The organism is Streptomyces sp. AF1A (genome assembly GCF_047340315.1).
GTDB lineage: Bacteria > Actinomycetota > Actinomycetes > Streptomycetales > Streptomycetaceae > Streptomyces.
In genome coordinates this window covers 1-108775 of record NZ_JBLEBI010000008.1, presented here as the reverse complement: position 1 = coordinate 108775, position 108775 = coordinate 1, and the positions used below count along the sequence as shown (strand labels likewise).

General features: G+C 70.4%; 94 protein-coding genes, 1 tRNA gene, 2 pseudogenes and 1 riboswitch. Of the genes and pseudogenes, 41 read left to right on the top strand and 56 right to left on the bottom strand.

Annotation, left to right across the window (positions count from 1 at the left end):
• Nucleotides 1-71: 71 nt before the first annotated feature.
• Entirely contained in the window at nt 72-1919 is a 1848-nt protein-coding gene (locus tag ACLU3S_RS04740) for a protein kinase domain-containing protein (protein ID WP_413950447.1), read from the top strand.
• On the opposite strand, the gene ACLU3S_RS04735 is transcribed toward ACLU3S_RS04740, so the two are convergent.
• Both ACLU3S_RS04735 and ACLU3S_RS04730 read right to left on the bottom strand, forming a co-directional pair.
• Nucleotides 1883-3160 carry a hypothetical protein gene (locus ACLU3S_RS04735; RefSeq protein WP_413950446.1) on the bottom strand — a complete coding sequence of 426 codons (1278 nt, stop codon included), beginning with the start codon at nt 3158-3160 and terminating at the stop codon, nt 1883-1885. The genes ACLU3S_RS04740 and ACLU3S_RS04735 overlap by 37 nt on opposite strands.
• A 346-nt stretch (nt 3161-3506) precedes the next feature.
• A complete protein-coding gene (locus ACLU3S_RS04730) occupies nt 3507-3635 on the bottom strand; it encodes a DLW-39 family protein (protein ID WP_003999697.1) in 129 nt (42 codons plus the stop codon).
• 349 nt (nt 3636-3984) lie between these two features.
• On the opposite strand from ACLU3S_RS04730, the gene ACLU3S_RS04725 reads away from it, so the two are divergent.
• Both ACLU3S_RS04725 and ACLU3S_RS04720 read left to right on the top strand, forming a co-directional pair.
• Entirely contained in the window at nt 3985-4335 is a 351-nt protein-coding gene (locus tag ACLU3S_RS04725) for a DUF6344 domain-containing protein (protein ID WP_413950445.1), read from the top strand.
• A gap of 175 nt (nt 4336-4510) precedes the next feature.
• Nucleotides 4511-5278 (top strand): glycosyltransferase family 2 protein, encoded by a 768-nt coding sequence (locus ACLU3S_RS04720; RefSeq protein WP_413950444.1) that lies wholly within the window; start codon nt 4511-4513, stop codon nt 5276-5278.
• Here ACLU3S_RS04720 and ACLU3S_RS04715 read toward each other — a convergent pair.
• Both ACLU3S_RS04715 and ACLU3S_RS04710 read right to left on the bottom strand, forming a co-directional pair.
• Nucleotides 5268-5456 carry a ferredoxin gene (locus ACLU3S_RS04715; RefSeq protein ID WP_413950443.1) on the bottom strand — a complete coding sequence of 63 codons (189 nt, stop codon included), beginning with the start codon at nt 5454-5456 and terminating at the stop codon, nt 5268-5270. The two genes, ACLU3S_RS04720 and ACLU3S_RS04715, sit on opposite strands and share 11 nt — an antisense overlap.
• 41 nt (nt 5457-5497) lie before the next feature.
• Nucleotides 5498-5935 carry a hypothetical protein gene (locus ACLU3S_RS04710; RefSeq protein WP_413950442.1) on the bottom strand — a complete coding sequence of 146 codons (438 nt, stop codon included), beginning with the start codon at nt 5933-5935 and terminating at the stop codon, nt 5498-5500.
• A gap of 633 nt (nt 5936-6568) precedes the next feature.
• Here ACLU3S_RS04710 and ACLU3S_RS04705 point away from each other — a divergent pair.
• Nucleotides 6569-10690 carry a hypothetical protein gene (locus ACLU3S_RS04705; protein WP_413950441.1) on the top strand — a complete coding sequence of 1374 codons (4122 nt, stop codon included), beginning with the start codon at nt 6569-6571 and terminating at the stop codon, nt 10688-10690.
• A gap of 124 nt (nt 10691-10814) precedes the next feature.
• Here the strand turns inward: ACLU3S_RS04705 and ACLU3S_RS04700 are convergent, their stop codons facing one another.
• From ACLU3S_RS04700 to dnaA, 10 genes are all read right to left on the bottom strand, one after another.
• Nucleotides 10815-11168 (bottom strand): VOC family protein, encoded by a 354-nt coding sequence (locus ACLU3S_RS04700; RefSeq protein ID WP_413950440.1) that lies wholly within the window; start codon nt 11166-11168, stop codon nt 10815-10817.
• 231 nt (nt 11169-11399) lie between these two features.
• A tRNA-Ile gene (locus ACLU3S_RS04695) sits at nt 11400-11476 on the bottom strand.
• Between the two features lie 108 nt (nt 11477-11584).
• The gene (locus ACLU3S_RS04690) at nt 11585-12319 is read right to left on the bottom strand and encodes a DUF3566 domain-containing protein (protein WP_413950439.1); all 735 of its coding nucleotides are present in this window, start codon (nt 12317-12319) and stop codon (nt 11585-11587) included.
• Nucleotides 12320-12337: 18 nt separating this feature from the next.
• Nucleotides 12338-14935: a DNA gyrase subunit A gene (gene gyrA, locus ACLU3S_RS04685; protein WP_413950438.1), complete on the bottom strand. Its 2598-nt coding sequence runs from the start codon at nt 14933-14935 to the stop codon at nt 12338-12340.
• 42 nt (nt 14936-14977) lie between these two features.
• Nucleotides 14978-17047, bottom strand: a complete 2070-nt coding sequence (gyrB, locus tag ACLU3S_RS04680; RefSeq protein ID WP_413950437.1) for a DNA topoisomerase (ATP-hydrolyzing) subunit B — start codon at nt 17045-17047, stop codon at nt 14978-14980.
• Nucleotides 17048-17438: 391 nt separating this feature from the next.
• Nucleotides 17439-17978, bottom strand: a complete 540-nt coding sequence (locus ACLU3S_RS04675; RefSeq protein WP_413950436.1) for a DUF721 domain-containing protein — start codon at nt 17976-17978, stop codon at nt 17439-17441.
• Nucleotides 17975-19096, bottom strand: a complete 1122-nt coding sequence (gene recF / locus ACLU3S_RS04670; RefSeq protein WP_413950435.1) for a DNA replication/repair protein RecF — start codon at nt 19094-19096, stop codon at nt 17975-17977. The genes ACLU3S_RS04675 and recF overlap by 4 nt, the downstream gene beginning before the upstream one ends.
• A gap of 86 nt (nt 19097-19182) precedes the next feature.
• Nucleotides 19183-20061, bottom strand: a complete 879-nt coding sequence (gene gnd / locus ACLU3S_RS04665; RefSeq protein WP_413950434.1) for a phosphogluconate dehydrogenase (NAD(+)-dependent, decarboxylating) — start codon at nt 20059-20061, stop codon at nt 19183-19185.
• Nucleotides 20062-20260: 199 nt separating this feature from the next.
• Nucleotides 20261-21391: a DNA polymerase III subunit beta gene (gene dnaN / locus ACLU3S_RS04660; protein WP_413950433.1), complete on the bottom strand. Its 1131-nt coding sequence runs from the start codon at nt 21389-21391 to the stop codon at nt 20261-20263.
• Between the two features lie 1245 nt (nt 21392-22636).
• A complete protein-coding gene (gene dnaA / locus ACLU3S_RS04655; RefSeq protein ID WP_413950432.1) occupies nt 22637-24583 on the bottom strand; it encodes a chromosomal replication initiator protein DnaA in 1947 nt (648 codons plus the stop codon).
• Nucleotides 24584-24977: 394 nt separating this feature from the next.
• Between dnaA and rpmH the strand changes: the two genes are divergently transcribed.
• The 9 genes from rpmH (at nt 24978) to ACLU3S_RS04610 (ending at nt 31943) form a co-directional block, all read left to right on the top strand.
• Complete coding sequence (rpmH, locus tag ACLU3S_RS04650; protein WP_003956500.1) at nt 24978-25115, top strand: 50S ribosomal protein L34; 138 nt, start codon at nt 24978-24980, stop codon at nt 25113-25115.
• A gap of 21 nt (nt 25116-25136) precedes the next feature.
• The gene (gene rnpA, locus ACLU3S_RS04645) at nt 25137-25508 is read left to right on the top strand and encodes a ribonuclease P protein component (RefSeq protein WP_413950431.1); all 372 of its coding nucleotides are present in this window, start codon (nt 25137-25139) and stop codon (nt 25506-25508) included.
• The gene (gene yidD, locus ACLU3S_RS04640; protein WP_413950430.1) at nt 25505-25879 is read left to right on the top strand and encodes a membrane protein insertion efficiency factor YidD; all 375 of its coding nucleotides are present in this window, start codon (nt 25505-25507) and stop codon (nt 25877-25879) included. The genes rnpA and yidD overlap by 4 nt, the downstream gene beginning before the upstream one ends.
• 3 nt (nt 25880-25882) lie before the next feature.
• The gene (yidC, locus tag ACLU3S_RS04635) at nt 25883-27169 is read left to right on the top strand and encodes a membrane protein insertase YidC (RefSeq protein WP_413950429.1); all 1287 of its coding nucleotides are present in this window, start codon (nt 25883-25885) and stop codon (nt 27167-27169) included.
• A gap of 15 nt (nt 27170-27184) precedes the next feature.
• Nucleotides 27185-27697 (top strand): protein jag, encoded by a 513-nt coding sequence (locus ACLU3S_RS04630; RefSeq protein WP_413950428.1) that lies wholly within the window; start codon nt 27185-27187, stop codon nt 27695-27697.
• A gap of 118 nt (nt 27698-27815) precedes the next feature.
• Entirely contained in the window at nt 27816-28532 is a 717-nt protein-coding gene (rsmG, locus tag ACLU3S_RS04625) for a 16S rRNA (guanine(527)-N(7))-methyltransferase RsmG (RefSeq protein WP_413950427.1), read from the top strand.
• 290 nt (nt 28533-28822) lie between these two features.
• Nucleotides 28823-29896: a ParA family protein gene (locus ACLU3S_RS04620; RefSeq protein WP_413950449.1), complete on the top strand. Its 1074-nt coding sequence runs from the start codon at nt 28823-28825 to the stop codon at nt 29894-29896.
• On the top strand, nt 29893-30993 hold the full coding sequence (locus tag ACLU3S_RS04615) for a ParB/RepB/Spo0J family partition protein (protein ID WP_413950426.1): 1101 nt from the start codon (nt 29893-29895) through the stop codon (nt 30991-30993). The genes ACLU3S_RS04620 and ACLU3S_RS04615 overlap by 4 nt, the downstream gene beginning before the upstream one ends.
• Before the next feature lie 332 nt (nt 30994-31325).
• Entirely contained in the window at nt 31326-31943 is a 618-nt protein-coding gene (locus ACLU3S_RS04610) for a GNAT family N-acetyltransferase (RefSeq protein WP_413950425.1), read from the top strand.
• Nucleotides 31944-32049: 106 nt separating this feature from the next.
• Here the strand turns inward: ACLU3S_RS04610 and trxA are convergent, their stop codons facing one another.
• From trxA to ACLU3S_RS04575, 7 genes are all read right to left on the bottom strand, one after another.
• Complete coding sequence (gene trxA, locus ACLU3S_RS04605) at nt 32050-32382, bottom strand: thioredoxin (RefSeq protein ID WP_413950424.1); 333 nt, start codon at nt 32380-32382, stop codon at nt 32050-32052.
• A 46-nt stretch (nt 32383-32428) separates the two neighbouring features.
• On the bottom strand, nt 32429-33400 hold the full coding sequence (gene trxB, locus ACLU3S_RS04600; RefSeq protein ID WP_413950423.1) for a thioredoxin-disulfide reductase: 972 nt from the start codon (nt 33398-33400) through the stop codon (nt 32429-32431).
• Nucleotides 33401-33553: 153 nt separating this feature from the next.
• Entirely contained in the window at nt 33554-34441 is an 888-nt protein-coding gene (locus ACLU3S_RS04595) for a hypothetical protein (protein ID WP_413950422.1), read from the bottom strand.
• Complete coding sequence (sigM, locus tag ACLU3S_RS04590; RefSeq protein ID WP_413950421.1) at nt 34438-35187, bottom strand: RNA polymerase sigma factor SigM; 750 nt, start codon at nt 35185-35187, stop codon at nt 34438-34440. Before sigM ends, ACLU3S_RS04595 begins: the two co-directional genes overlap by 4 nt.
• A gap of 26 nt (nt 35188-35213) precedes the next feature.
• Nucleotides 35214-36926, bottom strand: coding sequence for a protein kinase family protein (locus ACLU3S_RS04585; RefSeq protein ID WP_413950420.1), 1713 nt, complete (start codon nt 36924-36926; stop codon nt 35214-35216).
• A gap of 118 nt (nt 36927-37044) precedes the next feature.
• Nucleotides 37045-39402 carry a murein biosynthesis integral membrane protein MurJ gene (gene murJ / locus ACLU3S_RS04580; protein ID WP_413950419.1) on the bottom strand — a complete coding sequence of 786 codons (2358 nt, stop codon included), beginning with the start codon at nt 39400-39402 and terminating at the stop codon, nt 37045-37047.
• Nucleotides 39403-39448: 46 nt separating this feature from the next.
• On the bottom strand, nt 39449-41821 hold the full coding sequence (locus ACLU3S_RS04575) for a DUF6049 family protein (RefSeq protein ID WP_413950418.1): 2373 nt from the start codon (nt 41819-41821) through the stop codon (nt 39449-39451).
• Between the two features lie 275 nt (nt 41822-42096).
• Between ACLU3S_RS04575 and ACLU3S_RS04570 the strand changes: the two genes are divergently transcribed.
• On the top strand, nt 42097-43539 hold the full coding sequence (locus ACLU3S_RS04570; RefSeq protein WP_413950417.1) for a CCA tRNA nucleotidyltransferase: 1443 nt from the start codon (nt 42097-42099) through the stop codon (nt 43537-43539).
• 61 nt (nt 43540-43600) lie between these two features.
• Here the strand turns inward: ACLU3S_RS04570 and ACLU3S_RS04565 are convergent, their stop codons facing one another.
• The 3 genes from ACLU3S_RS04565 to ACLU3S_RS04555 all read right to left on the bottom strand — a co-directional run bounded on the left by ACLU3S_RS04565 (nt 43601) and on the right by ACLU3S_RS04555 (nt 46808).
• Nucleotides 43601-44899 carry an MFS transporter gene (locus tag ACLU3S_RS04565; RefSeq protein WP_413950416.1) on the bottom strand — a complete coding sequence of 433 codons (1299 nt, stop codon included), beginning with the start codon at nt 44897-44899 and terminating at the stop codon, nt 43601-43603.
• A gap of 99 nt (nt 44900-44998) precedes the next feature.
• Nucleotides 44999-46081, bottom strand: a complete 1083-nt coding sequence (locus ACLU3S_RS04560) for an inositol-3-phosphate synthase (protein ID WP_413950415.1) — start codon at nt 46079-46081, stop codon at nt 44999-45001.
• 43 nt (nt 46082-46124) lie between these two features.
• Entirely contained in the window at nt 46125-46808 is a 684-nt protein-coding gene (locus ACLU3S_RS04555) for a PadR family transcriptional regulator (RefSeq protein WP_413950414.1), read from the bottom strand.
• 395 nt (nt 46809-47203) lie between these two features.
• Here ACLU3S_RS04555 and ACLU3S_RS04550 point away from each other — a divergent pair, with 395 nt between their 5' ends.
• Entirely contained in the window at nt 47204-49930 is a 2727-nt protein-coding gene (locus ACLU3S_RS04550) for a transglycosylase domain-containing protein (protein ID WP_413950413.1), read from the top strand.
• 128 nt (nt 49931-50058) lie between these two features.
• Entirely contained in the window at nt 50059-51603 is a 1545-nt protein-coding gene (locus ACLU3S_RS04545; protein WP_413950412.1) for a glycosyltransferase family 87 protein, read from the top strand.
• Nucleotides 51604-51706: 103 nt separating this feature from the next.
• Here ACLU3S_RS04545 and ACLU3S_RS04540 read toward each other — a convergent pair whose 3' ends face one another.
• The 3 genes from ACLU3S_RS04540 to ACLU3S_RS04530 form a co-directional block, all read right to left on the bottom strand.
• A complete protein-coding gene (locus ACLU3S_RS04540; protein WP_413950411.1) occupies nt 51707-52738 on the bottom strand; it encodes an alanine racemase in 1032 nt (343 codons plus the stop codon).
• An 83-nt stretch (nt 52739-52821) separates the two neighbouring features.
• Nucleotides 52822-53943, bottom strand: a complete 1122-nt coding sequence (gene femX / locus ACLU3S_RS04535) for a peptidoglycan bridge formation glycyltransferase FemX (RefSeq protein WP_413950410.1) — start codon at nt 53941-53943, stop codon at nt 52822-52824.
• A gap of 171 nt (nt 53944-54114) precedes the next feature.
• Nucleotides 54115-54426, bottom strand: coding sequence for a hypothetical protein (locus ACLU3S_RS04530; RefSeq protein ID WP_413950409.1), 312 nt, complete (start codon nt 54424-54426; stop codon nt 54115-54117).
• A 265-nt stretch (nt 54427-54691) separates the two neighbouring features.
• On the opposite strand from ACLU3S_RS04530, the gene rpsF reads away from it, so the two are divergent.
• The 4 genes from rpsF (at nt 54692) to rplI (ending at nt 56401) form a co-directional block, all read left to right on the top strand.
• On the top strand, nt 54692-54982 hold the full coding sequence (rpsF, locus tag ACLU3S_RS04525; protein ID WP_014673750.1) for a 30S ribosomal protein S6: 291 nt from the start codon (nt 54692-54694) through the stop codon (nt 54980-54982).
• A gap of 78 nt (nt 54983-55060) precedes the next feature.
• A complete protein-coding gene (locus tag ACLU3S_RS04520) occupies nt 55061-55642 on the top strand; it encodes a single-stranded DNA-binding protein (RefSeq protein ID WP_413950408.1) in 582 nt (193 codons plus the stop codon).
• Nucleotides 55643-55699: 57 nt separating this feature from the next.
• Complete coding sequence (rpsR, locus tag ACLU3S_RS04515; RefSeq protein WP_003949403.1) at nt 55700-55936, top strand: 30S ribosomal protein S18; 237 nt, start codon at nt 55700-55702, stop codon at nt 55934-55936.
• Between the two features lie 18 nt (nt 55937-55954).
• A complete protein-coding gene (gene rplI / locus ACLU3S_RS04510; RefSeq protein ID WP_413950407.1) occupies nt 55955-56401 on the top strand; it encodes a 50S ribosomal protein L9 in 447 nt (148 codons plus the stop codon).
• A 94-nt stretch (nt 56402-56495) separates the two neighbouring features.
• Here the strand turns inward: rplI and ACLU3S_RS04505 are convergent, their stop codons facing one another.
• On the bottom strand, nt 56496-57833 hold the full coding sequence (locus ACLU3S_RS04505; RefSeq protein WP_413950406.1) for an MATE family efflux transporter: 1338 nt from the start codon (nt 57831-57833) through the stop codon (nt 56496-56498).
• Nucleotides 57834-58314: 481 nt separating this feature from the next.
• On the opposite strand from ACLU3S_RS04505, the gene dnaB reads away from it, so the two are divergent.
• Nucleotides 58315-59793 (top strand): replicative DNA helicase, encoded by a 1479-nt coding sequence (dnaB, locus tag ACLU3S_RS04500; RefSeq protein WP_413950405.1) that lies wholly within the window; start codon nt 58315-58317, stop codon nt 59791-59793.
• 53 nt (nt 59794-59846) lie between these two features.
• Here the strand turns inward: dnaB and ACLU3S_RS04495 are convergent, their stop codons facing one another.
• Nucleotides 59847-60959 (bottom strand): FAD-dependent oxidoreductase, encoded by a 1113-nt coding sequence (locus ACLU3S_RS04495; protein WP_413950404.1) that lies wholly within the window; start codon nt 60957-60959, stop codon nt 59847-59849.
• Between the two features lie 69 nt (nt 60960-61028).
• On the opposite strand from ACLU3S_RS04495, the gene ACLU3S_RS04490 reads away from it, so the two are divergent.
• Both ACLU3S_RS04490 and ACLU3S_RS04485 read left to right on the top strand, forming a co-directional pair.
• A complete protein-coding gene (locus ACLU3S_RS04490; protein ID WP_413950403.1) occupies nt 61029-61709 on the top strand; it encodes a TetR/AcrR family transcriptional regulator in 681 nt (226 codons plus the stop codon).
• Nucleotides 61710-61777: 68 nt separating this feature from the next.
• On the top strand, nt 61778-63163 hold the full coding sequence (locus tag ACLU3S_RS04485) for a serine hydrolase domain-containing protein (protein ID WP_413950402.1): 1386 nt from the start codon (nt 61778-61780) through the stop codon (nt 63161-63163).
• Between the two features lie 103 nt (nt 63164-63266).
• Here ACLU3S_RS04485 and ACLU3S_RS04480 read toward each other — a convergent pair whose 3' ends face one another.
• Complete coding sequence (locus ACLU3S_RS04480; RefSeq protein ID WP_413950401.1) at nt 63267-63719, bottom strand: GNAT family N-acetyltransferase; 453 nt, start codon at nt 63717-63719, stop codon at nt 63267-63269.
• Between the two features lie 9 nt (nt 63720-63728).
• Nucleotides 63729-64187 carry a MarR family winged helix-turn-helix transcriptional regulator gene (locus ACLU3S_RS04475; RefSeq protein ID WP_413950400.1) on the bottom strand — a complete coding sequence of 153 codons (459 nt, stop codon included), beginning with the start codon at nt 64185-64187 and terminating at the stop codon, nt 63729-63731.
• A gap of 140 nt (nt 64188-64327) precedes the next feature.
• Here ACLU3S_RS04475 and ACLU3S_RS04470 point away from each other — a divergent pair, with 140 nt between their 5' ends.
• Both ACLU3S_RS04470 and ACLU3S_RS04465 read left to right on the top strand, forming a co-directional pair.
• Nucleotides 64328-65536 (top strand): MFS transporter, encoded by a 1209-nt coding sequence (locus ACLU3S_RS04470; RefSeq protein ID WP_413950399.1) that lies wholly within the window; start codon nt 64328-64330, stop codon nt 65534-65536.
• Nucleotides 65537-65616: 80 nt separating this feature from the next.
• Entirely contained in the window at nt 65617-66036 is a 420-nt protein-coding gene (locus tag ACLU3S_RS04465) for a GlcG/HbpS family heme-binding protein (RefSeq protein WP_413950398.1), read from the top strand.
• A 71-nt stretch (nt 66037-66107) separates the two neighbouring features.
• On the opposite strand, the gene ACLU3S_RS04460 is transcribed toward ACLU3S_RS04465, so the two are convergent.
• From ACLU3S_RS04460 to ACLU3S_RS04435, 6 genes are all read right to left on the bottom strand, one after another.
• Entirely contained in the window at nt 66108-66974 is an 867-nt protein-coding gene (locus ACLU3S_RS04460; protein ID WP_413950397.1) for a GNAT family N-acetyltransferase, read from the bottom strand.
• Between the two features lie 154 nt (nt 66975-67128).
• Nucleotides 67129-67611: an NUDIX domain-containing protein gene (locus ACLU3S_RS04455; protein ID WP_413950396.1), complete on the bottom strand. Its 483-nt coding sequence runs from the start codon at nt 67609-67611 to the stop codon at nt 67129-67131.
• A gap of 87 nt (nt 67612-67698) precedes the next feature.
• The gene (locus ACLU3S_RS04450; protein ID WP_413950395.1) at nt 67699-68604 is read right to left on the bottom strand and encodes a LysR family transcriptional regulator; all 906 of its coding nucleotides are present in this window, start codon (nt 68602-68604) and stop codon (nt 67699-67701) included.
• 217 nt (nt 68605-68821) lie between these two features.
• Nucleotides 68822-69970: a cystathionine gamma-lyase gene (locus tag ACLU3S_RS04445; RefSeq protein WP_413950394.1), complete on the bottom strand. Its 1149-nt coding sequence runs from the start codon at nt 69968-69970 to the stop codon at nt 68822-68824.
• Nucleotides 69967-70458 carry a low molecular weight protein-tyrosine-phosphatase gene (locus ACLU3S_RS04440; RefSeq protein WP_413950393.1) on the bottom strand — a complete coding sequence of 164 codons (492 nt, stop codon included), beginning with the start codon at nt 70456-70458 and terminating at the stop codon, nt 69967-69969. The genes ACLU3S_RS04445 and ACLU3S_RS04440 overlap by 4 nt, the downstream gene beginning before the upstream one ends.
• A gap of 7 nt (nt 70459-70465) precedes the next feature.
• Nucleotides 70466-70843, bottom strand: a complete 378-nt coding sequence (locus tag ACLU3S_RS04435) for a phage holin family protein (RefSeq protein WP_413950392.1) — start codon at nt 70841-70843, stop codon at nt 70466-70468.
• 61 nt (nt 70844-70904) lie between these two features.
• On the opposite strand from ACLU3S_RS04435, the gene ACLU3S_RS04430 reads away from it, so the two are divergent.
• The 4 genes from ACLU3S_RS04430 to ACLU3S_RS04415 all read left to right on the top strand — a co-directional run bounded on the left by ACLU3S_RS04430 (nt 70905) and on the right by ACLU3S_RS04415 (nt 73187).
• Nucleotides 70905-71222 (top strand): cupin domain-containing protein, encoded by a 318-nt coding sequence (locus tag ACLU3S_RS04430; RefSeq protein ID WP_413950391.1) that lies wholly within the window; start codon nt 70905-70907, stop codon nt 71220-71222.
• A gap of 132 nt (nt 71223-71354) precedes the next feature.
• The gene (locus ACLU3S_RS04425) at nt 71355-71567 is read left to right on the top strand and encodes a DUF5326 family protein (protein WP_413950390.1); all 213 of its coding nucleotides are present in this window, start codon (nt 71355-71357) and stop codon (nt 71565-71567) included.
• 197 nt (nt 71568-71764) lie between these two features.
• Complete coding sequence (locus ACLU3S_RS04420; protein ID WP_413950389.1) at nt 71765-72649, top strand: IclR family transcriptional regulator; 885 nt, start codon at nt 71765-71767, stop codon at nt 72647-72649.
• 100 nt (nt 72650-72749) lie between these two features.
• A complete protein-coding gene (locus tag ACLU3S_RS04415) occupies nt 72750-73187 on the top strand; it encodes an SsgA family sporulation/cell division regulator (protein ID WP_413950388.1) in 438 nt (145 codons plus the stop codon).
• Between the two features lie 113 nt (nt 73188-73300).
• On the opposite strand, the gene ACLU3S_RS04410 is transcribed toward ACLU3S_RS04415, so the two are convergent.
• Nucleotides 73301-73462, bottom strand: a complete 162-nt coding sequence (locus tag ACLU3S_RS04410; protein ID WP_413950387.1) for a hypothetical protein — start codon at nt 73460-73462, stop codon at nt 73301-73303.
• Between the two features lie 230 nt (nt 73463-73692).
• A riboswitch (TPP riboswitch) is annotated at nt 73693-73870 on the top strand.
• Here ACLU3S_RS04410 and thiC point away from each other — a divergent pair.
• The 3 genes from thiC (at nt 73863) to ACLU3S_RS04395 (ending at nt 77229) form a co-directional block, all read left to right on the top strand.
• Nucleotides 73863-75665 (top strand): phosphomethylpyrimidine synthase ThiC, encoded by a 1803-nt coding sequence (thiC, locus tag ACLU3S_RS04405; RefSeq protein ID WP_413950386.1) that lies wholly within the window; start codon nt 73863-73865, stop codon nt 75663-75665. It overlaps the preceding riboswitch by 8 nt.
• 503 nt (nt 75666-76168) lie before the next feature.
• A complete protein-coding gene (locus ACLU3S_RS04400; protein WP_413950385.1) occupies nt 76169-76969 on the top strand; it encodes a DUF2637 domain-containing protein in 801 nt (266 codons plus the stop codon).
• A gap of 47 nt (nt 76970-77016) precedes the next feature.
• Nucleotides 77017-77229 carry a hypothetical protein gene (locus tag ACLU3S_RS04395; RefSeq protein WP_413950384.1) on the top strand — a complete coding sequence of 71 codons (213 nt, stop codon included), beginning with the start codon at nt 77017-77019 and terminating at the stop codon, nt 77227-77229.
• A 96-nt stretch (nt 77230-77325) separates the two neighbouring features.
• On the opposite strand, the gene ACLU3S_RS04390 is transcribed toward ACLU3S_RS04395, so the two are convergent.
• The 3 genes from ACLU3S_RS04390 to ACLU3S_RS04380 all read right to left on the bottom strand — a co-directional run bounded on the left by ACLU3S_RS04390 (nt 77326) and on the right by ACLU3S_RS04380 (nt 80906).
• On the bottom strand, nt 77326-78204 hold the full coding sequence (locus ACLU3S_RS04390; protein WP_413950383.1) for a hypothetical protein: 879 nt from the start codon (nt 78202-78204) through the stop codon (nt 77326-77328).
• A 179-nt stretch (nt 78205-78383) separates the two neighbouring features.
• The gene (locus ACLU3S_RS04385) at nt 78384-79463 is read right to left on the bottom strand and encodes a metallophosphoesterase (RefSeq protein WP_413950382.1); all 1080 of its coding nucleotides are present in this window, start codon (nt 79461-79463) and stop codon (nt 78384-78386) included.
• Nucleotides 79464-79793: 330 nt separating this feature from the next.
• On the bottom strand, nt 79794-80906 hold the full coding sequence (locus ACLU3S_RS04380) for a LacI family DNA-binding transcriptional regulator (RefSeq protein ID WP_413950381.1): 1113 nt from the start codon (nt 80904-80906) through the stop codon (nt 79794-79796).
• A 419-nt stretch (nt 80907-81325) separates the two neighbouring features.
• Between ACLU3S_RS04380 and hisC the strand changes: the two genes are divergently transcribed.
• From hisC to cydD, 4 genes are all read left to right on the top strand, one after another.
• Complete coding sequence (hisC, locus tag ACLU3S_RS04375; RefSeq protein WP_413950380.1) at nt 81326-82405, top strand: histidinol-phosphate transaminase; 1080 nt, start codon at nt 81326-81328, stop codon at nt 82403-82405.
• Nucleotides 82406-82827: 422 nt separating this feature from the next.
• Complete coding sequence (locus ACLU3S_RS04370) at nt 82828-84336, top strand: cytochrome ubiquinol oxidase subunit I (protein ID WP_413950379.1); 1509 nt, start codon at nt 82828-82830, stop codon at nt 84334-84336.
• 15 nt (nt 84337-84351) lie between these two features.
• A complete protein-coding gene (gene cydB, locus ACLU3S_RS04365) occupies nt 84352-85371 on the top strand; it encodes a cytochrome d ubiquinol oxidase subunit II (protein ID WP_413950378.1) in 1020 nt (339 codons plus the stop codon).
• A 59-nt stretch (nt 85372-85430) separates the two neighbouring features.
• The gene (gene cydD, locus ACLU3S_RS04360; RefSeq protein ID WP_413950377.1) at nt 85431-88979 is read left to right on the top strand and encodes a thiol reductant ABC exporter subunit CydD; all 3549 of its coding nucleotides are present in this window, start codon (nt 85431-85433) and stop codon (nt 88977-88979) included.
• 55 nt (nt 88980-89034) lie between these two features.
• On the opposite strand, the gene ACLU3S_RS04355 is transcribed toward cydD, so the two are convergent.
• From ACLU3S_RS04355 to ACLU3S_RS04325, 7 genes and pseudogenes are all read right to left on the bottom strand, one after another.
• On the bottom strand, nt 89035-89922 hold the full coding sequence (locus tag ACLU3S_RS04355; RefSeq protein ID WP_413950376.1) for an HAD hydrolase family protein: 888 nt from the start codon (nt 89920-89922) through the stop codon (nt 89035-89037).
• 82 nt (nt 89923-90004) lie between these two features.
• Nucleotides 90005-90907 (bottom strand): LLM class flavin-dependent oxidoreductase, encoded by a 903-nt coding sequence (locus tag ACLU3S_RS04350; protein ID WP_413950375.1) that lies wholly within the window; start codon nt 90905-90907, stop codon nt 90005-90007.
• A gap of 42 nt (nt 90908-90949) precedes the next feature.
• On the bottom strand, nt 90950-91420 hold the full coding sequence (locus ACLU3S_RS04345) for a hypothetical protein (protein ID WP_413950374.1): 471 nt from the start codon (nt 91418-91420) through the stop codon (nt 90950-90952).
• Nucleotides 91421-91441: 21 nt separating this feature from the next.
• A complete protein-coding gene (locus tag ACLU3S_RS04340) occupies nt 91442-91990 on the bottom strand; it encodes an RNA 2'-phosphotransferase (protein WP_413950373.1) in 549 nt (182 codons plus the stop codon).
• A 122-nt stretch (nt 91991-92112) separates the two neighbouring features.
• A pseudogene (locus tag ACLU3S_RS04335) lies at nt 92113-92868 on the bottom strand (MerR family DNA-binding transcriptional regulator).
• A 216-nt stretch (nt 92869-93084) separates the two neighbouring features.
• The gene (locus ACLU3S_RS04330) at nt 93085-94839 is read right to left on the bottom strand and encodes an SDR family oxidoreductase (RefSeq protein ID WP_413950372.1); all 1755 of its coding nucleotides are present in this window, start codon (nt 94837-94839) and stop codon (nt 93085-93087) included.
• Nucleotides 94836-95159, bottom strand: a pseudogene (locus tag ACLU3S_RS04325) (Xaa-Pro aminopeptidase); the annotation flags it as partial. The gene ACLU3S_RS04330 and the pseudogene ACLU3S_RS04325, both read right to left, overlap by 4 nt.
• A gap of 242 nt (nt 95160-95401) precedes the next feature.
• Here ACLU3S_RS04325 and ACLU3S_RS04320 point away from each other — a divergent pair.
• From ACLU3S_RS04320 to ACLU3S_RS04300, 5 genes are all read left to right on the top strand, one after another.
• Nucleotides 95402-96367, top strand: coding sequence for an ABC transporter ATP-binding protein (locus ACLU3S_RS04320; RefSeq protein WP_413950448.1), 966 nt, complete (start codon nt 95402-95404; stop codon nt 96365-96367).
• Nucleotides 96357-97268 carry an ABC transporter permease subunit gene (locus tag ACLU3S_RS04315; protein ID WP_413950371.1) on the top strand — a complete coding sequence of 304 codons (912 nt, stop codon included), beginning with the start codon at nt 96357-96359 and terminating at the stop codon, nt 97266-97268. Before ACLU3S_RS04320 ends, ACLU3S_RS04315 begins: the two co-directional genes overlap by 11 nt.
• 49 nt (nt 97269-97317) lie before the next feature.
• Entirely contained in the window at nt 97318-98229 is a 912-nt protein-coding gene (locus tag ACLU3S_RS04310; RefSeq protein WP_413950370.1) for an ABC transporter ATP-binding protein, read from the top strand.
• A 10-nt stretch (nt 98230-98239) separates the two neighbouring features.
• Nucleotides 98240-98959: an ABC transporter permease subunit gene (locus ACLU3S_RS04305; RefSeq protein WP_413950369.1), complete on the top strand. Its 720-nt coding sequence runs from the start codon at nt 98240-98242 to the stop codon at nt 98957-98959.
• 79 nt (nt 98960-99038) lie between these two features.
• Nucleotides 99039-99281 carry a hypothetical protein gene (locus ACLU3S_RS04300; RefSeq protein ID WP_413950368.1) on the top strand — a complete coding sequence of 81 codons (243 nt, stop codon included), beginning with the start codon at nt 99039-99041 and terminating at the stop codon, nt 99279-99281.
• 489 nt (nt 99282-99770) lie between these two features.
• Here ACLU3S_RS04300 and ACLU3S_RS04295 read toward each other — a convergent pair whose 3' ends face one another.
• The 8 genes from ACLU3S_RS04295 to ACLU3S_RS04260 all read right to left on the bottom strand — a co-directional run bounded on the left by ACLU3S_RS04295 (nt 99771) and on the right by ACLU3S_RS04260 (nt 108586).
• On the bottom strand, nt 99771-100574 hold the full coding sequence (locus ACLU3S_RS04295; protein ID WP_413950367.1) for an HAD family hydrolase: 804 nt from the start codon (nt 100572-100574) through the stop codon (nt 99771-99773).
• Nucleotides 100571-101848 (bottom strand): serine--tRNA ligase, encoded by a 1278-nt coding sequence (gene serS, locus ACLU3S_RS04290; RefSeq protein WP_413950366.1) that lies wholly within the window; start codon nt 101846-101848, stop codon nt 100571-100573. Before serS ends, ACLU3S_RS04295 begins: the two co-directional genes overlap by 4 nt.
• Before the next feature lie 530 nt (nt 101849-102378).
• Complete coding sequence (pheA, locus tag ACLU3S_RS04285) at nt 102379-103311, bottom strand: prephenate dehydratase (RefSeq protein WP_413950365.1); 933 nt, start codon at nt 103309-103311, stop codon at nt 102379-102381.
• Nucleotides 103312-103429: 118 nt separating this feature from the next.
• Nucleotides 103430-104710, bottom strand: a complete 1281-nt coding sequence (gene efeB / locus ACLU3S_RS04280) for an iron uptake transporter deferrochelatase/peroxidase subunit (RefSeq protein WP_413950364.1) — start codon at nt 104708-104710, stop codon at nt 103430-103432.
• Nucleotides 104711-104718: 8 nt separating this feature from the next.
• Nucleotides 104719-106611 carry a copper resistance CopC/CopD family protein gene (locus ACLU3S_RS04275; protein ID WP_413950363.1) on the bottom strand — a complete coding sequence of 631 codons (1893 nt, stop codon included), beginning with the start codon at nt 106609-106611 and terminating at the stop codon, nt 104719-104721.
• A 13-nt stretch (nt 106612-106624) separates the two neighbouring features.
• Complete coding sequence (locus ACLU3S_RS04270; RefSeq protein ID WP_413950362.1) at nt 106625-107092, bottom strand: copper chaperone PCu(A)C; 468 nt, start codon at nt 107090-107092, stop codon at nt 106625-106627.
• Nucleotides 107089-107742 carry an SCO family protein gene (locus ACLU3S_RS04265; protein WP_413950361.1) on the bottom strand — a complete coding sequence of 218 codons (654 nt, stop codon included), beginning with the start codon at nt 107740-107742 and terminating at the stop codon, nt 107089-107091. The genes ACLU3S_RS04270 and ACLU3S_RS04265 overlap by 4 nt, the downstream gene beginning before the upstream one ends.
• Nucleotides 107743-107833: 91 nt before the next feature.
• Nucleotides 107834-108586 (bottom strand): YcnI family protein, encoded by a 753-nt coding sequence (locus ACLU3S_RS04260; RefSeq protein ID WP_413950360.1) that lies wholly within the window; start codon nt 108584-108586, stop codon nt 107834-107836.
• Nucleotides 108587-108775 lie beyond the last annotated feature (189 nt).

Sequence of the window (108775 nt, the reverse complement as noted above, 5' to 3'; positions counted from 1 at the left end):
GCGCAGGGGGCAGCGGGGTGGTCGCGCCGCTGGGAGGGGCCCGGGGGCCCAGGGGAGGAGCTGCGGCAGCCATGGGTGAGGTGTTCGCCGGCCGGTACGAGCTGGCCGACCCGATCGGACGAGGTGGCGTGGGCGCCGTATGGCGCGCCTGGGACCACCGGCGACGCCGCTACGTGGCGGCCAAGGTGCTCCAGCAGCGCGACGCCCACTCCCTCCTGCGTTTCGTACGGGAGCAGGCCCTGCGGATCGACCACCCCCACGTCCTCGCCCCTGCCAGCTGGGCCGCCGACGACGACAAGGTGCTGTTCACCATGGACCTGGTCGCCGGCGGCTCCCTCGTCCATCTCGTCGGGGACTACGGGCCCCTGCCGCCGGCGTTCGTGTGCGTCCTGCTCGACCAGCTGCTGTCCGGCCTCGCCGCCGTGCACGCGGAGGGGGTCGTGCACCGGGACATCAAGCCCGCCAACGTGCTCCTCGAGGCGACGGGCACGGGCCGGCCGCGGCTGAGGCTGTCCGACTTCGGCATCGCCATGCGGTTCGGCGAGCCCCGCCTGACGGAGACCAACCTCGTGGTGGGGACGCCCGGTTATCTCGCCCCCGAGCAACTGCTGGGCGCCGAGCCGGACTTCCCCGCCGACCTGTTCGCCGTGGGTCTGGTCGCCCTGTACCTGCTGGAAGGCGCCAAGCCCGACGCCAAGGCGCTCGTTCAGTACTTCGTGGACCAAGGCACCCCGGGTCCGCCCAAGGGCATCCCCGAACCACTCTGGCAGGTCGTGGCCACGCTCCTGCAGCCCGACCCGGCGGCCCGGTTCCGCACCGCCACGGGCGCCCGGAAGGCGCTCGCCTCCGCCGTGGAACTCCTGCCGGAACCCGGCCTCGACGACGAGCCGATCGAGATATTCGACCAACTCGGCCCGCTGCCTCCGGGATTCGGCCCCGACGGCCCCGAAGCAGGCCCCCTGAAGGGGCGCCCGGAGTCCGCCTCGGGGACCGCAACGGGCGCGGTGGACACGACCGGCACAGCGCCGGGCAGCCCGGGAGCGGGCACCGGTGCGCCGAGGGGTGGTTCCGAAGCGGGCACCGGTGCGCCGAGGGGTGGTGCGGACGCGAACACGGGTGGGACGAACGGCGGTTCGCGGACGGGCACCGGCCCCGTGACAGGCAGCCCGGAAGCGGGCCCCGCCTCAGCAATGGGCGGTTCAGAGGCGAGCGCCGGCCCCGCGACCGGCAGCCCGGAACCGAGCGCCGCCCCCGCAATGGGCGGTGCAGAGGCAAGCACCGGCCAAACGACAGGCTGGAACCCAGAAGCAAGCCCTGCCCCGGCGACAGGCTGGAACCCAGAAGCGAGTGCCGCCCCACCGACAGCCGACCCAGAAGCGAGTGCCGCCCCAGCGACAACCGGCCCAGAAGCGAGCGCCGGCCCCGCGACAGGCAGTCCAGCCGCGGGCACCGCCCCAGCGACGCACCCGCCGACGGGTTCCGGCCCCCCTCTCGCTCAGTTCGGCGTACCCCTCGACCCTCGCGACCCTCGCCACGGCAGCGACTCGCTCTCGGACACCGGAAGCTTCCGCATCCCGCCTCCCCGGGCCACCGAGCCGACTCCGCCCACCCAGGCTTCGCACCCGGCGGCTGCGCCCCCCTACGCCCCGCCGCACACCGCGTGGAGCGCCGTGCCGCCCCCGCCGTGGGCCGCTCCTCCGTCCCCGGCGCCGGGACGGCCCGGTGACACCGCCACCGCCGCGTACACCGCCCAGGACGCGCAGGCTCTCCCGGCCACCCCCCGGACACCGGCCGCACATGGCCGCCGGGCGCGGCGCAAGGACCGCCGGCCAGGCCCGCCGGCCAAGGCCGCGATCCCGATCCTGCTGCTGGCGCTGGCCTGCTACGCCGTGGGCTTCTGGGCGCTGACCCGCGTCTGAGCCCGGCGTGCCGCCAGCGTCCACCCTCCCAGCACCAGCAGCAGCGCGGTGCCCAGGCCGATCCCGCCGGCCGCGAGGAGCTTCATCGGCGAGCCGCCCCCGGTGTCCCCGGTCAGCGCCGCCTCCCGGTCGCGCGCCGTGACCGTGAAGACGCCGTCCGGCACGGGCCGCCCGGCATAGTCCGGCCCCGCGTGCGCCCGCCCGTCCACCCGGACCCGCAGCGTCACGCCGAAGGGCCCTCGCCCGAAGACGCCGGCCATCCGCTCGCTGAGGTGCAGCACGAGGTAGTAGTCGCCGGCGAAGCGCATCGAGGTCACCCCGGCGGGCACCGCGTTGCGGTTGGCGTACTCCACCGGCGGCAGCGGTGCGAGGGCGACGGCCTTGCGGGTGCCGGTGTAGCCGAGGGAGGCGTCCTCGACATGGCCGCGGACGGGGTTGTACAGGGCGAGGTTCACGGCGCCGCCGACGTATCCGTGGCCCGGGGAGGCGTCCAGTTCCGCGGAGGCCTGCACGCGGCGGCCCCAGTCGAGCGGCACCTTGTAGAACTGGGTCCGGCCGGGCACGAGGGTGGTCCGCCACACGCCCTGGCCCAACGGGCGGGCGGCCGCGAAGCCGGAGCCGCCGGACCGGTCGCGCGGCTCCCCGGCGAGGGGGGCGGGCGTGGCGGAGTCCCAGGCCCCGGGCGCGGTGCCGGCCCCGGCCCCGGCGAGGCGGGGCTCGGTGGCGGGCGCGATCTCCAGGTCCCAGTCCTGTTCCCGGGCCGCTCCGGCGGAGGCCCCGCTGTCCTCGCGTTCGACGAGCACGTAGTACGTCCCGGCGCCCCGGCACAGCCCCTTGTCCGCGTCGCGCTCCGCGAGGGCGGTGACCGGGCGCGGGCTGAGGGCGGCGCCGAAGCGGGCGGAGCCGTAGGAGCAGGCCGTGCCGTGCGCGTCCCGGACGGACACCCGGATGCCGTCGGTGGCGGAGACGGTGGCGTCCGCGGACGGTACGGCGGTGACCGGGACGTACGCCGTGGCCGTGGCGTCGGTGAGGTCGAGGCGGTAGTAGAGCCTGCCGTTCCTCGGCAGGGAGCTGCGGTACGTCCGGCCGGGGTCGAGCCGCGGTGCCTGTGCGGTACCGGTCGCGCCCGCGACCGTAGGAGCGCCCGGGGTGAAGGCGTACGCCCCCGGCCCGGCGTCGGCGGCGGCCGCGGTTCCGCCTGGGAGCGCGCCGGTGAGACAGAGCGCCGGCACGAGGGTCACGGCGCTCACCGCCCGCGCGGCGCGCACGATCCTCCCCCTCGGCTTCCCCCGCCGCCAAACGGCACGGCCTCGCCGTCGCCGAGCCGCACGCCCTCGCCCCCGCACTGGCCACCCCCTGCCACTTCGCGGTCGCGCCCATCTCGGCGACCGCACCGGACCGTGGCCCATCCTTCCCCGCCCGCCCCACGGCCATCCGGGGAACGCGTACGGACGTCCGAAACGCCCGGCAACGTCTGCGCCGGCCCGGCAACGCCTACAGCACCCCTCGGGACCCCGCAACCGCAGGAGAACGCAAAACCCCGGCCGCGACGGCGGCCGGGGTCTGTTCAGATTCGGGTATCGGGACTCACGAACCCGTGGGCACGGAGTCAGTCGCCTCCGTCCACAGGTCCTGCTCGGCGCGATCCGCCTGGATCTGGCGGTACACGAGGAGCCCGCCGATGGCGGCCAGTGCGACCAGGAGCAGCTTCTTCACCGCGCGACCTCGTCTTTCCTTGACGTAGGGGACCTCTGGCGCCCGACTATACACACCGGCCGATACCGATCGGTGACCTGCGTCAAGCCCCAACTGCCCCCTTCCGCAGCGCAATCGGCCAGGTGGGAGGCCGTTCCGATCAGAGGGTGAGCACACCTCGACGGACGGTTACTTTGCTCCCCCTTCGCCGGCCCTCACCAGCTTTTGAGGGTTTTCCGCCCCTCTTACGGCCATCCGGGTGGTGTTCATCCGAACATCGTCGCGCCACGGGCGTCGGTCCACCACTTCGCGAGCTCCATACACATCATGAGCAATGTACGCAAATCGCCCAACCTGAAAGTGAGGGGCCATGGCCAGCAACAAGGTCATGAAGCTGTGGACCGCCATCGTCACCGCATTCCTCGCGCTGTGCACGGCGCTCGGACTCGCCACCACCGCCAACGCGGCCGGCACGCCGGCCACCCCGCGGACGGAGAGCCCGCGCACCGACAGGGCGCACCGCACGATCCCGACGATCCCGGCACCACGCCACTGGGCCTGGTCCCATGCCAGGGCCCTGCCCCCCACGATGAAGCAGCGGATCCGGGCCGAGGCCCACGGGAAGTCCCCCAGCTGCCGGCACCGGCCCCTCGACGAGACGCAGGAGACCCAGACGGAACCCGTGATCGCCGGCCAGCGTTCGGCACCGCTCGACTGCTGACCGACAGACCGCACGCAGTACCGCAACGTCTCGACACCAAGGCGACTTGCGTACGCACCAGTCGACACGGAAAAGACCCCCGGCCGGGTTCGGCCGGGGGTCTCGCGCGTTCGGGGCCGGAAGACCGCCTGGGATCATGTCCCGGAACGTCTCCGGAAAGGTGGTGAGTGCTGCCGTGACCAGGCGCGTCACCGTTGTCACCGCTGTCCACGCCCCGTCGGCCCGGTTCCTGCCGGACGCCTGGGCGTCGCTGCGCGGGCAGGAGCTGCCCGGCGGCTGGGAGTGGGAGTGGGTGATCCAGGAGGACGGCGCCACGGACGAGGTCCGCCCCTACGTCCCCGAGGACCCGCGCGTGGTCTTCCACCAGGGCAGGCGGGGCGGTCCCGGAGTCGCCCGGACGATCGCGCTGGCGCACGCCCGGGGCGCGTATGTGAAGGTCCTGGACGCCGACGACCGGCTCACGCCGGGCGCGCTGGCCCGCGACCTGGCCGTGCTGGAGGCGGACAGGGCCATAGGCTGGACCACCTCCCGGGCCCTGGACCTGCTGCCCGACGGCTCCACGGCCGGATTCCCCGGCGACCCGGACGAAGGCCCGGTCGAGCGCGGTGCCGTGCTCGACTTCTGGAAGCGCAACGACTTCCGCGCCCAGGTCCACCCGGCGACCCTCTGCGTCCGCCGGGACCTGCTGACCGCCCTGGGCGGCTGGATGGCCCTGCCCGCGTCCGAGGACACGGGCCTGCTGCTGGCGCTGAACGCGGTGAGCCGGGGCTGGTTCTCGGCGCGGGCCGGGTTGCTGTACCGCAAGTGGGAGGGGCAGGTCACGGGCCAGGCGGCCCACGTCGACCCCGGCGAACGCGCGGCCCGCACGGCGGTCGCGGAGGCCAGGGCCCGTGCGCTCGCGGACCTCGGGTGGAGCTGCCGGGACGACTCGCCTACTCCGTGAGCACGATGGCCTGCGAGGGACACTTCTCGGCCGCCTCACGGACCCGCGGGTCGTCGGCCGACTCCTCCCGGCCGGGCCGTACGACGCCGTAGCCGTCCTCGAACGCGAACACGGCCGGCACCCGGTGGGCGCACTCGGCAGAGCCGTAGCACAGGGAGCGGTCGACGGTGACCTTCATACGTCCTCCAGCCATGAGCGGTGACTGCGGCTTCCAGGACGTCACTGCCCGGCGGACCGGGCTCCGAATCCGCCGCCGCCCGCGACCGACAGCCAGTGGGCCACCCGCCGGACCGTGGGCTCGTCGAGCCGGTCGGCCAGCGCCCGCACCGCCTCGCCGTCCTCGCAACTCAGGTCGTACAGGCCCGCCTTGCTCAGTCCGGCCATGAGCACCTGGTGCCGGCGGCCCGTCATGCGCTCCGCGAGCTTCCCCGCTTCACCGGGGCCGGGCGCGGCGGGCCGCTCCGGTGCGGAGGCCTTGGCGACCGGGGTGTCGAAGAGGTGCCAGGCGCCGTCCCGCGGTCCCCACAGGGCGACGGCCGGCTCCTCACCGCGGGCCCGCACGGTCCGGGTCATGTCCCCGACGGCGTACAGCACGGGAGCCCGGTGCGGGGACTCGGCGCCCACCGTCCAGGAATCCCGGCCGGGCCGGCGGAACATCGCGACCCACCGCGGCGCACCGGCGGGTCGCGGACACCGGGAATGCTGCTGCATGGCGCTCACCCCTTCATAACAGCCGACGCGGCGACCATAACTGACGGTCCGTCAGTTAGCCATGCCGCATGCTGCGGAGGACCGGACAGCGGTGCCGCACAGGCCGAGCATCGGACGGTCACCGCTGCCAGTGCGGCGGGTTGGCTGACGGAGGACGCGACCGCGGCCGGCTTCCCCGGAGAGCCCCCTGCCCGTCCGGCACCGGTCCCTCCCCTCGTGGGGACCGGTACCGGACGGCGCAGAGGCGTCGACCCACGCCTGGTCGGCGTATCGGCGCGAGTCGAAGCGCGGAGCCGGGGACGCACGCGAACTCACAGGGCGACACGGCCGCCGCTCGCCGCCTTCGGCAGAAGTTGACCTGAACAGTTCGACGCCATGTGGTGTCTCTCCGCGCGCCGGACCGCTGGCCTGTCCGAACGGTGCGTGACGCTTCCGCTACCGGGGTTGTGATCCTGCCATCCGACGCCCCCGCAGAGGAGGTTCCGGTCTCCGGCACCGGCCTTATTCGCAGGTCAGGCGTATAAGGTGAGTTTTCCGGTCCGGACGTCCAGATACGGGGGGAAGTAAAGGGGTGGGACCTTGAGTTCCGACTCAGGGGCACGTACAGCTTTCGCCGAGCGCCTCGCGCTGCTGTACAAGGAGGCTGGAAACCCTCCCCTCAAGAGCGTCGCCGAGGCGGTCGTACGGTTGCAGCGGGTCGACGAGCGCGGCCGGCCGGTACGGGTGTCCGCACAGCGGATCAGCGACTGGCGCCGGGCGAAGAACGTGCCGGCCCAGTTCACCGCACTCGCGGCGGTGCTGCAGATCCTGATCCCGGAGGCGCGGCGCGCGCGGCCCGCGCCGGTCTCCACGGGCCTGTACGACGTCGCGCACTGGCAGCGGCTGTGGGAGCGCGCGCTGGCCGACCCGGTCGGCGACCGGCCCCCGCCACCCGCCGAGGAGAACCGGCCGCCACCGGCAAAGGCCCCGCCCGTCGCCGGAGGCGTGTGCCCCTACCGGGGGCTGGCTTCCTACCGGCAGGAGGACGCCCGCTGGTTCTTCGGCCGCGAGCGGAGCACGAGCGCGCTCCTCGGCCAACTGCGCGCCGCCGAGCGCACCGGCGGCCTGGTGATGCTGGTCGGCGCCTCGGGCGCGGGCAAGTCCTCCCTGCTCAACGCCGGCCTGGTCCCCGCGATTTCCGGCGGCGCCCTGCACGACGGCCGGCTCGCCGAGGCGGTCCGGCCCCAGGAGGCCGACGCGGCGCCCCCGCCCCAGAGGGCCGCCACGGCGACCACCGTCCTCCAGCAGGACGAGCCCGCCCCCGCCACCGTCCTCCAACTCGTCCCTGGCGCCGACCCGCTGGCCGAGCTGGTCCGCCGCATCCCCGACCTCGCCCCGGTCGCGGCCGACGCGCGCCGGGCCGAGCAGGAGGCGTCACGGAACCCGGCCGCCCCGGGCGGCGACGGACCGCACATCGCGCGGGCCGTGCGGGAGGCCGTCACGGCGTGGGCCGACCGGGAGGCCCCCGCGCAGGTCCGGCCGGTCGTCATCGTGGACCAGTTCGAGGAGGCGTTCACCCTCTGCTCCGACGAGGCGGACCGGCGTACCTTCATCCAGCTCCTGCACGCCGCCTGCACCCCGCCCGCGGACTCCGCCGGCCCCGCACCCCTCCTGGTCGTTCTCGGCATCCGCGCCGACTTCTACGAACAGTGCCTGCGCTACCCCGAACTGGCCGACGCGCTCCAGCACCGGCACATGGTGCTCGGCCCGCTGACCAGCGGCGAGCTGCGCGAGGCGGTGACCGGGCCGGCCAAGGCGGTGGGGCTGGAGCTGGAGCCGGGGCTGGCCGAGCTGATCGTCCGCGAGGTGAGCGCCGACGGTCCGCGCGGGGCGCACGATGCGGGCGTGCTCCCGCTGCTGTCGCACGCCTTGCTGGCCACCTGGCAGCGCCGCAAGGCCGGGCGGCTGACGCTGGCCGGCTACCGCGCGGCGGGCGGGATCCAGGGCGCGGTGGCGGCGACCGCCGAGCGCGCCTGGTCCGGCCTCGACCCCGCCGCGCGTACCGCCGCCCGGCTGCTCCTGCTGCGGCTGGTCCGGCTCGGCGAGGACACCGTCGCCACCCGGCGGCGCGGTACCCGGCGGCAGTTGGCGCAGGAGTCGGCGGACCCCGGCAAGACCGAGGAGTCCCTCGAGGCGCTGGTCCGGGCCCGGCTGGTGACGCTGGACGCGGACACCGTGGAGATCACCCACGAGGCGCTGCTGCACGCCTGGCCCCGGCTGCGGCACTGGATCGACGACAACCGCAACGACCACCTGCTGCGCCAGCGCCTGGAGGAGGACGGCCGGGCGTGGGAGGACTCGGGCCGGGACAGCTCGCTGCTGTACCGGGGCTCCCGGCTGGAGCAGGCCCGCAGCTGGGCGCGGTCGGCCGGGGACACCTTCCTGACCCGCAGCGCGGTGGAGTTCCTGGCGGCCTCGGTACGGCTGCGCAAGCGCACGGTGTGGCTCAGCCGGGCGGCGGTGGCGGCCCTGGTCGTACTCGCCCTGCTGGCCGGCGGCACGGCGGTGATCGCCTGGCACCAGCGGGACGACGCCGTCTTCGAACAGGTGCTCGCAGAGGCGGACCGGGTGCAGCACACCGACCCGTCGCTCGCCGCCCGGCTGGACCTCGTCGCCCACCGTCTGCGCCCCGGCGACGAGGGCACCTACAGCCGCCTGATCTCCATCGTGAACACGCCGCTGGCCACTCCCCTGTCCGGCCACACCGGCGCCGTCTACCTCACCTCCTTCAGCCCCGACGGCCGCACCCTGGCCACGGCCAGCTACGACCGCACCGTCCGGCTGTGGAACGTGAGCGACCCGACCCGGCCCCGCCCCCTCGGCACGCCCCTCACCGGGCACACCAGCTGGGTGAGCAGCGCGGTCTTCAGCCCGGACGGGCACACCCTCGCGAGCGCGGGCGACGACGGCACGATCCGGCTGTGGAACGTCACCGACCCCGCGCACCCCGCACCGCTCGGCGCGCCCCTGACCGGGCACACGGGCACCATCTACCTGGTCGCCTTCAGCCCCGACGGCCGCACCCTGGCCTCGGCCGGCGAGGACAGCACCGTGCGGCTGTGGGACGTGGCCGACCCGCGCCGGCCGAAGGCGCTGGGCGCGCTGCGCGGGCACACCGCGGCGGTGCGCAGCGTGGCGTTCAGCCCCGACGGGCACACCCTCGCGGCGGGCAGCGACGACAACACGATCCGGCTGTGGAACGTGGCCGACCCGCGTCGGCCGGAGCCGGTCCGCACCGTGCTGCGGGGCCACACGGACATCGTGCACTCGGTCGCCTTCAGCCCCGACGGACGCACCCTGGCCAGCGGCAGCGCGGACGACACCATCCGGCTGTGGAACGTCACCGACCCCGCCCGCCCCACCGCGCTCGGCGCGCCCCTGACCGGGCACACCGGCCCCATCTGGTCCGTGGCGTTCAGCCCGGACGGCGGCCGGCTCGCCGCCGCGAGCGCGGACAGCACGGCGAGCCTGTGGAACGTCAGCGACCCGGCCTCCCCCTCGCAGATCGGCCAGCCCCTCGTGGGCAGCAGCGGGGAGATGTACGCCCTGGGTTTCAGCCCCGACGGACGCACCCTCGCCACCGGCAGCGGCGACAGCAAAGTGCGCCTGTGGTCGGTCCCCACCTCGGACATGATCGGCCGCAGCGGGGCGTTCCGCCCGGACGGAAAGGTCCTGGCCACGACGGCACGCGACGGCAGGATCCGGCTGTGGAACGTGGCGCGTCCGGACCGGCCCGTGCCGCTGGGCGAGCCGTTCACGAGCGGGGACGGCGCCAGCACGCTGGAGTTCTCGCCCAACGGCCGCACCCTCGCCGTCCTCACGGGCGAGCGGAAGGTCTGCCTGTGGGACGTCTCCGACCCCGCGCACCCGGCCCCCGCCGGACCGCCGCTGCACCTGCGGACCCGCTTCATGGGCCCCAACGCGCTGGCCTACAGTCCGGACGGCCGCATTCTGGCCACCGCCGACGACGACCGCACCATCCGGCTGTGGAACGTATCCGACCCCGCACACCCGGCCCCGCTGGGCGACCCGCTCACCGGCCACCGGGGCTACATCGACGCCCTCGCCTTCAGCCCCGACGGCCGCACCCTGGCCAGCGGCAGCGCGGACAGCACCATCCGGCTGTGGAACATGGCCGACCCCGCCCGCCCGACACCGCTGGGCGCGCCCCTCACGGAGCACTCCGGCCCCGTCAACGCCCTCGCCTACAGCCCGGACGGCCGCACCCTGGCCAGCGGCAGCGACGACGACACGGTCCGGCTGTGGAACGTCACCCGCCCCGCCGAGGCGAGCGCGCTGGGCGATCCGCTCACCGGCCACACCGAGGCGGTCACGTCACTGACGTTCGGCGCGGACGGCCGCACCCTGGCCAGCGGCGGCACCGACAACACGGTCCGGCTGTGGAACGTCACCCACCCCGCCGAGGCCGGCCCCATCGGCCAGTCGATGAGCCCCAACGCCAAGACGGGCAACTTCCTGTCGTTCAGCCCGGTCAGCCGTGTCCTCGGGGTCTCCAGCGGCGCCGACACGGTCCGCCTGTGGAGCCTGGACGCCGACGCGGCGATCGAGCACATCTGCGCGGTCACCCACGACGTCCTCACCCCTCAGAAGTGGCACGAGTACCTCCCGCGCCTCTCCTACGACCCCCCGTGCGGACGATGATCGGCCAACCTGCCTGATTCCCCGCCGACTTGGCCCCACACGACCGACAACCTTGTTACCCTTGGCCATAGCCCGATCGCTGGTGCATCCCCCGTCGCCAGCGGTCGGGCCTTTCCATGGCTGCTCAGGGACGCCGTTGGCCCAGGACGCAGAACTCGTTGCCCTCGGGGTCCGCCATGACGACCCACGACTGGTCGCCCTGGCCGATGTCGACGCGCTTCGCGCCCAGAGCCTCGAGGCGAGCCACCTCGGCGTCCTGGTCGTCGGGCCTGAAGTCGAGATGCAGCCGGCTCTTGGCCTTCCTGGCCTCGTCGAGCCGGACGAAGTCCAGCCCGGGGAGGCGGTCCGGCTCCGGGCGGATCTCGAACTCCTCGTCGGAGGAGTGGACCACCACCCACCCCAGCGCATCGGCCCACCACCGCCCCAGGGCCACCGGATCCGCCGAGTGAACAATCACCTGTTCCCATTCCAAGGTCATGCGCCGAGCCTAGGCTCTCTGGACTCCGCAAACAGGCGTTCGACGGCATCCCTTGGGAGCGCAGCCGGCTCGCCACCACGGGCAGGGCGACGAGCCAGTGTTGAGCCCGCACGACTCGCGCTCGTCGAACCATGGCTTCCACGTCGGCATGATCGATCCGGTGGCCTTCTCCGGAACCGCCGATCGGCACGCAAAAGACCCCCGGCCCTGGTGGACCGGGGGTCTTCTCACTGGTGGGGCTAACAGGATTTGAACCTGTGGCCTCATCCTTATCAGGGATGCGCTCTAACCAACTGAGCTATAGCCCCGCCGCGCTCTGCGGTGTCTCCCGCGCGCTGACTCCTGAAGATTAGCGCACGACCACGTCAGTCCCAAAATCGGTTGTCGGGGGCCATCAGGTCAGAGCGCCGGCGGCGTCACTCGTCCTCCGCCAGGGTCAGCTCGATGCCGCCCACGAAGCCCGCGGAGAGGTTGTAGATGAACGCGCCGAGGGTCGCGAGCGCCGTGACCAGGACCACGTCGATGACCGCGATGACCGCCGCGAACATCAGCACATGGGGGAGCGACAGGAACGCCTGCAGATCGAAGCCGTTCGCCTCGTTCGAGCCGGTCGCCTCGGAGATCGTGCCGCCGACGGTCGAGAACACGCCCATCGCGTCCATCACCATCCACAGCACCGCCGAGGCGACGACCGTGCAGATGCCGAGCGCGATGGAGAGCAGGAAGCTGACCTTCATCACCGACCAGGGATCGGCCTTGGCCACCCGCAGCCGGGCCTTGCGGGTGCGGGGCGCCGTCCGCACCCCGGTGCGCGGCCGTCGTACGGCGCCCGCGGGCGGCTGCGCCGGATAGGCCTGCGGCGGGTGGTACGGCCCGCCCTGCTGCTCCTGGCGCCCCTCCCCGGGGAGGGGAGAGGACGACCGTGCCTCGCCGGCCGCGGCCGGCCCTCGGGTGTCCGTCACAGTGGCCCCCTGGGGTCCAGACGCGCCGGCGGCGTCCGCGGGGGACGCCTTCACCGGCTTGAGGTTGGTCGTGTGCGGGTCGGCCGGGCTTGCCGCCCCCGCCCCGTTCGCGGCGGAGCCACGGCCGCCGCCGTCCGTGTCCGTACCGGTGGAGGTACCGGCCGATCCGGCGCCCGTGGCTCCGCTCACGATGACTCTCTCCTCGTGCTACTCGGCCGAGGGCGCCTCACCCTCGTCCGTGCCGGCGGCCTGGGCCCCCTCGGCGGCGGTGTCGGCGGCGTCCTCGCCGTCGACCTCCTCCGCCTCGCGCCCCGCCTCGGCGTTACGTGCGATACCGACCACGGCATCGCGCTTGCCCAGGTTGATCAGTTGGACGCCCATGGTGTCACGGCCCGTCTCCCTGACCTCGTTGACTCGCGTACGAATCACACCGCCGGACAGGGTGATGGCGAGGATCTCGTCGTTCTCCTCGACCACCAGCGCGCCGACGAGCGAGCCACGGTCCTCCACGATCTTGGCGGCCTTGATGCCGAGGCCGCCGCGACCCTGGACGCGGTACTCGTCGACGGCGGTCCGCTTCGCGTACCCGCCGTCCGTCGCAGTGAACACGAACGTACCGGGTCGAACAACATTCATCGAGAGAAGCTCATCGCCCTCGCGGAAACTCATCCCCTTCACGCCGGAGGTGGCGCGGCCCATCGGGCGGAGGGACTCGTCCGAGGCGGTGAACCTGATCGACTGCGCCTTCTTGCTGATCAGCAGCAGATCGTCGTCAGCCGAGACGAGTTCGGCGCCGATCAGTTCGTCGTCGGTTCCGTCCTCCCGCTCGCGCAGATTGATCGCGATCACGCCGCCGGAGCGAGGCGAATCGTAATCCTTCAGAGGCGTCTTCTTCACCAGACCGGACTTCGTGGCCAGCACCAGGTAGGGCGCCGCCTCGTAGTCGCGGATCGCGAGGATCTCGGCGATCGCCTCGTCCGGCTGGAAGGCCAGCAGGTTGGCCACGTGCTGGCCCCGCGCCTCGCGGCCCGCCTCGGGCAGTTCGTACGCCTTCGCCCGGTACACCCGGCCCTTGTTGGTGAAGAACAGCAGCCAGTGGTGGGTGGTGGAGACGAAGAAGTGGTCGACGATGTCGTCCTCCTTCAGCTTCGTCCCGCGTACGCCCTTGCCGCCGCGCTTCTGCGCCCGGTAGTCGTCCGTCTTCGTCCGCTTGACGTAGCCGCCGCGCGTGACGGTGACGACGATGTCCTCCTCGGCGATCAGGTCCTCGATGGACATGTCGCCCTCGTACGGGATCAGCTTGGTCTTGCGGTCGTCGCCGTACTTCTCGACGATCGCCGCCAGTTCCTCGCTGACGATCCCGCGCTGGCGCACCGGGGAGGCCAGGATCTCGTTGTATTCGTTGATCTTCGCCTGGAGTTCGTCGTGCTCCTGGACGATCTTCTGCCGCTCCAGGGCCGCCAGGCGCCGCAGCTGCATCTCGAGGATCGCGTTGGCCTGGATCTCGTCGATCTCCAGCAGACCCATCAGGCCGGTGCGTGCGACATCGACGGTGTCGCTGCGCCGGATCAGCGCGATGACCTCGTCGATCGCGTCCAAAGCCTTCAGCAGACCGCGCAGGATGTGCGCCCGCTCCTCGGCCTTGCGCAGCCGGAAGCGGGTACGGCGGACGATGACCTCGATCTGGTGCGTCACCCAGTGCCGGATGAACGCGTCCAGCGACAGCGTGCGCGGCACGCCGTCGACCAGCGCCAGCATGTTGGCGCCGAAGTTCGTCTGCAGGTCGGTGTGCTTGTACAGGTTGTTCAGGACGACCTTGGCGACCGCGTCCCGCTTCAGCACGATGACGAGCCGCTGACCGGTGCGCGAGGACGTCTCGTCGCGGACGTCCGCGATGCCGCCGATCTTGCCGTCCTTCACCAGGTCGGCGATCTTCTGCGCCAGGTTGTCCGGGTTCACCTGGTACGGCAGCTCGGTCACCACCAGGCACTGCCGGCCCTGGATCTCCTCGACCTCGACCACCGCGCGCATCGTGATGGAGCCGCGCCCGGTGCGGTACGCCTCCTCGATGCCCTTGCGGCCCACCACCAGGGCGCCGGTCGGGAAGTCCGGGCCCTTGATGCGCTCCATGAGCGCGTCCAGCAGCTCCTCGTGCGAGACGTCCGGGTTCTCCAGGTACCACTGGGCGCCGGCCGCGACCTCGCGCAGGTTGTGCGGCGGGATGTTGGTCGCCATGCCGACCGCGATACCGGCCGAGCCGTTGATCAGCAGGTTCGGGAAGCGGGACGGCAGGACGGTCGGCTCCTGGGAGCGGCCGTCGTAGTTGTCCGTGAAGTCGACGGTCTCCTCGTCGATGTCCCGGACCATCTCCATCGACAGCGGCGCCATCTTGCACTCGGTGTACCGCATGGCCGCCGCCGGGTCGTTGCCCGGCGAGCCGAAGTTGCCGTTGGAGTCCACCAGCGGCATCCGCATCGACCACGGCTGGGCGAGGCGCACCAGGGCGTCGTAGATCGAGGAGTCGCCGTGCGGGTGGTAGTTGCCCATGACGTCGCCGACGACACGGGCGCACTTGTAGAAGCCGCGGTCGGGGCGGTAGCCGCCGTCGTACATCGCGTACAGCACGCGCCGGTGGACGGGCTTGAGGCCGTCCCGGACGTCGGGCAGCGCACGGGACACGATGACGGACATCGCGTAGTCCAGGTACGAGCGCTGCATCTCCGTCTCGAGTCCGACCGGCTCGACGCGCATCGCGAGCTCGCCGCCCTCGGTCTCAGGGGTTTCCGGAGTGTTCTCGTCGGCCATTGCTGGTGAAGTTCCTTCCTGGTGCGGTCAGCTGAGACCGACTCAGATGTCGAGGAAGCGGACGTCCTTGGCGTTGCGCTGGATGAACTGGCGGCGCGCCTCGACGTCCTCGCCCATCAGGACCGAGAACAGGTCGTCGGCCTGGGCGGCGTCGTCCAGGGTGACCTGGCCGAGGACCCGGTGCTCCTGGTCCATGGTGGTCACGCGCAGCTCCTCGGCGTTCATCTCGCCGAGGCCCTTGAAGCGCTGGATCGAGTCCTCGCGGACGCGCTTGCCGCGCTGCCGGCCCAGCTCGATCAGTGCGTCGCGCTCGCGGTCGGAGTACGCGTACTCCACGTCGTCCCTGCCCCACTTGATCTTGTACAGCGGGGGACGGGACAGATACACGTGCCCGGCCTCGACCAGCGGCCGCATGAAGCGGAACAGGAAGGTCAGCAGCAGGGTGCTGATGTGCTGGCCGTCGACGTCGGCGTCCGCCATCAGGATGATCTTGTGATAGCGGAGCTTCCCGATGTCGAAGTCCTCGTGCACCCCCGTGCCGAAGGCGGAGATCAGCGCCTGGATCTCCTGGTTCTGCAGGATCTTGTCGATCCTGGCCTTCTCCACGTTCAGGATCTTGCCGCGGATCGGGAGGATCGCCTGGTACTGCGGGTTCCGGCCGGACTTGGCCGAGCCGCCGGCGGAGTCGCCCTCGACGATGAAGATCTCGCACTTGGACGGGTCGTTGGACTGGCAGTCGGCCAGCTTGCCGGGCAGGGACGCGGTCTCCAGCAGGCCCTTGCGGCGGGTCAGGTCACGGGCCTTGCGGGCCGCCACGCGCGCGGTGGCCGCCTGGATGCCCTTGCGGACGATGTCGGCCGCCTCGACCGGGTTGCGGTCCAGCCAGTCGCTGAGGTGCTCGTAGACCGCCTTCTGCACGAAGGTCTTGGCCTCCGTGTTGCCCAGCTTGGTCTTCGTCTGGCCCTCGAACTGCGGCTCGCTCAGCTTGACCGAGATGATCGCGGTCAGGCCCTCGCGGATGTCGTCACCGGTGAGGTTGTCGTCCTTCTCGCGCAGCAGCTTCTTGTCGCGCGCGTACTTGTTGATCAGGCTGGTGAGGGCCGCGCGGAAGCCCTCCTCGTGCGTACCGCCCTCGTGGGTGTGGATGATGTTCGCGAAGGAGTACACGCCCTCGCTGTAGCCGCTGTTCCACTGCATCGCGACCTCAAGGGACAGGCTCTTGTCCTTGTCCTCGGCGTCGAGGTCGATGATCGTGGGGTGCACCATCTCGCCCTTGCGCGAGTTGAGGTACTTCACGAAGTCGACGATGCCGCCCTCGTAGTGGTACGTGACCGCCTTGACCTCGGCCTTCTCGTCCGCGCCGGCCTCGTCCGCGCCACTGGTGGCCTTCGCCGACTCGCGCTCGTCGGTGAGCCGGATCGTCAGGCCCTTGTTGAGGAACGCCATCTCCTGGAAGCGCCGGGACAGCGTCTCGAAGGAGTACTCGGTGGTCTCGAAGATCTCCGGGTCGGCCCAGAAGGTCACCGACGTGCCGGTCTCCTCGGTCGCCTCGTGCTTGACCAGCGGGGCCGTCGGGACGCCCATCTTGTAGTCCTGGGTCCACCGGTAACCGTCGGTCTTCACCTCGACGGCGACCTTCGTGGACAGCGCGTTCACGACGGACACACCGACACCGTGCAGACCACCGGAGACGGCGTAACCACCGCCGCCGAACTTGCCGCCCGCGTGCAGCACGGTCAGCACGACCTCGACGGCCGGCTTGCCCTCGGAGGGCACGATGCCCACCGGGATGCCGCGGCCGTTGTCGACGACCCGGACGCCGCCGTCGGCGAGGATCGTCACGTCGATGGTGTCCGCGTAGCCCGCCAGCGCCTCGTCGACCGAGTTGTCGACGACCTCGTACACCAGGTGGTGCAGACCGCGCTCGCCCGTGGAACCGATGTACATGCCGGGCCGCTTGCGGACCGCGTCCAGCCCTTCGAGCACGGTGATGGCGCTGGCGTCGTACGACGTCGAGGGGGTGGCCTCGCCGTTCGCGCCGGCGTTGGTGGACGGGATGTTCTCGTTGGGGTTGCCGGAATCGGCCACGAAGCGCCCTTTCTGGCACAGCACGAGCCGGGCTCCTGGGGGTACCCCCTCAGAGGGAGCGTTGTCGGAGCGGCTGCGGCATGTAGCGGTGGTAAGCCTTGATCAGCGTTGCTCAGCTTTTCCCGGGCGGTCCCCACGTTGGGGCGGGATTGTCTCCCAGTCTACCGGTAGCGCCGACATCGATGGGGGTTTGCCGGTACCTGAGTCCCCATGTGCCGCCCTGAACCGGTCTCGGCCGGGTCCCGATATACGGAAGGGGGCTCCAAGGGGCTCACAGCGGCACTCAGCGCTTCGAGCCGTCAACCCTTGGCTACTCCAGGGTCAGTACGCGGATCGCACCTGTGTACGGAGACGCTCCGCAGGCGCTCCGGGCGTACGGCACCGCCCCGCACCCGGCCCGCCGACGTGAGGTACGTCACCCGTACGTATCGCCGGGACCCTGGCTCCCCGGAGCCCGCAGCGGGCCGAACCGGCGGGGCCGGCCGCCGGGGCCCTCCACCTTGATCAGCCGGACCGTGCCATGGCCGAGGTCCTCGTTGAGCCGGGCGACCAGCGCCGGGGCGAGCAGCCGCAGCTGGGTCGCCCAGGCCGTCGAGTCGCAGACGACGGTCAGCACCCGCTCGTCCTCGTCGTACCTCTGCGGCACGCAGTGCTTGGCCAGGTCCTCACCCACGATCTGCGGCCAGCGGCCCATCACCCCGCCCACCGCCGCCGGGGTCTCCCAGCCGCGCTCGGTGATCAGCCGGTTGATCGCCGCGCCGAGCGCCATCGGGTCCCGGCCGTCGGCGCGCGCGCCGGATCGCAGGCCACCGCCCCGGCGCGCCTGCTTCTTCTGCCGCGCCGCGTCCCCACGCGCGCGTGCCTGCTCCTTCGCCGCCCGCAACGCCACGCGCGCGAGGTCGACCCCGGAGGGCTCCTGCTCGCCCTTCTTCGGGGCGGGTTCGTCGGTGCTCATACGCGCTCCACCGTCCCGCCGGACACCGCGTACCGCGCCCCCGCGAGCACCTGCGGCACGTCGTCGTCCACGGCGGCGGTGACCAGCACCTGCTCGCCGGGCGCGACCAGCTCGGCCAGCCGCTCACGGCGGCGGGCGTCCAGCTCGGCGAAGACGTCGTCCAGGATCAGCACCGGCTCGTTGCCCTCGGCGCGCAGCAGGTCGTACGAGGCCAGGCGCAGCGCCAGGGCGTAGGACCAGGACTCGCCGTGCGAGGCGTACCCCTTGGCGGGCAACTGCCCCAGTCTGAGGACCACATCGTCCCGGTGCGGGCCCACGAGCGTGACGCCCCGCTCGATCTCCTGTTTGCGGGCCTCGGCGAGAGCCGCCATCAGCTGGGCGTGCAGATCCTCGCGGGTGTGGGCCTCACCGGGCGCGGACGGCTTGTACTCCAGCGCCACGGGACCGCCGCCCGGGGCCAGCTGCTCGTACGCCTTGTCCGCCAGCGGCAGCAGCGCCGCGATCAGATCCAGGCGTTGGGCGAGCAACTCCGCGCCCGCGCGCGCCAGATGCTGGTCCCACACGTCCAGCGTGGACAGATCCATGGACCGCCCGCCGTGCCGCCGGGCCAGCGCGGCCGTCTTCAGCAGGGTGTTGCGCTGCTTGAGCACCCGCTCGTAGTCGGATCGCACGCCGGCCATGCGCGGAGACCGCGCGGTGATCAGCTCGTCCAGGAACCTGCGCCGCTCACCGGGGTCCCCCTTCACCAGCGCGAGGTCCTCGGGCGCGAACAGTACGGTCCGTACGATCCCCAGCACGTCCCGGGGCCTGACCTGCGAGGACCGGTTGATGCGCGCCCGGTTGGCCTTGCCGGGATTGAGCTCCAGCTCGATCAGCTGCTGCCGCTCGCCCTGCCGCACCTGCGCCCGGACGACGGCGCGCTCGGCGCCCATGCGGACCAGGGGCGCGTCCGAGGCGACCCGGTGGCTGCCCAGGGTCGCCAGATATCCGACCGCCTCCACCAGGTTGGTCTTGCCCTGCCCGTTGGGCCCGACGAAGGCCGTGACGCCCGGGTCGAGCGGGACCTCGGCCCGGGCGTACGAGCGGAAGTCGGCCAGCGAAAGATGCGTGACGTGCATGGTCGTTCGCCGACCTCCCCCAGCGTGGTGACGGGTTGTGGATCGCGGAGGCGACCCTGTGGACAACTTCTCGGCTGGCCTGTCGGCTAAGCCTTCTTCTCGACCGCGTGGCCGCCGAACTGGTTGCGCAGCGCGGCGATCATCTTCATCTGCGGCGAGTCCTCCTGCCGGGAGGCGAACCGCGCGAACAGCGACGCGGTGATCGCGGGCAGCGGCACCGCGTTGTCGATCGCGGCCTCCACCGTCCAGCGTCCCTCACCGGAGTCCTGTGCATAACCGCGCAGGCCGTCCAGGTGCTCGTCCTCGTCCAACGCGTTGACGGCGAGGTCGAGCAGCCAGGAGCGGATGACCGTGCCCTCCTGCCAGGAGCGGAAGACCTCGCGGACGTTCTCCACGGAGTCGACCTTCTCCAGCAGCTCCCAGCCCTCGGCGTAGGCCTGCATCATCGCGTACTCGATGCCGTTGTGGACCATTTTCGCGAAGTGGCCCGCGCCGACCTTGCCGGCGTGCACCGCACCGAGGTCGCCCTCGGGCTTGAGCGCGTCGAAGACCGGCTGGACCCTGGCGACGTGCTCGGCGTCGCCGCCGTACATCAGCGCGTACCCGTTCTCCAGGCCCCAGACGCCGCCGGAGACGCCGCAGTCGACGAAGCCTATGCCCTTGGCGGCCAGCTCCTCGGCGTGCCTCTCGTCGTCCGTCCAGCGCGAGTTCCCGCCGTCCACGACCACGTCGCCCGGCTCCAGCAGCTCGGCCAAGTGGTCGATGGTCGACTGGGTCGGCTCACCGGCCGGAACCATCACCCAGACCACGCGCGGCCCGGGGAGCTTGCCCACAAGCTCTTCCAGGCTGTGGACGTCCGCGAGGTCGGGGTTGCGGTCGTATCCGATGACGGTGTGGCCCGCGCGGCGGATCCGCTCGCGCATGTTGCCGCCCATCTTGCCGAGGCCGACGAGACCGAGCTCCATCAGTGGTGTTCCTTAGGGTCGCTGTGTGGCGTGAAAGGCACCCATGTGCCCCGCTGAGCCTAAACCCGCCCCCGCACGCACAGCTGTGGGCATACGCGCTCATACGTACACCCTGCGACCTGCACCTTTGCCGTCCGCCGAGCTGGAGCGCCGGGCACCCACAGGGGGCGCCCAGCGCTGTGCACAGCTGTGGACGGCGTCAGCCGCTGAGCCGCACCGGCATGATCAGGTACTTGTAGGCCTCGTCCGCCTCCGCGTCCACCGCCGGCTTCCCGCTGAGCAGCGCCGGCTTCGTGGACGTGGTGAACGACAGCTGAGCCACCGGAGAGTCGATCGCGCTCAGACCGTCCAGCAGGAAGGTCGGGTTGAAGGCGATCGAGATGTCGTCGCCCTCCAGCTGCGCGTCCACCCGTTCCACAGCCTGTGCGTCGTCGCTGGAGCCCGCCTCGAGGATCAGCACACCCTGCTCGAAGCTCAGCCGCACCGGGGTGTTCCGCTCGGCCACCAGCGCCACGCGCTTCACGGCCTCCACGAAGGGCGCCGTCTCGATCACGGCCACGGAGTTGAACTCGGTCGGGAACAGCGTGCGGTACTTCGGCAGGTCGCCTTCCAGCAGCCGCGTGGTCGTACGACGCCCGGCGCCCTCGAAACCGATCAGCCCCTCACCGGCGCCCGCGCCGGACAGCGCCAGCGTCACGCTGTCCCCGGCGCCGAGCGACTTGGCGGTGTCCAGCAGCGTCTTCGCCGGGACCAGGGCCACCGCGGACGCGTCGGGGTTCTCCGGCTTCCACAGGAACTCGCGGACGGCGAAGCGGTAGCGGTCGGTGGACGCCAGGGTGACCGTGTCGCCCTCGATCTCGATGCGCACGCCGGTGAGGACGGGCAGCGTGTCGTCACGGCCGGCGGCGATGGCCACCTGGGACGCGGCGGCCGCGAATACCTCGCCGGGCACGGTGCCGGTCGCGTTCGGCATCTGCGGCAGCGACGGGTACTCCTCCACAGGCAGGGTGTGGAGGGTGAAGCGCGAGGTGCCGCAGACCACGGTCGCCCGTACACCGTCTGTGGAAATCTCCACCGGCCGGTTGGGGAGAGCGCGGGAGATGTCGGCGAGCAGGCGGCCGGAGACCAGGACGGTCCCCTCCTCCTCGACCTCGGCCTCGACACTCACCCGCGCAGAGACCTCGTAGTCGAAGCTCGACAGGCTCAGCTGGCCGTCCTCGGCCTTCAGCAGCAGGCCGGCGAGGACAGGCGCCGGCGGACGGGCCGGGAGGCTGCGTGCCGCCCAGGCCACTGCCTCCGCGAGTACGTCGCGTTCCACCCGGATCTTCACCGTAAGCCGCCTCCTGCTGTTGCTACTGAGTCCTCCGACTCGGTGTCACCGCCCACTGCGAAGGGAAGGACACCGGGGACCAGTCTGACGCACCGCACTGACAGTAGGTGCCCGTCGGGGTCAAGTCGCTCGGAGGGGCAGCCGGGCTCGAGACGGCGAGTTGTGCACAGGCCCCGCTTCCAAACGATTGCCGAGCTCTCTCTAGTCGGGAGTAGTAGTAGGGCCTGTGGATACCGTGGATAACCACGTTTGCCCAGCTCAGCGCAGGAATTTTGTCCACTGACCCTGTGGGTGGAGGCGGTGGACAACTCGGGCCCTCTGTGGAGAACGGAAAGTTCTGCACACCTCGCCCACAGCCCGAGGGCAGTTCTCCCCAGCTGCGTCCCCAGGAATACCCGTGTTTCCCACACCCCAACCCGGCACCTCCGTGTGACGCCTTTCACTCGACGCGGTGAGGAGGCGCGTCGCGTTGCCGAACAGTGGACAGCGATGTGGAGAAGCCGGCGATCGCTGGGGACAACCGACCCGGGGCTGTGGGCGGCCGGTGGACAACTCCGTGCACAGCCTGTGGATCTCCGCTTCGTCCACAGTCTGTGGAGATCGGTCGTCCACCATTCCACAGGCCCCTGAGCTGTGTGGATTCGTGATCCACCGCGTTCCTGTGGACGGCGTTCGGGACAACTCCGCGGTCCCCAGGATGTGGAAGGAACAAAGTCACCGAATCTGTGGAGAGCGGCCGTAACCCGGCGCGTAATCGAACGCCCACCGGCGAGCGGACAACCCTCCACACCCTGTGGGCCGGCTCCGCCCACCCCCTGAACCCCTTCCCGCGAGCGGTCCCGGGGCGACACCGGCCGGGGCAGAGCCACGACCGCGCGCCGACCGTCCGCGAGCCGTCCTGGGCGCGGTCTCCATGCCGCTACCGGCCTTCATGCCGCTACCGGCCTCCGAGCCGGTACCGCCCGCGGGCACCTGCAGAGCGGTTGAAGGCCGCCGCGGACTTCGGCGGGCCTGCGCGGGCGCGGCCGGACCACTTCGGAACGCCGGCGAGCAGCCTCCGCCGAAGCGGGAGGCCCCCGAGGTGGCGCCCCGGGGCCGGGAGTCGCTTCGGGGGTCGCTCGCAGGGCCGCCGTCGGGGGATGGGAAGCCCCGAGCCGGCGAGGACACCGCTCATGCCGGAGGGCGCCCCGGGACAGATCCCAGAAGCGCCCTCAGTGTCGGCGTCCGGCCGGCGTCAGCCGGGCGTCAGCCGTTCTTGATGCGGTTGGTCAGCTCCGTCACCTGGTTGTAGATGGAGCGGCGCTCGGCCATCAGCGCGCGGATCTTGCGATCGGCGTGCATGACGGTCGTGTGGTCGCGGCCGCCGAACTGCGCGCCGATCTTCGGCAGCGACAGATCGGTCAGCTCACGGCACAGGTACATGGCGATCTGCCGCGCGGTGACCAGCGCGCGCCCGCGCGAGGTGCCGCACAGGTCCTCCACCGTCAGCCCGAAGTAGTCCGCGGTGGCCGCCATGATGGCCGTCGCGGTGATCTCCGGTGCCGTGTCCTCGCCGCCGGGGATCAGGTCCTTCAGGACGATCTCGGTCAGTCCCAGGTCCACCGGCTGCCGGTTGAGCGACGCGAACGCCGTCACCCGGATCAGCGCGCCCTCCAGCTCCCGGATGTTCCGCGAGATCCGGGAGGCGATGAACTCCAGCACCTCCGGCGGGGCGTTGAGCTGCTCCTGGACCGCCTTCTTGCGCAGGATCGCGATGCGCGTCTCCAGCTCGGGCGGCTGGACGTCGGTGATCAGACCCCACTCGAAACGGTTCCGCAGCCGGTCCTCCAGCGTCACCAGCTGCTTGGGCGGCCGGTCGCTGGAGAGCACGATCTGCTTGTTGGCGTTGTGCAGCGTGTTGAAGGTGTGGAAGAACTCCTCCTGCGTCGACTCCTTGTCCGCCAGGAACTGGATGTCGTCGACGAGCAGGATGTCCATCTCGCGGTAGCGCTTGCGGAAGCTGTCGCCCTTGCCGTCGCGGATGGAGTTGATGAACTCGTTGGTGAACTCCTCCGAGCTGACGTACCGCACGCGCGTGCCCGGGTAGAGGCTGCGCGCGTAGTGCCCGATCGCGTGCAGCAGATGCGTCTTGCCGAGCCCCGACTCCCCGTAGATGAACAGGGGGTTGTACGCCTTCGCCGGCGCCTCGGCGACGGCCACCGCGGCCGCGTGCGCGAACCGGTTGGAGGCACCGATGACGAACGTGTCGAACAGGTACTTCGGGTTCAGCCGTGCCGTCGGCTCGCCGGGACCGCTCGCGGGCGCGGGCTGCGCGGCCAGCGGGCCGGGCGCACCCGGGGAGGGGATGTCCGGCCGGCCGGGGCCCGTGCGGTGCGCCGGGCCCCCGCCCATCGACTGCTCGGGCAGCTCGCGGCGCACGGGGTCGCGCTGGTCGTACTCGGTCCGGGACGGGTCGTACTCGGAACGCGGCGCGTCGTAGTCCGCCCGGGACGGTTCGTAGTCCGGGCGCGGGGCGTCGTAGTCGCCGCGCTGCTCGTAGGAGGGGCGGTCCATGCTCTGCGGGCGGTAGTCCGGCGCAGGCGGACCGTAGCCGTCCGGTCCGGAGCCGTAGGAGTCCTGGGACGACGGCGAGGCGTACGGATCGCGCTCGGGGAAGCCGAGCCGCGGCTGCTGCCAGCCGTACTCGTCCTGCCCCGGGCGCGGCCAGGCCCCGGGCTCGGGCCGCTGGTACTCGGACGGGTACGCCGGCCGGGCCGTGGGCAGCTGGTCGGCGCGCGGCTGCGGCTCGGTCCCCGGCAGCCGGTCGGCGCGGTGGCGGCCGTAGCCCTCGTACGACGGCGGCCCGGAGGGCAGCCCCGGCTCGTCGTAGCGCGGCGTGGGCGGTGCGGGGGCCGCGGCGGGTGCCGGCGGCTCGCCCGCGGAGTCGTCGACGGTGATCGCGATGCGGATGGGGCGGCCGCACTCGCGGCTGAGCGTCTCGCTGACGATCGGCGCGAGACGGCCCTCCAATACGTTCTTCGCGAATTCGTTCGGTACGGCGAGCAGGGCGGTGTCCGCGACCAGGGCGAGCGGCTGGCACCGCCGGATCCAGTGCTCGTCCTTCGCCTCGACACCCTGTCCGCGGCCCTCACCGAGGAGCTGCTCCAGTACTCGCGGCCACACTGCGGCAAGATCGGCAGGTACGTCAGCCACAGGGCACGCTCTCTCACAGGTCCCACGAACGTGTGATCGCGGGACGGGTCGTTGTACTTCGGGTGGTCGGTGGGGCAAACCCGCCGGGGCGGGGGACAAAAGAACGAATGGGAGTTCAGCCACGGTAGTCAGCGCGGCCGGTGCGGTTCAAGTTGTTGTCCCCAGCCTGTGGATAGTGTCTCTCCGTGACTCCTGGTTTGACCGAATGGCGCAGCCCCGCGTACCGTAACCAGGTCGAGTTGTCGATGGCTGCTGCCGCCTGCCTCCGATGGGCACAGATCACTTCAGGTGATCGGGAAGCGGTGCACTCGGGCGTGACGCGAGCTACTCGTGGGCGCACGGTGACAGCCAGGACGGCACCCCGCCACTACCGATTTCTTTCTGGAGCCCCCGAGTGAGCAAGCGCACCTTCCAGCCGAACAACCGTCGTCGCGCGAAGACCCACGGCTTCCGGCTGCGTATGCGCACCCGTGCCGGCCGCGCGATTCTCGCGTCCCGCCGTAGCAAGGGTCGCGCCCGTCTGTCCGCCTGATCCCGATCAGGTCATGACGTCGTGCTGCCCACCGAGAACCGGCTGAGGCGGCGCGAGGACTTCGCGACCGCGGTACGACGAGGCCGCCGGGCCGGCCGCCCGACTCTCGTCGTCCACCTTCGTAGCGGTGCCACGGACCCGCACGCGCCTGGGGAGAGCGCTCCTCCGACGCGTGCGGGTTTCGTCGTCAGCAAGGCCGTGGGTGGCGCGGTCGTGCGCAACAAAGTGAAGCGCAGACTGCGTCATCTGATGCGTGACCGAGTGGCCCTGATTCCCCCCGGTAGCCTGGTAGTCGTACGAGCGCTGCCCGGATCGGGCGACGCAGACCACGCACAGCTGGCCCGAGACCTGGATGCCGCCCTTCAGCGGCTGCTGGGAGGGGGCGCGCCATGAAGTACCCGCTGCTGGCTCTGATCAAGCTCTACCAGTGGACGATCAGTCCGCTGCTCGGGCCGGTGTGCAAGTACTACCCGTCGTGCTCCCACTACGGCTACACGGCCATCGACCGGCACGGTGCGATCAAGGGAACGGCACTCACTGCCTGGCGCATCCTCCGGTGCAATCCGTGGTCGCTCGGCGGTGTGGACCATGTTCCGCCGCGCAAGCGCCCGCGGTGGCACGAAATGCTGCGCGACGCATGGCGCGCACGCAAGGGCGGGCCCTCCGCCGCCGAACCGGCCATCGAAGGGACGGCCGAGGAGCATTCCTCCGAGCTACCTTCGAGCCCGGCCGCAGAGACCTCGTCCCATGCCCAAGGAGCATGATTAGTGGACACGATTGCCAGCCTCTTCAGTTTCATCACGACACCCGTTTCCTGGGTCATCGTCCAGTTCCACAAGGTGTACGGCACCATCTTCGGTCCGGACACCGGGTGGGCCTGGGGCCTGTCCATCGTGTCCCTGGTGATCCTGATCCGCATCTGCCTGGTCCCGCTCTTCGTGAAGCAGATCAAGGCGACGCGCGCGATGCAGACGCTCCAGCCGGAGATGAAGAAGATCCAGGAGCGCTACAAGAACGACCGGCAGCGCCAGTCCGAAGAGATGATGAAGCTGTACAAGGAGTCGGGCACCAACCCGCTCTCCTCGTGCCTTCCCATCCTGGCGCAGTCCCCGTTCTTCTTCGCCCTGTATCACGTGCTCAACGGCATCGCGACGGGCAAGACGATCGGCGTCATCAACGAGCCGCTGCTGGCCAGTGCCCGTAAGGCGCACATCTTCGGCGCCCCGCTCGCGGCGAAGTTCATGGACAGCTCGGACAAGGTCGCGGCGCTGGGCGCCACGCTGACCGATGTCCGGGTCGTGACCGCGGTCATGATCGTCCTGATGTCGTTCTCGCAGTTCTACACGCAGCGCCAGCTGATGACGAAGAACGTCGACACCACCGTCAAGACGCCGTTCATGCAGCAGCAGAAGATGCTGATGTACGTCTTCCCGGTCATGTTCGCCGTCTTCGGCATCAACTTCCCGGTCGGTGTCCTCGTCTACTGGCTGACCACCAACGTGTGGACCATGGGCCAGCAGATGTACGTCATCCACAACAACCCGACGCCGGGTTCCAAGGCCCAGGCCGCATACCTGGACCGTCTGACCAAGCACGTCACGCTGCACGGCAAGGTCCGCCGGCGCAGCGAGAAGGCCATCGTCAAGGCGATCGTCGCCAAGGGCCGCGACCGCAACGAGTTCGAGCGCAAGTTCATCAACGCGCTGAACAAGGCCGGCCTCGCCGCCCAGGCGGACGGCACCGTGGTGCAGAGCGCGGCCCAGGCCACGGCGCAGAGCGAGGACGGCACGGCGACCACCACGGCCACGGCCGCGGCCGCCGGTGCGGCCGGCCGGCGCCAGCAGCCCAAGCGTCAGACCAAGGCCCAGCGGCAGTCCGGTGGGTCCAAGCAGGCCGGCGACTCCCCCTCGCTGGAGAAGTCGGACGAGCCAGAGGGCCCCAAGCCCGCCGCTGCCAAGCAGGCCCCGAAACCCGGCTCCGGCGCCCGCAGCAAGGCCCAGTCCGGCCAGCGCAAGGGTGGCCCGCAGCGGCCCAAGTCCCCGTCCAAGAAGTAAGAAGGAGCCCATCCCGTGACGGAAGGCACCACCTCCGCCGCTGCCGAGGGTGCAGACACCCTCACCCGCCTGGAGCAGGAGGGTGAGATCGCGGCGGACTACCTCGAGGGTCTGCTGGACATCGCCGACCTCGACGGCGACATCGACATGGACGTCGAGGCCGACCGCGCCTCCGTGTCGATCATCAGCGACACCGGCAGCCGGGACCTGCAGAAGCTGGTCGGCCGGGACGGCGAGGTGCTCGAGGCGCTGCAGGAGCTGACGCGCCTGGCCGTCCACCGGGAGACCGGTGACCGCAGCCGGCTGATGCTGGACGTCGCGGGCTACCGGGCCAAGAAGCGGGCCGAGCTGTCCGAAGTCGGCGCCAAGGCGGCGGCCGAGGTGAAGAGCACCGGCGAGCCCGTGAAGCTCAGGCCCATGACCCCCTTCGAGCGCAAGGTCGTGCACGACGCGGTCAAGGCCGCTGGACTGCGCAGCGAGTCCGAGGGCGAGGAGCCGCAGCGGTTCGTCGTCGTGCTGCCCGCCTGAGTGGTCATTCCTGTTTGACCGGCCCCGTCTGTTGAGCAGGCGGGGCCGAACTTTGTCAGCCTGGTAGTTCTGGTGGCCGGTGCGCGAAGCACCGGTGCTGTACGGAAGGACGGTCCCCGTGACGGAGGCAGCGGAGCTTCCCCCCGCGCCCGAGCAGGCGCGCGAAGTGTTCGGTGATCGGTTCGCCGATGCGGTGCGCTACGCGGAGCTGCTCGCCGAGGCGGGTGTACAGCGTGGCCTGATCGGCCCGCGGGAAGTGCCCCGCTTGTGGGAGCGGCATCTGCTGAACTGCGCGGTGCTCTCCGAAGCCGTCCCCGAGGGGGTGACGGTCTGCGACGTCGGCTCCGGCGCCGGGCTGCCGGGCATCCCCCTGGCCCTGGTCCGGGACGATCTCAACATCACCCTGCTGGAGCCCCTGCTGCGGCGCACCAATTTCCTCACCGAGGTCGTCGAGCTGCTCGGCCTGGACCACGTCACCGTGGTGCGTGGCCGGGCCGAGGAGGTCCTGGGGAAGCTGCCGCCGGTCCACGTGGTGACGGCCCGTGCCGTGGCCCCCTTGGACCGTCTGGCCACCTGGGGGATTCCCCTGCTGCGCCCGTACGGCGAGATGCTCGCGCTCAAGGGCGACACCGCGGAGGAGGAGCTGAAGGCTGCGGCCGTCGCGCTCGCCAAGCTCGGTGCGGTGGAGACGTCGATCCTCCACGTGGGTGAGGGCATCGTGGATCCACTGTCCACGGTGGTGCGGGTCGAGGTCGGCGAGAGCCCGGGCGGCGTCCGTTTTGCCGCCAAACGGGCGAAGGCCGCGCGGACGGGGCGCACTCGCCGTCGTCGTTGAGTCGGTCGGTGGTGCGGCGGCCTTGATCCGTACCGACGACTGGACGTACTCCACACAAGCTGCCATAGCTACGCAAGCGGAGTGTCGCGAAGATCCGGCCGCTGCGGCTGTGCATCGTGTTTCACGTGAAACGTCGCTCACTGCTGCACGGCATCATCAGTCGCGGCCGCGCTGCGGCCGAACCCCGCGACCGGAAGCCTCTCGGCTCACTCGGGGAGGTTCCGGAGTTGTCCACAGAGGTGGATTTCTCCACAGAAGACCCGGCCTCACTGGTTCACGACCCCGAAGACATGGGAGGCTCTGTTCATTGCGAGCCTGAAGTCGAGGAGAGTGAATCCTTGCGGTCCGACGCCAACATCGCGGGACCGATGACCGATCCGGTCCCCGGTCCCCGTACCGAGTCGATGGGGGCGGATGTTTCACGTGAAACACCGCCTCCGATGGACGACACTCCCATCGGTCGTGCGGCCCAACTGGCGGTGGAGGCTCTCGGCCGCGCCGGCGAAGGCCTGCCGCGACCGGAGCAGACCCGAGTCATGGTGGTTGCCAACCAGAAGGGTGGCGTGGGCAAGACGACGACGACCGTCAATCTCGCCGCTTCGCTGGCTCTGCACGGTGCCCGTGTCCTGGTGATCGACCTCGACCCGCAGGGCAATGCGTCCACAGCCCTGGGGATCGACCACCACGCCGAAGTTCCCTCCATCTATGACGTGTTGGTGGAAAGCAAGCCTCTCGCCGAGGTCGTCCAGCCCGTTCCGGACGTCGAAGGGCTCTTCTGTGCCCCCGCCACGATCGATCTCGCCGGTGCGGAGATCGAGCTGGTGTCCCTGGTGGCGCGGGAGAGCCGGCTGCAGCGAGCCATCCAGGCGTACGAGCAGCCCTTGGACTACATCCTCATCGACTGCCCGCCGTCGCTCGGTCTGTTGACGGTCAACGCGCTGGTCGCGGGCCAGGAGGTCCTCATCCCGATCCAGTGCGAGTACTACGCGCTGGAAGGCCTGGGCCAGCTGCTGCGCAACGTCGATCTGGTGCGGGGTCACCTGAACCCTTCCCTGCATGTATCGACCATCCTGCTCACCATGTACGACGGCCGGACGCGTCTCGCCTCCCAGGTCGCGGATGAGGTGCGCAACCACTTCGGTGACGAAGTGCTGCGGACGAGCATTCCCCGCTCGGTCCGCATTTCCGAGGCGCCGAGTTACGGGCAGACGGTGCTGACTTACGATCCTGGATCGAGCGGTGCCCTCTCATACCTTGAGGCGGCCCGAGAAATCGCGCTGAAGGGCATCGGCATCAGCTACGACGCCAGCCAGGCCCATATCGGCCATCAGAGTGACCCGAGCATGGTGGAGGGGATTCAGTGAGTGAGCGACGAAGGGGGCTGGGCCGAGGTCTCGGTGCGCTGATCCCCGCTGCCCCGGTCGAGAAGAACCCGGCGTCGACCGGTACGGGAGGCGGAACGTCCGCCTCTCCCGCAGCCGTCCCGGTGCTGGCCTCCGAGCGCGGGGTGGCCGCGGCGAAGGTGGCGACCCTGCCGCCTGTTTCACATGAAACCGGGGACCCCGCGGCAAGCCCGGTCGCGGAGACGCCCGCGCCGCCAATGGGTGCCCACTTCGCCGAGATTCCCCTCGACGCCATCACGCCGAACCCGCGCCAGCCGCGTGAGGTCTTCGACGAGGATGCCCTCCAGGAGCTGGTCACCTCCATCCAGGAGGTCGGTCTCCTGCAGCCCGTCGTCGTACGGCAGCTCGGCCCCGGCCGCTACGAGCTGATCATGGGTGAGCGCCGGTGGCGTGCCTGCCGTGAGGCGGGCCTGGAGGCCATCCCGGCGATCGTCCGGGCCACGGACGACGAGAAGCTGCTCCTGGACGCACTGCTCGAGAACCTCCACCGCGCCCAGTTGAACCCGCTGGAAGAGGCCGCGGCCTACGACCAGCTGCTCAAGGACTTCAACTGCACGCACGACCAGCTGGCCGACCGGATCGGACGCTCCCGCCCCCAGGTCTCCAACACGCTGCGCCTGCTGAAGCTCTCGCCGACCGTCCAGAAGAGGGTCGCCGCCGGGGTGCTCTCCGCAGGCCACGCCCGGGCGCTGCTGTCGGTGACGGACTCGGAGGAGCAGGACCGGCTGGCCCACCGCATCGTGGCCGAGGGGCTGTCGGTGCGGGCCGTCGAGGAGATCGTGACCCTCATGGGCTCACGGCCTCAGAAGCCTCAGCGGCCCAAGGGACCGCGCGCCGGCTCCCGGCTCTCCCCGGCGCTGAACGAGCTGGCGACCCGGTTGTCGGACCGCTTCGAGACCCGGGTGAAGGTTGACCTCGGGCAGAAGAAGGGCAAGATCACCGTCGAGTTCGCCTCCGTCGAAGATCTGCAGCGGATCCTGAACACCCTGGCCCCTGATGAAGGGCCGGTCCTCCAGAACGAGCTGCAGGACGGCGCGACGGGAGACCAGGACGACTGATCCCGTGTGACTCCCGTGGCCGCGCTGCGGCGGTGCAGGAAGCGGGCCGTGTCCGGTGTGTACCGGAACACGGCCCGCTCTTTACTTTGAGACGGTATCGAGGGAATCGCATCGTGGATACGATGCGGTCGGGTATGGCACATCCACCGGACAGCATCTGCATCTCTGAGTGGGGGAGACGGGGCCATGCGATTGATGAGCCGCACCCGACTGGTGAGCGCCGGCCTGGGTCTCGGAGCCGTCGGCGGATTCGTCGGCAGCCTGCTCAGGGAACGCAGTGCTCTGACAGCCGCGCGCGATGCGGCGGGCGAAGGAAGCGAGGAACAGCCTTCATGGGGCGACGGCTCGTGCCGCTCACGCTGGACAACCTTCAGGACCTTCCCAAGCGCTGTCGCTCATGTGTCTTCTGGGAGCTGGACGCTGTCAGCGGCGAGGCGGCGGTAAGGGAGGGTACAGCCGCACTGGAGAAAGAGGCCTGGATCTCCGCCGTGTTGCTCGACTGGGGATCGTGCGGCCGGGTGGTCTATGTCGACGATGTGCCGGTGGGCTTCGTGCTCTACGCTCCCCCGGCCTATGTGCCGCGCTCGATGGCCTTTCCCACGAGTCCGGTGTCACCGGATGCCGTCCAGCTGATGACGGCGTTCGTCATGCCCGGATATCAGGGACAGGGTCTCGGACGGGTGCTGGTACAGACGGTCGCCAAGGATCTGCTGCGCCGGGGGTTCAAGGCCATAGAGGCCTTCGGGGACGCCCGCTGGAAGGAACCCGCCTGCCTGCTGCCGGCAGACCATCTCCTGGCCGTGGGGTTCAAGACGGTCCGGCAGCATCCCACGTACCCCCGGCTGCGGCTGGAGCTGCGTTCGACGCTCTCCTGGAAGGAAGACGTCGAGATGGCGATCGACCGGCTCCTGGGCGCCGTCCAGAAGGAGCCGGCCCTGAGGCCGCTCTAGCCACCGTTCACCGGAGGGATGCGGTTGTGTCCCGCCGCTGAGCGGCGGGACACAAACGAATGAGCCAGCCCGTGCGGGTTGGCCCATTCGTGTTTCACGTGAAACGTCACTCGGCGATGAACTCTTCGAGGTCGCGGACGATCGCGGCCTTGGGCTTGGCGCCGACGATGGTCTTGGCCACCTCGCCGCCCTGGTAGACGTTCAGCGTCGGGATGGACATGACGCCGTACTTCGCGGCCGTGCCCGGGTTCTCGTCGATGTTGAGCTTGACGACCTCGATCTTGTCGCCGTACTCGGTGGCGATCGCCTCGAGGGACGGGGCGATCTGGCGGCACGGACCGCACCAGGCGGCCCAGAAGTCCACCAGGACAGGCTTGTCGTTCTTGAGGACGTCCTGCTCGAAGGAGTCGTCGGTCACGTTCTTCAGGGTGCCGGCCACAGGGGGCTCCTTACCTTGATCGTGTGGGGGGCGGGGAGGGGAGGGGTCAGACGGCGGCGGTCTTCTCGGGTTCCGCCTTTTCCTCGTCCGCGAGAGCGGCGAGGAAGCGCTCGGCATCCAGGGCGGAGGAGCAGCCGGTGCCGGCCGCAGTGATCGCCTGGCGGTAGGTGTGGTCGACCACGTCGCCGGCGGCGAAGACACCGGCGACATTGGTGCGGGTGGACGGGGAGGCGACCTTCAGGTAGCCCTCCTCGTCGAGGTCCAGCTGCCCCTTGAACAGCTCAGTGCGCGGGTCGTGGCCGATCGCGATGAACAGACCCGTCACCGCCAGGTCGGACAGCTCGCCGGTCTTCACATTGCGCAGCTTCAGACCGGAGAGCTTCTGCTCGCCCTGGATCTCGGCGACCTCGCTGTCCCAGGCGAACTTGATCTTCGGGTCGCCGAAGGCGCGCTCCTGCATCGCCTTGGAGGCACGCAGCGAGTCCCGGCGGTGGACGACCGTCACGGACTTGGCGAACCGCGAGAGGAAGGTGGCCTCCTCCATCGCGGTGTCGCCGCCGCCGATCACGGCGATGTCCTGGTCCTTGAAGAAGAACCCGTCACAGGTGGCGCACCAGGAGACCCCGCGGCCGGAGAGCGCGTCCTCGTTCGGGAGGCCGAGCTTGCGGTGCTGGGAGCCGGTGGCGACGATGACGGCCTTCGCCTGGTGGACCGTGCCCGCGGTGTCGGTCACGGTCTTGATCTCACCGGTCAGGTCGACGGAGACGATGTCGTCCGGGATGAGCTCGGCGCCGAAGCGCTCGGCCTGCGCCCTCATGTTGTCCATGAGTTCGGGGCCCAGGATGCCGTCGCGGAAGCCCGGGAAGTTCTCGACCTCGGTGGTGTTCATCAGCGCGCCACCCGCGGTGACGGCGCCCTCGAACACCAGGGGCTTCAGCGACGCACGGGCGGTGTAGAGCGCCGCCGTGTAGCCTGCGGGCCCGGAGCCGATGATGATCACGTTACGGACGTCGCTCACGGCTTGATTCCTCGTCTCTGGTCTGTGTCAGTCGACCGGTGCGAGCCTCTTTCGGGACTCTCACCCCACCCAACGGATCCTACGGGGCCCGCATTCCCGGTGTACCCGGGCACACGCGTGCGCGAGGACGACTGACCGAACGCTTCTGCAGACTCAGGAACGAGCGAAGGACTGCTTCAGGAGGATCGTGCCCGCCGTGACCGGTTGCTGCCCCACACAGGCCGCGTCGACCACATAGGCCGTGACCCGCGCGCTGTTGCCGGGGTCCGGCAGGACGACGAGGTAGGCGTTCTTCCCGCCGTAGGTGCCCGTCTTTGCGGCGAGGGCCTGTTCCCCCCGAGGGATCGCCTGCCGCACGCAGTCGGGGACCGCGACCTCGGGCTGAAGCAGCGTGTTCGCGCTCGCGGTCGCCCCCGCGGTGCCCTGCCCGGAGTCGATGCCGGACCGCGGTCGCTGACTGGTGGAGCCCCGCTGGGTGGCCTTCGGCGAAGCCAGGAGGTCCCGCACCTGGTTCTGCACGCTGGCCCCGGAGAACGGGCCGGCGGACGCACTCGGCTTGCCATGAGCCGTTGTGGTGGACGTGCCACTGTCGAGAGAGTGGAGCACCAGTGCCCCGGCACCCAGGACGGCAGCGGTCAGCACACTCCCCAGGACGACGGCCCTGCGCCGGTGAGTGCGTCCCTTCTTCATCCGCCCCGGCCCGGTCGTCGCCTGCGGACGTCCGGCGGGGCGATCGGCCGGCGCCGATGTTTCACGTGAAACATGGCTCGTGCTCCTCCCGTCGGAAGAGCTGAGGAGAGCCTCGGCAGCGAGGGCGGCATCGATGCGCTGGGCCACATCGACCGGCATGGGCTCTGGTGCCGGGAGGCTGCCCAGCATCCCCCGGATCTCCTCCAGGGAGGCGTGGATGTCCGCGCACGTCTCACATGCGCCCAGATGGCGCCGTACATCCGTGCTGCGGTCCAGGGGGAGAAGGCCCTCGGTGAGGTCGGAGATCTCCGCGACGTCCGGGTGCCCGGCCGTGTCTGCCGTCGAGGTCACGCTCGCCCACCTCCGCCCTTCACCGTGGCTGAATCGCTCGGTCCCGTGTCTCCTGGACGTCCGCCGGGAGACTCCGTTGCCGGTGGGACGGATGTCCCCTGCATCGGGTTCCGTCCCGGACCGGATTCGTCTCCGCTCCCGGAATCGCCGGACCGTGGATCTTCGCTGCCGCCCGGCCGCAGATGGCCGAGCAGTGGCAGAAGCCTGGCTCTGCCCCGGGCGCACCGGCTCTTCACCGTTCCCGTGGGCACGTCGAGGATCTGAGCGGCCTCCGCCACCGGGTAGCCCTGCATGTCGACAAGGACCAGGGCGGCCCGCTGCTCCTGCGGAAGGGTGCCGAGCGCCTCGAGGAGCTGGCGGTGCACATCGTTCCGCTCGGCCGGCGCCGAGGCCGACTCGTGCGGCTCCAGCAGTTGCTCCAGCCGCTCGGTGTCATCGACCGGAGCGGTCTTGCGTGAGTCCGCCTTGCGGGCACGGTCCAGGCATGCGTTCACCGTGATCCGGTGCAGCCACGTTGTGACGGCCGACTGGCCCCGGAAGGTGTGGGCGGCCCGGTAAGCCGACACCAGGGCGTCCTGGACCGCGTCAGCGGCCTCCTCGCGGTCCCCCAGCGTCCGCAGGGCGACCGCCCAGAGCCGATCCCGGTGCCGTCGCACGATCTCACCGAAGGCATCGGGATCGCCTTCCACATGGCGGGCGAGCAGATCGTGGTCGCTCACACCGTCGTATCCGGCGCCCTCCGCCATCTGCCCCCTCCGGTCCGGGTGAGACGTCAGCCCGTGAACTTCACTTCGCCGATGGCCTGCTTGTAGCCGGCACCGGCGTATGCGGCCGAGTCCGGACCCGAATACGGAACGGCCGTCAGCCAGACGAGAACGTAGCGCGTCTTGACCGACTTGCTGACCTTCACGGTGGCGGTGGTGCCCGTGGTCGTGACGCTGCCGATCCTGTCCATCGAGTCGAGCGAGGGAGGGGTCAGCGAGTCGGCCGCGTACAACTCGACCGTGGTGTGGTCGCCCGGGTAGCGCAGCGCGAGGGTGGCGGTGTCGATCTGCCGGGCTGAGCCCAAGTCGTAGACGATGCCGACGCCCGGCTTGTACGGCGCGATCCGGGGGCCTTCGTTGAAGGTCTTGGTCCGCCAGTACGTGGACGCGTCACCGTCGTACGTCTTCTGTACGTCGCCGGGGTGCTGGGCGTCTCCCTTGGCGATGAACTCCTGGCTGCCCTGGATCTTTATCGGCGCCGTCTTCGGCTTCGTGACGCTCTTGTCTCCGCCGTCGGTCGTCTGGCTCTTGTTGGTGCCGTCGGACTTGCCGCCCTGGTCCATGAGGGCGTCCGCCAACTGCCAGCTGCCCAGGCCGAGGGCGGCGATGAGGAGGGCGGAGACCGCCCACTTCAGGGCCTTGCCGGTGCGGCTCTGCAACGGGGGCGGCGCGACCGGCGAGGTGGCACCGGGGTGGGGCGCCGGCCGGCCGTAGGTGCCCTGCTGGTAGGTCGTGCGCTGGTACTCCGGCGGTGCGGTGAAGGCCGGCTCCGGCGGGCGGATGCGCGGCATCTCGCCGATCGCCTTCACCAGCTCCTCCGGAGTGGTGCACGCCGCCTCGTGACGGGACGCGGTGGCCCCGTCGTTGGCGAGGGCGCGCATGGCCAGCTCGGACAGCCCACGGTGGACGCCCGCCCGCACCTGGTCCGGCGCGATGAGCCCGACGTCCTTGGGCAGGCCCGACAGGCCGTACGCGTCGGTCTCGTAGGGCCAGCGCTGGGTCAGTGCGGCGTACAGCAGGGCGCCGATCGCCTCGGTGTCGGTGCGCTGCGGGGTGTCGGAGCTGATGCCGCGCAGCGCGGCATTGACGGCGAGACCGCGGATGCGCCACTGGCCGGTCGACGCGCGCAGGACGGCGTTGGGGTTCAGGCGCAGATGGGCGAGGCCTTCGCGGTGCGCGGCGGCCATGGCGGAGGCGACCTGACTGACCATCTGGTAGGCGTCGTGCGGCTCCAGCGGGCCGGCCGCTAGGAGCGCGGTCAGCTCGGTGGCGTCGGGCAGCCACTCGTGCACGACGTAGACCAGGTCGTTCTCCTCGACGGCGTCGAGGACCTGAACGAAGCGCGGATCGCCGAGCAGCGCGGAGGAACGGGCGGCGGCCAGCACGGAACGGGCCCGCACATGGTCCGCGGGCAGCACATGGACGCCGACGGCACGACGGAGTTTCTCGTCGACCGCACGCCAACTGCTGAATCCGTCCAGACGGGTGACGCACTCCTCCAGCCGGTAGCGTCTGGCCAGCTTGTGACCGCTGTGCAGTTCGGGAGGCGAGGCCTTTCCCTGATCCTCTACTCCGCTGCTCCCCTGGGCCTCGTCGCTGTCCGTGTCCCGCTCCGGCTTCTTGGCCACCCCGTCGGCCGTGGACTGGTCCGCCTTGGCGGTCAGCGGCTGCTCGCCGCTGTTGTCTGCCACGTCGACGGCAGCCGTGCTCCGTTCCGCCACCGTCGTCCCTGCCTCCCCATCCGTTGCACGCTGTCCGACGCCGAAACCAATTGTGCCCACAGTCCGCCGCTATGCACGACACACAGCTGCGGACGATGGTTGTGCGCCTACCCCCGCCTCAGCGACCCAGACGCCCGCGCACCATGCCCACGAGCGAGTTCAGTTCCTCGATACGCATCCGCCGCGCCGCGACGAAGAAGACACCGAGGAGGACGGCCCCGCCCACGAGAACCGCCGCGAACGAACCGGCCACGCCCTGACCGAGGGTGTGCCCGATGCCGTAGCAGGCCGCGCCACTGAGCAGCGCGGCCGGCACCGAGGCGATGCACAGACGGGCGTACGTCCGCAGCACCCGGGCTCCGTCCAGGTCACCACCGCCCAGCCGCTTGCGCAGCCGCCGCCAGGCGACACCCACGCCGATCGCGTAGGCGAGACCGTAGGCGGCGGCCATACCGGCGACCGCCCAGCGGGCCGGCAGCAGGAAGTAGCAGAGCACCGAGGCGCCCGCGTTGACGCCCGCGACGATGACCGTGTTGTAGAAGGGAGTCCGCGTGTCCTCATAGGCGTAGAAGGCGCGCAGCACGACGTACTGCACCGAGTACGGGATGAGACCGAGGCCGAAAGCCATCAGCATGTAGCCCATATTGGTGGCCTCGCCGGTGCCCGAGGTGCCGAAGATCAGCGTGCACATCGGGATGCCGAGCGCCAGGAAGCCGAAGGCGATGGGCACGATGGCCACGGCCGTGGTCCGCAGGCCCTGCGAGATGTCGTCGCGTACGGCGCCGCTGTCGCCCTCGGAGGCCGAGCGCGAGATCCGTGGCAGCAGCGCTGCCATCAGGGACACCGTGATGATGGCCTGGGGAAGGCCCCAGATCAGCTGGGCGTTGGCGTAGGCCGCGAAGCCGGTGCCCGCGACGCCGGAGTCCTTGCCGGCCGCGGTGGACAGCTGGGTGACGATCATGGCGCCGGCCTGGTTGGCGAGGACGAACAGGACCGTCCACTTGGCGAGCATGGCGGCCTTGCCCAGGCCGTGGCCGCGCCAGTCGAAACGCAGCCGGATCCGGAACCCGGTCTCGCGCAGGTAGGGAATCATCGCCAGCGCCTGGACGACCAGTCCGAGCAGCACGCCGACGCCGAGCAGGCGCTGACCCTCCGGCGGGATGTTCGTGACCGTCATGTGGGAGTCCGCGGCGGTGCCGTAGACCCAGATGAACATGCCGAGCGTCACGATGATGACGATGTTGTTCAGGACCGGGGTCCACATCATCGCGCCGAACTTGCCGCGCGCGTTGAGGATCTGACCCATCACCACATGGATGCCCATGAAGAAGATCGAGGGCAGGAAGTAGCGGGTGAAGGTGACCGCGACGTCGTTGGCGGCCGGATTGCTGGCGACCGGGTTGGACAGCATGCGCACCAGCAGTGGCGCCGCGAACATCGCGAGGCCGGTGAGCGCCGCCAGCGCCACCATGACGAGAGTCAGCAGACGGTTGGCGAAGGCCTCGCCGCCGTCGTCGTCCTCCTTCATGGCCCGCACCAACTGCGGCACGAAGACCGAGTTGAGACCACCGCCGACGGTGAGGATGTAGATCATGGTCGGCAGCTGGTAGGCGACCTGGAAGGAGTCGCCGAGGAAGCCGAGGCCGAGCGCGGAGACGATGAGCGCGGAGCGGATGAAGCCGGTGAGGCGGGAGACCATGGTGCCCGCGGCCATGACGGCGCTGGACTTCATCAGCCCGGCCGCCTTGCCGCCCTTCTTCGCCGGGGCAGCGGGCGCCTCGGGCGCGGTGGCCACGGATCCGGCGGGATCCGGGGCCGCGGCCGGGGCGGGCACCGGGGGCTGCAGCGGGTTACCGGAGGCGGAAGGGCCGGACGGGTACGCGGGCCCGCCGTACGGGCCCTGGTGGGACGGCTGCGGGGGCCGGCCGTACGCGGGCGGATACGGCTGCCCTGCGGGCCCCTGCCCGGCGGCCGTGGGCCCCGGGACGGACGTCGGATCCACGGGCGCGTGCCCACCGGTGTGCTGCTGGTCCTTGAAGAGGTGCGCGAAGGCGTCCGGCTCGTGGTACTCCTCGCCGGAGTGCGTGACGAGGTCGTCCACACCCACGAACCGGGTCGTGCGCGGATTGTCGCCGTACGGCAGGTGAGAGGCGGTGCCCCCCGGCTCCGGCGCCGGGGTCTGTGCCCACACGCGGGGGTCGGGCGCGTACGGCGACTGTGCGGGCGGGGCGTACAGCGGCTGCTGTTGGTCGTAGGCGCCGGGGGGCGGCGGGTGCGCGGCGCGGTCGTAGAGCGCCTCGGCGACCGGGTCCTGGGCGGTCAGGTCGTGTGCCCGGTAGGGATCCTGGTCGTAGGCGTCCTGGAGGTACATGTCCGCCGCGTGCTGCGGCGGCACCTGGCCGGGCTCGGGCGGCGGCTCGGGGTAGCCCGAGCCGGCCGCGCCCTGACCGCGGTCACCGTCGTACGGCGCGTTCATGCCTTACCCCACCTCATCCTCCCGGGCCCACCGGCCACGACATCGCTCAACGGTCCACTCTCTCACCCGTCCCGGACGGGTCGGCGCTTTCCGGTGCGGTGTCCGGTGCAGGGTCACTCTGCTGCTCCGGGTCGTCTGCCCCGGCGGCGGAGTCGGACTCCTCAGGGAGACGGTCTCCGGGTGCTCCAGGGTTCCCGGGCTGGTCAGCGTCCTCCCCGGCCGGTTCCGCGCCACCCTCCTCGGCCCGGCGGGCGGCCGCGCGCTTGCGCTGGGTGTACATCCGGAAACCGGCGAGGACGAGGAGCAGCACGCCGCCGCCGATGACCAGCATCACTGTGGGCGTGACCTCGGTGACCTTCACGTCGAAGCTGACGGGGTCGCCGTACTCCTGACCGTCCTCGGTGAACAGCTGGGCGATGACCGTGACCCGGCCGTTGGCGTTGGCCGAGGTGGTGAACTTCACGGACTGGCTGTGTCCGCCGGCGACGTCCACGGGCTGCTCGTAGTAGGCCTTGCCGCCGATCTTCAGACGGGTCGGCATGGTCGAGGTGAGGCGCAGCACCAGATGGCCGACCGGCTGGACGAGATTGTTCTGGACGGTCACCGGGATGGTGGCGCTGCGCCCGGAGAGCTTGGTCTCGGACTTGTCGATCAGCTTCACCTGCTGGGCCAGGTCGTCGAGCCATGCCTCGACGCCGCTGCGGAAGCTCTCCGCCGCGCTGCTCCGCCCGCGCCACGACGTGGACATCTCACGGTTTATGGCCCGCCCGAACGGGGTGACCACACGGGACTGGTCGGAGAGGACCACCTGGAAGTTGTCGAGCTTGTCCTGGGTGCGCGCGATCTGCTCGAACGCCGCCCTGGGCAGTTCCTTGCGGCGCAGCGACGAGGGATAGGCCGACGTCGAGGGGATGCGCGTGGTGGCGTTCGGGTCCGGCTTGGCCTTGGCCGCCGCGGACAGGTCCTGGGCCTGGGACCAGGTGCCCCCCTGGAGCGCCTTCAGCGCCGTCGCCATCGTCTGCACCTGGCTTGCCGTGGGCATCCGCTGCGGGGCGACGACGATGCTGCGCTCCGTGTCGGTCTGTGCGTTGACCTCGAGGCTCTGAGCCAGGAACTCCTGCACGGCGAGGGTGGCCGAGCCGGCCTTCGTCAGGTCGCCCTCGAAGGCCGTGGACATCCGGGCGTCGGCGACCACGGCCGTGGTGCCTCCGCCGACCGGGCGGGCGGCGGAGGGCGTGTACGGCAGTCCTGCGGTCTCCTGGAGGCTGTCGCTGCGCGCGATCACGCGGTCGGCACCGGCGGAGGTCGCGACCTTCATGATCGACGGGTCTACGGCGCCGTCCACGGGCCACGCGAAGTCGGTGCTGGGTGTGACGTGCAGCACGGTCTTGACGGTGGTGGCGGCGACGTCGGTGGCGTCCTTGAGGTGGCTGAGGGAGCCGGTGACGCTGGTGCCTCTGTGCGCGAGGGAGGCCAGGTCCGGGTCGCCGAACGGCAGCGCCACGACCTCCTTGCCCACCACCGCCTTCTGCAGGCTCGCCAGCCACTGCTTGGCCAGCACCTGATGTTCCCGCGGGCCGGGCGTGGTGCCGCCGTCCGCGGTCCGGAGCCGGTAGTTGCCCGTGGCCATCGCGTCCACCGAGGCCAGCAGATCCGGGTCGATCACCCAGGTGACGTCCAGGTCCTTGCCCAGATCCACGATCTGCGCGAGCCGGCCGCCGGGCGCGAGGTCCTTGGCCAGGTCGTCATTGAGGAACACCGGCGTCTGCAGCTCGCCGGGGCCCGTCTTGGCCGTCATGTGGACGGAGGACAGCAGCGGCCACAGGAACGTCGTCCTGGTCTTGGTGTCGGCGTCGGACGGCTGCCACGGCAGGAACGTCCGCCGGATGCCGAGCACCTGGTCCCACGGCTGGGCCGACGTCTGGCCGGACAGCGCGACACCCAACTCGTAGACGCCGTCATTGCCGAGATCGAGCTTGTCCACGGGGACGGAAAGGTTGAAGTGCTCGGCGCTCCCCGGAGCCAGCTTGTCGAACTTCTCCACGTACTTGCCGCCGACCTCGGGGCCCGCGCCGCTCTGCAGCTCGTCGGGGTGCTCGGCGATGGCGTCGATGGCCGAGCGGGTGTTCAGCATCGGGCCGATCCGCAGGCCCACGTGGGCGTCGGTGACGGGCTGCCTGCCCTTGTTGGTCACCGTCCCGGAGACGGTCAGTGTGTCGCCGTCCGTGGGGGCGCTGGGCGTGAGCGAGTCCACAGAGACGGAGACCGGTTCCGAGGAGGCGGCCAGGGCGGGTGCCGCGGCGGGCAGCTGAAGCAGGCCGGCCAGCAGAGGTGCCCCGGTGAGCAGCGCTGCGGTGCGCCGCAGCCAGCGGCGCGCAGGTGAGGCACTGGTCCCCTGGAAGTCAGCCGCCTCGGCCACGCGCTCGCCCGTCCCTCGTCGTCGTCAGTGGTCGTCGGAATGTGCGTCCACGCATGGTAACGATGCGCGCCGAGCGGAAGTGCCGCGGTCTCCATCACAAGATCGGAGGTCAGCGACGACCTGTCCTCTATATCCAGTATCGAGGGAAGAGCAGCCGTACGCCGCAAGAGCAGTGCTTGCGGGGGTATGGAAGCAGCTCTCCGAGCGCCTCGGCAGGGGGGCACCGGCCATTACCGGGCGCATCGGATCGCCCGGGGCACGTACCCTCTTCTGTTGTGCCGAACCCCAACGAAGACACTTCCTCCGCCCTGAGCCAGGCGCAGCAGCGCGCGGTCACCGAGCTGCTGCGGGTGGCGCCGGTCGCCGACGATCTCGCCCGCCGATTCCAGGAAGCAGGGTTCTCCCTCGCCCTGGTCGGCGGATCGGTGCGCGACGCACTGCTCGGCCGGCTCGGCAACGATCTGGACTTCACCACCGACGCGCGCCCCGAGGACGTTCTGAAGATCGTCCGGCCTTGGGCGGACGCCGTCTGGGAGGTCGGGATCGCCTTCGGCACCGTTGGCGCACACAAGGGCGGCTACCAGATCGAGATCACCACTTACCGTTCCGAGTCGTACGACCGCACCTCCCGCAAGCCCGAGGTGTCCTATGGCGACTCCGTTGAGGAGGATCTGGTCCGCCGCGACTTCACGGTCAACGCGATGGCTGTGGCCCTGCCGGGCAAGGAGTTCATCGACCCGCACGGTGGCCTGAAGGATCTCGCGGCGGGCGTGCTGCGGACGCCGGGCACGCCCGAGGAGTCCTTCTCGGACGATCCGCTGCGGATGATGCGGGCCGCGCGGTTCGCCGCCCAGCTGAACTTCGAGGTCGCACCCGAGGTCGTCACGGCCATGACGGACATGGCGGACCGCATCGAGATCGTCTCGGCCGAGCGGGTCCGGGACGAGCTGAACAAGCTGATCCTCTCCGCACACCCCCGCAAGGGGCTGACCCTGCTCGTCGACAGCGGGCTCGCCGCCCATGTGCTGCCCGAGCTGCCGGCGCTGCGCCTGGAGAGCGACGAGCACCACCGGCACAAGGACGTCTACGAGCACACGCTGATCGTCCTCGAGCAGGCGATCGCGCTGGAGGAGGACGGCCCGGACCTCACGCTGCGGCTGGCCGCGCTGCTGCACGACATCGGCAAGCCGCGTACCCGCCGTTTCGAGAAGGACGGCCGGGTCTCGTTCCACCATCACGAGGTGGTCGGCGCCAAGATGACCAAGAAGCGCATGACCGCCTTGAAGTACTCCAACGAGCTGGTGAAGGACGTCTCACGGCTGGTCGAACTGCATCTGCGCTTCCACGGCTACGGCACCGGGGAGTGGACGGACTCGGCGGTCCGCCGCTACGTCCGTGACGCGGGCCCGCTGCTGGACCGCCTGCACAAGCTGACCCGCTCCGACTGCACCACACGCAACAAGCGGAAGGCGGTCGCACTGTCCCGCGCCTACGACGGCCTGGAGGAGCGCATTGCGCAGCTCCAGGAGCAGGAGGAGCTGGACGCGATCCGCCCGGACCTCGACGGCAACCAGATCATGGAGATCCTGGGCGTCGGACCGGGCCCGGTCGTCGGCAAGGCCTACAAGCACATGCTGGAGCTCCGGCTCGAACACGGCCCGATGGAGTACGACGCTGCGGTGGGTGCCCTCAAGGAGTGGTGGGCCCAGCAGGGCTGAGCCGGTCGGCGATGTTTCACGTGAAACATGCGTCGGGCCGGCAGTATCGAGGGGCGATGTTTCACGTGAAACATCGCCCCTCGTTCTGTTCCGCCGCCCGCCGCCATTCGAAGCGGGCGAGGGCTGCCGCCACTGCGCCGTAGATCAGGCCGATCAGGACCACCAGGACCGGCGACCTGCCGTCCGGCGGAAGCATCAGGGCCGCCACACCGGCCGCGCCGACGAAGGCCACGTTGAAGAGGACGTCGTAGACGGAGAAGATCCGCCCGCGGAAGCCGTCATCGACGCAGGCCTGGACGATCGTGTCGGTGGCGATCTTGGCGCCTTGGGTGATCAGGCCCAGGATGAAGGCCGCGGTCAGCAGCGGACCGGTGGCGAACGGCAGGCCGAGGGCGGGTTCCAGGACCATGGCCGCTCCGGAGCACACGACGATCCAGCGGCCGGGCCCGAGCCGCCCCGCCGCCCAGGGGGTCACGACGGCCGCCGTGAAGAATCCCGCACCGGACAGTGCCAGTGCCAGGCCGAGCAGTCGGAGTCCCTCTTCGGGGTCGCCCGTGAGGCCGTAGCGGCACAGCATGAGCAGCAGGACGAGGAGAGCGCCGTAGCAGAAGCGCATCAGCGTCATGGCGGCCAGCGCCCAGACCGCTTCCCTCCGCCGGGGCACGGCCAGGTGCCGGGCGGCCGCGAGCAGATCGCGCGCCGTGTCCGCGAGTGCGGCGCCCAGGTGGGGCCGGGTGGGCTGCCGGTCGGGGCCGAGGAGCCCGGGAGCCATGCTCAGGGACGACAGGCCCGCACACAGATAGAGGAAGGCGCCCAGCAGCACCACCGCGGCATCGGAGTCCGACGAGAGGAGCCGCACGCCGAAGGCGAGCCCGCCGCCGGCGGTCGCGGCGAGCGTGCCGGCCGTCGGTGACAGGGAATTGGCCAGCACCAGGCGTTCGGTGTCGACCACGCGAGGCAGGGCTGCGGACAGCCCGGCGAGGATGAAGCGATTCACGGCCGTCACGCACAGCGCGGAGACGTAGAAGAGCCAGTCCGGCACGTGGCCCACCATCAGCCCCGCGGTGGCCGCGGCCAGCAGAGCGCGCAGCAGATTGCCATGCACGAAGACCTGCCGGCGTCGCCAGCGGTCCAGCAGGACTCCGGCGAAAGGGCCGACGAGCGAGTAGGGCAGCAGCAGCACCGCCATCGCCGAGGCGATCGCGGCGGCCGAGGTCTGTCTCTCCGGTGAGAAGACGACGTAGGCGGCGAGCGCGACCTGGTAGACGCCGTCGGCGCCCTGGGACAGAAGGCGGACGTACAGCAGGCGCCGGAAGTACCGCAGGCGCAACAGGACGCGCAGGTCACGGGCGACGGGCATGAGGCACAGCCTCACACATGCGGAAAGTCCCCGGGTCGGGACCCGGGGACTTTCACAGCCCTGGCAGGAGCGTTCTGTTGCGAGCGACGGCGAGGCGCGTTAGCGCTCTACCTCGCCGCGGATGAACTTCTCGACGTTCTCGCGGGCCTCGTCGTCGAAGTACTGGACCGGCGGGGACTTCATGAAGTACGAGGACGCGGAGAGGACCGGGCCGCCGATGCCGCGGTCCTTGGCGATCTTCGCGGCGCGCAGGGCGTCGATGATGACGCCGGCGGAGTTCGGGGAGTCCCAGACCTCGAGCTTGTACTCCAGGTTCAGCGGGACGTCACCGAAGGCGCGGCCCTCGAGGCGGACGTACGCCCACTTGCGGTCGTCGAGCCAGGCCACGTAGTCGGACGGGCCGATGTGGACGTTCTTCTCGCCGAGGTCCCGGTCGGGGATCTGGGAGGTGACGGCCTGCGTCTTGGAGATCTTCTTGGACTCCAGGCGCTCGCGCTCGAGCATGTTCTTGAAGTCCATGTTGCCGCCGACGTTCAGCTGCATCGTGCGGTCCAGGACGACGCCCCGGTCCTCGAACAGCTTCGCCATGACGCGGTGCGTGATGGTGGCACCGACCTGGGACTTGATGTCGTCACCGACGATCGGCACACCGGCGGCGGTGAACTTGTCCGCCCATTCCTTGGTGCCGGCGATGAAGACCGGGAGGGCGTTGACGAAGGCGACCTTGGCGTCGATGGCGCACTGGGCGTAGAACTTCGCCGCGTCCTCGGAACCCACGGGCAGGTAGCAGACCAGGACGTCGACCTGCTTGTCCTTCAGGATCTGGACGATGTCGACCGGCTCGGCGTCGGACTCCTCGATGGTCTGGCGGTAGTACTTGCCGAGGCCGTCGAGGGTGTGGCCGCGCTGGACGGTGACACCGGTGTTGGGCACGTCGCAGATCTTGATGGTGTTGTTCTCGGATGCGCCGATCGCGTCCGCGAGGTCGAGGCCCACCTTCTTGGCGTCCACGTCGAACGCAGCGACGAACTCGATGTCGCGCACGTGGTAGTCACCGAACTGCACGTGCATCAGGCCGGGGACCTTCGACGCCGGGTCGGCGTCCTTGTAGTACTCGACTCCCTGCACCAGCGACGCGGCACAGTTGCCCACGCCGACGATGGCTACGCGAACCGAACCCATTCCGGTTGCTCCCTGTGTGTACGAGTGAGTCCCTGACTGGGGCTCACGTGGCGGTGTCGCCGGGCGTATCCGTCCCGGGGTGGTCCCCGGGACGGGGCAGGCCGCCCGTCGATCCAGTGGTGGTGTCCTGCTGAGCGGACCCCCCGGACACGGAACCCCTCAGGTCCCGCCCGGCCCGCTCGCTCTCGATGAGCTCGTTCAGCCAGCGCACTTCGCGCTCCACGGACTCCATCCCGTGGCGCTGGAGCTCAAGTGTGTAGTCGTCCAGGCGCTCCCGCGTGCGCGCCAGAGAAGTGCGCATCTTCTCCAGGCGCTCCTCCAGGCGGCTGCGCCGGCCCTCCAGCACGCGCATGCGCACATCGCGCGATGTCTGCCCGAAGAAGGCGAACCGTGCGGCGAAGTGCTCGTCCTCGTACGCGTCGGGACCGGTCTGCGAGAGCAGTTCCTCGAAGTGCTCCTTACCTTCCGCCGTCAGTCGGTAGACGATCTTGGCGCGGCGTCCGGTGAGGGGAGCCGTGAGGGCGTCCTCGTGGGTGCTTCCGGGTTCCTCGATCAACCAGCCGTTGGCGACCAGCGTCTTGAGGCAGGGGTACAGGGTCCCGTAGCTGAACGCCCGGAACACACCCAGTGATGTATTGAGTCGTTTGCGCAGCTCGTAGCCGTGCATCGGGGACTCGCGCAGCAGGCCGAGCACGGCGAACTCGAGGATGCCGGAGCGCCGGCTCATCGTCGCCTCCTCTCGGTCCCACGGGTCCGCCCGCAGGTCTCTCGGTGCCTCTCAGCATCTTTATTTCGTGCTGATGTATCGACTCGATACATCTCGACGATAGAACGCCGACTCGCACGCGACAAGAGGGACGACGGTGAACGGGGTCACATCACCGATTCGCAGGAGGCAAGTTGCCTGTTTTGGGGTGAACTTCGGGGCTCGGGAGGTTTTGGCGGTGCGTAGTCTGTGCGGCATGCAGACCACCGGGAACCAAGCGACGTCTGGGGAGCGTCGTCGTCCCCGGTGCCGTACGGGTGAATGCAGAACCGACCACATCCGTACTTCGGGGGGACCGGAAACCAGCCGCCGTTCCAGGCGCGCACGGGTGCGCCTGCCCGAGGAGTAATCGTTCGATGAGCGAGCACCGTCGCAAACCGCCGCAGCCGCAGGGAGGCGGACGTGCCGCGGCCCGACGCGGCCAGCCCGGCTCGTCCCCCGGTCGCCGCGGGGCACCGCGAGGCGCCAGCGGATCGCCAGCCGACTCCTATGGACCGGGTTCCGGCTCTTATGGGTCGAGCTCTCAAGGGTCGACGTCCTATGGTCCGAGAGACGGGGGGCGGTCGTACGGCGGCCGCGCCGAGGCCAGGCGTGCGGCCCAGAGAAGCGGTGGCGGCCGCCGCAGGGCGCCCGGCCCCGGCGGCCCGACCGGGCCCGGACGCGGCCGAGGGCGCACGGCCCCGCCCGGCAGGAAGCGGATCATCGACTACCCCCGCGCGGACAAGTACGGATGGCACCGCTGGGTGCCGTCCTGGAAGCTCGTGACGGGTCTGTTCATCTGCTTCGTCGGAAGCCTGGTGGCCGTGGCCGGCCTCGGGTATTACCTGGTGGCTGTGCCGAACGTGGCCCAGGCCGCGACCGCGCAGAACAACGTGTACTACTGGTCCGACGGCACCGAGATGGTGCGTACCGGCGGTGAGATCAACCGCCAGATCATCAACTACGCGGACATCCCCAGGGATATGCGCTACGCCGTCATCTCGCAGGAGAACAAGACCTTCGAGACCGACAGCGGCATCGACCCCAAGGGCATCGCGCGGGCCCTCTTCAACATGGCACGGGGCGGTCAGACGCAGGGCGGCTCCACGATCACCCAGCAGTACGTCAAGAACGCCATGCTGGACGACCAGTCGCAGACCGTCTCCCGCAAGTTCAAGGAGATCTTCGTCGCGATCAAGGTGGGGGCCGAGGTCCCCAAGGACCAGATCATGGCCGGCTACCTGAACTCGGCGTACTTCGGCCGCGGTGCCTATGGCCTGCAGGCCGCCTCGCGCGCCTACTTCAACAAGGACGCCAAGGACCTGAACGCGGGCCAGTGCGCCTTCCTGGCGGCGATGCTGAAGGGCGCCACGTACTACGACCCCGCCGGCGCGACCTCGCTGGACCCGACCGCCACTGCCTCTGCGAACCAGAAGCGTGCCCTGGCACAGATGCAGGACACCCTCAACAAGATGGTCCAGTACGGCCATCTGAGCGCCACGGAACGGGCCAAGTACACCACCCTCCCGAAGTGGCAGAACCCCCGGTCGAACAGCCGGCTCAGCGGTCAGATCGGTTACCTGGTCGACCTCGCCAAGTCCTACCTGGTCAACAACAGCAAGGAGACCGGGATCACCGCGGACAAGCTGCAGCGGGGCGGTTACCGGATCTACACGACCTTCGACAAGAAGAAGGTCAACGAGCTCGAGGCCGCCGTCAAGAACGTCCAGAAGACGAACATCAAGCCCAAGCTGCGGCCAAAGACCGACACGTACGTGCAGTTCGGCGGCGCCTCGGTGGACCCCTCTTCGGGTGCGATCAAGGCCATCTACGGCGGTGAGGACGCGACCAAGCACTTCACCGACAACGCCGACGCGACCGGCGCCCAGGTGGGTTCGACGTTCAAGCCGTTCGTACTGGCGGCGGCCATGAAGTGGGGCGTGCGGAACCCGGACGGACCGGAGGAGCAGGCGCAGGACGAGCGAACGATCGCCTCACCCAAGAGCCTGTACAGCGGCAAGAACAAGCTCAAGATCAAGAACTATGACGGGTCCGTCTGGACCGACCAGCACGGCAAGGAGTGGCTCCAGACGAACGACGGCAACGAGTCCGTCGGCCGGCCGCCCAACTACAAGATCGACCTCCGTGAGGCGATGCGACTCTCGGTGAACTCCGCCTACGTCCAGCTGGGCATGGATGTCGGTCTGGACAAGGTCAAGGAGACGGCGCTGGACGCCGGCATCCTGGAGAGCAGCCTCGCCGACTCGCACTACCCGTCGTTCTCGATCGGCACGTCGGACCCGAGTGCCATCCGGATGGCCGGTGCCTATTCCACCTTCGCCAACAGCGGCAAGCAGAACGATCCCTATTCGGTCACGCGAGTGCTGAGCAAGGACGGGGAGGTCTACCGGCACAAGGCCGCGCCGAAGGACGCCTTCGACCCCAACGTGGCCAACAATGTCACCGACGTCCTGAAGACCGTGGTCGACAAGGGAACCGGTACCAACGCCCGGCTGCCAGGCCGGGACGTGGCCGGTAAGACCGGTACGACCGACGGCAACAAGTCCGCCTGGTTCGTCGGCTACACCCCGCAGCTGTCCACCGCGATCAGCATGTTCCGCCTGGACGACAACGCGAACAACAAGGCGCGCACGTTCCTGGAGATGTACGGAACCGGTGGCCAGAAGAAGATCCACGGCGCCTCGTTCCCGGCCCAGATCTGGCACGACTACATGGCCGAGGCGCTGCAGAACCAGCCTCCGGAGCGGTTCACGCCCCCGCAGCCCATCGGCAAGGCGCTCAACGCCGAACCGAGCCCGACGCCGACCCCGTCGGTCAGCGAGAGCCAGTCGGCGAGCCCGACGCCGACCCCGACGCCGAGCAACACCGCACCCTCGCCGAGGCCAACGCCGAGCTTCACCTGCGGCTTCTTCGGCTGCAACGCCAACGGCGGCGGTAACGGCGGCAACGGCAACGGCGGCAACGACGGTGGGGGCACGAACGGCGGAACCTCGCCGACGCCCACGATCACCGAGACGACGACAGGCGGCGGCACCAACCGAGGGAACGGCAACGGTGGCTTCTTCGGAGGTCAGACCGGCTAGTCCCGCGGTATGACCGATTGGCGCTGATACCACCCGCCAAGGGTGTTTCACGTGAAACAGGGGCCGCCGCACCCGCGAGGTGCGGCGGCCCCCGGCGTTTTCCCAGACAAGTACGGCAGGATTGGCCCATGTCCAGTGCAGAGATGACGCCCGCGAGCGTGCACGACCCAGAGCCCGGGCGGCCCGACAGGGCGGAGCCGGTGCGACCCACCAGGGAGGACGAGGTCGCCGCGGCCGGCAGCGAACTGATCGGCGGCCCCGTCGGTCGGCGTGCCCTGCTCGGGACCTCCTGGTGGACGCCTGTGCGGATCGTCGCGCTCGTGGCGATCGGGATGTTCGCCCTTGGGATGGTCCAGAAGGCGCCGTGCTACCACGGCGCCTGGTTCTTCGGTGCAAGCTCTCAGTACACCAAAGCGTGCTACTCGGACATTCCGCATCTCTATCAGGGGCGCGGGTTCGCCGACCATCTCGTGCCGTACTTCGACAGACTCCCGGACAGCATGTCCGGCGGCATGGGCTACCTCGAGTACCCGGTCCTGACCGGGGTGTTCATGGAGGTGGCCTCCTGGCTCACCCCGCACAGCGGCACCATCCAGCACCAGGAGCAGTGGTACTGGTTCGTCAACGCGGCACTGCTGATGGTGTGTGCGGCCGTCATCGCCGTCTGCGTGGCCCGCACCCACCGCCGGCGCCCCTGGGACGGCCTGCTGGTCGCCCTGGCGCCCGCCTTCGCCTTGACCGCCACGATCAACTGGGACCTGCTGGCGGTGGCGCTCACGGCCGCCGCGATGCTGATGTGGTCCCGGAGCCGCCCGGTTGCCTTCGGTGTCCTCCTGGGGCTCGCCACGGCCGCCAAGCTCTACCCCGTGTTCCTCCTCGGCCCGCTGCTCGTACTGTGCTGGCGGGCCGACCGCTGGCGGGAGTTTCTGCAGGCCACGGGCGGCGCGGTAATCGCCTGGCTCGTGGTGAACCTGCCGGTGATGCTGTTCGCCTTCCGGGGCTGGTCCAAGTTCTACACGTTCAGCCATGACCGGGGCGTCGACTTCGGCTCCTTCTGGCTGATCTGGGCACAGAACTCCAGCAACCCGCCGAGCACCGACTTCGTGAACACCTCCGCCACGGTGCTGGTGGTGCTGTGCTTCCTCGGCATCGCCGCCCTGACGTTCACCGCTCCGCGCCGGCCGCGCTTCGCCCAGCTCGCCTTCCTGATGGTGGCGGCCTTCATCCTCACCAACAAGGTCTACTCGCCGCAGTACGTGCTGTGGCTGGTGCCGCTCGCGGTGCTGGCCCGGCCCAAGTGGCGGGACTTCCTGATCTGGCAGGCGTGCGAGGTGGCGTACTTCCTGGGCATCTGGATGTACCTCGCCTACACGACCAGCGGAGACGCCCACAAGGGCCTGCCGACGCACGGCTACCACTGGGTCATCGTGCTGCACCTGGTGGGCACGCTGTACCTGTGCGCCGTCGTCGTACGGGACATCCTCATGCCGGAGCGGGACGTGGTGCGCCGGTCGGGCGACGACGACCCCTCGGGCGGGGTGCTCGACGGAGCGGAGGACGCCTTTGTGCTCGGCGCGGCGGCCCACCCACCCCGGCACGCCGCCCAGCTCGACGTGCCCTACGTGGACTGGGGGAGGCCGGAGCCGGCACCGCAACGAGACGGTTCGCTCTGAGCGAACACCGCGTCGGAGGACCGGCCGAAGGCGCGGTCGGCAGGTCGTGAAGAAGGCCGTACACGGCGTCCGTGTACGGCCTCTTCGCTGTCCTGAGCCGGGCTCAGCGGTCCATGAGCCGGTCGAACTGCGTGGTCGTGTGCCGCAGATGCGCCACCAGCTCGTCACCGACCTTCGGCTCCGGGGCGTCCGAGGGGACGAAAAGGATCGACACCTGCATGTGCGGCGGCTCGGCGAACCAGCGCTGCTTGCCGCCCCACACGAACGGCGAAAGGTTCCGGTTGACGGTGGCGAGGCCGGCCCGTGCCACGCCCTTGGCGCGGGGCATGACGCCGTGCAGGGCCTTCGGGGCCTCCAGGCCCACCCCGTGCGACGTGCCGCCCGCCACGACCACCAGGAAGCCGTCCGAGGCGGCCTTCTGCTGCCGGTAGCCGAACCGGTCGCCCTTGGCCACCCGCGTGACGTCCAGGACGGCCCCGCGGTACTCGGTGGCCTCGTGGTCCCCCAGCCACAGCCGGGTGCCGATGCGGGCGCGGAACAGGGTCTGGGGGAACTGCTGCTGCAGCCGGGCCAGTTCGTCGGCCTTGAGGTGGCTGACGAACATCGTGTGCAGCGGCAGCCGGGCCGCACGCAGCCGGTCCATCCAGCCGATGACCTCCTCGACGGCGTCCGAGCCGTCGGTGCGGTCCAGCGGCAGATGGATGGCGAAGCCCTCCAGCCGGACGTTCTCTATGGCCTGGTGCAGCTGTGGCAGGTCCTGCTCGCTGATGCCGTGCCGCTTCATCGAGGACATCACCTCGATGACGACACGGGCGCCCACGAGGCCGTACACGCCGTCGATCGAGGAGACCGACCGGACGACGCGGTCGGGCAGCGGCACGGGCTCCTCGCCGCGCCGGTAGGGCGTCAGCACCAGCAGGTCACCGCTGAAGAAGTCCTTGATGCGCGCGGCTTCGTACGTCGTGCCGACGGCCAGCAGGTCCGCACCGAGCCGCGTGGCCTCTTCCGCCAGCCGCTCGTGTCCGAAGCCGTAGCCGTTGCCTTTGCAGACCGGGACCAGTCCCGGGAACTGCTCCTGCACGTGCTTGTGGTGCGCCCGCCAGCGCGCGGTGTCGACGTAGAGCGTGAGCGCCATGGCCGGACCCGGAACCTTTCTCGTGGCTGCGGTGTATCAGGGGTGTGAAAGCTACGAACCCTATGGAATCAAACGCCCGCGGCTCAGCGGCGCGACATGTAGATGTCGAGCGCCTTGTGGAGCAGTTTGTTGAGCGGGAAGTCCCACTCGCCGAGGTACTCGGCGGCCTGCCCGCCGGTGCCCACCTTGAACTGGATCAGGCCGAACAGGTGGTCCGTCTCGTCGAGCGAGTCGGAGATGCCGCGCAGGTCGTAGACCGTGGCGCCGAGCGCGTAGGCGTCACGCAGCATCCGCCACTGCATCGCGTTCGAGGGCCGGACCTCGCGGCCGATGTTGTCGGAGGCGCCATAGGAGTACCAGACGTGCCCGCCGACGATCAGCATGGTCGCCGCGGAGAGGTTCACGCCGTTGTGGCGGGCGAAGTACAGCCGCATGCGGTTCGGGTCCTCGGTGTTGAGGGCCGTCCACATGCGCTGGAAGTACGACAGCGGGCGGGGCCGGAAGTGGTCGCGCACGGCCGTGATCTCGTACAGCCGCTGCCACTCGGCCAAGTCCTGGTAGCCGCCCTGGACGACCTCGACCCCGGCCTTCTCGGCCTTCTTGATGTTGCGCCGCCACAACTGGTTGAGGTTCTTGTGCACCTCTTCCAGGGAGCGGTTCGCCAGTGGCACCTGGAAGACATAGCGCGGCTGCACATCGCCGAAGCCGGCGCCGCCGTCCTCGCCCTGCTGCCAGCCCATGCGGCGCAGCTTGTCCGCCACCTCGAAGGCGCGCGGCTCGATGAAGTCGGCCTCCAGGTCGCGCAGGCGCTTGACGTCCTGGTCCTGGATGCCCCTCTTGATCGTCTCCGCGTACCAGCGACGGATGATCACCGGCGGACCCATCTTCACCGAGAAGGCGCCCTGCTGCTTCAGGTGCGCCAGCATCGGCTGGATCCAGTCGTCGAGGTTCGGCGCGAACCAGTTGATGACCGGCCCCTCGGGGAGATAGGCGAGGTAGCGCTTGATCTTGGGCAGCTGACGGTAGAGGACCAGGCCGACGCCGACCAGCTCGCCGGTGCGCTCGTCGAACCAGCCGAGGTTCTCCGAGCGCCACTCCGCCTTGACATCGGCCCAGGCCGGGACCTGCATGTGACTCGCCGCCGGCAGGCTCTGGATGTACGCCAGATGCTGCTCGCGACTGATGGTCCTCAGGGTCAGGCTCATTCGGGGCGCTCCTCGGGCTGGTGTGTCCCCATGGGTACAGGGGCTCCGGCTCTCGCGCCGAAGCCTACTGCGCCGTGCGCGCGCCCCGACTGGGCGTAGGGCACCTTCGCCCCGGCCTGTGGGCCGCCGGGGCGTTCGGGGACGCCGGAGGGGGCGCCGGACGGGCCCCGCCTAGACGATCCCGCCGAACAGTCCGCCGTGCGCCATGCCGACGAGGAGACCGATGCCCGAGGCGCCGAGACCGAGGATCAGTCCGAAGCGCTGTCGCGTGGTCACCGAGACCCACTGCCCGTAGGCCCCGATGAGGATGCCCACCAGGCCGGTCCAGGAGGTGAGCAGATGAAGGCTGTGGAAGAAGGACGTGATGAAGGACGTCGCTCCGAGGACCAGCGTCACCGCCATCAAGGCGTTCTGGAGCGGATGGGGCTTGCCGTCCGTGGCGAAGAGGGATCCGGCGGAATTGGGCTGCAATGCCTGTGCCATGGGCACCTCCTGCGGAAGGCGGCGCATAGTAGCGCCGTACACACCCGACGTGTACAGATTGACGGGCCCCCCGGCCGGATTTCAACCGGAAGCGGGTGTGCGGGTAGTCTGTACGGTCTGCACCGGTGTCTGCCCAGATCCACGGCCGGGGATTCCTCAGCGGGACCCCTGATTGTCAGTGGCAGCCGATACCGTTGCGTACGCATCACGACCCTCCTGCCACGGAACGACCGTGGCCGCTGAGTCCAAAGGAGGTGGGTTCCACATGCGTCACTACGAGGTGATGGTCATCCTCGACCCCGATCTCGAGGAGCGTGCGGTCTCCCCGCTGATCGAGAACTTCCTGTCCGTCGTCCGTGATGGCGGCGGCAAGGTGGAGAAGGTCGACACCTGGGGCCGTCGTCGTCTCGCCTACGAGATCAAGAAGAAGCCCGAGGGCATCTACTCGGTCATCGACCTGCAGGCCGAGCCTGCGGTCGTCAAGGAGCTCGACCGGCAGATGAACCTGAACGAGTCGGTCCTCCGGACCAAGGTCCTCCGCCCCGAGACCCACTGAGCCCTTCCGCTCAGCTGATCTCGGGATTCGAGTAGCAAGCAAGCAGCCAGAGCAGCAAACCCGCCGAGAGGTTCCCCCATGGCAGGCGAGACCGTCATCACGGTCATCGGCAATCTTGTCGACGACCCCGAGCTGCGCTTCACCCCGTCCGGTGCGGCGGTCGCGAAGTTCCGTGTCGCGTCCACTCCCCGCACCTTCGACCGTCAGACCAACGAGTGGAAGGACGGCGAGAGCCTCTTCCTGACCTGCTCGGTCTGGCGTCAGGCGGCGGAGAACGTCGCCGAGTCGCTCCAGCGAGGCATGCGCGTGATCGTGCAGGGCCGGCTGAAGCAGCGGTCCTACGAGGACCGCGAGGGCGTCAAGCGCACGGTCTACGAGCTGGACGTCGACGAAGTCGGCCCCAGCCTGCGCAACGCCACGGCCAAGGTCACCAAGACCGCCGGTGGCGCTCGCGGTGGCCAGGGTGGTTACGGCGGCGGTGGCGGCCAGGGTGGCGGCGGCTGGGGCGGAGGCCCCGGTGGCGGCCAGCAGGGCGGCGGTGCTCCGGCCGACGACCCGTGGGCGACCGGCGCTCCCGCCGGTGGTGCCCAGCAGGGCGGCGGTGGCTGGGGCGGCGGCTCCGGCGGCGGTGGCGGCTACTCGGACGAGCCCCCCTTCTAGGCCTTCGGGCCGAGGGCGGGTCGTACCCAAACTTCTTGATCACACAGGAGAAACACCATGGCGAAGCCGCCTGTGCGCAAGCCGAAGAAGAAGGTCTGCGCTTTCTGCAAGGACAAGGTCACGTACGTGGACTACAAGGACACGAACATGCTGCGGAAGTTCATTTCCGACCGCGGCAAGATCCGTGCCCGCCGCGTGACCGGCAACTGCACGCAGCACCAGCGTGACGTCGCCACGGCTGTCAAGAACAGCCGTGAGATGGCGCTGCTGCCCTACACGTCCACCGCGCGCTAAGGGAAGGGTGACCGACTCATGAAGATCATCCTCACCCACGAGGTCACCGGCCTCGGTGCCGCGGGCGACGTCGTCGACGTCAAGGACGGCTACGCTCGCAACTACCTGATCCCGCGGAAGTTCGCGATCCGCTGGACCAAGGGTGGCGAGAAGGACGTCGAGCAGATCCGTCGTGCTCGCAAGATCCACGAGATCCAGACCATCGAGCAGGCCAACCAGGTCAAGGCCCAGCTCGAGGGTGTGAAGGTCCGTCTGGCGGTCCGCTCCGGCGAGTCCGGCCGTCTCTTCGGTTCCGTCACCCCGGCCGACATCGCCTCCGCGATCAAGGCTTCCGGTGGCCCCGAGGTCGACAAGCGCCGCGTCGAGCTGTCCGCTCCGATCAAGACCCTGGGCGCCCACGAGACGTCCGTGCGTCTGCACCCCGAGGTGGCCGCCAAGGTCAACATCGAGGTCGTCGCGGGCTGATCGCTGTGCTCGGCTGAGCAGCTGAAAGGGTCCGCGCCCTTCATGGGTGCGGCCCCTTTTGCATGTCCGGGTACGCCATGTTTCACGTGAAACGTCAGCGGGTCGCGCCCGTCACGATCCAGCGGCCGGACCGAGTCCGCAACCACAGGGTCAGCAGGCGTACCGCCATCATCAGCGTCATGGCCGCCCAGAGTGCGCCGAGGCCGCCACCGAGGACGGGGACGAGCAGGGCCGCGGGGGCGAAGACTCCCAGAGTGATCAACATGGCCCAGGCGAGGTACGGGCCGTCGCCGGCGCCCATCAGAACGCCGTCCAGGACGAACACCGCACCGCAGATCGGCTGGGAGAGCGCTACCAGCAGCAGCGCGGGCAGCGCCGCGTGGTTCACCAGGGAGTCGCTGGTGAACAACGGCAGGAAGAGCGGCCGGGCGGCCACCACGAGCAGGCCGAGGACGACACCGGTCGCGATGCCCCACTCGACCATGCGCCGGCACGCCTCGCGTGTGCCGCGGGCATCGCCGGCGCCGAGGTAGCGGCCGATGATGGCCTGACCCGCTATCGCTATCGCGTCGAGCGCGAAGGCCAGCAGGCTCCACAGGGACAGGACGATCTGGTGGGCGGCGATATCGGCGTCACCGAGATGTGCTGCAACCGCGGTGGCGATCATGAGGATCGCCCGCAGCGACAGTGTGCGCACCAGCAGCGGAACGCCGGCCTGTGCCGAGGCACGGATGCCGGTGGCGTCCGGACGGAGGGACGCCCCATGCCGACGGGCCCCGCGTACGACGACGGTGAGATAGACGGCCGCCATGCCGCACTGGGCGATGACCGTGCCCCAGGCCGAGCCGGCGATGCCGAGCCCGGCGCCATAGACGAGCCCGGCGTTGAGTCCCGCATTGGTGACGAAGCCCGCGACGGCGACGTAGAGCGGAGTCCTGGTGTTCTGCAGTCCGCGCAGCACTCCCGTGGCGGCGAGGACCATGAGCATGGCCGGGATGCCCAGCGCGGAGATGCGCAGATAGGTCGTGGCGTAGGGGGCCGCGGTCGCGGAGGCGCCGAAGAGGTCCACGACGCCGGGAGCCAGCGGAAGGACGAGGGCAATGACGGCGGCACCCAGGAGCAGCGCCAGCCAGATGCCATCCATGCCCTGACGGATGGCGGCCTGAAGATCACCCGCGCCCACCCGGCGGGCCACGGCGGCCGTCGTGGCATAGGCCAGGAAGACGAAGACGCTCACCGCGGTGGTGAGGAGGGCGGAGGCGACGCCGAGACCGGCGAGTTGAGCGGTCCCGAGGTGGCCGACGATCGCACTGTCCGCCATGACGAAAAGAGGCTCGGCGACAAGGGCGCCGAAGGCCGGGAGGGCCAGCGCGACGATCTCTCGGTCGTGCCGACGCCGGGTGGCCTGGGGTATCGCTGGAGCCTGTGTCATGAGCACCAATCTAATCGTCCACAGGTAAGAGATGCAATTGAGCCGCACCCCTTACTCTCGATCTGGACCGGCGTCCTTTCGCGCGGCGTTCGAAGCGATCTTGCCCCGACTGGGGAAGTTTTTCTTCTGCACAGCCGGTGGATGCCGAACTAGCAGGTCAGAGGCCTATCCAGGAGGGTGGCGAAGGCTTGTTCACAGGACTGTCCACCGGGTCGTGCACAGGTTTCGGCGAGTTCTCCACAGCATCGGAGCGGTCGTCCACATGGCCTGTGGATAACCAGATTGGCTGACGGTGCCGGGGGGCCTACGGTTGTCCGGCGCCCGCTCCTTCCCTCGGCCCGGTGGTCATTCCCTCTGTAGCCCGGGAAACGGTACAAAACCGACGCACCAGAACCGGAGTTGGGTCTCTTAGTTGTCAGTGTCGTGCCGTACAAAAGAGGCCACGGCGAGGTCCGCCGTGCGGACGGGAGGAGGTGGCTCGGTGAGCATTTCCGAGCCCTTGGACGATCCGTGGGCGGACAGCGGGCCCAGTGATCGTCTGCCTGCCTCCCGTCGGCGCAGCGACGGTGGCGGGGGCCGTGACGAACAGCACGACCGGGGCCGGGAGAACGCGGTCTGGGACGGCTCGGGCGCTGCCTTCGAGCGGGTGCCGCCGCAGGACCTCGATGCCGAGCAGTCGGTATTGGGTGGCATGCTGCTGTCCAAGGACGCCATCGCCGACGTCGTGGAGATCCTCAAGGGCCACGACTTCTACAAGCCGGCACACGAGACGATCTTCCAGGCGATCCTGGACGTCTATGCCAAGGGCGAGCCGGCCGACCCGATCACCATCGCCGCCGAACTCACCAAGCGTGGCGAGATCAACAAGGTCGGTGGTGCCGCGTACCTGCACGGCCTGGTCCAGACCGTGCCGACGGCGGCCAACGCCGAGTACTACGCGGAGATCGTCCACGAGCGTGCCGTCCTGCGCCGCCTGGTCGAGGCCGGTACGCGGATCACCCAGATGGGATACGCGGCCGACGGAGACGTGGACGAGATCGTCAACCGCGCCCAGGCCGAGATCTACGCGGTCACCGAGCAGCGCACCAGCGAGGACTATCTGCCGCTCGGCGACATCATGGAGGGCGCGCTCGACGAGATCGAGGCCATCGGCTCCCGCAGCGGTGAGATGACGGGCGTGCCCACCGGGTTCACCGACTTCGACTCGCTCACGAACGGCCTGCATCCGGGCCAGATGATCGTCATCGCCGCCCGTCCGGCCATGGGCAAGTCGACGCTCGCCCTGGACTTCGCCCGGGCGGCGGCGATCAAGCACAACCTGCCGAGCGTCATCTTCTCGCTGGAGATGGGCCGCAACGAGATCGCGATGCGTCTGCTGTCCGCCGAGGCTCGGGTCGCCCTGCACCACATGCGGTCCGGCACCATGACCGACGAGGACTGGACCCGGCTCGCCCGCCGCATGCCGGACGTCTCGGCCGCCCCGCTCTACATCGACGACTCCCCGAACCTGTCGATGATGGAGATCCGGGCCAAGTGCCGCCGCCTGAAGCAGCGCAGCGACCTGAAGCTGGTCGTCATCGACTACCTCCAGCTGATGCAGTCCGGCGGCTCCAAGCGCGCCGAGAGCCGCCAGCAGGAGGTCTCGGACATGTCCCGTAACCTCAAGCTCCTCGCCAAGGAGCTGGAGATCCCGGTCATCGCCCTGTCCCAGCTCAACCGTGGCCCCGAGCAGCGCACCGACAAGAAGCCGATGGTCTCCGACCTGCGTGAGTCCGGCTCGATCGAGCAGGACGCCGACATGGTCATCCTGCTGCACCGCGAGGACGCGTACGAGAAGGAGTCCCCGCGCGCGGGCGAGGCCGACCTGATCGTGGCCAAGCACCGAAACGGCCCGACGGCCACGATCACGGTCGCCTTCCAGGGTCACTACTCGCGGTTCGTGGACATGGCCCAGATCTGATCCAGCCGGGCGTGAACGGCGCCCGTGCGGGCGGGTGTCCAGGGCGGCGGCGTTCAGCCGGGCTGGAAGAACGCGAGCATTTTCCGGCCGGCGTCCGGCGACGTCAGGATGTCGTGGATGAGCGCGGACTGCCGGCCGGCGGCGCTGGTGCGTGCGAACATCTCGCGTTCGTATTCCCTGACGGCGGCGGGAAGGCCGTCCGGGTGCGTGGCCAGCGCAAGGCCGAGCAGCGCGCCGTCGAGCAGCGCCATGTTGGCGCCCTGTCCCACCGGCGGCATCAGGTGCGCGGCATCGCCCAGCAGCGTGACGTCTGATGACGGCGGCCAGGTCAGGCCCACCGGGAGAGCGGTGATCGACCGCGGCAGGATCGTGTCGTCGCAGGCGGCGATCAGTGCGGTGAACCGTGCGTCCCAGCCGGTGAACAACTCGATCAGCCGCGCCCGGGCGGCGGTCGGGTCGTCGAAGGGGATTCCACTGGTGGTGAACCAGTCCTCGGCGGTGTAGAAGCTGAGGTAGATGCGTACGCGGCCGTCGCCGTTGCGCTGCGCCGACAGGGACCGTCCGTCGCCGAGCACCCAGTAGTTTCCTCGTCCGACCATCTTCGCGAGGTCGGGGTGGGTGCGGTCGATGTCGGAGATACCGAGCTCGACGAGGTTGTGGCCGGTGTGCGCCGGGCGGGCGTCGGTGAGAAGCGCCCGGACCCGGGAGTTCGCGCCGTCGGCGCCGACCAGCAGGTGATGGGTCGCGCTGCTGCCGTCGGTGAAGTGCAGCAGGCCGTGCTCGGCGTATTCGACCGCGTGCCCCCAGCGCACCGTGTGTTCGGGGAGGGAGTCCAGCAGCAGGTTGCGCAGATCGGCGCGGTCGACCTCGGGTCGTTCGAGCGGGGCGTCGTCGGGTGTGTCCTCCTGGAGCAGCAGGGTGCCGTCCGGCTCGAGAAGCCGCAGGTCCTGGCCCTCGCGACGGGCGATCGCCCAGAACTGGTCGATCAGACCGGCCTCGCGCAGCGCGCGCTGCCCGGTCCCGGAGTGGAGGTCGAGCATGCCGCCCTGACCGCGCGCGTCGCGTGACGGTTCGCGCTCGTACACGACGGCGTCGATGCCGTTCACCCGGAGCACACGCGCGAGAGCCAGGCCCCCGAGGCCGGCTCCGACGATGGCGATGGTCATGGTCGCCTCCTTCGATACACCGTATGGGTCGATACACTGTATTGATCAATGCGTTGTATCGTAAGTGGCATGTTGGTGTGGGAGAGGCCGGAGCCACCGAATCGACCCGTGCCCGCCCCGCTGAGCCGGGAGCGGATCGTTCGAGCGGCCATCCAACTGGCCGACGCGGGTGGCCTGGACGCGGTGTCGCTGCGCAAGGTCGCCACCGCACTCGACGTCCGTCCGATGCGGCTCTACGGCTACATCGCCAGTAAGGACGAGTTGCTCGACCTCATGGTCGACGCCGTCCACGCCGAGATCCGGCCGGTCGGAGACGGCTGGCGTGAGGTGCTGCGGTCGCTTGCCGAAGCCACTCGGCACGCCGCTCACGAGCACGAATGGCTCGCCGATCTCCTGGGAGGCCGACCCCAGCTCGGGCCGCACGCGCTGGCCGGCGGGGAGACCGTGGTGGCCGCACTGGGCGGCGTCGACGTGGACGCCATCATGCCGGTGGTCGCCGCCGTCAACGCGTATGTGATCGGCGCGGTGCGCAGGGAGATCGCCGAGCGACGTGCGGAGCGGGCCACCGGGATGGACGAGAAGCGCTGGCAGGCCTCGCTCGGGCCCTATCTGGAGCGGGCCTTCGCGACCGGTCGGTTCCCGGTGCTGGCCAGGGTGGTGTGCGATGCCGCCCACCTGGACGCCGACGACACCTTCCGGACCGGCCTCGACTTCCTGCTCGACGGCATCGAAGCCCGCATCTCACGGTGACGCGCTGTCGCGGGACCGGGGACGGGAATTGATTCGACGTGCGGCGCCGCAGCGACTGGACTGGGACCATGACAACAGCTCAGGAACCGCTGCTCCCCGGAACACAGCGCGCCTTGCTGCACCGGATCGCCGTCGCACAGGCCGAAGGGCGGGCGCCGTCGCTGGCCGCCGCCGTCGTGCGTGGCGGGCGGACCGTGTGGCACGGGGCACGGACCTCGGTGGAGGGACATGCGCCCGATGAGAACGTGCAGTACCGGATCGGCTCCATTACCAAGACCTTCACCGCCGTCCTGGTGATGCGGTTGCGCGACGAGGGCGTGCTCGATCTGGGTGATCCGCTGGACACGTATCTGCCGGGCACCGGCGTGGGGGAGGCGACGATCGCCGAACTCCTCGCGCACACCGCCGGGTTGGCTGCCGAGTCGCCCGCGCCCTGGTGGGAACGGACCCCGGGATCGCTGCGACCGGAGCTCAGGGATGTACTCGGTGAGCAGCCCCGCCTGCACCCCGTCGGCCGGCGGCACCACTACTCCAACACCGGCTACACGCTGCTCGGTGCGCTGGTGGAGGAAGTGCGCGGTGCTCCGTGGGAGGAGGTGCTGCGCCGCGAGATCCTCGAGCCGCTCGGCCTGAACCGTACGAGCGCCCAGCCACAGCCTCCGCACGCGGGCGGGTGGGCGGTGCACCCGTGGGCCGACGCGTTGATGCCGGAGCCGGTGGAGGACCTCGGCCGGATGGCGCCTGCCGGCCAGCTGTGGTCGACCACAGGCGACCTGGCGCGGTTCGCGGTGTTCCTGGCCCGGGGAGACGAGCGGGTACTGAGCGCGGAGTCGGTTCGGGAGATGCGGACGCCGGCGGCGCCCATGGAGGCAGCCGACGTGGTGGACGGGGCCGGCTACGGGCTCGGCATGCAGATCCAGACCCGCGACGGGCGGCTTCTGGTCGGCCACTCCGGCTCGCTCCCCGGCTTCCTGGCGAACCTCACCATCAGCGTGGAGGACGACGTGGCGGCGGTGGTGCTCGCCAACTGCACCAGCGGACCGTTGCTGGGCGCGGTCGGTGCGGACCTCGTCCGGATCGTCGCCGAGGCGGAACCGCGTATCCCCGAGCCGTGGCGCCCCCTGCCGGAGGTCGATCGGGCCGTCCTGGAGTTGGCGGGCCAGTGGTACTGGGGGACCCAGGCCTTCGCTCTGCGGGTGACGGCCGACGGCCTGGTCGCCCTGGCTCCGTTGACCGGTGGCGGTCGCCGGTCCCGCTTGCGATCGAACGGCGACGGCACCTGGACGGGCCTTGAGGGGTACTTCGCCGGAGAGTTGCTGCGGCCCGTACGGAGGCCGGACGGCTCCCTGAGCCATCTCGACCTCGGTTCCTTCGTGTTCACCCGCCAGCCGTACGACAGCGAGGCCCCGGTGCCCGGTGGAGTGGACCCGGAGGGCTGGCGGGGCATCGGCTAACCCGCCTGTGCCCTCACCGATGAAGAAGAGTGGCCTGTTTCACGTGAAACAGGCCACTCGGTCGTCTCGGGCTCGGCCAGATCCGTGGGGCATCGCATGGACCTCAGAGCTTCATCTTGAAGCCCTCGTGGGAGGCCGTGAACCCGAGCCGCTCGTAGAAGCGATGGGCGTCGGTGCGTGACTTGTCCGACGTCAGCTGCACCATCCGGCAGCCGAGCCGCCGGGCGGTGTCGATCGCCCACTCGATGAGCAGACTGCCCAGTCCGCTGCCGCGTTCGTCGGAGTCGATGCGGACGGCCTCGATGAGTGCACGGGTCGCACCCCGGTGGGAGAGTCCCGGGATGGTCGTGAGCTGGAGGGTTCCGATCACGCGGCCCGCACGCACGGCGACGACGAGGTGCTGGTTGGGATCCGCGTCCAGGCGTTCCAGGGCCACCCGGTACGGGGCCAGGTCGTCGGGTGACTCCCGCTGGGCGCCCAGCGGATCGTCGGCGAGCATCGCGACGATCGCCGGCAGGTCGTCGGCGTTCGCCTCCCGTATCTCAAGATCTTCCATGCCCGCACCCTACGCGGGGACGCTCAGGGACTCCACGACCCGTACCAGGGGGGCCAGTTCGGGGTTCTTGGAGGCCTCGTCGAGGGCCTCGCGCAGGGCCGCGTCATTGGTGGGCCGTGCCTCTTCCAGCAGACGCAGTCCCGCCTCGGTGACGTTGGTGTAGATGCCGCGCCGATCGGTGGGGCACAGGTAGCGCTCCAGCAGGCCGCGGTCCTCCAGGCGGGTGACCAGGCGCGTGGTGGCGCTCTGGCTGAGGACGACCGCGTCGGCGACCTGCTTCATCTGCAGATGCCCGCCGTCGCCGTCGTGCTGCCGGCTCAGCACATCGAGCAGGGAATACTCCCGCACGCTCAGGTCGTGCTTGGCCTGCAGGGCGCGCTCGATGTGCGCCTCGATCCTCCCGTGCAGCGCAGAGAGAGCACACCAGCCCTGGGCGAGGGCGGTGAGTGCAGGGTCCGTCGCTGTCATTGCGTTTTCCTCCGTCCGGAGCGGCTGCATCAAGCGTAGAGCACTTCCGCGATAGTCCGCTCTTGCAGGTATCCCGCGTATGCAATTATTGTGGGCGAACGCAAAGCGCTCATGCAATCGTCTGGGAAGGTGTACCCCACATGCCTCTCGCGCTTCTGGCCCTCGCGATCGGGGCCTTCGGAATCGGCACGACCGAGTTCGTGATCATGGGCCTGCTGCCCGAGGTCGCGGGCGACTTCGGGGTCTCCATCCCCACGGCGGGCCTGCTCGTGACCGGCTATGCCCTCGGCGTGGTCGTCGGCGCTCCGCTGATGACCGTGCTCGGCACCAGGATGTCGCGCAAGCGGATGCTGATGCTGCTGATGGGCCTGTTCATCGCCGGGAACCTGCTCTCGGCAGTGGCTCCCGCCTTCGCGATCATGCTGATCGGACGGGTCATCGCCTCGCTCGCCCACGGAGCCTTCTTCGGCATCGGCTCGGTCGTCGCGGCGGAGCTGGTCGCGCCCGACAAGAAGGCCGGCGCCATCGCCATGATGTTCACCGGTCTGACCGTCGCCAATGTCGTCGGCGTCCCGTTGGGCACGTTGATCGGCCAGCACGTCGGCTGGCGCATCACCTTCGGGATCGTTGCCGCGCTCGGCGTCGTGGGCCTTGCCGGCATCGCGAAGCTGGTGCCCGAGCTGCCGCGACCCGAGGGCGTGCATCTCCGGCACGAGCTGGCCGCCTTCAAGAACGCACAGGTGCTGCTCGCCATGGCGATGACGGTCCTCGGCTTCGGCGGTGTCTTCGCGGCCATCACCTACATCGCGCCGATGATGACCCACATCGCGGGCTTTGCCGACGGCTCGGTCACCTGGCTGCTGGTCCTGTTCGGCCTCGGCATGGTCGGCGGCAACCTTGTGGGCGGCCGGTTCGCCGACCGGGCCCTGATGCCGATGCTGTACGTCTCCCTGGGCGCCCTGGCCGTCGTCCTGGCCCTCTTCACGCTCACCGCCCACGACAAGATCGCGGCTGCTGTGACCATCGGCCTGATCGGCGCCCTCGGCTTCGCCACGGTTCCGCCGTTGCAGAAGCGCGTCCTCGACCAGGCGCACGGCGCACCGACACTCGCGTCGGCCGTGAACATCGGCGCCTTCAACCTCGGCAACGCCCTCTCCGCCTGGCTGGGCGGCCTGGTGATCTCGGCCGGCTTCGGCTACACGGCCCCCAACTGGGTCGGTGCCGCCCTGGCCGCTGCCGCCCTGATCCTCGCCGTCCTCTCGGCCGTCCTGGAGCGCCGCGAGGGCGCACACAGCCCCGTGGTCGCCTCCGGCACGCCCGCGGACCGTCGGACGGCCGTCCGCCACTGAGTAACCGCCTCCACGCAATGTGCCCCCGGAACCCGGACACGGCACCACCTCACCACCGCAACACCCAAGGAGAAACCTCCATGAGCATCACCGCCGTCGCCCCCCTCACCATCGAGGACGCCGAACTACTCGTCGCCACGGCCCGGCGTGCGGCAGAGGAGGCGGGAGTCACCGTCAGCGTCACCGTCCTCGACGCCGGCGGCCACCTGCTCGCCTTCCGCCGGGACGACCGGGCGGTGCTGATCTCCGGTGAGACCAGCACCCGCAAGGCCTATACGGCGCTGCAGCTGAACACGCCCACGGTCGAACTGGTCGATGCCGTTCAGCCGGGCGGGCTCTTCCACACGCTGCCCACGGCCCTCGACCGGCCCCTTCTCTTCATCGCAGGCGGTCTCCCCGTCCACCGTGACGGACGGCTGATCGGCGCGATCGGCGTCGGCGGCGGAGCGCCGGAGCAGGACCACGGCTTCGCCGCCGCGGCCGTGCAGGCACTCGCCTGAGCACACGGCCCCGGACCGACAGGCCGGCCCCGCTACTCGCAGCAGCGGGGCCGGCCTCGTCGTAGGGCGTCTCAGCCGGCGGCGACCGTGAGGGGGGCGAACCTCCGTGTCCAGTCGCCGGGAAGGTCCGTGATGCCGTACGTCATGACCGCGCTGAACACCACGGAGGCCAGGCCCCGGTCCTTGAGCCAAGCCCGCAGCTCCTCGTGACGCACGTCGATGTCGGTGCGCAGCGGACGGTCCGTACCGGCCGCCAGCGAGGCGATGAGCGCCTTGGCCGTCTCCGTGTCCCGGGCGATCAGCGGGCCGACGACCTGGGTGTCCATGTTGGGCCATGCGGCCGCATAGCCGATGATCCGGCCGTCCTCCTCGGCCACCCGTAGCTGGTCGGCGAAGGCGGGCACCCGTGCGATGAGGTGCGTGCGGTCGGCACCGAACACCTCCTCGTCGAGCCGCAGGATCGAGGGGAGGTCCTCCGCGGTGGCTGCGCGCGTCAGCATTCGGGGCTCTGTCCCCTCGGGGATGAAGCGGCCCGTGAGCATCTCGGCCCGCCCCGTCACCTTGAAGCCCAGCTCCTCGTAGAGGGGACGGCCGTAGGGGGTGGCGTACAGGGTGAGCGGTGTGGTCGCCGTGGCCGACACGACATGCCGCATCAAGTGGCGCCCGATGCCATGACGCGCGTGGCGTTGGGCCACCAGAACCATGCCGATGGCACCGAGATCCGGTCGCTGCGGCGAGCCGTACTCCGTGACGACGCATGCGGCGACGAGACCACCCTCCGGGTCGTCGATGCCGAAGCCCTTCCCGGCCGTGAGAAGGAAGCCCCACTTGTGTTCCTCGCGTGGCCACCCCCGATCCTCGGACAAGTCGGCGCAGGCGGTGAGATCGCGCAGCGACAGACGGCGAATGGGCAGAGCGGCGAGGGATGGAGTTGGCACGCAGGTCAGGCTGGCCGAAGGACACCCCCTACGTCCACCCGTTTCGTCGCATACGCAGGCGCTTTTGGTCATGTCATGGGCGTTGGCACAGCCTGTGGACAGCCATGAGCGTTTCACGTGAAACGTCGCCGGCTTGCGCCGGTACCTGTCGGCGCTACCCCAGGTCGGGTGCGTGCATGGCGCGGACGCCTTCGATGTTGCCATCCAGATAGTGGCGCAGCGACAGCGGGACCAGGTGGACGGATGCGATGCCGACACGGGTGAACGGGATGCGCACGATCTCGTACTCACCGGCCGGCTCATCCACTTCCGGTCCGTGCCGCAGGGACGGGTCCATGGACTCCAGTCGGCAGACGAAGAAGTGCTGCACCTTGACGCCGGTTGCGCCGCCGTCCTCACCGATGTGCTCCACGGTGTCCACGAAGCACGGCACCACATCGGTGATTTTGGCGCCGAGTTCCTCGTACACCTCCCGGTGCAAGGCATCCACGACGGTTGGGTCTTCGGGTTCGACGCCGCCACCTGGGGTGACCCAGTAGGGATCGACACCGGGCTTGGTGCGCTTGATCAGGATCAGGTCGTCACCGTCCAGGAGAACGGCGCGGGCGGTGCGCTTGACCACGGGTCGGACGGTCATGGGAGAAATGTGGCCCGGCTGGTTCCACGTGAAACATCGCAAGGCGCCACCGCTCGACCACAGTCCGTGCACGACCTTGTTCAGGGGTCAGCACCAGGAGGCGGCCGCCCGAAGGAGCCACTCGTGCGCCCGCGCGACAGGGGGCATGGCGAGCGTGCCCGTGCGCACCACCAGGAAGTACGTCCGCAGCGGCGGCACCGCCGGCTCGTGCAGGGCCACGACGGCGCCACGGTCGAGGGCATGGGCGCAGAGATAGCGGGGCAGTACCGCGAGGCCGGCCCCCGCGACGGCGCAGGCGAGGACGGCCCGTAGATCGGGGACGACGACCGTGCCCGAGGCGGCCGGGCGCGAGTCGAAGACCGAGCCCCAGTAGCGGGAGACGAAGGGCAGGGACTCATGGACCTCGACGACGGGCAGATTCTCGAGTGTCGGTGCCCCCTTCAGCCGCAGTGCCTCCGCGTCGATCCGGTCGGCCCAGCGGGGAGCGGCGACCAGCACGTGCTCCTCGTCGCACAGCGGAGTCGCGGTGAGCAGGGCGCCGCGCGGCCGGGCCGTACTGATGGCGAGATCGTGATGTCCGGCGGCCAGCCCCTCGAGCGCCTCCTCCGCGGTGCCGAAGGAGGCGCGCAGCGCGAAGCCCTGGCCGTCGTCCCCCGTCAGTTCCGTGAGGGCGGGCAGGGCGCGCTCGGCGGTGAACTCGGGCGGCCCGGCGAGATGCAGCGTCCGTAACGAGGACTCGTCGTCCAGGCCGCTCTGGGCTATTTCCATCAGCGCGTCGAGGTGGGGCGCTGCCTTGTGCGCGAGCTCGTCCCCGATGGTCGTCGGGGTGACTCCGCGGGCCTGGCGCAGGAAGAGGGGCTTGCCCAGCTGGCGTTCCAGGGAGCGAATCTGCGAGGTGACGGCGGGCTGGGAGAGGCCGAGCAGCGCCGCGGCCCGGGTGAAGGAACCGGCCCGGTGCACGGTGACGAAGGTGCGCAGCAAGGCCAGATCCATGGCATGCCCTCCCCTGTCTCTGCACTCATCCGGCCTCAGGCAGGCACCAACTATAAATAAGTCGATAGGTCCCTGTCGCTAGCGTGATTGGACACTGACACAGAGTCAACTAGCCTTGGTCGCGCGGTTCTTCGCGCGCGGAACCGCAGACGGTCCGAGCCACGAGGGGGGAGGCTCGGACCGTCCCGCGACCTCGGGCGCCGGAGGCGCCCCCTGGTCACCCGGCGGACTCGTCCAAGGCGCGCAGGATGTCCGCCACCAGGTCCTCGGGGTCCTCGGCGCCGACGGACATACGGATGAAGCCCTCCGGAACCGCGTCCCCGCCCCAGCGGCCACGGCGCTCGGCCGTGGAGCGCACCCCGCCGAAGCTCGTCGCGTCCTCCACCAGGCGCAGAGCGTCGAGGAACCGTTCGGCACGCGCGCGCGTGGGCAGCGTGAACGAGACGACGCAGCCGTAGCGGCGCATCTGCTGGGACGCGATCTTGTGCGACGGATCGTCGGGCAGACCCGGATAACGCAGCCCCGACACCTCCGGCCGCTGCCGCAGTGCCTCGGCGACGGTGAGGGCGGTGGCGTTCTGCCGTTCGACGCGCAGCTGGAGCGTGGCGATGGACCGGTGGGCGAGCCAGGCCTCCATGGGTCCGGAGATCGCCCCCACGATCTTGCGCCAGCGGCGTACGGCGGCCATCGCCTCGGCGTCGCGGCCGGCGACGTAGCCCAGCAGCAGGTCGCCGTGCCCGGTGAGCTGCTTGGTGCCGCTGGCCACGGAGAAGTCGGCCCCCAGCTCCAGCGGGCGCTGCCCGAGCGGGGTGGCGAGGGTGTTGTCGACGGCCACCAGGGTGCCCTGCGCGTGTGCCGCCGCCACCAGACGCCGGATGTCGCACACGTCGAGCCCCGGGTTCGACGGGGACTCGAGCCACAGCAGCCGGGCGCCGTCGAGGACCTCCAGCTGGGCGTCCCCACCGGTGGGCGCGGTGCGCACCTCGACGCCGTACGCCTCGAGCTGGTCCCGGACCAGCGGCAGCGCCTGGTAGCCGTCGGACGGCAGCACGACCGCGTCCCCGGCCCGCAGCTGGGAGAACAGCACGGCCGAGATCGCGGCCATGCCGGAGGCGAACACCAGCGTCTCGACGTCCGCGCGCCCTGGCGCCTCCAGTTCGCCGATGGCCCCCTCCAGCAGGGTCCACGTGGGGTTGTTGTCGCGGCCGTAGGAGTACGGCCCCGTCACCTCGCCCGGCAGATGGAAGTGCGCGGCGAAGACGGGTCCGGGCAGGGTGGGCTCGTGCTTGACCGGCTCCGGCAGTCCCGCCCGCACCGCGCGCGTGCCCTCACCGGTGCGGCCCTCGTCCTTGGTGCCCTCGTTCATGCGGCCCGTCCCTCCAGATGCGCCCGTACGGCGGCGAGCAGACCTGTGCTCGCCTCCTCCACCATCTCAAGACACTCCTCGAAGTCGTCCAGGCCCCCGTAGTAGGGGTCCGGTACGTCGAGGTCGTCGGCGGCCGTCTGCGCGTACGAGCGCAGCAGCCGGACCTTGCGTGCGTCCCCCTCCGTGGGCGCCAGGCGGCGCAGGGCCTTGAGATGGCCGGTGTCGAGGGCGATCACGAGGTCCAGACGGGCGAACCAGGACGGCTGGAACTGGCGTGCGATGTGATCGGACTCGTAGCCGTGATCCTGCAGTACGGCAACGGTGCGCGGGTCGGCGCCCTCGCCCTCGTGCCAGCCACCGGTGCCGGCGCTGTCGGCCGCCACCCGGTCCTCCAGGCCGGCCTCAGCCACCCGCGCGCGGAAGACGGACTCGGCCATGGGCGAGCGGCAGATGTTGCCGGTGCACACGAAACAGACGCGGTAGGTCATGGCGCGCTCAGTCCTCGTCGGGCAGGACGATGTGCAGGGCCCAGGACACGATCGAGACGATCAGGCCGCCGAGGACGGCCGTCCAGAAGCCCTCCACATGGAAGCTCAGGTCGAGCTTGCCGCACACCCACGAGGTCAGCAGCAGCATCAGCGCGTTGACGACGAGGGTGATCAGGCCCAGGGTCAGGATGAACAACGGGAAGGTGAGCACCTTCAGGATCGGCTTGACCAGCCAGTTCACCAGCCCGAAGATCAGGGCGACGACGATCAGCGTGCCGGCCTTCCTGGCCGTGCTGTCACCGGTCAGGGTGATCTTGTCGAGCAGCCACACGGCGACCGCCAGTGCGCCCGCGTTGGCGATCGTCTTGACTACGAAATTCTTCATGTGTCTGATCGTGGCAGACGGGATCGGAAGCGACTGCAGTGAGGCGAGGGCGGCAACGGCGATGAAGGCATTCCGGCTGGACGAACTGGAGGCGGAGCGGGCCGCGAACGAGGGTGCCTACCTTCAGTTCCTGCGGGAGCGGAACATGTCCGTCGGCCTGTACGCCCTCAACGCGGGCGAGCACGACCCGCAGAAGCCGCACAAGCAGGACGAGGTGTACCTCGTCGTCAGCGGCCGGGCGTCGATCACGGTCGGCATGGAGACGACCGAGGTGGCGCGGGGCAGTGTGGTGTACGTGCCCGCCGGGGTCGCGCACAAGTTCCACCACATCAGCGAGGACCTGAGGGTTGTCGTCGTCTTCTCTCCGCCCGAGGCGTGAGCCCGTACCCCGGGTTCCCTAGGGGACGGCTCAGGGGAGGACAAGGGCCGGGAGACGCCCGCGGCACCCCTTGGCGGCCCTAGCATCGAGTGCAGAACATCGACAGCGCACGAGACGAGAAGGACGAGGGCGATGCGAGAGATCTTCGCGGGACTGCCGTGGTGGGTGAAGTGGGTCGCGGTGCCGGTCATCGCCCTGGTCGTGTTCGGCGGCCTGATAGCGACGGTGATCGGGTTCGTGATCGGCCTGCTGTTCAAGGCGCTGGTCTTCGTGGCCCTGGTCGGCGGACTGATCTACATCGTGCGCAAGTTCATGTCGAGTTCCTCGTCGCGCGGCGACTGGTGAGCATCGCGGGAGCCGGTCACCGGTGAGGGGCCACCGGTTCCCTCGGGGGAGGGAAGTTTCCCCGCGGGGCCGTCTGCACGCGGTGGCGGGCGGTTAGAGTCCGGAACCCCCCACGGGTCCCGCCCCGTGGGAGGCGCAGACCCCCTCCGTGCTCTTTGCCCCCGCACGGGCTGCCCCTCGCGCTTCGGGAGTACCCCTTGGCCACGGTCGACACCGCACCCGCAGAACCCCACGCACCTCCCAGCCTGCCTCGTCCCTGCGCACCCCCCGCCCAGCGGGCGCCCACCGTGACCGTCCCGGGCCGACCGCACCCCGGCGCCGCGGGGTCGTCGGCCGCCGTGACCCTCATCGGCTCCGTGCAGCGCGCCATGCGCCTGCTGGAGACCGTCGCCGCCCGTCCGTACGGCGCTCCCGCCAAACAACTCGCCCGCGAGACCGGCCTGGCCCTGCCCACGGCGTACCACCTGCTGCGCACGCTGGTGCACGAGGGCTATCTGCGCCGTGAGAAAGGGCTGTTCTTCCTCGGTGAGGCCGCCGAGCGACTGGGCAGCAGCGGGGCACAGCAGAAACGTCGCAGCACGGTGGCGGACACGCTCGCGCACTGGCGTGATTCCATCGGTGTCCCGATGTACTACGCGGCGTACCGCGACGGGGAGATCGAGGTCCTGTGCGTCTCCGACTCCCGCGAGGCCCCGGCGGTCGAGGAGTGGGCCGGCTTCCGGGAGACCGGTCACGCGCACGCCATCGGCCAGTGCCTGCTCTCCCAGCTGGACGAGGACGCCCGGCGCGACCATCTCGCCCGCCACCCCGTGCAGGCCATCACGCCGTACACCGTGCGGGACAACGACGCCCTGCTGCGGCGGCTGGCGCGGACACGGCGCATGGAGCCGGTGGTGGAACGTCAGGAGTACGCGCTCGGCACGGTCTGCGCAGCCGTTCCGATCACGGTCGGCACCACCGCGGCCACCGTGGCCATTTCGCTGCCCGCCCACCAGGCCGACCGGCTGTTGCCCGCGGCCCACCGGTTGCAGGCGGAGATCGGGCGCCACATCGGCTCCCTGACGCTCTCTATCAGTATCTGAAAACTCACTCCTTGTGATCTGCTGTGTACGTTCAGCAAGATTTGACCCACGGTCATAGGGATCAGTCCCGGCCAGTCGACGTCATACGACGGGGTAGGCGATGCGAGAGTCCGTACAGGCAGAGGTCATGATGAGCTTTCTCGTCTCGGAGGAGCTCTCCTTCCGCATTCCGGTGGAGCTGCGCTACGAGACAGGTGATCCCTATGCCGTGCGGCTCACCTTCCATCTGCCCGGTGACGCCCCGGTCACCTGGGTCTTCGGGCGCGAACTGCTCATCGACGGGGTCGGGCGCCCGTGCGGGGAGGGGGATGTGCGCATCGCACCGGTCGATACCGAGGTGCTGGGTGAGGTGCTGATCCGGCTTCAGGTCGGCAGCGATTACGCCCTGTTCCGCTCGTCGACGCCGCCGCTCGTGGCCTTCCTCGATCGTACGGACAAGCTGGTGCCGCTCGGCCAGGAAGGCGCCCTGGCCGATTTCGACGCCCATCTCGAGGAAGCCCTGGACCGCATCCTCGCCGAGGAGCAGAGCGCCGGCTGAGCGGTCGCGGTCCGGGCGACGGACGCTGTGCCGTGCCGTACGGAACTGTGCAGGAACGCTTCTGCGCGGGGAACCGGAAGTCCAGGAATCGGTGCTTGCGGGCGGCCCCGGCCTCACCGCTTCCGGCGTCGCCCCGGCCGCCGCGTGCCGGCGGGGACTGTGCACCGGCCGGCGCCGGCGCGTCCGGGCCGGTCGGCCGCCACCACCAGCGCGGCGAGCGCGGTCGTGACCGCGACCGAGGCGACCAGGCCGAAGGAGCCGGCCAGCGTGCGCACGATCTCGCGTCGTGGTCGGCCGGGACCGCCTGAGGGTGTCCCCGGGGCTGGCCGGGGACGGCCGCACGGCCGTCGTGGGCGCGTATCCGCCCTCCTGTCCCGAGCCGTCTCGGCGGCGAGGCTCGGGCGGTTGATACGGGTACTGCTCCATCCCGGGCACGCTCGATCCTGGCAAGAAGGGCGGAGGCCCACTGTTCACCGCGCTGTATATGACGCTAGCGTGGGAGCACCTTTGCACACGCGGGAGCTCGGAGCACCGGGCTGAGAGGGCGCTGACCTCCGTACATGTGATGTTTCACGTGGAACACGGGATGTTCCGCGGGAAGCGTCGGCAGACGGAAACCGCTGCGTCGACCGCCGAACCTGTTACCGGGTAATGCCGGCGTAGGGAGTAGGTCTCATGACCAACAAGGACGCACGCACACCTGCCTCCGTTCAGGACGACACGTCGCGGGAGGCCGGGAAGTCCATCGGCTGGCACAAGGCGTACGTCGAGGGCTCACGCCCCGACGTGCGTGTGCCGGTCCGTCAGGTGCACCTCACCAACGGGCAGTCGGTCACGCTGTACGACACGTCGGGCCCGTACACCGATCCACTCGTCGACACCGACGTCCGCAGGGGCCTGCCGCCGCTGCGGGAGAACTGGGTCATCGCCCGCGGCGACACCGAGGAGTACGCGGGCCGTCCCGTCCGTCCCGAGGACGACGGCATCAAGCACACCTCGCCGCGCGGGGGACTGCGCAACCTCGACGCGGTCTTCCCGGGACGCCCGCGCCAGCCGCGGCGGGGCCGGGGCGGCCAGGCCGTCACGCAGCTCGCGTACGCGCGCCGGGGCGAGATCACTCCCGAGATGGAGTTCGTGGCCATCCGGGAGAACGTTTCCCCCGAGGTGGTCCGCGAGGAGATCGCGGCGGGTCGGGCGGTGCTGCCCGCCAACGTCAACCACCCGGAGATCGAGCCGATGATCATCGGCAAGCGGTTCCTGGTGAAGGTCAACGCCAACATCGGCAATTCCGCGGTGACGTCCTCCATCGAGGAGGAGGTCGAGAAGATGACCTGGGCGACCCGCTGGGGCGCCGACACGGTCATGGACCTGTCCACCGGCCGCAACATCCACACCACCCGCGAGTGGGTGCTGCGCAACTCCCCCGTCCCCATCGGCACCGTGCCGCTCTACCAGGCCCTGGAGAAGGTCGACGGCAAGGCCGAGGAACTGACGTGGGAGATCTACAAGGACACCGTCATCGAGCAGGCCGAGCAGGGCGTGGACTACATGACGGTCCACGCGGGCGTGCGCCTGCCGTTCGTCCCGCTCACGGCGAACCGCAAGACCGGCATCGTCTCGCGTGGCGGCTCGATCATGGCCGCGTGGTGCCTGGCGCACCACAAGGAGTCGTTCCTGTACGAGAACTTCGAGGAGCTGTGCGAGATCCTCGCCGCCTACGACGTCACGTACTCGCTGGGCGACGGTCTGCGCCCCGGCTCGATCGCGGACGCCAACGACGAGGCGCAGTTCGCGGAGTTGCGGACGCTCGGGGAACTCAACCGGATCGCCAGGCGTTTCCACGTACAGACGATGATCGAGGGCCCCGGTCACGTCCCGATGCACAAGATCAAGGAGAACATCGACCTTCAGCAGGAGATCTGCGATGAGGCTCCGTTCTATACGCTCGGCCCGCTGACCACGGATGTCGCGCCGGCGTACGACCACATCACCTCCGGCATCGGCGCCGCGATGATCGCCTGGTGGGGCACGGCGATGCTCTGCTACGTCACGCCCAAGGAGCACCTGGGCCTGCCCAACCGGGACGACGTCAAGACCGGCGTCATCACCTACAAGATCGCTGCTCATGCGGCCGACCTCGCCAAGGGGCACCCGGGCGCACAGGAGTGGGACGACGCCCTGTCCGACGCCCGCTTCGAGTTCCGGTGGGAGGACCAGTTCAACCTCGCTCTGGACCCGGACACGGCACGGGAGTTCCACGACGAGACCCTGCCGGCCGAGCCCGCCAAGACGGCCCACTTCTGCTCCATGTGCGGACCGAAGTTCTGCAGTATGAAGATCAGCCACAGCATCACGGAGCGGTTCGGTGGTGACGCGGCTGAGGGAGCGTCGGCGGAGGAGATCGCCGAGGGGATGCTCCAGAAGTCGAGGGAGTTCGCCGAGGCGGGCAACCGGGTCTACCTGCCGATCGCGGACTGAGGCGCACCAGGGGCGGTCTCGCGCTGCCGAACAGCCCGAGGCTGGTCGGTGCGCGGACCGCCTCGTCCTCGGCCGCGGCAGGGGTCGCGCATTTCGCCCATTCCTCATACGTGCTGCATGTAGGCCCGACCGATTCCTGAACAAGGTGTTTGTCCGGCTAATCCTTCACTCGTTCGCCGCACATCCATAACTGCACCACAGCGTTAGTTGCAACGTGATGAAGGCAACGAAGGGGCAGGCAGCCGAATCCATTCCGGAGCGGTCCTCCGCCACGGCTGGACGACCCGTGCGTCTGGGTTCCTATACGTACTTGCCTGCGTCCGTCAGAGCGGATGCCGCCAAGGGGGTTCTCATGAAGGGGGGCCTCCCGGTCACGCTCGAGGCGACCGAGGACATCCTTCATGAATTCATGTACGTGATGAGTTCCCTCGAGAGGGACGTTTCGCAACGTTGGGAGGCGTGGACTTCCGACTCCGCGTTTCACCGGCGAAATGACATCCGTCATGCAGTATGAGCAAACGGGCTATTACCCGGATTTCCCCGCCGAGCGGGCCGAAGGTTCCTGGGACGGCGAGGGGTGGCAGCACTCTTCGGGCGAGGACTCCGGCCCTCTGATCCCGCCGGAATCGGGCTGGGACCCGGCGGAAGAGCTGGCCTACATGCTTCGGGACGCCATCGAGCAGCAACCGAGGATCCCGGCCGCACGTCACGAGGATCACCTCGTCGGCCCGAAACCGAAGACGCACCGTGAAGCCCTGGTGGAACTCACGGGGGAGCTGCCTCCGGTAAAGACCCCGTCCCGAAGGCATCGCAAGGTCCGGGCGTGGCAGCGGCCGAACGGAATTCGCATCGCGAGCTACTCCATTGCGGCACTGGCGACGGTCATCGCATCTGCGGTGAGCATTTTCGGCGGCCTGGTCGCCTATGATCCGCTCCGGTTCGTGGCAGCGACCCGGACGCAGAGCAGCGTGGTCTCCTGGTGGCCTCTTCTGGTGTTCGGCCCGTGGCTGGTGGCGGCACTGTCCATTGTCAGATCGGCGTTGCACCGGCGTCGGGCCCTCCATTCCTGGTGTGTGCTCCTGGTGTTTTCCGCTTTTGCCATGGCGCTGTGCATCGCGGAGGCACCGAAGAACATCATCGACACCGCGGCTGCCGCACTGCCGAGTTTCGCCTCTCTGGCCTGCTTCCAGCAGGTGGTGCGCCACATCACCCTGACCAGGCCGCCCCGACGGACGCTGGCGCGCCACCGGTTGCACACCCCCGAGGTGGCGGGCGGCGAAGCGGCGGACGGGCGACTTCCCTAGGGACGCTGCGCCGTCGACACGCCTCACCCTTGAGGGAGAACACACGAATGAACGGCCTTGCCACGTCGGTGAACCTGCACCTTCCCGACGTCGCCCAGCTTCTGCCCCGCCAGCAGATGGCCATGGACTGTGCCATCTGCGCCCGTCCGCTGGGGACGAGCGGCCGGTTGCTGGGTGAGGTGCGGCACCGGGGTCTGCTGTTCCAGATCTGGGTGTGCTTACCCGGTTGCCAGACTCGGCGGTCCGAACTCGACGACTGAGATCGGCGCGCTGAACTCACCGTTCCAGCGGGCTCGTGGCGACGGCCGGTGGGACGGTGGTCCGGCGGCATGGGGTGGTCCCGGCGCCGGCCGGGGTCACTCGGGGCGGTGTTCCGGGCCGCCGAAGTCCGGGCCGCCGAAGTCCGGGCTGGTGTAGTCGGGGCTGGTGAAGCTGGGGCGGCCGGAGGCGGCGCCGTCATCGGGACTGCTGAAGCCGGGACGGTCGTAGCCCAGGCGGGGCATGCGGCCCGTGGGGGCGGATGGGGCCGTGCGGGGCAGCGCGGCCGGGTCCGGCTCGGCGAGGGCCTCCCGCAGGAACGGCAGGATGCCGCGCTCCAGCAGTGCCTCCCGCCAGGCCTCTCTGGCCCTGGCCAGTTCCTCGGTGGCCGCCTCGCGCGCCCGGGCCTCGGGTGAGGCGCTGTTGCGCAGGGCGGTGAGCAGCAGTCCGGCGGCGGCGACGAGGACAGTGGCCGCGGTCGCGCCGCCGAACACCCAGCCGGCGGTGAGCATGGTCTGGGCGAAGGCCTGCCCGGGGGTGAGCGCCTTCAGGATGTAGCCGACGAGCAGGAAGATCGCCGCCGCGGTGCCGGAGAGGACGGGGGCGAGTACGGCGACGACCGCGACGGCGCCCGCACCGGTGTTCTCGGGGGCCCCGCCGAGTGCGGCGGTGAGATCGGCCGCGCCCCTACCGGAGGCCGTGGAGTCGGCGTCGTCCGCGGTCGACGGGGTGGACGGCGCCGGGTGGCGCAGGTCGTCGCGGACCTTCACGTAGTGCTGGTACTCGGCCGCCGCGGCCGCCGTGATGAGAGCGGTGGCGTTGAGCGCCATGGTGCGCAGTTGTTCGGGATTGAGCCGTCGGCCGACGGCGGTCGTCTCGGTTCGGTGTGGTGCGGAGCGCAGCGCCTCATCGAGGAGCCGCTCGAATTCCTGGCGGTCCTCGTTCAGCAGGTGCTGCGGAACGCTGTTCATGTGCATCCCCCGATGCTCCGTAGGGCTTGGGGCTCGCACGCCGGCGAGCCGTCGGGCAGAAACGGAGGGGAGCCTGCTACGGATAAGCCGATGGTAGAGCCGGGACGGCACGCGGTGACAGGGGAATGCCGGAAATTGCGTCCTGGCCCGCGGTACGCCGCCTGGGCCGGATGTGCACCGAACGGTCAGTTCTCCAGGGGGAGTTGCCGGACCAGCAGCTTTCCGGCCATGGTCACTCCGCCGTCCATGGCGATGGCGAGCCCGTCGGCGTAGACGTGCGGCCCCTCCACGACCGGACCCGTGCCCTCCTCGCCGTCCTCGGAGCCGACCTCGCCCAGCAGGTAGGGAATGGGGCTGTGGCCGTGAACGATGCGCGTGCCGCCGTACGTATCGAGGAGGGAGCGCACGGCGTCGGCACCGCCCTCGTCGCGGAAGGAGAAACGCTTCGTGAACTTGCGGAACAGGTCCCAGACCTCGTCGGCGTCGTTGCGCGTCAGGGTCTCGCGGACGGTGTCGTTGACCGCCTCGATCGAGTCGCCGTAGTCGAGGTAGGCGGTGGTGTCGGAGTGGACGAGCAGATAGCCGTCGACCTCCTCGACGGCGTCCAGGCGGGCCATCCACTGCAGATGGTGGTCCTGGAGGCGGTCCATGTCGGTCTTCTGGCCGCCGTTGAGCAGCCAGGCCGCCTGGAAGGTGGCGGTGCCCGCGCCGGAGTTGACGGGGGTGTCGCCGAACCGCTTGGCGCCGAGCAGCAGCAGCTCGTGGTTGCCCATGAGGGCCTTGCAGTAGCCGCCTGCCGCGGCCGCCTCGGCGGACAGCCGCATCACCAGGTCGATGACGCCGATGCCGTCCGGGCCGCGGTCGGTGAAGTCGCCGAGGAACCACAGCCGGGTGGTGCCGGCGCACCACTGGCCCGAGGCGTCGATCAGGCCCTGCTCCTGAAGGGCGGTCAGCAGTTCTTCGAGGTACCCGTGGACGTCGCCGACGACGTAGAGCGGACCGGGACCGGTCGCGGGCTGCGGAGCCGGGGCGGCGGGGGCGGGTTCGGCGGAGGCCGGGAGGGCGTCGCCGCGGTTGACGACGGGCAGGTCGCGCCGGGTGGGCGTGTACCCCTCGGGGTACGCCTCCTCGACGGGCGGGGCGGTGTCCTCGGTGTGGACGTGCTGGACGTAGGGACCGGTCTCGTGGACGTACGCCGGTACCCGGAAGTCGCGCAGCGTCGCCGTCCGCTCCACCTCGGGTCCCTGACCGGCCCCCTGAGTCATCAGACCCCTCCACCATCGCGCCGCATCTGCACCGCTTCGGACTGCCTGGTCGCAGCGGTCCGCGGTGTCGTGGGCCCATCATAGGAATGCGCGTCGCGCCATGTGATGACCCAGGGGTGGTGAATCGGAACAAGACGCCAGTTCACCGCGGCTTTCGCCCCGTTTGGGCCGGTGTTCGGCCAGCGGCCGGGGGACCGTCGGCCCTGTGTCGCCCGTACGGCGCCTCGGCCGGCCGGTCCGAGCGAGGCGCCGATTCCGGCGCGGGAGCCGGCCGGGCGGGGCGGCCGGCCCGTGCGCCGTGGGACACCGGCGTGCTCCCCCGCTGCCCGGCTACTTGTCGTCCGGCGACCGCGGCGGGCTGACCGTCGTGCGCGGGGACCGTCGCTGCGACGAGGTCCGCACGATCAGTTCGGTCGGTATCACCTGCTCCACCGGCTGCTCCGACTCGACGCCCTCGATGGCGTCGATGAGCAGCTGGACCACGGCGGTGCCGATGCGGCGCGGCTTCAGGGAGAGCGTGGTGATGGGCGGCTCGGTGCTGGCGTACACGGTGGACTCGCTGCAGCACACCAGCAGCAGGTCGTCGGGGACGCGCAGTCCGTAGCGGCGGGCGGCGGCGAGCAGATCGGTGCCGTTGGGGTCGAACAAGCCGTAGACGGCGTCGGGCCGGTCGGGGCGGGCGAGGAGCCGGTCGGCGGCGACGGCGCCCGCGCACGGGTCGTGCGCGGGATAGGCCTCGTAGACCGGGTCCTGGCCGACCCGTTCGCACCAGCGCAGGTAGGCGGTGGTCGACAGATGGGTGTACGTGTCCGTCGTCGTGCCCGTGAGCAGGCCGATGCGGCGGGCGCCGGCGTCGGCGAGGTGGTCGAGGATGCCGAGGACGGCGGCCTCGTGGTCGTTGTCGACCCAGGCGGTGACCGGGAGCGAGCCGGCCGGGCGCCCGTCGGAGACCACCGGCAGGCCCTGCCGGACCAGTTCGCTGACCACCGGGTCCTGGTCGGAGGGGTCGATGACGACGGTGCCGTCCAGGGCGACGTTGGACCAGACGTCGTGGCGGGAGGTCGCGGGCAGGATCACCAGGGCGTAGCCGCGTGCGAGCGCGGCCGAGGTGGCGGCCCGCGCCATCTCGGCGAAGTACGCGAACTCGGTGAAGGTGAAAGGTTCATCCCCGTACGTCGTCACGGTCAGGCCGATGAGGCCGGACTTGCCGGTACGGAGGGTGCGGGCGGCGGCCGAGGGGCGGTATCCCAGCCGGTCGGCGACCTCGCGGACGTGGCGCCGGGTGGCGTCCGGGAGCCGGCCCTTGCCGTTGAGGGCGTCGGAGACGGTCGTGATGGAGACCCCGGCGGCGGCGGCCACGTCTCTGATACCCGCTCGGCCCGGCCGACTGCCTCGACGTGAGGTTTCCGCGCGGCTCACCTGGTGCTTCCCTGCTGCTGTCATGGCGAGCCGATAGTAGGGCTCATACGGTGGGGTAGTGCGGACGCATATGCACGCGTTGACAGGCACGTTTCTGCATGGTCGATGGGGCCCAACTGCCTACGAATGCAAGGCTGTTGAACGTTCCCATGGAGAGACGTGGCGTGGTGGTGCACATGGGCCTATTGAGGGCCCGATGTTTCGAAGAGGTCTCAACTCACCTTCACGGGGGATGCGCGCCACGGCGTGAGCTACCGGCGCGTAGATATATGTACGGCGCGCCCCCCGAAACATACGCCTTCCTGTCGTGATGCCCCTGATGCCGGTGTGGCCGATGAGGTTTGCCTTCGGCCAGTACTCAGTGATGCCGAATCCTCATAAGGTGAGGAGTATTGGAAGCCGGCGGCGTCGACGGTCCGCCGGTGGTCGCGAGGAGGACTGCGGTGAGCGAGACGAGCCCCAAGCTGCGCGCCGAGCTGGAGGGTATCCCCACCTACAAGCCGGGCAAGCCGGCCGCGGCCGGCGGGCCGGTCGCCTACAAGCTCTCCTCCAACGAGAACCCCTATCCGCCGCTGCCCGGCGTGATGGAGAGCGTCACGGCCGCCGCCGCCTCCTTCAACCGGTACCCGGACATGGCGTGCAGTGGGCTGATGGAGGAGCTGTCGGAGCGCTTCGGCGTCCCGGTGTCCCACCTGGCCACCGGAACCGGTTCCGTGGGTGTCGCCCAGCAGCTGATCCAGGCCACCAGCGGCCCCGGCGACGAGGTGATGTACGCCTGGCGGTCCTTCGAGGCGTACCCGATCATCACGCAGATCAGCGGCGCCCGGTCGGTGCAGGTGCCGCTCACGCCCGGTGACGTGCACGACCTGGACGCGATGGCGGACGCGATCACCGACCGGACGCGCCTGGTCTTCGTCTGCAACCCGAACAACCCGACCGGCACGGTGGTGCGGCGAGCCGAGCTGGAGCGCTTCCTCGACCGGGTGCCCCACGATGTGCTGGTGGTGCTGGACGAGGCCTACCGGGAGTTCATCCGCGACCCGCAGGTGCCCGACGGCATCGAGCTGTATCGCACGCGCCCCAACGTGTGCGTCCTGCGGACGTTCTCCAAGGCGTACGGCCTCGCGGGGCTGCGCGTGGGGTTCGCGGTCGCCCACGAGCCGGTGGCCGCGGCGCTGCGCAAGACGGCGGTGCCGTTCGGGGTGAGCCAGCTCGCGCAGGACGCGGCGATCGCCTCGCTGCGGGCCGAGGACGAGCTGCTGGGCCGGGTCGGCTCGCTGGTGTGCGAGCGCAACCGCGTGGTCGGCGCGCTGCGCGCCCAGGGCTGGACGGTGCCGGAGACGCAGGCCAACTTCGTGTGGCTGCGGCTCGGGGAGCGGACGCTCGCGTTCGCGAAGGCCTGTGAGGAGCACGGTGTGGTGGTCCGGCCGTTCCCGGGCGAGGGTGTGCGGGTCACGGTGGGCGAGAACGAGGCGAACGACATCCTCCTCAAGGTGGCGGAGGCGTTCCGCAAGGAGCAGTGACCCTCGACACGCAAGGCGGCACGGTCCCCCGAACCCTGTTTCGGGGGACCGTGCCGTCGTTCCGTGAGATCGCGTGGGGTCGCAGGGGAGGGCGAGAGCGTCGCCGTCCGTCCTGAACGTCATCGTGCCCGGCTCCCACGGCCTGGCGGGTGTCCGTTTCACGTGGAACCGGGACACCTGAGCCGAAAGACGTCTCTGCGCCCGATGTGTGCGGCGCGCAAGACAACAAAATGTTGAAGTTGCCGCCGAGGGTTGACGCGACGCCCGCAGAGCCACCCCCGCCCGACAGCCCGAAAACCAGTGCGTCATAATAGCTTGTGAATGTGAACGCGTTCACAAGCGCGTCCCTGTTTGTCCCCGTATATGCGGGATGGACGGGGCGAATCGCCGCTGTACCACGGCGTAGTTAGGAGAGTGACGACGTGGATCTGGCTCTGGCGCCGGAGACGCTGGCGCGCTGGCAGTTCGGCATCACGACCGTCTACCACTTCCTGTTCGTTCCGCTGACGATCTCACTGGCCGCGCTCACGGCCGGGCTGCAGACGGCCTGGGTGCGCACGGAGAAGGAGAAGTACCTCAGAGCGACGAAGTTCTGGGGCAAGCTCTTCCTGATCAACATCGCGATGGGCGTGGTCACCGGCATCGTGCAGGAGTTCCAGTTCGGCATGAACTGGTCGGACTACTCGCGCTTCGTCGGCGACATCTTCGGCGCCCCGCTCGCCTTCGAGGCGCTGATCGCGTTCTTCTTCGAGTCCACGTTCATCGGCCTGTGGATCTTCGGCTGGGACAAGCTGCCCAAGAAGATCCACCTGGCGTGCATCTGGATGGTCTCGATCGGCACGATCCTGTCGGCCTACTTCATCCTCGCGGCCAACTCCTGGATGCAGCACCCGGTCGGCTACAAGATCGACAAGGCGAGGGGGCGTGCCGAGCTGACCGACTTCTGGGCCGTGCTGACCCAGAACACCGCGCTCAGCCAGGCCTTCCACACACTGTCCGCGGCCTTCCTGACCGGTGGGGCCTTCATGGTGGGCGTCGCCGCCTACCACCTGGCCCGCAGGAAGCACGTCCGCGAGATGAAGACCTCGCTGCGGCTCGGCCTGATCACCGTCGTCATCGCCGGCCTGCTCACCGCGGTCAGCGGTGACACGCTCGGCAAGGTCATGTACAAGCAGCAGCCGATGAAGATGGCGGCGGCCGAGGCGCTGTGGGACGGCCAGAAGCCGGCACCGTTCTCGATCTTCGCCTACGGCGACGTGGAGAAGGGCCACAACACCGTGGCCATCGAGATCCCGGGCCTGCTGTCCTTCCTCGCCGACGACAACTTCACCTCGTACGTCCCCGGCATCAACGACGTGAACAAGGCCGAGCAGCAGAAGTTCGGCCCGGGCGACTACCGGCCGAACATCCCCGTCGCCTTCTGGGGGTTCCGCTGGATGATCGGCTTCGGCATGACGTCCTTCACCATCGGCCTGGCCGGACTCTGGCTGACGCGCAGGAAGTTCCTGCTGCCGCAGCATCTGCGGGTGGGCGAGGACGAGGTGCCGCACCTCGTGCTGTTCCGGAACAAGGCCCTCAGCCCGAGGCTGGCGCCCTGGTACTGGCGCATCGCGACCTGGACCCTGGCCTTCCCGCTGGTCGCCAACTCGTGGGGCTGGATCTTCACCGAGACGGGCCGCCAGCCGTGGGCCGTCTACGGCATCCTGCAGACCCGGCACGCGGTCTCCCCCGGCGTCTCCCAGGGCGAGGTCCTCACCTCGATGATCGTTCTCACCTCGCTGTACGCGATCCTCGCCGCGGTCGAGATCAAGCTGCTCGCGAAGTACGTCAAGGCCGGCCCGCCCGAGCTGACCGAGGCCGACCTCCATCCGCCCACGAAGATCGGCGGCGACACCCGTGACGCCGACAAGCCGATGGCCTTCTCGTACTAGGCCGAGGGAACAGTCATGGAACTTCACGACGTCTGGTTCGTCCTGATCGCCGTCCTGTGGACCGGCTACTTCTTCCTGGAGGGTTTCGACTTCGGGGTCGGCATCCTCACCAAGCTGCTGGCCAGGAACCGGCCCGAGCGCCGGGTTCTCATCAATACCATCGGACCCGTCTGGGACGGCAACGAGGTGTGGCTGCTCACGGCGGGCGGCGCGACCTTCGCCGCGTTCCCGGAGTGGTACGCCACGCTCTTCTCCGGCTTCTACCTGCCGCTGCTCCTCATATTGGTCTGCCTGATCATCCGCGGTGTCGCCTTCGAGTACCGGGCGAAGCGACCCGAGGAGACCTGGCAGCGTACCTGGGAGACGGCGATCTTCTGGACCTCTCTGCTTCCGGCCTTCCTGTGGGGCGTGGCCTTCGGGAACATCGTGCGGGGCGTGAAGATCGACCAGCACTTCGACTATGTCGGCAGCGTCTGGGACCTGCTCAACCCCTATGCCGTGCTCGGCGGTCTGGTGACGCTCACGCTGTTCACCTTCCACGGGGCGGTGTTCACCGCTCTCAAGACCGTCGGCGACATCCGGGTGCGGGCGCGGAAGCTGGCGCTGTGGGTCGGACTCGTCACCGCCGTGCTGGCGGTCGGCTTCCTGCTGTGGACGCAGGCCGACAGCGGTGACGGCAAGAGCCTGGTCGCGCTGATCGTCGCGGTCGTCGCCCTGGTGGCGGCTCTGGCCGCGAACCAGGCAGGGCGCGAGGGATGGTCCTTCGCCCTGTCCGGCCTCACCATCGTGGCCGCCGTGGCGATGCTCTTCCTGTCGCTCTTCCCGAACGTCATGCCGTCCACCCTCAACGGGGACTGGAGCCTGACGGTCACCAACGCCTCGTCGAGCCCGTACACCCTGAAGATCATGACGTGGCTGGCGGCCATCGCCACGCCCCTGGTGCTGCTCTACCAGGGTTGGACCTACTGGGTCTTCCGCAAGCGAATCGGCACACAGCACATCGCTCCCGAGGCTCGCGCCGAAGCCGCACACTGAGTCCGCCGAGGGTGCGTTTCACGTGAAACGCACCCTCTGGACCGAAGGGCATGTTTCACGTGAAACCAATCGATCCACGCCTGCTGCGGTACGCCCGCGCCACCCGCTTCTTCCTCGCCGCGGTCGTCGCCCTGGGAGTCATCGGTGCCGGGTTGGTCATCGCCCAGGCGATGCTCATCGCCGACGTGGTCGTCGGAGCCTTTCAGCACGGGCAGTCGGCCGCCGAACTGCGCACTCCCCTGCTGCTGTTGGTCGCCGTCGCCGTGGGTCGAGCGGTCGTGGCGTGGCTCACCGAACGTGCCGCCCACCGCGCGAGTGCGGCGGTCAAGTCGGAGCTGCGGGGACGCCTTCTGGACCGGGCGGCAACGCTCGGCCCCGGGTGGCTGAGCGGACAGCGGACCGGCTCCCTGGTCACCCTGGCCACGCGCGGGGTGGACGCCCTTGACGACTACTTCTCCCGCTACCTGCCGCAGTTGGGGCTCGCGGTGGCGGTGCCGGTGGCGGTGCTGGCGCGGATCGTCACCGAGGACTGGGTGTCGGCGGCGATCATCGTCGGCACGCTGCCCCTCATCCCGCTCTTCATGATGCTGATCGGCTGGGCCACCCAGTCCCGGATGGACCGTCAGTGGCGGTTGCTGTCCCGGCTGTCCGGTCACTTCCTTGACGTGGTCGCGGGCCTGCCCACGCTCAAGGTGTTCGGCCGGGCCAAGGCACAGGCCGAGTCCATCCGCCGGATCACCGGCGAGTACCGCCAGGCCACCATGCGGACCCTGCGGATCGCCTTTCTCTCCTCCTTCGCGCTGGAGTTGCTCGCGACACTCTCGGTCGCGCTGGTCGCCGTGACGATCGGCATGCGGCTCGTCCACGGCGACATGGACCTGTACACCGGCCTGCTCATCCTGGTGCTCGCGCCCGATGCCTATCTGCCCCTGCGCCAGGTGGGTGCGCAGTACCACGCGGCGGCGGAAGGGCTGGCCGCGGCGGAGGAGATCTTCACCGTGCTGGAGACGCCGGTACCGGCGTCCGGTACCGGCGCGGTGCCGGCGGGCGCACTGGCCTTCGAGGAGATCACCGTCCGCTACCCGGGACGCTCCGCGAGTGCCGTGGCCGACGTGTCCTTCACCGTCGAGCCCGGCGAGACCGTCGCGCTGGTCGGCCCGAGCGGTGCGGGGAAGTCGACGCTGTTGAACGTGCTGCTCGGCTTCGTGCGTCCCGCGGAGGGCCGGGTACGGATCGGGGGAGCCGATCTCGCCGGCCTCGACCTGGAGGAGTGGCGGTCGCGGATCGCCTGGGTGCCGCAGCGACCGCACCTGTACGCCGGAACGGTCGCGGAGAACGTGCGGCTGGCCCGGCCCGGCGCGGACGACGCCGCCGTACGCGGGGCGCTGCGGGACGCGGGTGCGCTGGAGTTCGTGGACGCGTTGCCCAAGGGGGCGGACACGGTGCTCGGGGAGGACGGGGCCGGGCTGTCGGCGGGGCAGCGGCAGCGGCTCGCGCTGGCCCGGGCGTTTCTCGCGGACCGGCCCGTGCTGTTGCTGGACGAGCCGACCGCCGCGCTGGACGGGGAGACCGAGGCCGAGGTCGTGGCGGCGGTACGGCGGCTGGCGGTGGGCCGTACGGTCCTGCTCGTCGTGCACCGGCCGGCGCTGCTGGAGGTCGCCGACCGGGTGGTGCGGCTGGACGAGCGGATGGTGCCGCGTGGGCGCACCGGGGCTTCCGAGGAGCTCTGGCGGTCGGACCACGGGGGGCCGGCAAGTGGCCTCCCGGCAGAGGGAAACGCACGGCCGGAAGGCGGTCCGGAAAGGCCCGGGCTCGGCCGGCCGGCCAGCGGCGGCGCAAAGGAGCGTGCGGACCGTCCCCAGCGCGTCCTCGCCCGGGTCAGGGGGCTCGCCGGACCCCGCCGCGGCCGGATTCTTCTGGCGCTGCTGCTCGGCAGTCTGGCGCTCGCCAGTGCCGTCGGGCTGATGGCCACTTCGGGCTGGCTGATCTCGCGGGCCTCCCAGCAGCCCCCGGTGCTGTATCTGATGGTGGCCGTGACGGCGACACGGGCGTTCGGGATCGGACGGGCCGTCTTCCGCTACGCCGAGCGTCTGGTCTCGCACGACGCCGTGCTGCGCATGCTGGCCGACACCCGGGTCGCGGTCTACCGGCGCCTGGAGCGTCTGGCACCCGCGGGCCTGCGGACCGCCCGCCGCGGCGATCTGCTCACCCGGCTGGTCGCGGACGTGGACGCGCTCCAGGACTACTGGCTGCGCTGGCTGCTGCCCGCGTCGGTCGCCCTGGTCGTCTCCGCCGCGACCGTCGGCTTCACGGCCTGGCTGCTGCCCGAGGCGGGAGCCGCCCTGGCGGTGGGTCTGCTGGCGGCCGGCGTCGGCGTGCCCCTGGTGACCGCGGCCGCGGCCCGGCACACCGAACGACGGCTCGCGCCGGCCCGAGGCGTCCTCGCGACCCGTGTGACCGACCTGCTGACCGGCACCGCCGAACTGACCGTCGCGGGCGCGCTGCCCGCCCGTACGGACGCGACCCGGCGGGCGGACGGCGCCCTCACACGGATCGCCTCGCGCGCCGCCGCCGTCACCGCGCTCGGCGACGGGCTCACCGCGCTGATCTCCGGCCTGACCGTCGCCGCCATGGCGCTGTTCGGCGCCCAGGCGGTGGCGGCGGACCGGCTCGACGGCGTGGCGATGGCCGTGGTCGTCCTCACCCCGCTGGCCGCGTTCGAGGCCGTGCTCGGGCTGCCGCTCGCCGTCCGCTACCGGCAGCGGGTGCGGCGCAGCGCCGAGCGCGTCCACGAGGTCCTGGACGCGCCGGAGCCGGTGCACGAGCCCGAGCGGCCGCGGCAGGCGCCCGCGACGCCCTTCCCGGTGGTCCTCAAGGGCCTGGCCGCACGGTACGAGGGCCAGCGGCGCGAAGCGCTGGCCGGGCTGGATCTCACGCTCGAGGAGGGGCGCCGCATCGCCGTGGTCGGGGCCTCCGGCTCCGGCAAGACGACCCTCGCCCAGGTGCTGCTGCGGTTCCTCGATCCGCAGTCCGGTTCCTACACGCTCGCCGGGGTGGACGCGTACGCGCTGCCCGGTGACGACGTACGGCGGCTCGTCGGACTGTGCGCGCAGGACGCGCACCTCTTCGACAGTTCGGTGCGCGAGAACCTGCTGCTGGCCAGGAAGGGCGCCACCGAGACGGAACTGCGCAGGGCGCTGGCCCGGGCCCGGCTGCTGGACTGGGTGGACGGGCTGCCCGACGGCCTGGACACGCTCGTCGGCGAGCACGGCGCGCGGCTGTCCGGTGGCCAGCGGCAGCGACTGGCGCTGGCCCGCGCGCTGCTGGCCGACTTCCCCGTCCTGGTGCTCGACGAGCCCGCCGAACACCTCGACCTGCCGACGGCCGACGCGCTCACCGCCGATCTGCTGGCCGCCACCGAGGGCCGTACGACGCTGCTGATCACCCACCGGCTCGCCGGCCTGGCCGATGTGGACGAGGTGATCGTGCTCGATGAGGGCCGGGTGGTGCAGCGGGGTACCCATGCGGAACTGACCGCGGTGGAGGGGCCGCTCAGGACGATGATGCGGCGGGAGGCGAAGGCGGAGTCGGCCGCGGCGGCTCGGTGAAACGGCGCGGGGCGCTCCGGACCGCGAACTCGCCCGGGACGCTCCGGACCGTCGACTAGAGGTACTGCACGAGCAGTTGCTCGATCACGACCGCCACGCCGTCCTCGTTGTTGGCGACCGTACGGCCCGACGCGGCGGCGATGGCGTCCGGGTGGGCGTTGCCCATCGCGTAGGACCGGCCGGCCCAGGTGAGCATCTCGACGTCGTTCGGCATGTCGCCGAACGCCACGACCTCCTCGTGGGAGATGCCGCGCTCGGCGCAGCACAGGGCGAGGGTGCTGGCCTTGGAGACGTCGGGGCCGCTGATCTCCAGCAGGGCGCTGGGGCTGGAACGGGTGACGGTGGCGCGCTCGCCGATCGCGAGCCGGGCGAGGGTGAGAAAGGCGTCGGGGTCGAGGGCGGGGTGGTGGGCGAGGATCTTGAGCACGGGCTGGTCGGCGTCCGGGCCGTCGGGCGCGAGCAACTTCTCGGCGGGCAGCAGGTTGTCCGGGGTCTCCATGTGAAGCTTGGGATAGTCCGGCTCCTGGTGGAAGCCGTACGTCTGCTCGACCGCGAACATCGTGCCGGGCGCGGCCTCACGCAACAGCCGCACGGCGTCCAGGGCGTTCTCCCGGGCCAACTCCCGCACCTTCACGAACCGGTGGGCACCGGCCCCGCCGTGCAGGTCGACGACGGCGGCGCCGTTGCCGCAGATGGCCAGTCCGTGGCCGTGCACGTGGTCACTGACGACGTCCATCCAGCGGGCCGGGCGGCCCGTGACGAAGAAGACCTCGATGCCCGCGTCCTCGGCGGCGGCCAGTGCGGCGACGGTCCGCGCGGAGACCGACTTGTCGTCGCGCAGCAGGGTGCCGTCGAGGTCGGTGGCGATGAGCCGTGGGCGTATCGCGGCAGCAGGGGTCCCGGGCTGTCTGGTCGCTGAGGTCACCCGGTCATTCTCGCGCATATGCCAGCACGACCGTGCGTGACTGCGCACATATGAGACACAGATGACGCTCAGCGAGAGACAACCGGGTCCGCAACGAGCCTCAGTCCAGCTGTGCGGGGGCTTCCAGGGCGATCCGTTCGAAGACCTTCCCGTCCGCGGCGAAGTCGGAGTCCGGGATGGGCCAGTGGACGACGATCTCGGTGAAGCCCAGGTCCCGGTGGCGGCCCGCGAAGTCCACGAACGCGTCCAGGGACTCCAGCGGCCGGGCGCGGTCCGGGGTGAAGCCGGTGAGCAGGATCCTGTCCAGATCCGACACGTCCCGCCCGATGGCCGCGCATGCCTCGGACAGCTTGCCGAGCTGTCCGCGCAGGGCCTCCACGGACTGCTCCGGGGTGCCGTTCTCGTACAGCTTGGGGTCGCCGGTGGTCACCCAGGCCTGGCCGTGGCGGGCGGCGAGCTTCAGGCCGCGGGGGCCGGTGGCCGCGACCGCGAACGGCAGCCGGGGGCGCTGCACGCAGCCCGGGATGTTCCGCGCCTCGTGGGCCGAGTAGAACCGGCCCTCGTGGGTCACCGCGTCCTCCGTGAGCAGCCGGTCGAGCAGGGGCACGAACTCGGCGAACCGGTCGGCGCGCTCGCGCGGGCTCCAGGGCTCCTGGCCCAGGACGGTCGCGTCGAAGCCGGTGCCGCCGGCGCCGATGCCGAGGGTGAGCCGGCCGCCGGAGACGTCGTCGAGGGAGATCAGCTCCTTGGCCAGGGTCACCGGGTGCCGGAAGTTCGGCGAGGTGACCAGCGTGCCCAGGCGGAGCCGGTCGGTGGCGGCCGCGGCGGCGGTCAGCGTCGGGACGGCGCCGAACCAGGGGCCGTCGCGAAAGCTGCGCCAGGAGAGGTGGTCGTAGGTGTACGCGGTGTGGAAGCCGAGCTGCTCGGCCCGCACCCACGCCGAACGGCCGCCCTCGCTCCAGCGGCGGTACGGCAGGATCACGGTACTCAGACGCAGACTCATGCGTCCGAGACTAAGCGGTGCCGCTGACAGGGGACGAAACGGTCACCGTATGCGGCTGCTCAGCCACGGACCGAGCAGGAGCAGGGGGATGTGCTCCTTGTGCGCGCGGTCGCCGGGCAGCGGGACGACCAGGCGGTGGCCGGGCGGGAAGCGGCGGGTCGTGACATGGGCGAGGCCGCCGAAGACGGAGCGGAGGAAGGCGGGGACGTCGTCGCGCGGGATGTCGGGGCACTCGACGCCCTCCACGGTGATCAGCGCGTCGTCCTCCGGGTAGAGCCGCACGCTCACCCGGGGCACGCCGCCGAACTCGACGTGGGCCTCGTGCGGCAAGGAGCCGTCGGGGTCCAGGGTGACGCCGATGCCCGCGGCGCTCCGGCGCGACGTCTGGTCGGCGCCGATGTCGTGGGTCACCTCCATCTCGCGCGCGTAGTGGGCGGCGAGGGCGCGCAGGGCCGCGACGGCCGCCTCGGTGGTCGGCAGGTGTTCCGGCGAGGAATCCATGCCGCCGATCATGACGGCCCGCCCGCCGACGGGTCAGCCGGGGTCCGCAAACCGCAGGTAGCGGGGCGGTACGCCGTCGGTCAGCCAGACGCCGTTGGCGCTGACGTGGAACACGTGGCCGTCGCGGTGCATCGCGCCCGCGTCGACGGCGAGGACGACGGGGCGGCCGCGGCGGGCGCCGACGCGGGTGGCGGTCTCCCGGTCCGCGGACAGGTGCACCGCATGCCTGCTCATGGGCCTGAGACCCGTCTCGCGGATCGAGTCCAGGGCGCCGGCGACGGTGCCGTGGTACAGATACGGCGGCGGGGTGGCCGGGGGCAGGCCGAGGTCGACGTCGATGCTGTGGCCCTGGCTGGCGCGGATTCTGGTGCCCTCGACCGCGAAGCGGCGCTTGTCGTTGGTGGCCACCACGTGGTCCAGTTCCTCGCGCGTGAACCGGAACCCGTGCTCGGCGGCCGCGGCGATCAGAGTGTCGATCTCCACCCAGCCGGCCGGGTCCAGGGTGAGGCCGATGCGTTCCGGCTGGTGGCGGAGGTGTTTCGAGAGGTATCTCGACACCTTCACGGTGCGTCTTTCGTCCATGTGTCCAGCGTGCGGGAGAGACGCGGATCACGCAGGCGATTTTCGCGGCACAGGTTTGATCCACAAGCAAGTGGGGTTGTCCACAGGGAAGTTGACGTGTCTGTGGACAACTGGCAGGCGTTTCATGGTGATTCGGGAACCTCATTGCTACGTACGGCGGATGACGCGAGTCCGTCCAAGATCCTCGCGTTCAGCTCGCGTTCGGCCGCATGTGCGATGAATGAGGAGACGTGCCGGTCGCCAACCAGCCTTTCCACTGCGGAGATCGTGGCCGTGGTCAGGGGGAAGAGGCGCGTGCCGGAGCGGGGTTCGGCGGGCTTCCTGGCGCCGAGGTGCGCGCAGATGGCGGGTGGCGAACGCGCGCATGGCGCGCCCGAGTTCGGTGTCCACCGCCTGCTGGGCGAGGGGGCGCAGGCGGCGCACGAGCGCGGCCGCCCCCGCCGCGTGTGCGTCCGTGCGTGTTCCGGGTCGTCCAGGCAACGCGCGAAGACGTGCTCGGTGGTGAACTCCGGGAAACGTGCGGCGATGTGCTCCACCTGCGCCCTCAACTCCCGCAGATGGCCCGCTACGGCGCTCAGGGGAACGCCCGCCGCGTGCAACTCGGCTGCTACCGCGAGCTCTTGAGGGCTGGGTACGAGGAACGTGTCGGGGTCGCCGTCGACCGGTTCCAGTACGCCCAGTTCGACCGCCTCGGCCACGGTGTCTTCGCCGGGCGCGCAGCCGAAGCGGGCGTCGGAGTAGAGGTTGGCGCGGCCCTGGCGCTCGGGGCGGGGGAGGAGCCCGCGGTCCTGGTAGGCGCGGATGGTTCTGACGGTGGTGCGGGTGCGGTGGGCCAGGTCTTCTATGCGGTAGGCGTTCTCGGCCGGGAGGTCGGTCATGCACGGGGTCCTTGGCCGGTGGCCGGGATCGGTGTGGTGGGGCCGGCCCCGGCTCTCGGTCGCTCGGGTCGGGGGGGTGCCCATGGCCGCGGCCCGCGGTTACGGCGCCGCGCCGGTGCCGCCGCTGCCACTGCCGGGTGGGCGCCGGCCCCGGTCACGCGCGCCCCTGGCGACGCCGTGAGCCGGGCGCCCGCATCCGCTGTCCAACTCCCCCGTTCACAGCCTCGGTTCGACCCGGGCGATTCTGCGCAGCGCGCCCGGCAGGAAGCGGGACAGGAGGTGGGCGCCTCGGGCCTCCGGGGTCACGGGTACGACGGCCTTGTTGTGGGCCACCGCGTCCAGAACGGCCGAGGCCACCTTCCCCGGTGGGTAGTTGCGCAGGCCGTACAGGCGGGCCGCGCTCTTCTGGCGGCGGCGTTCCTCGGCCGCGTCGACGCCGGCGAAGCGGGCCGTGGAGGTGATGGCGGTGTTGACGAAGCCGGGGCAGATCGCCGTGACGCCGATGGACTGCGAGGCCAGTTCGGCGCGCAGGCACTCGGAGAGCATCAGAACCGCCGCCTTGGAGGTGCTGTAGGCCGGCAGGGCCCGGGAGGGCTGGTACGCCGCCGCCGACGCGATGTTGACGATGTGGCCCCCCTGCCCGCGCTCGGCCATGCGCGCCCCGAAGAGCCTGCAGCCGTGGATGACACCCCAGAGGTTCACGTCCAGGATCCTGCGCCAGTCGTCGGTGCTCGTGGCGAAGAACGAGCCCGACAGCCCGATGCCCGCGTTGTTGACCAGCACGTCCAGCACGCCGTACGCGCGGTGGATCCTTTCGGCGAGCTTCTCCATGGCGTGCTCGTCGGCGACGTCGGCGGTCTCGGCCCAGGCCTCGGGCGCGCCGATCAGCCGCGACCGCTCGGCCGTGCGGGCGGCGGCCTCGGCGTCGCGGTCGACGGCGACCACGCGCGCCCCGGCCTCCGCGAACGCGAACGCCGTCGCCCGGCCGATGCCGCTGCCCGCGCCCGTGACCAGCACCAGCCGGCCGCCGAAGCGGTCGGCATGGCGGCCGGTGGCCGTCGGCTGCGGCCGCCCGCCCTCGACGGCCGTGATGAAGTCCCCGATCCAGGCCGCGACCTGGTCGGGTCGGCTGCGCGGGATCCAGTGCTTGGCGGGCAGGATGCGGCGGGTCAGCCGGGGCACCCACTGGTCGAGGTCGTCGTAGAGGCGCTCGGAGAGGAACGCGTCCCGCAGCGGCGTGATGAGCTGCACGGGCGCGTGCGCGTACGCGTCCGGACGCGGCCTGCGCAGCCGGGCGCGGACGTTGTCCCGGTACAGCCAGGCGCCGTGTGCCGCGTCGGAGGGGAGGGAGGCGGTCGGATAGCCGCCGCCGGGGACCTTCTCGGCCCGCTCCAGCATCTTCGGCCAGCGCTTGCCGAGCGGTCCGCGCCAGGCCAGCTCCGGCAGGACGGGCGTGTGCAGCAGGTAGACGTACCAGGACTTGGCGCCCTGGCCGAGGAGCTGGCCGACCCGGCGGGGCGTCGGACGCTTCACGCGCGCGTTGATCCAGTGCCCGAAGTGGTCCAGCGATGGCCCGGACATGGAGGTGAAGGAGGCGATACGGCCCTTGGTGCGGCCGACCGTGACGAACTCCCACGACTGCACCGAGCCCCAGTCGTGCCCGACCAGGTGCACCGGGCGGTCCGGGCTGACCGCGTCCACCACGGCCAGGAAGTCGTCCGTGAGCTTGGCCAGCGTGAAGCCGCCGCGCAGCGGCCGGGGCGCCGTGGAGCGGCCGTGGCCCCGGACGTCGTACAGGACCACGTGGAAGCGGTCCGCCAGCCGGGCGGCGACCTCCGACCAGACCTCCTTGCTGTCCGGGTAGCCGTGCACCAGGACCACCGTCGGCCGGCCCGGATCGCCCAGTTCGGCCACGCACAGTTCGATCCCGCCGGTCCGCACCCGGCGTTCGCGTGCACCTTCGATCGTCACTTCTCCTCCGCCCGGCGCCGCACGTGCGGCAGGTCGTCGTCCAGCCAGAAGGCGCTCTCCTCGGGGTCCTTCGAGTCCGTGACCACCAGGATCTCCCCGGACTTCGCGCCCGTCCCCCGGAAGCCCAGGTGCGGTTCCACCGCCCACGGGCCCGGCTGCGGGGGGTGGTCCGAGAAGCGGTACGGCGACCACAGGGGCGACCGGCCCTCGCGGTGGCCGTGCAACGCGTCGGCGGCCAGGCCCTTCAGGGACCGCGTGCCGAACCCGGACAGGCGGGGGGAGAAGCGGCGCGGCCTCACCCGGTCCACCTCGCGGCTCACTGCCGTCGTCATGCCGCCCCGTTCCGTCCTCGTCGGCTGCGGTACGTGTCCGTAACGTGACACCGGTGAATGTGACAGTTGTCAGAGGAAGCGTCAATAGGCGGGCCGCGGTTGTGGACACCGGCCGGTGGCCCTCCGTCAGGGCATCCCTTAGGGCCCCGTAATACCTGGGTCTGACGTGAAGACGGCTCTGAGGTCTGATGACCGGCGTGCTCGGCGTCACTACCGTCGGAGGCGTGACTGTGATCGCGACCGAAAGCCTGAGCAAGCGGTTCCCCCGGGTGACCGCGCTCGACCGGCTGTCCGTGGACATCGGGCCCGGTGTGACCGGACTCGTCGGAGCCAACGGCGCCGGCAAGTCCACCCTGATCAAGATCCTGCTGGGTCTGTCCCCCGCCACGGAGGGCCGCGCCGCCGTGCTCGGCCTGGATGTCGCCACCGACGGCGCCGCCATCCGCGAGCGCGTCGGCTACATGCCGGAGCACGACTGCCTGCCGCCCGACGTCTCGGCCACCGAGTTCGTCGTCCACATGGCGCGCATGTCCGGCCTGCCGCCGACCGCCGCGCGCGAGCGCACCGCGGACACCCTGCGCCACGTCGGGCTTTACGAGGAGCGCTACCGCCCCATCGGCGGCTACTCCACCGGTATGAAGCAGCGCGTGAAGCTCGCCCAGGCCCTGGTGCACGACCCGCAGTTGGTCTTTCTGGACGAGCCGACCAACGGCCTCGACCCGGTCGGCCGGGACGAGATGCTCGGCCTGATCCGCCGCGTCCACACCGACTTCGGCATCTCGGTCCTGGTCACCTCGCACCTGCTGGGCGAGCTGGAGCGCACCTGCGACCACGTCGTCATCATCGACGGCGGCAAGCTCCTGCGCGCCAGCTCCACCACCGACTTCACGCAGAGCACGACCACCCTCGCGATCGAGGTCACCGACAGCGACGCCCACCCCGACGGCACCGGCGCGGTCCGCGAGGCGCTCCGCGCGCGCGGGCTGGTCACGCAGAACGAGGGCGCGGGCCTGCCCGGCGCCGGGCACATCCTGCTGCTGACGGCCGAGGGGGAGCAGACGTACGACCTCGTCCGGGACGTGGTCGCCGACCTCGGACTCGGCCTGGTGCGCATGGAACAGCGCCGGCATCACATCTCCGAAGTGTTCACCGGCAGCGACGAGCAGCGGAAGGAGGCCGTCGGCCATGGCGGTTGAGCAGCCCACCCCGGCGATGGCCGGCGGCGACCAGACCCGCATCCACGACATCGGCTACCGCGGCTACGACGGTCCCCGCCTCGGCCGCGCCTACGCCCGCCGCTCGCTGTACTCGCAGTCCCTGCGCGGCTCCTACGGCCTCGGCCGTTCGGTGAAGTCCAAGGTGCTGCCGATGCTGCTGTTCGCGGTGATGTGTGTGCCCGCCGCCATCATCGTGGCCGTCGCGGTCGCCACCAAGGCGCACGAACTGCAGGTCTCCTACACGCGTTACGCGATCATGATGCAGGCCGTGATCAGCCTGTACGTCGCCGCGCAGGCACCCCAGTCGGTCTCGCGCGACCTGCGCTTCAAGACCGTCCCGCTGTACTTCTCACGGCCGATCGAGACCGCCGACTACGTGCGCGCCAAGTTCGCGGCGCTCGCCTCGGCGATCTTCATCCTCACCGCCGCGCCCCTGCTCGTGATGTACGTGGGCGCCCTGCTGTCCAAGCTGGGGTTCGCCCACCAGACGAAGGAATTCGCCGAGGGACTGGTCTCCGTGGCCCTGCTCTCACTCCTGTTCGCCGGCATCGCCCTGGTCGTCGCCGCCGTCACCCCGCGCCGCGGCTTCGGCATCGCGGCCGTGATCGCGGTGCTGATCATCTCCTACGGCGCGGTGTCCACCCTCCAGGCCATCGCCTACGCGCAGAACAACACCGGCGCCGTCCCGTGGATCGGCCTGTTCTCGCCGGTCACACTGATCGACGGCGTCCAGTCGGCCTTCCTGGGCGCGACCCCCCGCAACCCCGGAGCGGTCAGCCCGTCGACCGGGCAGGGCGTGGTCTACGTCCTCGTCGTCCTCGGCCTGATCGCCGCGAGCTACGGCCTGCTGATCCGCCGGTACAAGAAGGTGGGACTGTGACGCCCCACCCGTCGCCCACCATCACCCTTCCAAGGAATGGGCCGCGCCCATGAGCACTCTGTCCCTCGACCACGTCTCCCGCTGGTTCGGCAACGTGGTCGCCGTCAACGACATCACCATGACGATCGGCCCCGGCGTCACCGGTCTGCTCGGGCCCAACGGCGCGGGCAAGTCCACGCTGATCAACATGATGGGCGGCTTCCTCGCCCCCTCCACCGGTTCGGTCACCCTCGACGGGCAGCCGGTGTGGCGCAACGAGCAGATCTACCGGCACATCGGCATCGTCCCCGAGCGGGAGGCGATGTACGACTTCCTCACCGGCCGTGAATTCGTCGTGGCCAACGCCGAGTTGCACGGACTCGGCGCCAACGCCGCCCAACGCGCCCTCGCCACGGTCGAGATGGAGTACGCGCAGGACCGGAAGATCTCCACGTACTCCAAGGGCATGCGCCAGCGCGTGAAGATGGCGAGTGCCCTGGTGCACGACCCGTCGGTGCTGCTGCTCGACGAGCCGTTCAACGGCATGGACCCGCGCCAGCGCATGCACCTGATGGACCTGCTGCGCAGGATGGGCGACGAGGGGCGCACCGTGCTGTTCTCCTCGCACATCCTGGAGGAGGTCGAGCAGCTCGCACGGCACATCGAGGTCGTCGTCGCCGGACGGCACGCGGCCAGCGGCGACTTCCGCCGGATCCGCCGTCTGATGACCGACCGGCCGCACCGCTACCTGGTGCGCTCCAGCGACGACCGCGCCCTGGCGGCCGCGCTGATCGCCGACGCGTCGACCTCCGGCATCGAGGTCGACGTGACGGAGGGGGCGCTGCGCATCCAGGCGGTCGACTTCGGCCGCTTCACCACCCTGCTGCCGAAGGTCGCCCGCGACCACGGCATCCGGCTGCTCACGGTCTCGCCGTCGGACGAGTCCCTGGAGTCCGTCTTCTCGTACCTGGTCGCGGCGTAGGAGGCCGAAGATGTACGACCCCACCGTCGCCCGGCTCACCTACCGGGCCCTGCTCGGCCGTCGCCGGGCCCTCGTCCTCGGCGTGCTGCCGCTGCTGCTGATCGTGATCTCCATGGCCGTGCGCGGCCTGTCCGGGGCGGACGACCAGACGGCCGCCGACGTGCTCGGCGGGTTCGGGCTCGCCACGATGGTGCCGATCATCGGTGTCATCGCGGGCACGGGCGCGATCGGACCGGAGATCGACGACGGCTCCGTCGTCTACCTGCTGGCCAAGCCGCTGAAGCGACCGACGATCATCTTCACCAAGCTGATCGTGGCCATCGCCGCGACCATGGTGTTCTCGGCGGTGCCGACGATGGTCGCCGGCCTGATCCTGAACGGCAACGGCCAGCAGATCGCCGTCGCCTACACGGTCGCCGCGCTGGTCGCCTCCATCGCCTACTCGGCGCTCTTCCTGCTGCTGGGCACCGTCTCCCGGCACGCGGTGGTCTTCGGGCTCGTCTACGCGCTGGTCTGGGAGGCCCTGTTCGGCTCCCTGGTGCCCGGGGCGCGCACGCTCAGCGTCCAGCAGTGGTCGCTGGCCGTCGCCCACAAGGTGACCGGCGGGGACCTGGTGACCTCCGACGTGGGCCTGCCGACGGCCACGGTGCTGCTGGTGGCGGTCACCGTGCTGGCCACCTGGTACGCCGGGCAGAAGCTGCGGTCGCTGAAGCTCGCGGGCGAGGAGTAGGCCGCCGAATGGTTTGACGGGGATTTCATCTCTGCCGGGGCACACTGGGCAAATCGGTTGTACGGCGAGGAGGCCGCAGATGAGTGAGGAGCTGTCGCAGCACGGCGGGCGCGGGCGTTGCGACGACGACTCGTGGGACGGAACCGTCCTGGACGAGGCCTTCGTGCGCGCCGCCGAGACCTCCGAACCGTCCGCCCGGGCCCGGATGCTCGCCGCCCGCTGGCGGGCCGAGTCACCCGAGCCCCAGCCGTGGCGCTCCGACGAGCCGCCGGCGGGCTGGTTCTTCAGCAGGGGCCGGCGGCGCAGATGGCGCCGCCGGTAGGGGTGCTCTCCTTATTCGGTGGCGGCCACATCGGCTGCGGGGCAGAGTGGTTGTGCCCCATCCGCCGGGAACGTCCCGGCGTGGCGTGCCGGTTGCGGGACCGTCGGGGCGGCCGCTTCGAGCACGTGAGCGCTGCGCTTGCGTGGGCCGCCTCACCGGGCGCCGCCCGGCACAAGGGGCCCTGCGCTGGGGCGGGCGGGGAGAGCTGCGCGACGCGGCGCCACAAGGTGCCGCCGCGCCCACCCGTGCCGCCCCAGCGGCACGACTGCCTGCGGCGCTTGAGCGGGCGGCGACTCCCCCTCGGGGCACGCGACGGCCACCCCTCGCGGCGCGGAAACCGTGCGATCAGGTACAGCGGGCTGCCGCCCGGCGACGGACCGCACGTGCCCAACGGCGCACCGCACAGCCGACGGTGCGCATCCCCGCGGCGGCGGCTCAGTGGGCCCGGCACCCGGCGACGGACCGCACGTGCCCAACGGCGCACATCCCCTACGCCAGCAGTCTTTCCAGTACCACCGCGATGCCGTCCTCCTCGTTGGAGGTCGTCACCTCGTCGGCCACCGCGCGGAGTTCCTCGTGCGCGTTGGCCATGGCCACGCCGCGGGAGGCCCAGGCGAACATGGGGATGTCGTTGGGCATGTCGCCGAAGGCGATCGTGTCGGTGGCCTTCAGACCGAGGCGGCGAGCGGCGAGCGAGAGTCCCGTGGCCTTGGACAGGCCGAGCGGGAGGAGTTCCACGATGCCCTCGCCCGCCATGGCGACGCCGACGAAACCGCCGGCCGCCTGCCGGGCGGCGTCCGCCAACTCGTCGTCACCCAGCGTCGGATGCTGTATGTAGATCTTGCCCAGCGGGGCGGCCCACAGATCGGACGCGTCCGTGAAGGGTGTGGCGGGGAGCGTGCCGGTGACCGCGTAGCCGGGGCCCACCAGCACCTCGCCGTCGAGACCGTCCCGGCTGGCGGCCAGGTGCAGCGGACCCACCTCGGCCTCGATCTTGGCCAGGGCCACCCCCGCCAGCTGCCGGTCCAGGGTGACCGAGGTCAGCAGGCGGTGCGTCCCGGCGTCGTAGACCTGGGCGCCCTGGCCGCAGACGGCGAGGCCGTCGTAGCCGAGGTCGTCCAGGATGTGCCGGGTCCAGGGGACCGCGCGGCCGGTGACGACGATGTGGGCCGCGCCCGCCGCGGTGGCCGCGGCGAGCGCGTCACGGGTGCGCTGTGAGATCGACTCGTCGGAGCGCAGCAGCGTTCCGTCGAGGTCGGTGGCGATCAGTCGGTACGGGAATCCGGCGCTCACCTGGCGACCGGCTCCAGAACCTCCCGGCCGCCCAGGTAAGGGCGCAGCACCTCGGGGACCCGGACGGAGCCGTCGGCCTGCTGGTGGTTCTCCAGGATCGCCACGATCGTGCGCGGGACGGCGCACAGCGTGCCGTTGAGGGTGGCGAGCGGCTTGACCTGCTTGCCGTCGCGGACGCGGATCGACAGGCGGCGGGACTGGAACTCGGTGCAGTCCGAGGTCGAGGTCAGCTCGCGGTACTTGCCCTGGGTCGGGATCCACGCCTCGCAGTCGAACTTGCGGGCGGCCGAGGCGCCGAGGTCACCGGAGGCGACGTCGATGACGCGGAACGGCAGCTCCAGCGAGGTCAGCCACTGCTTCTCCCACTCCAGCAGCCGCTGGTGCTCGGCCTGGGAGTCCTCGGGCGCGACGTACGAGAACATCTCGACCTTGTCGAACTGGTGCACGCGGAAGATGCCCCGCGTGTCCTTGCCGTGCGAGCCGGCCTCGCGGCGGAAGCAGGGCGAGAAGCCCGCGTAGCGCAGCGGCAGCCGGTCGGCGTCGAGGATCTCGTCCATGTGGTAAGCGGCCAGGGGCACCTCGGAGGTGCCGACCAGGTACAGGTCGTCCTTGTCCAGGTGGTAGACGTCCTGGGCGGCCTGGCCGAGGAAGCCGGTGCCGGCCATGGACTGCGGGCGGACCAGCGCCGGGGTCAGCATCGGCGTGAAGCCGGCCGCGGTGGCCTGGGCCATCGCCGCGTTCACCAGCGCCAGCTCCAGCAGCGCGCCGACGCCGGTGAGGAAGTAGAAGCGCGAGCCGGAGACCTTGGCCCCGCGCTCGACGTCGATCGCGCCGAGCAGCTGGCCCAGCTCCAGGTGGTCCCTGGGCTCGAAGCCCTCGGCGCCGAAGTCGCGGATCGTGCCGTGCGTCTCCAGCGTGACGAAGTCCTCCTCGCCGCCGACGGGCACGTCGGGGTGGACGAGGTTGCCGAGCCGGAGCAGCAGCTCCTGGGTCTCGGCGTCGGCCGCGTCCCGGTCGGCGTCGGCGGCCTTGACGTCGGCCTTCAGCTGCTCGGCGCGCTTGAGCAGCTCGGCCTTCTCGTCCGCGGTGGCCTTGGGGATCAGCTTGCCGAGCTGCTTCTGCTCGGCGCGCAGCTCGTCGAAGCGGACGCCGGAGGACCTGCGCCGCTCGTCGGCAGACAGGAGAGCGTCGACGAGCGCGACGTCCTCTCCACGGGCGCGCTGGGACGCGCGCACACGGTCGGGGTCCTCACGGAGCAGGCGAAGGTCAATCACGAGGCTAAGGCTACCGGTGCCGGGTTGCCGCTCACGAATCACTATTCCGGCGCGTTCCGATGTGCGGCTTACGTTCCGTTATGCGGTAATTGCCGAACGTGTCAAGGAAAAGTGTCTCACTCCCTGGGACGGGGCACGTCACGGATGCCCGGTTGACCGGATTTCCTTGCGGAGAACGGGACTTGGCGGGCCGGTTGTCCACAGGAATCCACATCCGCGGAAAAGTTATCCACAGGCTGTGTGGATGGACTGTGGATGTCGGAATTGATCACTCCGGAACCGTCGAGCGGACTGAAGAATTCCACGGTCGCGGCGGAGCGACACCCACTTTCGGGTGGAAAGTGGTCCCCTCAAAAGATGAACCAAAGGAAACGGGTGGACGAAGGGTGACTCGGGGGGTGGTTGCCCCGTCTGGGAGCTGTAGGGCGATTTGTCGACTGAGTCGCCTTTCGCTGTCGACTTGTCCCCAGGTCGAGAAGGGCACCTGTGGATAACGTCTGTGGATAACGACGATATGCAGGTAGGACTGGCTAGAACCGGCCGTCCTGACAGCGCGCCACCCAGTCCGCGGCCGCCATGAACTCCTCGTCCGACGTCCCCTCCCGTGCCGGGCCGGCCGCGTCCGGCCGGATGTCGGCCCGCGGATACGAGCCGAGGAAACGCACCTGGAGACAGATCCGTTTCAGGCCCATCAGCGCCTCCGCCATCCGCCGGTCGGAGATGTGCCCCTCGGCGTCGATGCAGAAGCAGTAATTGCCGATGCCGGCGCCGGTCGGCCGGGACTGCAGCAGCATCAGGTTGATGCCACGCGAGGCGAACTCGCCCAGCAGGTCGCGCAGGCCGCCGGGGTGGTCGTCGCGCTGCCAGAGCACCACCGAGGTCTTGTCGGCCCCGGTCGGCGCGGCGGGCCGGGCCGGGCGGCCGACCAGCACGAACCGGGTCTGTGCGTTCTCGGCGTCGTGGATGCCGGTCTCCAGGGCCTGGAGGCCGTACCGGGCGGCGGCGAACTCGCCGGCGAAGGCGGCGTCGTACCGGCCCTCCTGGACCAGCCGGGCGGCGTCCGCGTTGGAGGCGGCCGACTCCCAGGTGGCGTCCGGGAGGTTGGCCCGCAGCCAGTTGCGCACCTGCGGCTGGGCCGCGGGGTGGGCTGAGACCGTCTTCACGTCCGCGAGCTTCGTACCGGGGCGGACCAGCAGCGCGAAGGTGATGGACAGCAACACCTCGCGGTAGATCATCAGCGGCTCGCCCGCGACCAGTTCGTCCAGGGTGGTGGTGATGCCGCCCTCGACCGAGTTCTCGATCGGCACGAACGCCGCCTCGGCCTCGCCGGAGCGCACGGCGTCCAGCGCGGACTGCACCGACACGTACGGGACCAGCTCCCGCGTGGCCGTCTCCGGCAGCGTGCGCAGGGCCACCTCGGTGAAGGTGCCCTCGGGGCCGAGATACGCATAGCTCGCTGGCATGTTCTCACCCTAATGGCCGCTCGAGGCGGCAGCTCACGTGTCTCACGACAACCACCCGACCGGGTGGTTTCAACGGCATCCGGTCCTCGGATCATCCCCTCGAGGCGAACGGCCCCGATCAGCCCTCCAGCAGCCGCTGCCCCACGTACTCACCCGCGGCCGCCCCGCCCGGCACCGCGAACAGCGCGCTCGCCTCGTGCCGGATGTACTGCGACAGCGCGTCGCCGCGGTCGAGCTTGCGCTGCACCGGGACGAAGCCACGCAAGGGGTCGGCCTGCCAGCAGACGAAGAGCAGACCGGCGTCCGGCGCGCCGTCCGCGTCGAAGCCGTCGTGGTAGGAGAACGGGCGCCGCAGCATGGCCGCGCCGCCGTTCTGGTCGGGCCGGGTGATCCGGGCGTGCGCGTTGATCGGGACGACCGGGTCGCCCTTGGCGTCGGTCTTCTCCAGGTCCATCGCGGTCGTCTCGTCGCCCCCGGACAGCGGCGCCCCGTTGTCCTTGCGGCGCCCGATGACCTGCTCCTGGGCGGACAGGGACAGCTTCTCCCAGTCGTCCAGCAGCATGCGGATGCGGCGGACGACGGCGTAGGAGCCGTTCGCCATCCACGCGGGCTCCGCCGAGGCGGGCACGAAGATGCGCCGGTCGAAGTCGGCGTCGGTGGGCTTGGGATTGCGGGTGCCGTCGAGCTGGCCCATGAGGTTGCGGGCCGTCATCGGGCGGGCGGTGGCTCCCGGGGTGCGGTTGAAGCCGTTCATCTGCCAGCGGACGCGGGCCGCGCCATCCGCGTCCTTCTGGATCGCACGCAGGGCGTGGAAGGCGACCAGGCCGTCGTTCGCACCGATCTGGACCCACAGGTCGCCGTCGCTGCGCGCCTTGTCCAGGTGGTCGGAGGAGAAGTCCGGCAGCGGGTCCAGCGCGGCCGGCCGCTGCTTCTGGAGGCCGGTGCGGTCGAAGAAGGAGTGGCCGAAGCCGAAGGTGATCGTCAGCGAGGAGGGGCCCGCGTCCCGGGCCACGTCGGTGTCGCCGTGCGGAGCGGCCTCGCCCGCCATCAGCCGCTCGGCCGTCGTCGACCAGCGGCGCAGCAGGGCCGCGGCCTGCCTGCGGCCCGCGCCCGCCACCAGGTCGAAGGCGACGAGATGGCCGCAGGCCTGGAGCCCGTCGGTGATGCCCGGCTGATGTTTCCCGTGAAACATCGCCCGGTCGGATCCCACCGAGGTCAGTGGGGTGGCCGCGGCGGGCGCGGCGGCGTAGCCGACGGCCCCGCCGGCCGCGCCGAGCACGAGCCCGGTGGCGCCCGCGGTGCCGAGCAGGGCGCGGCGGGAGATGCCGCCCGCCCCGGACGGCGGCTCGGGCGTCGTTGCCTCGGGGGTGCGGGCGTGCGGAATGGACTGCTCGGGCATGGTGTGGTTCAGCCGATCTGCGCGTTCTTGGAGACGGTCACCTGGTCGATGTCGGAGGTGCGCACGGTGACGGCGATCTTCCAGTCGCCGGCCATAGGGATCTGCACCGCGTTCGCCGACCAGTGGCCGGTGGTGACGTGTTCGGGGGTGACGGCAAGCGGGCCGATCTTCTTCGCCTGCAGGGTGAGGTCGACCTTCACCTCGGGAATGTCGACGGCCTTGCCGTCCGGACCCTGGACGAAGACATGCATCTCGTTGGTGCCCACGCGCGCGGGGTCGAGGTCGATGCTGACGACACCCTTGCCGTGGGCGCCACCGGTGTCGAAGGGCATGTCCAGGGTGAGCGCGCCGTTCGAGGGCGCGGTGGCGGATCCGGTGGCGGAGGTGGCGGCCTTGGCCTCCAGCTCGGTGCGGCCCGGTTCGGTCTGCGTCAGCGCGGTGGTGACGGCGAGCAGCACGACCGCGACTCCGGCCTCGGCGAGCACCGAGCGGCGCAGCCCGAAGCGGCCCGCGTCGGCGTCCCGCAACCGCTTCTGCCGGGCGGCGTCCATGGCCGCGCGCTGCCGGGCGAGCTGGGCGGCCCGCTCGGAGTCGCCCGTGGCCGTGTCCCTGGCGGCCGCCTTGGACGCCGGTACCTTCCTGGGCGCCTCGGCCCCGCCCGAGGCGGCGGGGTCCGCGAGCCGTCCGGTCCAGCGCCGGGACACCGAGGCGATGCCGACCATCACCGCGACCAGCCCGATCTTGACCAGCAGCAGCTGCCCGTAGCGGGTGTCGGTGAAGGCCGACCAGGAGCCGAGCTGGCGCCAGGACTGGTAGACGCCCGTCGCGACGAGCGCGAGGACCGCGCCGAAGGCCAGCTGGGAGAAGCGGCGGACGGCGGTGACCTCCACCGGGGTCTCGGCGGGTGCCCGGTACAGGGCGACGAGCAGGGCCGCGAGTCCGCCCAGCCAGACGGCGACGGCCAGCAGGTGGACGACGTCGACGGGCATGGCGATCTCCGGCTGGAGCCCGACCGAGGCGTGCTCGGCCATCGCCCAGCTGGCCGCGAGCCCGGCCGCGACGACCACGCCGCCGACCGCGAGCCCGAAGCTCAGGTCCCGCTTCTCCTCGCCCTCCTCCCGCCGGTTGTAGGCGCCGAAGAGGACGGCGATGAACAGCGCGGCGGCGGCGAGCAGCAGCAGCCGGGAGACCAGCGCGGCACCCGTCTTGGTCTGCAGCACCTGGCCGAGCAGCGCCAGGTCGAAGACGTCGGCGAACTTCCCGGAGGTGGTGTACGAGCCGCGCAGGAGCAGCAGCCACAGGGTGGCCGCGGTGAGCGCCAGCCAGCCGCCGACGACCAGCCGCTGCAGGGCCCGTACGCCCGCGCCGCGCCGCCAGCAGGCGAGCACGAAGGCCGCGCCGCCCGCGAGGACGATGAATCCGGCGTACGACACGTACCGCCCAGCCTCGTACAGCAGGCCCACGACCCCGCCGCCCGCGGTGGGCCCGGTGCCGGAGACGACGGTCTGCGAGGGCGCCCCGACGGAGAAGGTGTAGGCGCCGGAGACCGGGTGGCTGTCGGCCGAGACGACCTGGTACGTGACCGTGTAGGTGCCCTTGCCGAGCCCGCTGTTGAGCTGCACGGCGTACGTCGTCCCGCTCACGTTGGCGGGCTTGCCGGTCTGGACGGGCTTGCCGCGGGGGTCGAGGACGCGCAGCGAGTCGTCGTTCATCGCCACCTTCTCGGAGAAGGTGAGCGACACCTGGGTGGGCGCCTGCTTGACCACCACCCCCTGGGCGGGGTCGCTGCCGGTCAGCGCCGCGTGTGCGGAGGCCGGTGCGGCGCCCGCCAGCAGAGCGCCGGTGACGGCGAGGATCAGCAGCACCAGGGTCCGCAGGCGGGGGGTGATGGTCCGGGTCACGGTGGTCCCTCCCTCAGTGGCCGGTCGACTGGTTGGCCGACGGGTTGTACGTGGCGGACCTCACCGGCATCTCGACGGTGAGGGGCCCGGACTTCGCGAAGGTGAGCTTCACGGTGACCTTCTGACCCTGCTCCGGCTTGCGCTTCAGCTTTTCGAACATCAGATGGTTGCCACCGCTTTTGAACACCAGTTGACCATGGGCGGGTATGACGAAGGAGGACTTCTCCTCCATGGCGCCGCCGACGGTGCTGTGCATGGTGACCTGGCCGGCGACGCTGCTGGTGACCGACGTCAGCCGGTCCTGCGCGCCGCCCTTGTTGGTGATCGTCAGAAAGCCGGCGGCGATGTCGGCGCTGACCGGCTGGGGCATGTAGGAGGAGCCGACGGACAGGTCCGGCCTGCCGGATCCGGATCCGGAGCAGCCCGCAAGGGCGAGGGCGCCGGCGAGCGCGCCCGCGGTCAGGACGGCGCGGCGCCTCACGGGGTCTCCCCCTTCACGATCTTGGGCAGGTCTTTGGTGTAGTCGTCAACCGTGGCGTCCTCCTTGTAGAAGAGGTAGCCCTTGTCGTTCTTCGGCGAGAAGGCGAAGACCTGGGTGCCGTGCACGGAGACGAGTTTGCCGTTCTTGTCCTTCGTCGTCGGCTCCACCGAGATGCCGAGCGAGCGGGCGCCTGCCTGGATGCTGGCGAAGTTCCCGGTCAGGCCGATGAACTGCGGGTCGATGCCCTTGAGCCACTTGCCCAGCTCGGCGGGGGTGTCGCGGCCGGGGTCGGTGGTGACGAACACGACCCTGAGGTCGTTCTGCTCGGCCTTGGGCAGCGCCTTCTTGGCGACGGCGATGTTGCTCATCGTCGTCGGGCAGATGTCGGGGCAGTGCGTGTAGCCGAAGTAGATCAGGGTGGGGTGGCCCTGCGTCTCCTTGCGGAGGTCGTACTTCTTGCCGTGCGTGTCGGTGAGGACCAGGTCCGGCTTGGCGAAGGGCTGGTCGAGCACGACGGCGGCCTTGCCCGAGTCGGACGCCCCCGAGACCATGCTGACCGGCGGCCGGTCGTCGTTCCCGCTGCCGCAGGCGGACAGGGCCAGGGTGGCGGCGGCGAGCAGCGCGGCCGTGGCGAAGATCTTCTTGCGCATAGAAAAATGTCCCAGATGTGAGAACTCCGGCGCGCACCGGGGTCGTACGAGAGCCTCGCACGCCCCGGTGCGCGGTGCGGAACGGTGGGGCTCAGACGGTGCGGCGGCGGCCCGCGAGGACGCCGTAGGCCACGCCGGCGGCGCCGACGACGATGCCCGCCGCGCCGAGCACGCGCGCGGTGGTGTCGGTGCCGGAGGGGCCGGAGTCCTCGGCGGCGGTCGCGGTCCGCGCCGTGTCGGAGGCGTCCTTGGCGTCGGCCGCGGCGTGGCCGCCGCCGGGTGCGGCGGACAGCTGCAGCACGGGCGCCGGGTTCTCCGGCTCGTCCTGGCCGGTCTGCGGCACCTCGATCCAGCGCACGACCTCCTTGTCGGAGTACGTCTGGATCGCCTTGAACACGAGCTGGTCGGTGTTGTCGGGCAGGGCGCCGACGGACAGCGGGAACTTCTGGAAGTACCCGGGCGCGATGCCCTTGCCGTCGTCGGCGGTCCAGGTGACCTTGGTGACCGCCTCGTCGATCACCTTGCCGTGCACGGTCAGCGGCTTGGCCGGCCTGGCCTTGGTGACCTGCACGGACCAGCCGGGGACGGGCTCGGCCATGACGGAGGCCAGCGGGTGGTCGGCCGGGAGGTTCACCTCGAGCCTGGTGGTCGAGGCGTCGTCGCGCTCGTTGGGGACCTTGAAGTCGACCACGGCGTAGCCGCCCTGGGCCGCGGCGCCCTCGGGCTGCACGGTGACGTGGGCGAAGGCGGGGGCGGACAGGGCGAGGACGGCCGTGCCCGCGACGGCGGCGGCCGTGATCACCCGGGTGGCCGCACGGCGCGAGGCGATGCGAGAAAGCTGCATGGCAGAAGCACTCCACTGTGAGAGTTCCGGTGAACGAGAGGTACGCGGGCGCGTGGCCGTGCCGTTCGTCCGGTCACGGAGCGCACGCGCGCGTGCCGCGCGACGGCGGCCTCTGCACACCGGGGTGGAGTGGTCGCGTCGCGTCAGGCGGCGAGGACGAGGGCGGCCGGCGGGCCGCGCCGGATCACC

Bases quoted from the DNA above. Each gene is read 5' to 3' on its own strand.
- ACLU3S_RS04385 (WP_413950382.1), bottom strand. From the start codon at position 79,463: ATGACTCAGGGGGCCGGTCAGGGACCCGAGGTGGAGCGGACGGCGACG.
- ACLU3S_RS04340 (WP_413950373.1), bottom strand. From the start codon at position 91,990: ATGGACGAAAGACGCACCGTGAAGGTGTCGAGATACCTCTCGAAACAC.
- ACLU3S_RS04610 (WP_413950425.1), top strand. From the start codon at position 31,326: ATGGGGCGACGGCTCGTGCCGCTCACGCTGGACAACCTTCAGGACCTT.
- sigM (WP_413950421.1), bottom strand. From the start codon at position 35,187: ATGGCGGAGGGCGCCGGATACGACGGTGTGAGCGACCACGATCTGCTC.
- ACLU3S_RS04300 (WP_413950368.1), top strand. From the start codon at position 99,039: ATGAGTGAGGAGCTGTCGCAGCACGGCGGGCGCGGGCGTTGCGACGAC.
- yidD (WP_413950430.1), top strand. From the start codon at position 25,505: ATGAAGTACCCGCTGCTGGCTCTGATCAAGCTCTACCAGTGGACGATC.
- ACLU3S_RS04350 (WP_413950375.1), bottom strand. From the start codon at position 90,907: ATGAGTCTGCGTCTGAGTACCGTGATCCTGCCGTACCGCCGCTGGAGC.
- ACLU3S_RS04490 (WP_413950403.1), top strand. From the start codon at position 61,029: ATGTTGGTGTGGGAGAGGCCGGAGCCACCGAATCGACCCGTGCCCGCC.
- ACLU3S_RS04310 (WP_413950370.1), top strand. From the start codon at position 97,318: ATGAGCACTCTGTCCCTCGACCACGTCTCCCGCTGGTTCGGCAACGTG.
- ACLU3S_RS04430 (WP_413950391.1), top strand. From the start codon at position 70,905: ATGAAGGCATTCCGGCTGGACGAACTGGAGGCGGAGCGGGCCGCGAAC.
- ACLU3S_RS04540 (WP_413950411.1), bottom strand. From the start codon at position 52,738: ATGGCGCTCACGCTCTACGTCGACACCGCGCGCTGGCGGGCGCACCAC.
- cydB (WP_413950378.1), top strand. From the start codon at position 84,352: ATGGAACTTCACGACGTCTGGTTCGTCCTGATCGCCGTCCTGTGGACC.
- ACLU3S_RS04620 (WP_413950449.1), top strand. From the start codon at position 28,823: ATGGGAGGCTCTGTTCATTGCGAGCCTGAAGTCGAGGAGAGTGAATCC.
- pheA (WP_413950365.1), bottom strand. From the start codon at position 103,311: ATGCCAGCGAGCTATGCGTATCTCGGCCCCGAGGGCACCTTCACCGAG.
- ACLU3S_RS04700 (WP_413950440.1), bottom strand. From the start codon at position 11,168: ATGACCTTGGAATGGGAACAGGTGATTGTTCACTCGGCGGATCCGGTG.
- ACLU3S_RS04710 (WP_413950442.1), bottom strand. From the start codon at position 5,935: ATGTTCCGCCGGCCCGGCCGGGATTCCTGGACGGTGGGCGCCGAGTCC.
- ACLU3S_RS04465 (WP_413950398.1), top strand. From the start codon at position 65,617: ATGAGCATCACCGCCGTCGCCCCCCTCACCATCGAGGACGCCGAACTA.
- ACLU3S_RS04390 (WP_413950383.1), bottom strand. From the start codon at position 78,204: ATGCACATGAACAGCGTTCCGCAGCACCTGCTGAACGAGGACCGCCAG.
- ACLU3S_RS04485 (WP_413950402.1), top strand. From the start codon at position 61,778: ATGACAACAGCTCAGGAACCGCTGCTCCCCGGAACACAGCGCGCCTTG.
- ACLU3S_RS04445 (WP_413950394.1), bottom strand. From the start codon at position 69,970: ATGAACGAGGGCACCAAGGACGAGGGCCGCACCGGTGAGGGCACGCGC.
- gnd (WP_413950434.1), bottom strand. From the start codon at position 20,061: ATGGAGCTCGGTCTCGTCGGCCTCGGCAAGATGGGCGGCAACATGCGC.
- ACLU3S_RS04715 (WP_413950443.1), bottom strand. From the start codon at position 5,456: ATGAAGGTCACCGTCGACCGCTCCCTGTGCTACGGCTCTGCCGAGTGC.
- ACLU3S_RS04545 (WP_413950412.1), top strand. From the start codon at position 50,059: ATGTCCAGTGCAGAGATGACGCCCGCGAGCGTGCACGACCCAGAGCCC.
- recF (WP_413950435.1), bottom strand. From the start codon at position 19,096: ATGCACGTCACGCATCTTTCGCTGGCCGACTTCCGCTCGTACGCCCGG.
- ACLU3S_RS04555 (WP_413950414.1), bottom strand. From the start codon at position 46,808: ATGAGCCGGCGCTCCGGCATCCTCGAGTTCGCCGTGCTCGGCCTGCTG.
- ACLU3S_RS04380 (WP_413950381.1), bottom strand. From the start codon at position 80,906: ATGACAGCAGCAGGGAAGCACCAGGTGAGCCGCGCGGAAACCTCACGT.
- ACLU3S_RS04425 (WP_413950390.1), top strand. From the start codon at position 71,355: ATGCGAGAGATCTTCGCGGGACTGCCGTGGTGGGTGAAGTGGGTCGCG.
- ACLU3S_RS04435 (WP_413950392.1), bottom strand. From the start codon at position 70,843: ATGAAGAATTTCGTAGTCAAGACGATCGCCAACGCGGGCGCACTGGCG.
- ACLU3S_RS04400 (WP_413950385.1), top strand. From the start codon at position 76,169: ATGCAGTATGAGCAAACGGGCTATTACCCGGATTTCCCCGCCGAGCGG.
- ACLU3S_RS04450 (WP_413950395.1), bottom strand. From the start codon at position 68,604: ATGGATCTGGCCTTGCTGCGCACCTTCGTCACCGTGCACCGGGCCGGT.
- ACLU3S_RS04560 (WP_413950415.1), bottom strand. From the start codon at position 46,081: ATGGGTTCGGTTCGCGTAGCCATCGTCGGCGTGGGCAACTGTGCCGCG.
- rplI (WP_413950407.1), top strand. From the start codon at position 55,955: ATGAAGATCATCCTCACCCACGAGGTCACCGGCCTCGGTGCCGCGGGC.
- murJ (WP_413950419.1), bottom strand. From the start codon at position 39,402: ATGAACGCGCCGTACGACGGTGACCGCGGTCAGGGCGCGGCCGGCTCG.
- ACLU3S_RS04675 (WP_413950436.1), bottom strand. From the start codon at position 17,978: ATGAGCACCGACGAACCCGCCCCGAAGAAGGGCGAGCAGGAGCCCTCC.
- ACLU3S_RS04520 (WP_413950408.1), top strand. From the start codon at position 55,061: ATGGCAGGCGAGACCGTCATCACGGTCATCGGCAATCTTGTCGACGAC.
- ACLU3S_RS04345 (WP_413950374.1), bottom strand. From the start codon at position 91,420: ATGATCGGCGGCATGGATTCCTCGCCGGAACACCTGCCGACCACCGAG.
- ACLU3S_RS04470 (WP_413950399.1), top strand. From the start codon at position 64,328: ATGCCTCTCGCGCTTCTGGCCCTCGCGATCGGGGCCTTCGGAATCGGC.
- rpsR (WP_003949403.1), top strand. From the start codon at position 55,700: ATGGCGAAGCCGCCTGTGCGCAAGCCGAAGAAGAAGGTCTGCGCTTTC.
- ACLU3S_RS04355 (WP_413950376.1), bottom strand. From the start codon at position 89,922: ATGCGCGAGAATGACCGGGTGACCTCAGCGACCAGACAGCCCGGGACC.
- ACLU3S_RS04475 (WP_413950400.1), bottom strand. From the start codon at position 64,187: ATGACAGCGACGGACCCTGCACTCACCGCCCTCGCCCAGGGCTGGTGT.
- ACLU3S_RS04305 (WP_413950369.1), top strand. From the start codon at position 98,240: ATGTACGACCCCACCGTCGCCCGGCTCACCTACCGGGCCCTGCTCGGC.
- femX (WP_413950410.1), bottom strand. From the start codon at position 53,943: ATGAGCCTGACCCTGAGGACCATCAGTCGCGAGCAGCATCTGGCGTAC.
- ACLU3S_RS04260 (WP_413950360.1), bottom strand. From the start codon at position 108,586: ATGCAGCTTTCTCGCATCGCCTCGCGCCGTGCGGCCACCCGGGTGATC.
- ACLU3S_RS04530 (WP_413950409.1), bottom strand. From the start codon at position 54,426: ATGGCACAGGCATTGCAGCCCAATTCCGCCGGATCCCTCTTCGCCACG.
- ACLU3S_RS04395 (WP_413950384.1), top strand. From the start codon at position 77,017: ATGAACGGCCTTGCCACGTCGGTGAACCTGCACCTTCCCGACGTCGCC.
- ACLU3S_RS04415 (WP_413950388.1), top strand. From the start codon at position 72,750: ATGCGAGAGTCCGTACAGGCAGAGGTCATGATGAGCTTTCTCGTCTCG.
- gyrA (WP_413950438.1), bottom strand. From the start codon at position 14,935: ATGGCCGACGAGAACACTCCGGAAACCCCTGAGACCGAGGGCGGCGAG.
- ACLU3S_RS04495 (WP_413950404.1), bottom strand. From the start codon at position 60,959: ATGACCATCGCCATCGTCGGAGCCGGCCTCGGGGGCCTGGCTCTCGCG.
- ACLU3S_RS04505 (WP_413950406.1), bottom strand. From the start codon at position 57,833: ATGACACAGGCTCCAGCGATACCCCAGGCCACCCGGCGTCGGCACGAC.
- rpsF (WP_014673750.1), top strand. From the start codon at position 54,692: ATGCGTCACTACGAGGTGATGGTCATCCTCGACCCCGATCTCGAGGAG.
- ACLU3S_RS04725 (WP_413950445.1), top strand. From the start codon at position 3,985: ATGGCCAGCAACAAGGTCATGAAGCTGTGGACCGCCATCGTCACCGCA.
- efeB (WP_413950364.1), bottom strand. From the start codon at position 104,710: ATGCCCGAGCAGTCCATTCCGCACGCCCGCACCCCCGAGGCAACGACG.
- ACLU3S_RS04265 (WP_413950361.1), bottom strand. From the start codon at position 107,742: ATGCGCAAGAAGATCTTCGCCACGGCCGCGCTGCTCGCCGCCGCCACC.
- ACLU3S_RS04740 (WP_413950447.1), top strand. From the start codon at position 72: ATGGGTGAGGTGTTCGCCGGCCGGTACGAGCTGGCCGACCCGATCGGA.
- ACLU3S_RS04440 (WP_413950393.1), bottom strand. From the start codon at position 70,458: ATGACCTACCGCGTCTGTTTCGTGTGCACCGGCAACATCTGCCGCTCG.
- ACLU3S_RS04315 (WP_413950371.1), top strand. From the start codon at position 96,357: ATGGCGGTTGAGCAGCCCACCCCGGCGATGGCCGGCGGCGACCAGACC.
- ACLU3S_RS04565 (WP_413950416.1), bottom strand. From the start codon at position 44,899: ATGCCCGTCGCCCGTGACCTGCGCGTCCTGTTGCGCCTGCGGTACTTC.
- ACLU3S_RS04550 (WP_413950413.1), top strand. From the start codon at position 47,204: ATGAGCGAGCACCGTCGCAAACCGCCGCAGCCGCAGGGAGGCGGACGT.
- thiC (WP_413950386.1), top strand. From the start codon at position 73,863: ATGACCAACAAGGACGCACGCACACCTGCCTCCGTTCAGGACGACACG.
- ACLU3S_RS04455 (WP_413950396.1), bottom strand. From the start codon at position 67,611: ATGACCGTCCGACCCGTGGTCAAGCGCACCGCCCGCGCCGTTCTCCTG.
- ACLU3S_RS04480 (WP_413950401.1), bottom strand. From the start codon at position 63,719: ATGGAAGATCTTGAGATACGGGAGGCGAACGCCGACGACCTGCCGGCG.